General features: G+C 44.9%; 91 protein-coding genes (2 of these 91 cut by a window edge). 46 read left to right on the top strand and 45 right to left on the bottom strand.

Annotated features, from left to right (window positions below; translation table 11 throughout):
* The 6 genes from panB to sfsA all read right to left on the bottom strand — a co-directional run.
* Positions 1–441, bottom strand: partial view of a 3-methyl-2-oxobutanoate hydroxymethyltransferase gene (gene panB, locus PCAR9_RS17985; RefSeq protein ID WP_014980494.1) — the 5' portion only. 354 nt of this gene lie to the left of the window's left edge; 441 of the gene's 795 nt are visible here — the first part of the coding sequence; it begins with the start codon at positions 439–441; the stop codon falls past the left edge of the window.
* Between the two features lie 41 nt (positions 442–482).
* Positions 483–998: a 2-amino-4-hydroxy-6-hydroxymethyldihydropteridine diphosphokinase gene (gene folK / locus PCAR9_RS17980; RefSeq protein ID WP_179984783.1), complete on the bottom strand. Its 516-nt coding sequence runs from the start codon at positions 996–998 to the stop codon at positions 483–485.
* The gene (gene pcnB / locus PCAR9_RS17975; protein WP_179984782.1) at positions 991–2,313 is read right to left on the bottom strand and encodes a polynucleotide adenylyltransferase PcnB; all 1,323 of its coding nucleotides are present in this window, start codon (positions 2,311–2,313) and stop codon (positions 991–993) included. The genes folK and pcnB overlap by 8 nt, the downstream gene beginning before the upstream one ends.
* A gap of 98 nt (positions 2,314–2,411) precedes the next feature.
* On the bottom strand, positions 2,412–3,335 hold the full coding sequence (gene gluQRS, locus PCAR9_RS17970; protein ID WP_179984781.1) for a tRNA glutamyl-Q(34) synthetase GluQRS: 924 nt from the start codon (positions 3,333–3,335) through the stop codon (positions 2,412–2,414).
* A gap of 73 nt (positions 3,336–3,408) precedes the next feature.
* A complete protein-coding gene (gene dksA / locus PCAR9_RS17965) occupies positions 3,409–3,858 on the bottom strand; it encodes an RNA polymerase-binding protein DksA (RefSeq protein ID WP_012519849.1) in 450 nt (149 codons plus the stop codon).
* 240 nt (positions 3,859–4,098) lie between these two features.
* Positions 4,099–4,815, bottom strand: a complete 717-nt coding sequence (sfsA, locus tag PCAR9_RS17960) for a DNA/RNA nuclease SfsA (protein WP_179984780.1) — start codon at positions 4,813–4,815, stop codon at positions 4,099–4,101.
* Between the two features lie 191 nt (positions 4,816–5,006).
* Between sfsA and pepB the strand changes: the two genes are divergently transcribed.
* Positions 5,007–6,290, top strand: a complete 1,284-nt coding sequence (pepB, locus tag PCAR9_RS17955; protein WP_179984779.1) for an aminopeptidase PepB — start codon at positions 5,007–5,009, stop codon at positions 6,288–6,290.
* 46 nt (positions 6,291–6,336) lie between these two features.
* On the opposite strand, the gene PCAR9_RS17950 is transcribed toward pepB, so the two are convergent.
* Positions 6,337–6,519, bottom strand: a complete 183-nt coding sequence (locus PCAR9_RS17950) for a helix-turn-helix domain-containing protein (protein ID WP_118491748.1) — start codon at positions 6,517–6,519, stop codon at positions 6,337–6,339.
* A 496-nt stretch (positions 6,520–7,015) separates the two neighbouring features.
* Between PCAR9_RS17950 and PCAR9_RS17945 the strand changes: the two genes are divergently transcribed.
* Both PCAR9_RS17945 and PCAR9_RS17940 read left to right on the top strand, forming a co-directional pair.
* Positions 7,016–7,618 (top strand): YhgN family NAAT transporter, encoded by a 603-nt coding sequence (locus PCAR9_RS17945; protein ID WP_118491750.1) that lies wholly within the window; start codon positions 7,016–7,018, stop codon positions 7,616–7,618.
* Positions 7,619–8,197 carry a YjaG family protein gene (locus tag PCAR9_RS17940; protein ID WP_179984778.1) on the top strand — a complete coding sequence of 193 codons (579 nt, stop codon included), beginning with the start codon at positions 7,619–7,621 and terminating at the stop codon, positions 8,195–8,197.
* A gap of 68 nt (positions 8,198–8,265) precedes the next feature.
* On the opposite strand, the gene rsmD is transcribed toward PCAR9_RS17940, so the two are convergent.
* The gene (gene rsmD / locus PCAR9_RS17935; protein ID WP_179984777.1) at positions 8,266–8,952 is read right to left on the bottom strand and encodes a 16S rRNA (guanine(966)-N(2))-methyltransferase RsmD; all 687 of its coding nucleotides are present in this window, start codon (positions 8,950–8,952) and stop codon (positions 8,266–8,268) included.
* A 66-nt stretch (positions 8,953–9,018) separates the two neighbouring features.
* Between rsmD and ftsY the strand changes: the two genes are divergently transcribed.
* The 3 genes from ftsY to ftsX are packed head-to-tail and all read left to right on the top strand — an operon-like array spanning position 9,019 to position 12,361.
* Positions 9,019–10,644, top strand: a complete 1,626-nt coding sequence (gene ftsY / locus PCAR9_RS17930) for a signal recognition particle-docking protein FtsY (RefSeq protein WP_179984776.1) — start codon at positions 9,019–9,021, stop codon at positions 10,642–10,644.
* A 26-nt stretch (positions 10,645–10,670) separates the two neighbouring features.
* Positions 10,671–11,384 carry a cell division ATP-binding protein FtsE gene (gene ftsE / locus PCAR9_RS17925; protein WP_179984775.1) on the top strand — a complete coding sequence of 238 codons (714 nt, stop codon included), beginning with the start codon at positions 10,671–10,673 and terminating at the stop codon, positions 11,382–11,384.
* Positions 11,381–12,361: a permease-like cell division protein FtsX gene (gene ftsX / locus PCAR9_RS17920; protein ID WP_179984774.1), complete on the top strand. Its 981-nt coding sequence runs from the start codon at positions 11,381–11,383 to the stop codon at positions 12,359–12,361. The genes ftsE and ftsX overlap by 4 nt, the downstream gene beginning before the upstream one ends.
* 83 nt (positions 12,362–12,444) lie before the next feature.
* Here the strand turns inward: ftsX and PCAR9_RS17915 are convergent, their stop codons facing one another.
* Positions 12,445–13,680, bottom strand: coding sequence for an EAL and HDOD domain-containing protein (locus PCAR9_RS17915; protein ID WP_179984773.1), 1,236 nt, complete (start codon positions 13,678–13,680; stop codon positions 12,445–12,447).
* Positions 13,681–13,834: 154 nt separating this feature from the next.
* Positions 13,835–15,061: an EAL and HDOD domain-containing protein gene (locus PCAR9_RS17910; protein ID WP_179984772.1), complete on the bottom strand. Its 1,227-nt coding sequence runs from the start codon at positions 15,059–15,061 to the stop codon at positions 13,835–13,837.
* A gap of 674 nt (positions 15,062–15,735) precedes the next feature.
* Between PCAR9_RS17910 and rpoH the strand changes: the two genes are divergently transcribed.
* Positions 15,736–16,590 (top strand): RNA polymerase sigma factor RpoH, encoded by an 855-nt coding sequence (gene rpoH / locus PCAR9_RS17905; protein ID WP_179984771.1) that lies wholly within the window; start codon positions 15,736–15,738, stop codon positions 16,588–16,590.
* A 67-nt stretch (positions 16,591–16,657) separates the two neighbouring features.
* On the opposite strand, the gene PCAR9_RS17900 is transcribed toward rpoH, so the two are convergent.
* The 4 genes from PCAR9_RS17900 to pip form a co-directional block, all read right to left on the bottom strand.
* Positions 16,658–17,862, bottom strand: a protein-coding gene (locus PCAR9_RS17900; protein ID WP_179982363.1) for an IS3 family transposase whose coding sequence is annotated in 2 segments (ribosomal slippage) — positions 16,658–17,490 and positions 17,490–17,862 — 1,206 coding nt in all. Because the reading frame shifts where the segments join, the coding sequence is not laid out codon by codon here.
* 134 nt (positions 17,863–17,996) lie between these two features.
* On the bottom strand, positions 17,997–18,911 hold the full coding sequence (locus PCAR9_RS17895; RefSeq protein WP_179984770.1) for a bifunctional GNAT family N-acetyltransferase/hotdog fold thioesterase: 915 nt from the start codon (positions 18,909–18,911) through the stop codon (positions 17,997–17,999).
* Positions 18,912–19,158: 247 nt separating this feature from the next.
* Complete coding sequence (dtd, locus tag PCAR9_RS17890; RefSeq protein ID WP_179984769.1) at positions 19,159–19,596, bottom strand: D-aminoacyl-tRNA deacylase; 438 nt, start codon at positions 19,594–19,596, stop codon at positions 19,159–19,161.
* Entirely contained in the window at positions 19,593–20,570 is a 978-nt protein-coding gene (gene pip, locus PCAR9_RS17885) for a prolyl aminopeptidase (protein WP_179984768.1), read from the bottom strand. Before pip ends, dtd begins: the two co-directional genes overlap by 4 nt.
* A gap of 188 nt (positions 20,571–20,758) precedes the next feature.
* On the opposite strand from pip, the gene PCAR9_RS17880 reads away from it, so the two are divergent.
* Entirely contained in the window at positions 20,759–21,001 is a 243-nt protein-coding gene (locus PCAR9_RS17880) for a hypothetical protein (RefSeq protein WP_025257569.1), read from the top strand.
* A complete protein-coding gene (locus PCAR9_RS17875) occupies positions 20,998–21,636 on the top strand; it encodes a DUF2959 domain-containing protein (RefSeq protein ID WP_179984767.1) in 639 nt (212 codons plus the stop codon). The genes PCAR9_RS17880 and PCAR9_RS17875 overlap by 4 nt, the downstream gene beginning before the upstream one ends.
* 117 nt (positions 21,637–21,753) lie before the next feature.
* Here PCAR9_RS17875 and PCAR9_RS17870 read toward each other — a convergent pair whose 3' ends face one another.
* Together PCAR9_RS17870 and metF are read right to left on the bottom strand one after the other, a co-directional pair.
* The gene (locus PCAR9_RS17870) at positions 21,754–22,638 is read right to left on the bottom strand and encodes a virulence factor BrkB family protein (protein ID WP_179984766.1); all 885 of its coding nucleotides are present in this window, start codon (positions 22,636–22,638) and stop codon (positions 21,754–21,756) included.
* A 211-nt stretch (positions 22,639–22,849) separates the two neighbouring features.
* A complete protein-coding gene (gene metF, locus PCAR9_RS17865; protein ID WP_179984765.1) occupies positions 22,850–23,737 on the bottom strand; it encodes a methylenetetrahydrofolate reductase in 888 nt (295 codons plus the stop codon).
* 160 nt (positions 23,738–23,897) lie between these two features.
* Between metF and metJ the strand changes: the two genes are divergently transcribed.
* Positions 23,898–24,230 carry a met regulon transcriptional regulator MetJ gene (metJ, locus tag PCAR9_RS17860; RefSeq protein WP_014950979.1) on the top strand — a complete coding sequence of 111 codons (333 nt, stop codon included), beginning with the start codon at positions 23,898–23,900 and terminating at the stop codon, positions 24,228–24,230.
* An 87-nt stretch (positions 24,231–24,317) separates the two neighbouring features.
* Here metJ and PCAR9_RS17855 read toward each other — a convergent pair whose 3' ends face one another.
* Positions 24,318–25,553: a malic enzyme-like NAD(P)-binding protein gene (locus PCAR9_RS17855; RefSeq protein WP_179984764.1), complete on the bottom strand. Its 1,236-nt coding sequence runs from the start codon at positions 25,551–25,553 to the stop codon at positions 24,318–24,320.
* Between the two features lie 646 nt (positions 25,554–26,199).
* Here PCAR9_RS17855 and PCAR9_RS17850 point away from each other — a divergent pair.
* Positions 26,200–26,517, top strand: a complete 318-nt coding sequence (locus PCAR9_RS17850) for a hypothetical protein (protein WP_179984763.1) — start codon at positions 26,200–26,202, stop codon at positions 26,515–26,517.
* A 174-nt stretch (positions 26,518–26,691) separates the two neighbouring features.
* On the opposite strand, the gene rpmE is transcribed toward PCAR9_RS17850, so the two are convergent.
* On the bottom strand, positions 26,692–26,904 hold the full coding sequence (gene rpmE, locus PCAR9_RS17845) for a 50S ribosomal protein L31 (protein WP_118491779.1): 213 nt from the start codon (positions 26,902–26,904) through the stop codon (positions 26,692–26,694).
* A gap of 452 nt (positions 26,905–27,356) precedes the next feature.
* Here rpmE and priA point away from each other — a divergent pair, with 452 nt between their 5' ends.
* The 4 genes from priA to hslU all read left to right on the top strand — a co-directional run bounded on the left by priA (position 27,357) and on the right by hslU (position 32,561).
* The gene (gene priA / locus PCAR9_RS17840) at positions 27,357–29,546 is read left to right on the top strand and encodes a primosomal protein N' (protein ID WP_179984762.1); all 2,190 of its coding nucleotides are present in this window, start codon (positions 27,357–27,359) and stop codon (positions 29,544–29,546) included.
* 132 nt (positions 29,547–29,678) lie between these two features.
* Positions 29,679–30,269: an SPOR domain-containing protein gene (locus tag PCAR9_RS17835; protein WP_179984761.1), complete on the top strand. Its 591-nt coding sequence runs from the start codon at positions 29,679–29,681 to the stop codon at positions 30,267–30,269.
* 356 nt (positions 30,270–30,625) lie between these two features.
* Positions 30,626–31,150 carry an ATP-dependent protease subunit HslV gene (hslV, locus tag PCAR9_RS17830; RefSeq protein ID WP_025257580.1) on the top strand — a complete coding sequence of 175 codons (525 nt, stop codon included), beginning with the start codon at positions 30,626–30,628 and terminating at the stop codon, positions 31,148–31,150.
* 82 nt (positions 31,151–31,232) lie between these two features.
* A complete protein-coding gene (gene hslU, locus PCAR9_RS17825; protein WP_118491788.1) occupies positions 31,233–32,561 on the top strand; it encodes an ATP-dependent protease ATPase subunit HslU in 1,329 nt (442 codons plus the stop codon).
* Between the two features lie 203 nt (positions 32,562–32,764).
* On the opposite strand, the gene PCAR9_RS17820 is transcribed toward hslU, so the two are convergent.
* The 7 genes from PCAR9_RS17820 to PCAR9_RS17790 all read right to left on the bottom strand — a co-directional run bounded on the left by PCAR9_RS17820 (position 32,765) and on the right by PCAR9_RS17790 (position 39,000).
* Positions 32,765–33,220: a type II toxin-antitoxin system YhaV family toxin gene (locus PCAR9_RS17820; protein ID WP_179985272.1), complete on the bottom strand. Its 456-nt coding sequence runs from the start codon at positions 33,218–33,220 to the stop codon at positions 32,765–32,767.
* Between the two features lie 20 nt (positions 33,221–33,240).
* Positions 33,241–33,570: a type II toxin-antitoxin system PrlF family antitoxin gene (locus PCAR9_RS17815; RefSeq protein WP_179984760.1), complete on the bottom strand. Its 330-nt coding sequence runs from the start codon at positions 33,568–33,570 to the stop codon at positions 33,241–33,243.
* Between the two features lie 209 nt (positions 33,571–33,779).
* The gene (locus PCAR9_RS17810; protein WP_179984759.1) at positions 33,780–34,778 is read right to left on the bottom strand and encodes an ATP-grasp domain-containing protein; all 999 of its coding nucleotides are present in this window, start codon (positions 34,776–34,778) and stop codon (positions 33,780–33,782) included.
* A gap of 112 nt (positions 34,779–34,890) precedes the next feature.
* Positions 34,891–35,112, bottom strand: a complete 222-nt coding sequence (locus PCAR9_RS17805; protein WP_179984758.1) for a hypothetical protein — start codon at positions 35,110–35,112, stop codon at positions 34,891–34,893.
* 47 nt (positions 35,113–35,159) lie between these two features.
* Positions 35,160–35,471: a helix-turn-helix domain-containing protein gene (locus PCAR9_RS17800; RefSeq protein WP_179984757.1), complete on the bottom strand. Its 312-nt coding sequence runs from the start codon at positions 35,469–35,471 to the stop codon at positions 35,160–35,162.
* The gene (locus PCAR9_RS17795) at positions 35,468–37,744 is read right to left on the bottom strand and encodes a peptidase domain-containing ABC transporter (RefSeq protein WP_179984756.1); all 2,277 of its coding nucleotides are present in this window, start codon (positions 37,742–37,744) and stop codon (positions 35,468–35,470) included. Before PCAR9_RS17795 ends, PCAR9_RS17800 begins: the two co-directional genes overlap by 4 nt.
* Positions 37,745–37,746: 2 nt before the next feature.
* The gene (locus PCAR9_RS17790) at positions 37,747–39,000 is read right to left on the bottom strand and encodes an HlyD family secretion protein (protein WP_179984755.1); all 1,254 of its coding nucleotides are present in this window, start codon (positions 38,998–39,000) and stop codon (positions 37,747–37,749) included.
* Between the two features lie 430 nt (positions 39,001–39,430).
* Here PCAR9_RS17790 and PCAR9_RS17785 point away from each other — a divergent pair, with 430 nt between their 5' ends.
* Complete coding sequence (locus PCAR9_RS17785; RefSeq protein WP_179984754.1) at positions 39,431–40,975, top strand: hydroxymethylglutaryl-CoA reductase; 1,545 nt, start codon at positions 39,431–39,433, stop codon at positions 40,973–40,975.
* A 77-nt stretch (positions 40,976–41,052) separates the two neighbouring features.
* On the opposite strand, the gene PCAR9_RS17780 is transcribed toward PCAR9_RS17785, so the two are convergent.
* From PCAR9_RS17780 to PCAR9_RS17770, 3 genes are all read right to left on the bottom strand, one after another.
* Positions 41,053–44,388: an amidohydrolase family protein gene (locus PCAR9_RS17780; RefSeq protein WP_179984753.1), complete on the bottom strand. Its 3,336-nt coding sequence runs from the start codon at positions 44,386–44,388 to the stop codon at positions 41,053–41,055.
* 345 nt (positions 44,389–44,733) lie between these two features.
* Entirely contained in the window at positions 44,734–45,987 is a 1,254-nt protein-coding gene (locus PCAR9_RS17775) for a type II toxin-antitoxin system HipA family toxin (RefSeq protein WP_179984752.1), read from the bottom strand.
* On the bottom strand, positions 45,977–46,315 hold the full coding sequence (locus tag PCAR9_RS17770; protein WP_179984751.1) for a helix-turn-helix transcriptional regulator: 339 nt from the start codon (positions 46,313–46,315) through the stop codon (positions 45,977–45,979). The genes PCAR9_RS17775 and PCAR9_RS17770 overlap by 11 nt, the downstream gene beginning before the upstream one ends.
* Before the next feature lie 309 nt (positions 46,316–46,624).
* Between PCAR9_RS17770 and PCAR9_RS17765 the strand changes: the two genes are divergently transcribed.
* On the top strand, positions 46,625–48,871 hold the full coding sequence (locus PCAR9_RS17765; protein WP_179984750.1) for a molybdopterin oxidoreductase family protein: 2,247 nt from the start codon (positions 46,625–46,627) through the stop codon (positions 48,869–48,871).
* Between the two features lie 172 nt (positions 48,872–49,043).
* Here PCAR9_RS17765 and gorA read toward each other — a convergent pair whose 3' ends face one another.
* The 5 genes from gorA to PCAR9_RS17740 all read right to left on the bottom strand — a co-directional run bounded on the left by gorA (position 49,044) and on the right by PCAR9_RS17740 (position 55,105).
* Positions 49,044–50,393 carry a glutathione-disulfide reductase gene (gorA, locus tag PCAR9_RS17760; RefSeq protein WP_179984749.1) on the bottom strand — a complete coding sequence of 450 codons (1,350 nt, stop codon included), beginning with the start codon at positions 50,391–50,393 and terminating at the stop codon, positions 49,044–49,046.
* A 242-nt stretch (positions 50,394–50,635) separates the two neighbouring features.
* A complete protein-coding gene (gene nosR / locus PCAR9_RS17755) occupies positions 50,636–51,940 on the bottom strand; it encodes a response regulator c-di-GMP phosphodiesterase, NosR family (RefSeq protein WP_179984748.1) in 1,305 nt (434 codons plus the stop codon).
* 66 nt (positions 51,941–52,006) lie between these two features.
* Positions 52,007–53,686 carry a sensor histidine kinase gene (locus PCAR9_RS17750; protein WP_179985271.1) on the bottom strand — a complete coding sequence of 560 codons (1,680 nt, stop codon included), beginning with the start codon at positions 53,684–53,686 and terminating at the stop codon, positions 52,007–52,009.
* An 11-nt stretch (positions 53,687–53,697) separates the two neighbouring features.
* Positions 53,698–54,522 carry a phosphate/phosphite/phosphonate ABC transporter substrate-binding protein gene (locus PCAR9_RS17745; RefSeq protein WP_179984747.1) on the bottom strand — a complete coding sequence of 275 codons (825 nt, stop codon included), beginning with the start codon at positions 54,520–54,522 and terminating at the stop codon, positions 53,698–53,700.
* A 22-nt stretch (positions 54,523–54,544) separates the two neighbouring features.
* Positions 54,545–55,105: a response regulator gene (locus tag PCAR9_RS17740; protein WP_179984746.1), complete on the bottom strand. Its 561-nt coding sequence runs from the start codon at positions 55,103–55,105 to the stop codon at positions 54,545–54,547.
* Positions 55,106–55,410: 305 nt separating this feature from the next.
* Here PCAR9_RS17740 and prlC point away from each other — a divergent pair, with 305 nt between their 5' ends.
* From prlC to PCAR9_RS17700, 8 genes are all read left to right on the top strand, one after another.
* On the top strand, positions 55,411–57,447 hold the full coding sequence (gene prlC / locus PCAR9_RS17735; protein WP_179984745.1) for an oligopeptidase A: 2,037 nt from the start codon (positions 55,411–55,413) through the stop codon (positions 57,445–57,447).
* A gap of 6 nt (positions 57,448–57,453) precedes the next feature.
* Entirely contained in the window at positions 57,454–58,143 is a 690-nt protein-coding gene (locus PCAR9_RS17730) for a DNA-3-methyladenine glycosylase I (RefSeq protein ID WP_179984744.1), read from the top strand.
* Positions 58,144–58,330: 187 nt separating this feature from the next.
* Entirely contained in the window at positions 58,331–59,128 is a 798-nt protein-coding gene (gene ubiE / locus PCAR9_RS17725; protein ID WP_179984743.1) for a bifunctional demethylmenaquinone methyltransferase/2-methoxy-6-polyprenyl-1,4-benzoquinol methylase UbiE, read from the top strand.
* Entirely contained in the window at positions 59,128–59,763 is a 636-nt protein-coding gene (locus PCAR9_RS17720; RefSeq protein WP_179984742.1) for a ubiquinone biosynthesis accessory factor UbiJ, read from the top strand. The genes ubiE and PCAR9_RS17720 overlap by 1 nt, the downstream gene beginning before the upstream one ends.
* A 23-nt stretch (positions 59,764–59,786) precedes the next feature.
* Positions 59,787–61,415 carry a ubiquinone biosynthesis regulatory protein kinase UbiB gene (gene ubiB, locus PCAR9_RS17715; protein WP_179984741.1) on the top strand — a complete coding sequence of 543 codons (1,629 nt, stop codon included), beginning with the start codon at positions 59,787–59,789 and terminating at the stop codon, positions 61,413–61,415.
* Positions 61,416–61,708: 293 nt separating this feature from the next.
* Positions 61,709–61,918 carry a transcription antiterminator/RNA stability regulator CspE gene (gene cspE / locus PCAR9_RS17710; protein ID WP_012519905.1) on the top strand — a complete coding sequence of 70 codons (210 nt, stop codon included), beginning with the start codon at positions 61,709–61,711 and terminating at the stop codon, positions 61,916–61,918.
* A 215-nt stretch (positions 61,919–62,133) separates the two neighbouring features.
* Positions 62,134–62,775 carry a hypothetical protein gene (locus tag PCAR9_RS17705; RefSeq protein ID WP_179984740.1) on the top strand — a complete coding sequence of 214 codons (642 nt, stop codon included), beginning with the start codon at positions 62,134–62,136 and terminating at the stop codon, positions 62,773–62,775.
* A 66-nt stretch (positions 62,776–62,841) separates the two neighbouring features.
* A complete protein-coding gene (locus PCAR9_RS17700; RefSeq protein ID WP_179984739.1) occupies positions 62,842–63,324 on the top strand; it encodes an Lrp/AsnC family transcriptional regulator in 483 nt (160 codons plus the stop codon).
* Positions 63,325–63,366: 42 nt separating this feature from the next.
* Here PCAR9_RS17700 and PCAR9_RS17695 read toward each other — a convergent pair whose 3' ends face one another.
* The 4 genes from PCAR9_RS17695 to PCAR9_RS17680 form a co-directional block, all read right to left on the bottom strand.
* Positions 63,367–63,531 (bottom strand): hypothetical protein, encoded by a 165-nt coding sequence (locus PCAR9_RS17695; protein ID WP_014950935.1) that lies wholly within the window; start codon positions 63,529–63,531, stop codon positions 63,367–63,369.
* Between the two features lie 390 nt (positions 63,532–63,921).
* A complete protein-coding gene (locus PCAR9_RS17690) occupies positions 63,922–64,929 on the bottom strand; it encodes a cytochrome d ubiquinol oxidase subunit II (RefSeq protein ID WP_179984738.1) in 1,008 nt (335 codons plus the stop codon).
* 11 nt (positions 64,930–64,940) lie between these two features.
* On the bottom strand, positions 64,941–66,314 hold the full coding sequence (locus PCAR9_RS17685; RefSeq protein WP_179984737.1) for a cytochrome ubiquinol oxidase subunit I: 1,374 nt from the start codon (positions 66,312–66,314) through the stop codon (positions 64,941–64,943).
* Positions 66,315–66,325: 11 nt separating this feature from the next.
* Positions 66,326–66,883, bottom strand: coding sequence for a GbsR/MarR family transcriptional regulator (locus PCAR9_RS17680; RefSeq protein ID WP_179984736.1), 558 nt, complete (start codon positions 66,881–66,883; stop codon positions 66,326–66,328).
* A gap of 459 nt (positions 66,884–67,342) precedes the next feature.
* Between PCAR9_RS17680 and PCAR9_RS17675 the strand changes: the two genes are divergently transcribed.
* The 3 genes from PCAR9_RS17675 (at position 67,343) to PCAR9_RS17665 (ending at position 88,273) form a co-directional block, all read left to right on the top strand.
* Complete coding sequence (locus PCAR9_RS17675) at positions 67,343–84,598, top strand: tandem-95 repeat protein (protein WP_179984735.1); 17,256 nt, start codon at positions 67,343–67,345, stop codon at positions 84,596–84,598.
* Positions 84,595–85,365: an outer membrane beta-barrel protein gene (locus PCAR9_RS17670; protein ID WP_179984734.1), complete on the top strand. Its 771-nt coding sequence runs from the start codon at positions 84,595–84,597 to the stop codon at positions 85,363–85,365. The genes PCAR9_RS17675 and PCAR9_RS17670 overlap by 4 nt, the downstream gene beginning before the upstream one ends.
* A gap of 184 nt (positions 85,366–85,549) precedes the next feature.
* Positions 85,550–88,273 carry an ATP-binding protein gene (locus PCAR9_RS17665; protein ID WP_179984733.1) on the top strand — a complete coding sequence of 908 codons (2,724 nt, stop codon included), beginning with the start codon at positions 85,550–85,552 and terminating at the stop codon, positions 88,271–88,273.
* Between the two features lie 157 nt (positions 88,274–88,430).
* Here PCAR9_RS17665 and PCAR9_RS17660 read toward each other — a convergent pair whose 3' ends face one another.
* The 4 genes from PCAR9_RS17660 to ubiD form a co-directional block, all read right to left on the bottom strand.
* Positions 88,431–89,456: a substrate-binding periplasmic protein gene (locus PCAR9_RS17660; protein ID WP_179984732.1), complete on the bottom strand. Its 1,026-nt coding sequence runs from the start codon at positions 89,454–89,456 to the stop codon at positions 88,431–88,433.
* A 279-nt stretch (positions 89,457–89,735) separates the two neighbouring features.
* The gene (locus PCAR9_RS17655) at positions 89,736–91,148 is read right to left on the bottom strand and encodes a M28 family metallopeptidase (RefSeq protein WP_179984731.1); all 1,413 of its coding nucleotides are present in this window, start codon (positions 91,146–91,148) and stop codon (positions 89,736–89,738) included.
* A gap of 310 nt (positions 91,149–91,458) precedes the next feature.
* Positions 91,459–92,154: an NAD(P)H-flavin reductase gene (fre, locus tag PCAR9_RS17650; RefSeq protein WP_179984730.1), complete on the bottom strand. Its 696-nt coding sequence runs from the start codon at positions 92,152–92,154 to the stop codon at positions 91,459–91,461.
* A 97-nt stretch (positions 92,155–92,251) separates the two neighbouring features.
* Positions 92,252–93,718 carry a 4-hydroxy-3-polyprenylbenzoate decarboxylase gene (gene ubiD / locus PCAR9_RS17645; RefSeq protein ID WP_179984729.1) on the bottom strand — a complete coding sequence of 489 codons (1,467 nt, stop codon included), beginning with the start codon at positions 93,716–93,718 and terminating at the stop codon, positions 92,252–92,254.
* A 295-nt stretch (positions 93,719–94,013) separates the two neighbouring features.
* Here ubiD and PCAR9_RS17640 point away from each other — a divergent pair, with 295 nt between their 5' ends.
* Together PCAR9_RS17640 and PCAR9_RS17635 are read left to right on the top strand one after the other, a co-directional pair.
* Positions 94,014–94,265, top strand: a complete 252-nt coding sequence (locus PCAR9_RS17640; RefSeq protein ID WP_179984728.1) for a TIGR02647 family protein — start codon at positions 94,014–94,016, stop codon at positions 94,263–94,265.
* Between the two features lie 161 nt (positions 94,266–94,426).
* Complete coding sequence (locus PCAR9_RS17635; RefSeq protein WP_179984727.1) at positions 94,427–95,071, top strand: tetratricopeptide repeat protein; 645 nt, start codon at positions 94,427–94,429, stop codon at positions 95,069–95,071.
* 59 nt (positions 95,072–95,130) lie between these two features.
* Here the strand turns inward: PCAR9_RS17635 and PCAR9_RS17630 are convergent, their stop codons facing one another.
* Together PCAR9_RS17630 and PCAR9_RS17625 are read right to left on the bottom strand one after the other, a co-directional pair.
* Positions 95,131–95,700, bottom strand: a complete 570-nt coding sequence (locus tag PCAR9_RS17630) for a cytochrome b/b6 domain-containing protein (RefSeq protein ID WP_179984726.1) — start codon at positions 95,698–95,700, stop codon at positions 95,131–95,133.
* A 101-nt stretch (positions 95,701–95,801) separates the two neighbouring features.
* On the bottom strand, positions 95,802–96,083 hold the full coding sequence (locus PCAR9_RS17625) for a PepSY domain-containing protein (protein ID WP_014950922.1): 282 nt from the start codon (positions 96,081–96,083) through the stop codon (positions 95,802–95,804).
* Positions 96,084–96,394: 311 nt separating this feature from the next.
* Here PCAR9_RS17625 and PCAR9_RS17620 point away from each other — a divergent pair, with 311 nt between their 5' ends.
* The gene (locus PCAR9_RS17620) at positions 96,395–98,758 is read left to right on the top strand and encodes a TonB-dependent receptor (protein WP_179984725.1); all 2,364 of its coding nucleotides are present in this window, start codon (positions 96,395–96,397) and stop codon (positions 98,756–98,758) included.
* A gap of 63 nt (positions 98,759–98,821) precedes the next feature.
* On the opposite strand, the gene PCAR9_RS17615 is transcribed toward PCAR9_RS17620, so the two are convergent.
* The gene (locus PCAR9_RS17615; protein WP_179984724.1) at positions 98,822–100,522 is read right to left on the bottom strand and encodes an alkaline phosphatase D family protein; all 1,701 of its coding nucleotides are present in this window, start codon (positions 100,520–100,522) and stop codon (positions 98,822–98,824) included.
* Positions 100,523–100,757: 235 nt separating this feature from the next.
* Here PCAR9_RS17615 and PCAR9_RS17610 point away from each other — a divergent pair, with 235 nt between their 5' ends.
* The 4 genes from PCAR9_RS17610 to rlmB all read left to right on the top strand — a co-directional run bounded on the left by PCAR9_RS17610 (position 100,758) and on the right by rlmB (position 104,883).
* On the top strand, positions 100,758–101,045 hold the full coding sequence (locus PCAR9_RS17610; RefSeq protein WP_179984723.1) for a hypothetical protein: 288 nt from the start codon (positions 100,758–100,760) through the stop codon (positions 101,043–101,045).
* Positions 101,042–101,401 (top strand): HigA family addiction module antitoxin, encoded by a 360-nt coding sequence (locus tag PCAR9_RS17605; RefSeq protein ID WP_136783361.1) that lies wholly within the window; start codon positions 101,042–101,044, stop codon positions 101,399–101,401. The genes PCAR9_RS17610 and PCAR9_RS17605 overlap by 4 nt, the downstream gene beginning before the upstream one ends.
* A 323-nt stretch (positions 101,402–101,724) precedes the next feature.
* Positions 101,725–104,142, top strand: coding sequence for a ribonuclease R (rnr, locus tag PCAR9_RS17600; RefSeq protein ID WP_179984722.1), 2,418 nt, complete (start codon positions 101,725–101,727; stop codon positions 104,140–104,142).
* Positions 104,143–104,883, top strand: coding sequence for a 23S rRNA (guanosine(2251)-2'-O)-methyltransferase RlmB (gene rlmB, locus PCAR9_RS17595; RefSeq protein WP_179984721.1), 741 nt, complete (start codon positions 104,143–104,145; stop codon positions 104,881–104,883).
* 222 nt (positions 104,884–105,105) lie between these two features.
* Here rlmB and PCAR9_RS17590 read toward each other — a convergent pair whose 3' ends face one another.
* The gene (locus PCAR9_RS17590; protein WP_179984720.1) at positions 105,106–105,750 is read right to left on the bottom strand and encodes an Abi family protein; all 645 of its coding nucleotides are present in this window, start codon (positions 105,748–105,750) and stop codon (positions 105,106–105,108) included.
* An 808-nt stretch (positions 105,751–106,558) separates the two neighbouring features.
* Between PCAR9_RS17590 and PCAR9_RS17585 the strand changes: the two genes are divergently transcribed.
* From PCAR9_RS17585 to rpsE, 11 genes are all read left to right on the top strand, one after another.
* The gene (locus PCAR9_RS17585) at positions 106,559–108,247 is read left to right on the top strand and encodes a S8 family serine peptidase (RefSeq protein WP_179984719.1); all 1,689 of its coding nucleotides are present in this window, start codon (positions 106,559–106,561) and stop codon (positions 108,245–108,247) included.
* A gap of 309 nt (positions 108,248–108,556) precedes the next feature.
* Positions 108,557–109,951 carry a DUF4397 domain-containing protein gene (locus tag PCAR9_RS17580; RefSeq protein ID WP_179984718.1) on the top strand — a complete coding sequence of 465 codons (1,395 nt, stop codon included), beginning with the start codon at positions 108,557–108,559 and terminating at the stop codon, positions 109,949–109,951.
* Between the two features lie 132 nt (positions 109,952–110,083).
* Complete coding sequence (locus tag PCAR9_RS17575) at positions 110,084–112,192, top strand: GAF domain-containing hybrid sensor histidine kinase/response regulator (RefSeq protein ID WP_179984717.1); 2,109 nt, start codon at positions 110,084–110,086, stop codon at positions 112,190–112,192.
* Positions 112,193–112,412: 220 nt separating this feature from the next.
* A complete protein-coding gene (gene rplN, locus PCAR9_RS17570; protein ID WP_012519228.1) occupies positions 112,413–112,781 on the top strand; it encodes a 50S ribosomal protein L14 in 369 nt (122 codons plus the stop codon).
* A 12-nt stretch (positions 112,782–112,793) separates the two neighbouring features.
* Positions 112,794–113,108 (top strand): 50S ribosomal protein L24, encoded by a 315-nt coding sequence (gene rplX, locus PCAR9_RS17565; RefSeq protein WP_014950912.1) that lies wholly within the window; start codon positions 112,794–112,796, stop codon positions 113,106–113,108.
* A 17-nt stretch (positions 113,109–113,125) separates the two neighbouring features.
* On the top strand, positions 113,126–113,665 hold the full coding sequence (gene rplE, locus PCAR9_RS17560; RefSeq protein ID WP_012519226.1) for a 50S ribosomal protein L5: 540 nt from the start codon (positions 113,126–113,128) through the stop codon (positions 113,663–113,665).
* 12 nt (positions 113,666–113,677) lie between these two features.
* Complete coding sequence (gene rpsN, locus PCAR9_RS17555; RefSeq protein WP_179984716.1) at positions 113,678–113,983, top strand: 30S ribosomal protein S14; 306 nt, start codon at positions 113,678–113,680, stop codon at positions 113,981–113,983.
* 13 nt (positions 113,984–113,996) lie between these two features.
* On the top strand, positions 113,997–114,389 hold the full coding sequence (rpsH, locus tag PCAR9_RS17550; protein ID WP_012519224.1) for a 30S ribosomal protein S8: 393 nt from the start codon (positions 113,997–113,999) through the stop codon (positions 114,387–114,389).
* Between the two features lie 13 nt (positions 114,390–114,402).
* Positions 114,403–114,936 carry a 50S ribosomal protein L6 gene (rplF, locus tag PCAR9_RS17545; protein WP_118491876.1) on the top strand — a complete coding sequence of 178 codons (534 nt, stop codon included), beginning with the start codon at positions 114,403–114,405 and terminating at the stop codon, positions 114,934–114,936.
* Positions 114,937–114,948: 12 nt separating this feature from the next.
* Positions 114,949–115,302, top strand: a complete 354-nt coding sequence (gene rplR / locus PCAR9_RS17540) for a 50S ribosomal protein L18 (protein ID WP_014950908.1) — start codon at positions 114,949–114,951, stop codon at positions 115,300–115,302.
* Between the two features lie 9 nt (positions 115,303–115,311).
* Positions 115,312–115,343 carry the beginning of a 30S ribosomal protein S5 gene (gene rpsE / locus PCAR9_RS17535; RefSeq protein WP_012519221.1) on the top strand. The gene runs 469 nt beyond the window's last position, so the window shows 32 of its 501 coding nt (coding positions 1–32); it begins with the start codon at positions 115,312–115,314; its stop codon lies beyond the right edge, outside the window.

The raw sequence follows: 115,343 nt of genomic DNA, 5'->3' as shown, positions 1-115,343 counted from the left end.
GAATACGTGAACTGACTGGGGTGTTAAGCCTAGATGCCCGCACACGGGCACGCCGCGAAGGTTTAAGCCTTTAATGGTGTCGCATAACCAGCTTCCGCCTTCCATCTTTACCATGCTAGCACCGGCAGCCATTAGCTTTGCTGCATTAGTATAGGTCTGCTCTGGTGTAGCGTAAGACATGAATGGCATATCAGCTAAAACGAAAGCGCGCTCAGTACCACGTCGTACACTTTTTGTGTGATAAGCAATATCGTCGATAGTTACCGGTAGGGTGTCGTCTTCACCTTGAAGAACCATGCCTAAAGAGTCGCCGATAAGCAGGGCGTCCACGCCTTGTTCGTCGAACATTTTGGCGAAGCTGGCGTCGTAAGCGGTTAAAGAGGTGATCTTTTCCCCGGCCTGCTTTTTCTTAAGCAAGCCAGATACTGTTACTTTCTTCATGACATGTCTCGGATTGATATTTGTTGATATCGTGTGGCGAACTATACGGATTTTGTCGCTAATTGGAAGTCTCGCAGGCGACTAAGTCCGTCTAGCGAGCAGTTAGCAACCCACGCTGAAATAGGCTTACCGTCGTGCATTACCATATTAGGGGCAATTTCAAACAAGGGGACCATAACGAACTCACGCTCTGCCATACCGTAGTGAGGAATAATCAAATCTGCAGTATCGATAGTTTCACTGCCGTATAGCAATATATCTAAGTCTAGCGTGCGCGGGCCCCAGCGTTCACCCTTACGCTCGCGACCTTCTTCTAGCTCTATCCGCTGAAGTTGTTTTAACAGTCCGTGAGGTTTAAGCGACGTTTCTATTAAGCATACTGCATTAATATAGTCAGGTTGGTCTTGCGGCCCCATCGGCTTACTGGAATAAAGCGAAGAGGTTTTAAGTACGCGAGTATCTTCTAATTGGCTAATGGCATCAAACGCACGCTGCGCTTTTTCCTGGCTATTACCAAGGTTGCTACCTACGCCAATGTAAACATGCTCTTTATGCATCTGGACCTCGTTTCGCTGCGGGTTTACGCTTGCGTTTTCGCGGTGCACCTTTTCCGCCACCCTCGCTTTTGCGAAGCGCGTTAAGCATACCTTTTTGTTTACCATTGTCAGCGTGCTGGAAGTGCGTCCACCACTGAGCTAGCTCAAGCAAATCGCCGCCTTCTATTTGGCCTCGAGCCAATAAAAAGTCATAGCCAGCTCTGAATTTCGGGTGAGTAAGCAATTGAAACGCGCGACGACCAAAGCGTTTAGGAAGACGCTGCTGTAAAATCCAGATGTCACGTACCACGGTAGAGAAACGCTTAGGGATCATAATGCGTTGCGTCTGACGGGCAATAACTTCGCCTGATGCAATGTTAAATGCATCGTGTGCGTTTAAGCCAGACTCGCTTTGCAAGCGTTGAGACTGCTCTTCAACCGGATACCATAGTAGTGCTGCATAAAGGAAAGCGGGTGTCACACGCTGATCGTTGTTAATGCGTTCATCGGTATTGGCAAGTACGCGGCGCACAAACTGCATTTCGCGGCTGTTTTCATCTTTTAAAAATGGCGTAAGCTGAGGGAATAAAGGCTCAATTAAACCGTATTCGTGCAGCATCAAGAAGGTTTCTTCCCCTTTACCCGATAAAAACAATTTAAGGGTTTCTTCAAACAAACGTGCTGGTGGTATGTTCTGGAGAAGATTCGCCAGAGATTTCATCGGTGCCGCGGTTTTCTCTTCGATGCTCATGCCAAGTTTAACGGCAAAACGTACCGCGCGTAGCATTCGCACCGGGTCTTCACGGTAGCGTGTTTCTGGGTCGCCAATTAGCTCAACTTCACGCTTTTCTATGGCGGCTAAGCCGTTAGCGAAGTCTTTTACCGTAAAGTCGGCCACGCTGTAATACATGGCGTTGAAGGTAAAATCACGGCGCTCAGCATCTTCTTCGATAGAGCCAAATACGTTATCGCGGACTAACTGACCATGTGCGTCACGCTTTGCAATAGCTTTGCCCTTCGGCAAGTTTTCGTCTTCGTCGGACTCTTGGTGGTGACCACGAAATGTGGCAACTTCAATAATTTCTCGACCAAAAACAATATGAGCTAAGCGAAAGCGCCTGCCTATCAGGCGGCAGTTTCTGAATAAACCTTTAATCTGTTCAGGTGTAGCGTTAGTCACCACATCGAAGTCTTTTGGTTCGTGCCCCATCAAAATATCGCGTACACAGCCTCCGACCAAATAGGATTCGAAGCCAGCTCCATTAAGGCGATACATTACTTTCAATGCATTTGCGCTTACATCTTCACGAGAAATACCGTGTTCTCCACGGGTCATTGTCCTTGGCTTCAAAGCGTCAGAGGACGAGCTCTCTTTTGAAAAAGCGCGCTTAACAGATTTAAAAACACGATGAATGATGATGGTATCTCCGCAGACTATAAAGGTTCGCTATAATAAGTGGATTCATGCTGTGGAACAATAATTTCGGGTGTTTTCACTACTTTTTTCCTATCCCACATCGAAATAGCCGCTTTAAGCGCTGCATCAATATCATCAAATTCTGATGCATTTGGAAAGGAAAAGCCTAAAAAGTCCATTACACGCACAATATTATTTAGCGCTGTATCGTTGTTAACGGGGGCTGCTCGGTTTTGTTTACTCAGTTTTCTGCCTGGCGCGACAGCCGCTACCGGCACATGCCCGTATTGAGGGGCGGTGTAACCGAGTGTTTTATACACCGCGCGCTGCAATGGCGTTACATCAATAAGGTCGCACCCTCTGATTACACAGTTAACTTGCTGAAATACATCGTCCAAAATAACAACTAGATTGTAAGAAAACAAACCGTCACGTCGTTTAAGTACTACATCTTCGGCGTTTAAGCTGGCGTTTGAACTAGAAGGCGTAAACTTACCCATGAGCACATCTTCAAAAGCTTCAAGTGGCGTATCTACTTTTAGGCGCAGTGCACAGTCTTGGGTGGCTGAACACACTGTCTTGCCCCGACAATTGCCGTTATAGATACCGCCCATAGCTTTAATTTGCTTACGTGTACAGGTGCAAAAATAGGCTTTTTCTTGTGTAAGTAAGTCATCGAGAAGTTCTTGATAACGAGGATGTTGCTGACTTTGGTAAATGACATCGCCATCCCAATACAAACCATGGGCTTCTAGTGTGGTAAGGATGTCCTTGTCGACGCCTGCTATGCAGCGTGGTTCGTCGATGTCTTCCATGCGAAGCAACCACGTGCCGTTGTGGCTTTTCGCGTCTAGGTAGCTGGCAACAGCAGTAACGAGTGAACCGAAATGTAATTGGCCGGAGGGTGAGGGAGCAAAGCGCCCTACATAGTGGTTATGCATAATTAAGGTTTAACAAAAAGCCCCATCTTTTTGGGATGAGGCTTTCTATATCAACATACACGCGGTTATTAGCTTAACCTTGAAGTTGTTTTTCTTTGATTTCAGCCATGGTCTTACAGTCGATACACAAATCAGCTGTAGGACGCGCTTCTAAGCGACGGATACCAATTTCGATACCACAAGAATCGCAGAAGCCGAAATCGTCTTCTTCAATGCGCTTAAGCGTTTTTTCAATTTTCTTTATTAGCTTACGCTCACGGTCACGTGTACGTAACTCAAGGCTGAACTCTTCTTCTTGAGCTGCACGGTCTACAGGATCAGGGAAGTTTGCTGCTTCATCCTTCATGTGCGTTACCGTACGGTCAACCTCTTCACGAAGTTGATTGCGCCACGCTTTAAGCAATAGACGAAAGTGCTCAAGTTGGGGCTCGCCCATGTACTCTTCGTCAGCTTTTGGCTCATACGGCTGCAAACCTGCCAGCGCTAATAGTCCTAGGGATTTTGTTTCTTTTCCTGTTGGCATCTGCCACATCTCCTACACTACGACATCCATCTTGTCCTGATTGGACCGATATCTATATCAGACTCGACAGCTTCAGGCAATCGATCGTGTCTATGTAATTATTATGCTGGTGTGTTGTTTCTAACATTTGCCAGATGTTTAATCATTTATACGACTGGCTACCAGCAAACGCATTAGTGCGTTCTCCCACTAAAACAAGGCGCAAATATGAAGGCGAAATGAAAAAAATCAACCTATTTTTTATAAAATCACAGGGAGTGATTGATTTAATAGGATTTTTTGTTCATCAATTATACAGTCTGCGGCAAGCACAGTTACGCCTGCATTAGCGGCAATCTGTACGCTTTCGGCATAAGTTGGATCAATATGCTTTGCAACTTGAACACTTTCAATAGCGGTATGTTGCACACAGAACAACAAGCTGGTCTTTATACCGCCTTGCGCTAGGCGAGCCAGTTCCAAGCAGTGTTTTGCACCTCGCTGGGTTACCGCATCGGGAAAGTAGCCTTTATCATTTTCCGCTAAAGTGACGGATTTTACTTCCATGTATTCTGTAAGTTTATGACGCTGCGCGTTTTCCCTGGTTAACGCGAAGTCGAATCGGCTGTTGGCAGTTGGTGGTGTTACTTCTGCTTTCCAACCGCCGATATCGGAAAATTCACCTAGCACCTTGTTATCTAGTGCTTCTGCCACCAGCTTATTAGCATTGTGTGTGTTAATACCGATGAAGTGACCATCAAACGTTTGGGCAAGTTCCCATGTATACTTGAGCTTTCGCTTTGGGTTCGTCGACTCACTTAAAAAAACCGTATATCCCGGTTCAGCGCAGCCGGTCATTGCGCCAGTATTTGGACAATGAGCAGTAACGATTGAACCGTCGTCTAGCTCAACGTCGGCAAGAAATCGCTTGTACCTTTTAATCAAGGTGCCGCGTAATAACGAAGGTGAAAACTTCATGTATCGCCTTTTTTATAAAAATTAGGTTCACCGCGGAGACGTTCCCTGCTGGTACTCGTGTGCTATGGCATAGGGTTTATAGGGAACGCACAATATGTTCGCGGTATGCAGGCAAAAGAGAGTAACAAAGATTTGAGCAAGCGCAAAAAGCGCTTATCGAAAACATAACGATGTATAAGGAATAAAACGCGATGGCAGAATTTACCGTAAGCCTTTCAACCAATAGTGCTGAAGCTGTATGGGGCGAAAGCGCTAAGCTTTCTTTCACTGAAACAGGCGCAGTTATTCACCTACCTGATGACAAGCTTAACGAGCGATTAATTCAGCAAGCAGCGAGAAAGTTAGATGGTCTAGGGTTGCCTGCCGTTGCGCTTAAGGGTGATTGGCATAAAGAGCAGCAGTGGGCCTTTGCACTTAGCTTTACACGTGCTCTTAAGCCTGCCTCTATCCAATGGGCGGATACGGCTGACAAAGCTGCGCTAGAGCAGGAGTATGCGGCATTATTATTTACTCGTCAGCTGGTAAACGAAACTCCTGAAGACCTTAGCCCTGAAACCCTCGCGACACGTGCTGCGCAGTGGCTTAAATCGCTGGGTGGAGACAAAGTCTCTTACTCAATGACAGTAGGTGAAGACCTTAAAGAGCAAGGCTGGATAGGTATTTATAACGTAGGTCGTGGTAGTGAACGCCCGCCTGCAATGCTAGTCCTTGATTACAATCCCACAGGCAACGAAGATGCCCCGGTCGATGCTGTGCTAGTAGGGAAAGGAATTACCTTCGACAGCGGCGGTTACAGCATTAAATCTAGCGAAGGTATGTTAGATATGAAGTGTGACATGGGGGGCGCGGCAACGGTAACTGGCGCGCTAGGCTTATCTATTTCTCAAGGCAGCGAAAAGCGTATCCAGCTAATATTGTGCTGTGCGGAAAACCTGATAAGTGGTCACGCTTATAAACTGGGCGATGTACTTACCTACAAAAATGGGGTAACCGTTGAAGTTGTTAACACTGATGCAGAAGGGCGTTTAGTACTGGCTGATGGTTTGATGGCCGCAACGGAAACTGGCGCACCGCTTATTATCGACGCAGCAACGTTAACGGGTGCGGCAATGGTTGCCTTGGGCTCTGATTATCATGGTGTATTCTCGCTAGATGATAATGCACGCGATCAAATGCTTAAAGCCGCAAAAGCAGAGAATGAACGCTTTTGGCCATTACCCCTTGAAGACTTTCACGCAGACCGTTGCCCTTCAGCGTTTGCTGACACGGCGAACAGCCGCCCGATGAAAGGTGGCGGTGGTGGCGGTGCGTCAAACGCTGCTGGCTTCTTATCGCGCTTTGTTAAAGCAGAAGGCTGGGTGCATTTAGATTTGGCTGCGGCCTATCACGGTGGTGCAACCGCTGAAATGCCAGTAGGTGCAACAGCAAAAGGCATTCGTTCAATTGCCAGAATGCTGAAAGATTTCACTGCATAAATAAAAAACAGAGGGGGCTTCACAGAGTGTCGCCCCTTTTCGTTAACTAGATCCCGCCCAAGCGTTCAGCTAGTTTCTTATAACGCTCAACGTCACCGCTATCAAAAAGTGGGTTACCGTCGGTATCTTTGTCTTTTGATACTAAAAGGCTTTCGCGCTCTAGACGCTCTACGCGTACTTCTTGCACACCCAGAAATGCCGCCACTTCTTTTACCGTCATCAAACTCATTACAATTTTTCCTATTGTGGTTGTTTTTGTTAGGTTTTAACCAAGCCTCTACTTCGGTCAAGGCTGTGTGATCTTGTCATTACATCAGAAGCGCTTTGTACAAGACATTACCTAAAAGGCGAATAAAATACTAAACATCCAGCTATGGTGAGCGTGCCTATTTACGCATTGCATAAACCAAAGGCTAGATAAGGTTATCGTTGCTACGCCTGTTGCATACTGCTTCCTATTGTTTTAGTTAAGCCCATTTTTGTTATTTTTCGAGTCTTTTTTACCGATTCTTTTAATGATCGCTAATGATGGGCACGCGCTTTTTGCTTAAAAATCGGAGTTAGATAGATATAAAGAGCAGCAGTCGAGTGTTAAAAGGTGTTTTTTACTCACTCTGCTTGGTTTACCATTGCGCGCCATAACCATCTATCTGCATGAATATTGAGTTATACTTTACGATTCACGCTTAAATTGGGCTTACGCTCTCAATCGGAGACAATAAAAAATGGATACCTGGTCCGCTGCCGTCATGCTTTTCTTGATCATGGATCCGCTCGGTAATCTGCCGGTTTTTATGTCGGTGCTTAAATCCATTGAGCCTAAAAGACGTCAATTTATTCTTATACGAGAACTATTGTTTGCGCTTGGTATTTTATTCTTATTTCTGTTCAGCGGTCAGTCGGTTCTTAACTTTTTGAATGTAGAGCAAGAAACTGTAAGTATTGCCGGTGGTATCATTCTATTTCTTATCGCGCTTAAGATGATATTTCCGTCGTCCGGCAATCCAAGTGGACTTGCAGTGGGTGAAGAGCCTTTCTTGGTGCCTCTTGCTATCCCTATGATCGCAGGCCCCTCAACCTTAGCGGCGTTAATACTCCTTGCTAATCAAGCACCGGATAGAATGGTGGATTGGTCACTAGCGCTTGCTGCTTCCTGGTCGATTAGCGCCGTCATCTTATTATTTTCAAACGTGTTTCATAAAATTTTAGGGGAGCGCGGCCTAGTTGCGATGGAGCGATTAATGGGTATGATCCTCGTTATGATCGCTATCCAAATGTTGTTAGATGGCGTTACCAAATATTTCATGCATGCCACTGGAGCCCTTTAAATGGCAAAGCAAAAACTTAATACCTTTGGGCGTGTTCGCGCCTTGGAAGGCTGGAAATCCGTTGCATTCGGCGCTGCGTTACTGGAGCGTATGCTGCCTAACTACACGCTTTTTTGTGAGCTGACAGAAAGTGGTGATGCGAATGCCTTACGCAACTGCTTAAACTTGGTCTGGGAAACACTTAAGTCTCCTAAAAGTAAATTTAATATCGCAGTGCAGCTTGAAAAAGTGGAAGTTGCCACCCCGGATACCAGCGAACACGATAACTATGGCGTGTACCCTGCTATTGATGCAGCTATCGGATTAGCTGGCCTACTTAATCTAATAGCCGGTGACGACCCCCAAGGTGCTGTGGTAATCAGCAAACTATCTCAAGGTAGCGTTGAAGCTTATTTATTAGAAAGCGAAGAAGCTGATGATGAGACCGTGAAAGCTCATCCACTTATGGAATTTGAAGTAGAGGTACAAAACGAACTGCTCGATTACGTTGAGCAGGCTAAGTACCCTGCAAAGGCAGCAGACGAAATGAAAGCTCTCGCGCTGGAAGCGGGTATCTCAAATATAGGTCTTGAACTTTAAAGTAGCTAGGCCGTGCACTCTAGGTAGGTTCACGGCTTTGCGCTACGCTAAGCGCACGTACGTTTTAGTTAGCTCACTTCTATTAACATGTAGCGCAGTGCGCTGGTGTGTTTTTCTTTAATAACTTGCCAGTGGGTAGGTAAAGAAGGTGTTGTGAGTGCACTCTCATGCTCTAAGTAAACTACACTGCCGCTTTGCACTAGGTTATTCTCTGCAAGCGATATAAGCGCAGGTGCTACCAAATCTTTGCCGAACGGCGGGTCAACAAATACTACATCGTAAGGTAATTCGGTAGGCGTTGAAGCGTTTAGCCCCTTCAATATGTTTAGCGCATTACCTTGGTAGACGTTGGCTGATGCAACCTCATTTACTTTAAGTAAAGAAAGGTTACTTTCTAGCTGTGACACAGCCTGATTATCTAATTCAATAAAATCGCAATGTGCCGCATAGCGCGATAATGCTTCTAAACCCAGTCCACCCGAGCCCGCAAATACATCTAGACAGCGTGCGTCGTTAACATAAGGCATTAGCCAGTTAAATAAGGTCTCTTTATTTCTGTCGGTAGTAGGCCTTAACCCTTCTGCGTTTAATACAGGTAGCTTCCTACCGCGCCATTGACCACCAATAATACGTATCTGCCCAGTGCTATTTGCACGGTGGGCTCTACCATTTTTTGGTGAATGAGGTTTTTTTGCAGAAGATGGTGCCCGAGTGGGGCGAGAAACTCGCTTCATAGTGGCCGACAATGGTATCATGCGTTCATACATTAGGCGGCAAGTGTAGCCGAAATTGCTAAGAATTTATAAGGATTTGTCCTAACGATGTCGAAACTTTTTGGCTGGTTCAGTAAGAACAAGAAAGCAGAGAAACAAAAAGCCCAAGCGGAAGAAGAAGCTCGCTTAAAGGCAGAAGCCGAAGCACAGGCTAAAGCGCAAGCGGAAGAAGAGGCTCGCGCAAAGGCAGAAGCTGAAGCACAGGCGAAGGCTAAAGCGGAAGAAGAAGCTCGCGCAAAGGCGGAAGCTGAAGCACAGGCGAAAGCGCAAGCGGAAGAAGAGGCTCGCGTAAAGGCAGAAGCTGAAGCACAGGCGAAAGCCCAAGCGGAAGAAGAAGCTCGCGCAAAGGCAGAAGCTGAAGCACAGGCGAAGGCTAAAGCGGAAGAAGAGGCCCGCGCAAAGGCAGAAGCTGAAGCACAGGCTAAAGCGCAAGCGGAAGAAGAAGCTCGCTTAAAAGCAGAAGCCGAAGCACAGGCGAAAGCCCAAGCGGAAGAAGAAGCTCGCGCAAAGGCGGAAGCCGAAGCACAGGCTAAAGCGCAAGCCGAAGAAGAGGCTCGCGCAAAGGCGGAAGCCGAAGCTCAGGCTAAAGCCCAAGCGGAAGAAGAGGCTCGCTTAAAGGCAGAAGCTGAAGCACAGGCTAAAGCCCAAGCGGAAGAGGAGGCTCGCGCAAAGGCAGAAGCCGAAGCACAGGCTAAAGCTCAAGCGGAAGAAAAGCCGAAAGAGAAAAAGTCGCTATTTGCACGCTTAAAAGCCAGCCTATCTCGCACAAAAGAGAATTTAGGCAGCGGTATCGTTAGCCTATTTAAAGGCAAAACCATTGACGACGAGCTGTACGAAGATCTTGAAACGCAGCTTTTAGTAGCTGACGTAGGTATGGATACCACACAGAAAATTATTGACCATTTGACTGACAGTGCTTCTCGTAAAGATTTGAAAGACGCGGAAGCTTTACTGGAAATCATGAAGCAACAAATGTCGGGTATGCTGTCTGAAGTTAACCAGCCGCTTTCGAAGGTTATGAAAGCGCACGATTCAAGTGAAGGCCCATTTGTTATTTTGATGGTAGGTGTTAACGGTGTTGGTAAAACCACCACTATTGGTAAACTTGCTAAGCAGTTTCAGCAAGAAGGTAAGAAAGTAATGCTTGCCGCCGGTGATACTTTTAGAGCTGCTGCCGTTGAACAGCTTCAAGTATGGGGCGAGCGCAACGACATTCCCGTTATCGCGCAACATACTGGTGCTGACAGTGCATCGGTACTTTATGATGCTCTAGAAGCGGCCAAATCGCGCGGCACTGATATTCTTATTGCTGACACCGCAGGGCGTTTGCAGAACAAGAACAACTTGATGGAAGAGCTAAAGAAAGTGGTTCGCGTTATGAAGAAGATCAACCCCAATGCGCCTCACGAAGTGATGCTTACATTAGACGCTGGTACCGGGCAAAACGCTATTAGCCAAGCTAAGTTGTTTAACGAAGCCGTGGGCTTAACGGGTATCACCCTTACCAAATTAGACGGTACAGCAAAAGGCGGTGTTATATTCTCTATTGCCGATAAGTTTAAAATTCCTATAAGGTATATAGGTGTTGGCGAAAGTATCGACGATTTACGCCAGTTCGACGGCCAAGAATTTATTGACGCCTTGTTTAGCGAAATGGACACACCTGAAAGCTAAAACCAGCAAAGCGGTAGGGAAAAATAATGATAAAGTTTGAGCAGGTAAGCAAAACCTATCCAGGCGGGCAACGTGCGCTTAGTAAGGTGAATTTTCATATTGCCCCGGGTGAAATGGCCTTTTTAACAGGGCACTCGGGTGCAGGAAAAAGTACACTACTTAAACTTATCAGCCTAATGGAGCGCCCTACAGTAGGGCGCGTTCTTATTAATGGTCACGACCTTAACACCATTACCCGTCGAGATATTGCCTACATTCGCCGCGATATTGGTATGATCTTTCAAAGTCATCAGCTGTTAATGGATAAATCAGTTTTTGACAACGTCGCTTTGCCGCTAGTAATTGAAGGGTATACGCACAAAGAAATTCGCAAACGTGTAGATGCCGCCCTCGAAATGGTAGGGCTTAGAGACAAAGCCCGCTGCTTGCCCATTACGTTATCTGGAGGTGAGCAACAACGGGTGGGTATCGCGCGAGCAGTGGTAAATAAACCTCCTTTACTGCTAGCCGATGAGCCAACCGGTAACCTCGACCCTAAACTTTCAATGGAAATTATCCGCTTGTTCGAAGATTTTAACCAAGCGGGAGTATCCGTGCTGATTGCGACTCACGACTTAGGGTTAATTGCTCGTATGCGCTATCGCACGCTCACTCTTAAAAACGGGCAAATGATTACTGATGGCCTAACCGACGATATGGGTGGCACAGGTTCAGGTAATGGCGAAGGAGAGTGGTCTTGAGTATTTTATTTAAAGGTCGCGCCCAAGGCGCATCTGCAGCAAAAGTGGGCATGGTACAAACTATCGTCATGTTCTTTGTTAGCCATGTGCGACAAGCCTTGTCTAGCCTTGGTGAGCTTTGGCGACAGCCCTTAGCCTCGTTAATGACAATTGGCGTACTGGGTTTGAGCATAACCTTGCCAAGCACCCTTTATATCATGGTAAAAAACACTGAGAAAATTACCGCGGGCTGGGACCAGGCATCAGAAATTTCTCTTTTTCTAAAGCCTAATATCAATGCTGCAAGCTCACAACAGCTAGTCGCCAGACTGAATACCTGGTCGGAAATAGACAGTGTGGTTTACATTCCTGCCGATGACGCACTTAAGGAATTTCAGCACTTATCTGGGTTAGGCGATGCTATCGCGTATCTGGAGAAAAATCCGCTGCCGGATGTTGTACTGGTTACGCCTGGTGAAAAACATGCATCACCTACTGCTGCTAAAGCGCTGTTAGACAAGCTGCGCCAGCAGCGAGAAGTAGACATTGGCAAGCTCGATATTGAGTGGTTAGAGCGCTTGTACGCAGTTATTGATATCGCAAGAGACTTAGTTACTTTAATTGGGTTGCTCTTGTTTATCGCTGTGGTGCTCATTATTGGTAACACTATCCGACTGAACATACTCAACAAATACGATGAAATTGTAGTAATGAAGCTGGTGGGAGCTACCGATGCGTTTATTCACCGCCCTTTTTTATACACGGGTTTTTGGTATGGCTTACTAGGCGGATTAATGGCGTGGTTTGCCGTAATTATTATTTTGTGGTGGATGGATAGCAGCATAACCACATTTGCTGCCATGTATCAGAAAGATTTTAATATTACTGGGCTGACCGGTTCAGCGTTGCTAACCATGCTAGGGCTTTCAGTACTATTAGGCTTGCTCGGTTCCCTTATCTCAGTGCAACGTCACGTCAAAGAGATTGAGCCCAAATAAACGTGATGAAATTAAATCTCTAGCTATTGTGCTTACCAGTATGTGCTAACTAGCTAATGGCTAACGCCTTGCATCTTTAATAGTTAAGCAGTAGCGCGCGGGTAGTGTGCAGAAATAGCACTGCGTACACCGTTGCCCCACGTAATAGCTTGGTTGTACAGCATATGTAGTTGCTTTTGATCAATGTTCAGCAACTTTGCTTGCTTGATCACGTTCATCCAAAGAGCACTCTCAAAGGCGCGAACTAACGTCATGTAGTTGTTCATTTCTAGGTTTTTGCCCAACAAGGCGTCGTTCACCTCTTCAGACAGCGGAAGCTGTTTAACAATGTCAGTCATAGACTGGTCGAGTAAACCTTCAAGTAACGAAAATAGCCCAACTAAGAAAGATATCGGCGGGTTATTTTTAATGCCCCTGCGCTCGGCCAGTAAATCAAAAAACTTGGCGCGTACGAGTGACATATGAATGATTTCTAAGGGCTTTTCATCGCCTAAATTAGTCAAACTTAATAACGCGATGAATTTCTTAATTTCAACTTCACCCATGTAATTTAGGGCATGCTTCAACGAAGTAATTTTGTAACGCTTATTGATGGTTGGGTTATTAATAAACTTTAGCAATAAGAAACTAAGCGTGGCGTCGCGTTCAATAATTTGGCTAATGCGCTCAACATCAAAGCTAGTACTTGAACTCTCTCCCATCAAATCTACGATATTCATTTTAGAGGCTGGAAGCTGCTTAAGTATGCGCGCTTCAGGCTGTGAAAAGAAATAGCCTTGGAAGAAGTCGAAGCCTAAGTCTACACAAGTAGCGAAGTTATCTTGGGTATCAACCTGCTCAGCAACAAGTTTCACGTTAGCATCATGATAGCGGGGGATGTGCTTTTCGATGGTTTCAAAGCGAGTTTTAGTGACGTCTACTTTTACTATGTCGATAAGAGGGAAGACATCATGGGTTGCGCCTACCATCATAGGGTCGTCGATGGCGAGCTTAAAGCCAAGCTGTTTGATGTGCTGACAAGCTTCATACAGACCGTTCGCGTTATCGGTAGGGTCGGCAAGTTCAACAACGACCGACTCTGGATTGAGCGAAGTTGGAAAGCGCGAAATAATGGTATCAGATGAGAATGTGATAAAGGATGTTTTCTCACCGCTTATATCGTCAAGCCCTAGCGGATGAAAATGTTCAGAAATATACTTAGCTTTTTGGTCGCTGTGTTCTGGGTATGCGCCAGACTTACCATCCCTGAACAAGAGTTCATAGGCAAATACGTTTTTGCTTTTGTCTAAAATAGGCTGGCGAGCTATGAACGCAAACATAAACTAATCCTGAGGCAACATGGTTTGACGAGGTTTTTGTTGGTATCAAATGGGCTTAGAAAAAATTAATCCCACACCCTAGTCTATGATATGTAGGTATAATCTAACAACAAATCAATGATTATTTTAAAAAACCATTCTTTTATTAAGCTGGTTAATCATCTTTCAATGCCGCGTTATGAATGTGTTTTGCCCACTTTATTGCTTCATTGTAGTAGCTGTGTAATTGGCTTTGTTTCATTTCATATTTTGTCGCAAATTGCTTAACTCCAGCCCACTTAGCTCGTTCAAAATATTGAACAAGCGTCAAGCAATTACGCAGCATACCGGGAGTACCGCAAAGCGCGCCCTTAACATCATCACTGATTGGTACCTTGCTTACCAGATCATCAATACGTTGCTCCATCATGGCGTCAAGCAAAGACAATAGTCCAGTAAGGAAGCCTTTCAGCGTATTGTCAGACGTCTCGAGTTGGGTAAACACTAACTCACAAAATTTCGCACGAACCAGTGCCATCTGCATCAATTCGGTGGGTTGACCATCGCTTAAGTTGGCAAGAGCGAGTAAAGATATAAATTTCTTCACTTCTACTTCACCCATAAAGGTTAGCGCATGCTTAAGTGACGTTATCTTATGGCGCTTATTTACCATCGGGTTATTGATAAAGCGCAGCAGCAGGTAGGTAAGCGATGGATCTCTTTCAATAATCTTATTCACGTCATCGAAATTAAGCTTAGGTTGGCTGCTTAAGGTGAGCAGCTCCATCATAGTTAAGCTGCTTGGCCCCAACTTCCTATGCCTAACGATTTCCGGCTTAGCAAGAAAATAGCCTTGAAAATAATCAAACCCCATTTCTTTGAACTTATGGAATTCTTCATAGGTTTCAATCTTTTCGGCCACTAGTTTGATTCTGTTTGCTTTGAAACGCGCTACCAAGGCGGGGATTTTATCGTGAGAAATTTCGGTGATATCAATTTTCACCACACTGGTGAATGGAATGAAGGCTTCCCATTTTCCCTTCATGTCATAATCATCTAGCGCAATCGGGTAACCCAATCCTCGGATATGTTTACACGCTGCAACTAAGGCGTCATCTACCTCTACCGTTTCGACGATTTCGATTACAACTTTGTCAGCATCTAACGACGTGGGAAAGCGAAACATTAGCGTATCTCGATGAAAATTGATGAACGCTTTTTTGTCACCGGTAATTTCTTCAATGCCTAAGCTTAAGTGAGTAGAAGTGAGAATTTTCGAGGTAGCTTCATCGGGAGGGATATCTGGAAAGCAATTTTCCTCGCCCACGCGAAAAAGCAGTTCGTAAGCGTAAACCTCTCGATTTACATCAAATATGGGTTGTCTAGCGACGTAAGCAAACATTAAGTTCCTCTTTGCTTTACTTGCCTTACTCCTTCCTTAAGTATTTCCCTTCCAGTTTTTTATTGTTGTTGTCTGGAAAATGCCATGCAGCGGTCGTAGTGCAAAATCGATTAATACAATCTAATATTTTCAATTTCCGAAGAGAAAAGCAAGGTTTAAAATGCTCATATAATCAAGGTATGGCACTACAGCTAATCAAGGTATGGCACTACAGCTAATCAAGGTATGGCACTACAGCAAGCGTTTAAAAGAACGCTAAGAAAGCTGATTGCTAATATTTACGTTATCGCCGATGTAGGTAGCGTATAAACGTTAGAATTCATACCAGTGAGATTAGCTTTTAATTCTTGCTATGTAATTAAAGTACAATGTCGTTGTGGTTAGATGACCTACCCGACTACCACTAAATGCAGGCCAATCATTGAACGGATGTGGCGTTAGTGGAGTATGAAGTTAAAAGAGCTTGCGCTCATAAGGAATGGTGAGAGGTTTTGGCTGAAAGAGCGCTAAATGAATAGTTCTTTCTTAAAGTTGAACTTTTTTTCTTATTCTAGGTCTTGATATTGTAGAAATAGTCACTATACCTACATATCGGTTAGACTTCATATCTTAATTAGGTCTCGCGCAGCTTCAGTTACTTTGCTAATATGAAGCGGCAATAAATGAGGTGAACAATGAGCAACAATTTGCAATCTATGGCCCTGTCAGTGCCACACAGCGGTAGCATTGAAGGCTACATTCAAGCTGTAAGCAGCATTGATATGCTTAGCGCTGAGGAAGAGCGCGAGTTGGCAGTGCGCCTTCGCGAAGACGAAGACTTACAAGCCGCTCGTAAGCTAGTAATGTCACACCTTCGTTTTGTAGTGCACATTGCAAAATCTTACTCAGGTTATGGCTTACCACAAGCCGACTTAATTCAAGAAGGTAACATCGGTCTGATGAAAGCCGTTAAGCGTTTCGACCCTACAGTGGGCGTGCGTTTGGTTTCTTTCGCGGTTCATTGGATCAAGGCAGAAATTCACGAGTTTGTACTTAAAAACTGGAGAATAGTTAAAGTTGCGACAACTAAAGCGCAGCGTAAACTGTTCTTTAACCTTCGTAAGGCGAAAAAGCGTCTTGGTTGGTTTACTCATGCTGAAGTGCAAACCGTTGCAGATGAATTAGGTGTGAGTACGAAAGAAGTGCTTCAAATGGAAGCACGTATGAGTTCTCAGGACCAAGCGTTTGACTTAACTGCAGATGAAGATGAAACAGGTAATTTCGCACCAGTTCAATACCTAGAGGACAAGTCTTCAGACGTTGAAACTGATGTGATTAACAATGATTGGGATACAGCGGCGAGCAAGCGTTTGTATTCAGCAATTAAAACGCTAGACGAGCGTAGCCAAGACATCATCGAAACCCGTTGGTTAGCAGACAATAAGATTACGCTGCAAGATTTAGCTGATAAATACCAGGTGTCTGCAGAACGTGTTCGTCAAATTGAAAAGAACGCGATGAAAAAACTTCAAGCTGCTATGGTTGCGTAGTACGCACAGTAAATAGCTTGCACAAAAGCTAATGACTAGTCCTGAAATAGGTTGACACTTATTTCGGTTAAAACGCCCGATGTATTTCATCGGGCGTTTTGTATTTAAGGGCCAGATGTGGCCGCCTACCATTATAGATTGCTACTGACTCTGCAACCATTTTTCTCGCTTCTTCTAAATCTCTTGGCTTATGGAGTAAGTATTCATTTTTAAGGATACCGTTTATCCGTTCTGCAAGGGCGTTTTGATAGCAGTCGTAGCCATCTGTCATTGAGCACTGTACATCATGTTTTCTATGGAGTTTTTGATACTCTTCTGAGCAATACTGTATACCTCTGTCAGAATGATGTACGAGCTTTTCGTTCGTACTTTTTTGTTTAAGCGCTTGAGTAAATGCTTGCTTTACTGACTGCGTTCGCATGTTATCGTCAACCTGATAGCCCACAATCTTCCTTGAGTAAGCATCTGTAATGAGACTCACATAACTCTCTCCACTTCGCGTCGGTAAGTACGTGATATCCGCTACCCATAGCTGATTGGGTTTATCGGCTTTTAACCCCGCTTTAATGAGGTTGGGATGACAGCGGAACCGATGATGACTATTCGTTGTTTTGTGATAGGCACGCTTTGTCGGGACCAGTAGACGCCTTTCTCTTAGTAAATTAAAGAGATGATCCCTACCAATATCTATTTTTACGAGCGCAAGAAGATACTGTAGTTTCCTAGTACCGATACGAGGCTGAATCATTCGCTCCTGACGTACGAATTGAATGACCCTAGCCTCATGCGCTTCGCGCTTGAGTGAGCGAGCGCAGTGTTGGTAGTAAGCCTGACGAGAAATCTTCAGATAACGACAAGCTTTGGCTACGGAAACCCCGTCTATCACTTTTTCCTGGATGACTTTCTTTTGCGCTTTTTTACAACGCTTACTCCATAATCAGTTTCAAGAACATTCACGACGGCTTCAAAGAAATCAGCTTTCATTTTCGTATCAGCAAGCTCTTTCTCCAGAGCTTTAATACGCTGTTCTGGAGTGAGCTCTATTTTGGACTTATCCACGCAGTTACCTCGTTTAAGAAGCTTAGGTGTACCATCCGTCCAATTTAGACGACCATGCTTACGAAGCCAAACTAAAACCGTTGAACACCCCTGAATTCCGTAGTGGTCTTGTGCTTGTTTATATGTGAATTCGCCTTTTTCAACTTGGTCTACAACGGCCAGTTTAAAAGCGAGGGAATAATCGCGTTGAGTTCTTTTGCTATTTGATTTCATTACACTCTCCAAATTAAGTTTGAAAAGTGTCAACGTTATTTAGGATGGGTCATAAACTTTGAAAAAAGCGCCTTCAAGGCGCTTTTTTTATGTGTAGATTTTTATCGCTAGTGGCAAAGCGAGAGCCCGCAACGCTACTCTTCTTCGTTTTTAGAGGGGGGAAGAACGTAGAAGACACCGTCAAACTCGGCTACCGGCGTATCGCCATCTAAAATAGCCACACTCAATTCAAACCGCGCTTTGTTGTCGTTTTCTAGCGGCTTAAACTTACCCGATAAGGTTTCGATATTACAGATGGCCCTTGGCTTCATAGTGATCGGCTTGTGGTAATGGATATCACCATCGCCTAATACAATGTCACCGTCTAATCCACGCTCTTTAAGCTGCAAGTAAATCATGCCCCAGCCGGTAAGTGTAGCTAAAGAGAAAATACTGCCCGCAAACATGGTGCCGTGAATATTAATATTTTTATTCAGCGAAGCGCGGGTTTCAAGGGTGCGCCCGGTATACTGGTATAGTTTTATACCCATGTGCTCAGTAATAGGTATGGTCTCTGACCACGTTTCCTGCAGCGATTTACACCATTTAGGGTGTAGTATTAAGGAATTGTTTTCAGTGAATTTCTTAACCATTTGCTGGCGTTTAAGCATACCTAATTCGTTAGGGGCTTCACGCTCAATTTCAAAACCACACGCACTAAAAAAGTCGATAGATATTTCGCGGCTATTTGTCACTGCTCGCTCAGCACCTAAGTCTTTGGCAACGTTTTCCAGCGCTGCCATTATCATCTGACCTAAGCCTTTGCGTTGATGGTCCTGATGTACCGCGATATGACGAATTTGTGCTTCCTCAGCAGTGTTTAAATGAACACGACCACAGGCTACAATTTCGTTCTTACGGTTGGTAATAATACGATGCTCTGCGACCTGTTCATATTCGTCTTTCTCAGAGCCGGGAGGGAAATTCCATGGTTGGCGTAAGTGCTCCCATCGAAAATGAAAATAGGCTTCAAATTCGGCGTCGCTTTTTGGCGTAACTACCTTGTACACAATAAACCGACCTTCTTAAATGAATGAAGGAGTATTTAAACGTAAGAACCCATGAGGTACAAGTTTAATTGTGTAAGCAAACTTGGAATGCCGAAGAAGTACACAGTTACCTGTAAACTGATGGACCTAACAGTTGCGGACCTAACAGTTACGGACTAAAAAGCGAGGATTGCCCTTATCGCCTTCGCCTAGCTGGTAAAAATAAAGGTTCAGCCGCCTAGCGCAGCGAGGCGCGCCCCGTGAGCTCTTAGACATTGAACTGAAAAGTAACTGGCCCGTCGTTAATAAGGCCAACTTGCATATCTGCACCGAACTCGCCTGTGGCTACTTTCATGCCTTTATTTTTAAGGGCCTGCACAAATTGTTCATAGATAGCTTGACCATGCTCTGGGGATGCACCGCGAGAGAAGCCTGGACGGTTCCCTTTTTGAGTGTCTGCAACAAGCGTGAACTGAGATACCACCAGTATTTCGCCATCGACTTGCTCAATATTTAAATTCATTTTGCCATCTTCATCGCTAAACATGCGATACCGACACAGTTTATTTGCAAGCTTCTCTATTTGCGCTTCGCTGTCTTCCTTTTCAACACCTAACAGCACTAACATGCCTTTGCCAATCTCACCAATAACGTTACCGTCTACAGCTACATTAGCTTCTGATACCCGTTGGATAAGTCCTATCACTTTGATGACTCCTGAATAAAGCGTGACATGTCGCGAGTAGCGCGGCAAAGAGCATATCCTATACTGGGCTCGGATGTGCTGTGCCCCGCATCCGGGATGATTTGTAACTGGCTCTGTGGCCATGCTTTGTGAAGTGCTTCAGCAGCTTCCGTTTTACATATCATATCGTAGCGACCGTGAATAATAGTGCCCGGAATATGACTTATTTTATCAATGTTTTCAAGGATGTAGTTTTCATCTAAAAAACACTTGTTAGAAAGGAAGTGGCACTCCAAAGTTGCTAGGCAAGTGACCAATTGCATGGGGTAATTGTCAGTAGAGTCACCTACGCCGGGTGGTAAAGTAATGCGCGATAATCGCTCTTCCCATTGATACCAGCGTTTTAAGGCTGCGTGGCGCAGTACATCATTGCTAGAGCGTACCATTGCGCTATAAAAACTGCAGACTGCACTTGAGGTCACCGGTGTAGGCACATCCTTGGTGAATTTGCGGTAGTACTCAGGAAATAACTGAGCTGCGCATCCATTTGGCGATAAAAACCAATCTCTGTCTTCTTGCCGGGCTAAAAATACGCCGCGAAGAATGAGACCTGTTACTCGCGAGGTATACTTGAGCGCATAAAGTAAGGCGAGTGTAGAGCCCCATGAGCCGCCGAATAGTAAAAATTTTGGTATAGAAAGGTGAGTTCGTAGTGCTTCTATATCTTCAACATTAGACCAAGTGTCGTTGTTTATCGTATCAGCGAGGGGGGTAGAGCGGCCGCAACCACGTTGCTCATAACCTATAATGCGATATTTGTTGCTATCAAAAAAGCATTTGTAGTTAGGGGGTAAGCCTGCGCCAGGTCCGCCGTGAATAAAAAGTACGGGGATACCGTTTGGATTGCCACTTTGCTCGAAGTAAAGCGAATGCCCACTTCCCACTTCGATAAATCCGTTTTCATAGTAGGTAACATCGGGGTAAAGTCGTTTCATTTTGTTTCTGCGCGTTGTGTGAGTGCCTGTTTTAGTTTAGTTTATTGTTATTCAAACGTTTGCGTGCTGACTGCTTCAACGCCGTTTTTGCTTGTAAATTAAGCAATGAACGCTAAGTCTATACTATAGAACAAGTGTCATTACGTGCTAGCTAATCATATTATAGTCATAAATGCGAGGATGTTGATATGGCAGGTCAAGGATCGGGCGGTAACGTTATCGCCGCAATTTGTAACTTCTTTATTCCTGGGTTAGGTCACCTGGTACAGGGAAGAATTTTAGGTGCATTGTTCTTTTTCATCACAGTAGGCGTATGTTATGCCTTAGCTGCAACTGTGGTACTTGCCATTGTCTTTTGGCCTTTAGGTGCCCTTTTGCATTTGATTTGTATTATAAGCGCAGCACGTTTTAGAGGTGGAGTAACCGCATGAAGTTAATCGCATCAGCATTTGTTGCTATGCTTGCCCTGAGTGGGTGTCAGTCTGCATATTATGCAGCATGGGAAAAAGTAGGCGTTGAAAAGCGCGATATCTTAGTTGACCGCGTTGAAAACGCAAAAGAATCACAGGAAGACGCACAAGAGCAGTTTAACTCTGCGTTAGAAGCATTCAGTGCTGCTGTTGCGTTCGATGGTGGAGAGCTAGAAGACGTTTACAATCGCTTGAATGGTCAGTACGAAGACAGCGTTGCTGCTTCAGAAGAAGTGAGTTCACGCATAGATAAAGTGGAAAGCGTTGCTGAGGCTTTGTTTGACGAGTGGGCAGAAGAGCTTGAAAAGTATGAGAATGCGTCGTTGAAACGGGATAGCGCGGCGAAGCTTCGCGAGACCAAGCGTCGCTACTCTTCATTAATGACAGCTATGCGTAAAGCTGAAAGCAAAATGCCACCAGTATTAAGCGCGCTTCAAGATAATGTGTTGTACTTGAAGCACAACCTAAATGCCAGCGCCATTGGTGCACTGCAGGGCGAACTTTCTACTATTGAAAACAATGTTGCTCAGCTTATCAGACAAATGAATTCAGCTATCGCTGAGTCTGACGCTTTTATATCTTCGATGAAAAACTAGTCATTAGTTAGGCATTAATTATAAAGAAGGGAGCTTGTAGCTCCCTTCTTTCGTTTCATACATTTTTTATAGAGCCGAGGCGTAAGGCTAATCATCATTACGCCCGTTTTAGGTCGGCTACTCCTTTGGAACTTTGCGCGGCTCGTTCTCTGCTTTACGGTTTTCAAAAGCTTCGCCTAAACTGCACGTGAATTCTGCCCCAAACAGCACAATTATCCACGACAAATACACCCATAAAAACAGGATAGGTACCACCGCTAGGGCGCCATAAATTAATTCGTAAGAAGGAAAGTTCGTTACATACAAGGCAAAGCCCGATTTAGTAATTTCAAAAGCTATGGTGGCAACAATTGCGCCTATGAAAGCATGGCGGGCAAACACTCTTCTATTTGGCACTACCATGTACAAGATGGTGAATGCGAGCATGGCAGCACCGCTTGGCACGAGACTGAGTAAGAAGGTTCCCAATCCAGGCGTGTACTCTTCGGTAAAAGCAGCGAGGCCAGTTAAATAGGAACTTACTACTACGCTAGAGCCAATTAGCATGGGCCCTAAGGTGATCACCATCCAATAGATAGCAAAAGTGTACACTATGGGTCTGTCACTTTGCGTGCGCCAAATTCTATTAAGGGTTTTATCTACGTTTGATATGAGCATTAGCGCTACGACCAGCAGTGACAAAATACCAATAGCGCTCATTTGGGAGGCATTGCCAACAAAATCAGTCATGTACTTGTGTACCACATCGCTGGCGGTAGGCACAAAGTTACTAAAAACAAAATGCTCAAGTTTGCTTCTTACCGATGCGAAGGCAGGAAAGGCCGACATTATGGTAAAGGTCACCATAATAAAGGGTACTAAAGATAACAAAGTTACATAAGCCAAGTGCCCAGCAGAAATAGTAATATTGTCTTCTCTACAGCGCTTTATAAAGATGCTGAAGAGCTCTCTTAGCTGAGGAGTAACATTGTTATATAAGGTTTTAACCTTGTCTAAATCCACTCGACTTCTCCTGGCGATACCCTCTGGCAGATAAACAGCGTGATCTTTTGATGGGAGACCTTACGGTATCAATAGTTCAATTCATAATACAGCAAATGGTAACTGGCGTAGGCTTCAGTGGCAAAAGGTTAATCAATACTTTATACAACAAAGGCGCATGGAATGCGCCTTTAGTTATCTACTTGTATAGCTTTGTTACCGCTACACAAAATCAATCGCCGGAGCGCACACCTAGCATATGACAGATTGCATAGCTTAGTTCACTACGGTTGAGAGTATAGAAGTGAAAGTGCTTCACCCCTTCTTTTGCCAGTACCTTCACTTGGTCCATGGCAATATTAGCGCCTATTAGGTTACGAGTGGCTTGATCATCTGCATCAAGACCGTCGAACATCTTGTGCAACCAGCCCGGAACGTGCACGTCTGTAAAGCCAGCAAACCTTACTAACGTTTGGTAGTTAGTCACAGGTAAAATTCCTGGAACTATGTCTAAGTCTACTCCCGCGGCGGCTGCACGGTCTCTAAATCGCAGGTAAACACTCGTATCGAAGAAGAACTGGGTTATCGCTTCGGTAGCGCCAGCTTCAGCTTTGCGTTTAAGGTTTAGCAAGTCGAACTGCGCATTTGGCGCTTCAGGGTGTTTTTCTGGGTAGGCAGCAACTGAAATATCAAAATCGGCAACGTCTTTTAGTAAGGCAACTAAGTCAGAGGCATACATCTCTGTTTTGTCTACCCCTTTAGGCAAGTCGCCACGCAGGGCGACAATACGGCGAATGCCAGAATCCCAGTAGTCTCTTGCAATTTGCTTTAATTCATCACGGCTTGCGTCGACACAGGTTAAGTGAGGAACGGCAGCAACGCCTGTTTGCTGTTGAATACGTTTTACCACATCGTGGGTTCTGTCACGTTCACCGCTATTGGCGCCGTAAGTAACCGACATGTAGCTTGGCTTTAGCGGGGCTAGACGTTCAACCGACTTCCACAGGGTTTGTTCCATGGCTTCCGTTTTAGGCGGAAAGAATTCAAAAGATACATCAATATCACGCAGCTCCGACAGGGACTGGTTTAATGCATCGATACCTTGTGCGTAAGAAACCATGGTTTATACTCTCAAAAATTTAATCTTATAGACGTTTAGACGTCTAAATTAAAGAATATATGTCTAGACGTCAAGAGGTTTACACTGCTCAATTGACCTTTTCGTGAACTTGTTTAGAATTTCTCTTCATAATATAAAAAGAGTAGACCGAGTTAGTACAATGGCAGAATGGAACGGTAAATATATTCACCCCTACGCAGAGCATGGGAAAAAGAGCGAGCAGGTAAAGAAAGTCACTGTCTCTATACCTATTAATGTGCTTAAAGCACTTACTGATGAGCGTACCCGCCGCCAAATCAATAATTTGCGCCACGCCACTAATTCGGAACTGTTGTGTGAAGCGTTTTTACACGCGTTTACCGGACAACCTTTGCCTAACGACGATGACCTGCGTAAAGACAACCCTAATCGCGTGCCGGCTGAAGCTAGGCGCATTATGGAAGAAATGGGTATTGATCCAAGCTTCGAAAATGATGTGTCTGAAGACGACTGATATCTAGCATTTAAGAGACACGGCCCTGTATTGTATGTTAGCGGATGTAAGTAATTACCTACAACACAGCGCCGTTTTTTTGTATCTTTATTCTTCCGGGTTTTCAGGCACTCGTGCAACGCCCGACTCAATAGCCGCCTTAGATACAGCGGTAGCAATACGCTCGCACAGACGTGGGTCCATAGGCTTGGGAATAATATAATCCTTACCAAACGTTAGGCTGTCACTTTTACTTGCGGCTAATACTTCCTCTGGGACGGGTTCTTTTGTAATAGCACGAAGGGCTTCAACTGCCGCCACTTTCATCTCGTCATTAATAGCTGTAGCGCGAACGTCTAGAGCGCCACGGAAAATAAATGGAAAGCACAGCACGTTGTTTACCTGATTAGGGTAGTCTGAGCGTCCAGTAGCCATAATTAGGTCTTTACGTACTTCGTGAGCGAGTTCAGGCTTTATCTCTGGGTCAGGGTTAGAGCATGCAAATACAATTGGATTTTCAGCCATCAAAGAAAGCGCTTCTGGCGGTAAAACATCAGGGCCTGATACACCGACAAAGATATCTGCGCCTTCCATTACATCTTCAAGGGTGCGCTTATCAGTGTTGTTAGCAAACAGCTTCTTGTGCTCAGTTAAATCTTCGCGACGAGTGTGGATAACGCCTTTCCTATCTAACATGTAGATACGCTCACGCTGGGCACCACACTTAATCAGTAGCTCCATACAGGCAACCGCTGCTGCGCCAGCGCCCATGCAAACAATTTTAGCGTTCTCTATATTTTTGCCCTGAATCTCTAAAGCGTTAAGCATACCTGCGGCGGTTACAATAGCGGTGCCGTGCTGATCATCATGGAATACTGGGATTCTACAGCGCTTAATAAGCTCTTGCTCAATTTCAAAGCATTCCGGCGCTTTGATATCTTCTAGGTTAATACCGCCAAACGTATCAGCAATATTGGCTACAGTATTGATGAATTCTTCCGTCGTACGATGTTTCACTTCAATATCAATGGCATCTAAACCAGCAAAGCGTTTAAATAGAAGCGCTTTACCTTCCATGACAGGTTTTGAAGCTAATGGGCCTAAATTGCCTAATCCTAAAATTGCCGTTCCGTTACTAATAACAGCAATAAGGTTGCCTTTACCCGTATATTTATAGGCATTATCTGCATCTTCGGCGATTTCTCTCACCGGTTCGGCAACGCCCGGGCTATAAGCAAGAGCAAGATCGTCAACACTATCGGCAGGCTTAGATAGCTCTACGCGAATTTTTCCAGGCGTGGGTTTGGCGTGATAGTCAAGTGCGCGTTGTCTAAAATCTGACATGTAAAAAAGTATCCTTAGATGTAGGGTTCATCGGTGTTTTCGTTCACGCTCTGTAGCTATTTTATTATCGTTGTAGTTATAGGTAGATAAACATAAGCGCGTTACAACCAACTAATGACAAAAGTGATTATAAATAGTTGTGAGCACTGGTGTGGTACGTTGGAAACTGCAGACCTAGCGTTAACGCTTTCTGATTTTCCTCACATATCGCTGTTGATATTAGGACTAACATTTAGACCTACATTTATATCCAAAAGCGCCACGAGCCTTTATAGTAAAGCATTATTCATAAAATTAATGCTCACTATCAAGGTGCCGATCGCAACTCTAACACAGCCAATCACTGTGTACATATCTGATCAGAATTCTCAATTATCAATGTAGGTTAGGCATACTAATTAGACCAGTAAAATAAGCCTATAATTGTCATTCATAAAATTTATTGTTAATCCGCTTAATATTTTGAGGGTGTATTGTAATGGTATTGTAGATGCGGGTGCTTTAACGGCTAAAATACTTATCAATTTATATTCTTAAAAACAGTGCTAGATAATATTGCACAAAGATAAACCTCTTTAATTTCGCTTTCATTTATCTGGTAAAATACGACAAGAAACCTTTCAAGCTAGCTTTTGAAACAAAGAATATGACAGAAAGAAAACTAGTCGCAGTGCTAACTGACGTGTGTGAAAACGTAAAATCTGACCATAATGGTTTTGTATGGCTTACACATCTAGGGCCTTGGAAAGCGCCTAAAGTTATTGCCATCTTTAATACGGAGCGGGAGAAACAGCAAGCATTGATAAGCGGTTGGGATATGGACTTCATAAACCAGGTGAATATAGCCCTTGAATCTATAAAGTCTATTCCTGTTGGTATTTATTTTGACAGTGAAGAGGCGTGTAAAAAACAAAGTAGAGGAAACTGGGATAAACATCTGTCAGGAATCAAAAAATTTCATTAAGTATAATGAGTGTTTTGATTTTAAGTGTAAGCGTTATTGATATGATCAATTAGCTTTTAATTAGAGGCGCTTGCATAAGTGGAAGCTATTCAACAGTAGTTTCTGACATGAATAGTAACCTTCAGGCAATAAAAAAGCGCCATATAGGCGCTTTTTTCGAACTCGATATCAGGCTTACTTTTTGCCCAATGCACCGAAACGCTTCTTGAAGCGGTCAACACGACCACCAGTATCAACGTTACGTTGCTTACCAGTGTAGAATGGGTGGCATGAAGAACATACGTCTAGGTTGATGTCTTTACCAAGCGTAGAGCGGATGTTCAATACGTTACCGCATGAGCAAGTTGCTTTGATTTCTTCGTATTTAGGGTGGATATCTTGTTTCATTGGGTTACCTCAAATAATAAGGCCGTATCGCTATACAACCCGAAGTCGCACACCATACGTTACTTAATTCAAATGATAAGTCGTTCAACGAACAACCCATCGCAAAAAGAGCGGCGCATAATATAGGATGGAAGTGGCTTGATCAAGCGGTTTTTGTCCAAATGTTAAACAAGAGAACTCAACAAGACGCCTAAACAAACAACATTCCTTTCATGCTTACCAGTAAAATATGTTTAAATATTTGTCTTTCAAGGCTAGGCCCATGTGCGCTAATGGCAAAATTGTGCGGTAATAGCAAAAGGTATAGCTAGGGGTGTAGCTAGCTGCTAGCAGCGCACATTGCTGTAACCTACAGGTATGCATGTAGCCTCTAAATAAATAGTTTCAGTGTAAGACGCTCAGCAAGCAATTTGCGCGCTGTAAAAGTCATCAAATAAGGTAGAACGTTCGCAATGGCCTTTATCCAAGTTGCCGTGCCAGTGCCACTGCGCCAACTTTTCACATATACCCACGACAACGCACTCAGTGCGGGTGTAAGAGTGGTTGTGCCTTTTGGCCCACGCAAATTGGTGGGTGTGGTCGTCGAAACTCTACAAAAAACTGAAAGTGAAATTGACAACGTCGATAAGTTAAAAGCTATCGAGTCGGTACTTGACGATAGCCCCATTATAGATGATGTGTTGCTGAAAATGGCTCAGTGGCTTTGGCAGTATTACCATCATGCGCCAGGTGAAGTACTGCACGCCATGTTGCCTGTTTTATTACGCAAAGGCGAGTCGGCGGCCCCCACGCCACAAGACATGCTAATGTTTACCGAAGATGGTGAGCAAACGGCTGCAGAAACGCTATCGCGAGCGCCGAAGCAACAAGCTTGTTTTTCCGCGCTGGCTGGTGGAGCTTTATTAGCGTCGCAAGCGCGAAAACAGTATGGTGCACCTGCAGTTAAAGCGCTTGTTGAAAAGTCTTTGGTACGTATCGAAGAAATAGCACCTGAATTTAAGCCAGGTAGTTGGCTTTCCTCGTTATCGCTTTCTGAAAAGCCAATTCCAGACACTGAACAGTCAGTTGCCATTGCTGCGCTTAATCGTCAGCAAGGTAACTTCGCGGTAAGTTTACTTGAAGGGGTTACCGGTAGCGGTAAAACGGAAGTGTACCTTCAAGCCATTGAACCTTTACTGCGCGACGGAAAACAAGTGCTTATTCTTGTGCCAGAAATTGGGCTTACACCTCAGACGGTATCTCGTTTTGAGAAGCGCTTTGGCATTGCGGTGGGCGTTTTGCATTCTCAGATTTCTGATAAAGAACGTTTACATGTTTGGCAGCGTGCTAAAGCCGGTGAACTCGGTATTATCATTGGTACTCGTTCGGCTATTTTCACGCCGCTGCATAACCCCGGCATGTTAATTGTGGATGAAGAGCATGACGAGTCTTTTAAACAGCAAGATGGGCTTCGCTACCACGCCCGTGACTTAGCAGCCATGCGTGCCAAGCAGCACAATATTCCTCTTTTACTAGGCAGTGCCACGCCCGCGCTTGAAACACTCAACAATGCACTAAGCGGCCGCTATGCTCATTTACAGTTAACTAAGCGAGCGGGAGGTGCGAAAAGCACACATCAGCATGTGCTGGATGCGCGCGACCAACCTATTCATTACGGCATTTCGCAAGGCTTGCTAACCATAATGCGCCAGCACATTAGCGCAGGAAATCAGGTATTGGTGTTTGTGAATCGGAGAGGTTATGCGCCAGCGCTACTTTGTCATCGCTGTGGTGAAACCGTAACGTGTAAGCGCTGTGACCGCCCTTATACCGTACACAAAGCCCAAAACCGGCTACAGTGCCACCACTGCGGTGGCATGCGCTCAATGCCATCGAACTGCGAAGCGTGCCATCACAATGAATTAGTAACGGCAGGTACGGGGACCGAGCAAGTGGAGCAAGGGCTTGCAAGTTTATTCCCAGGCATTAAACAAGTACGTATTGACAGTGACACCGTGCGGGGCAAAGACAAGCTTCACCAAACCCTTGATGCTATTAATCGCCAAGAGTACCAGCTTCTGGTAGGCACCCAGATACTATCAAAGGGTCATCACTTTCCTCATGTCACCCTAGTAGCAGTGCTAGATTGTGATGGTGCACTTTTTAGCGCGGATTTCAGAGCGCCAGAAAAGCTTGCCCAGCTTGTTACTCAGCTTGCTGGAAGAGCAGGGCGCGCCAGCAAACCTGGTGAAATGCGGCTTCAAACCCACAACCCCCATCACCCTTTGCTACAAGATTTAGTGCACAATGGCTATGGGCATTTCGCACGGCACGCTTTAATGGAGCGTAAGGCAGCAGGGTTACCCCCTTTTATTAGCCAGTTTGTTATTCGCGCAGAGGCTACCGATAGCAGTTTGGCTTATCGCTTTCTACAGGAAAGTAAGCAGGTGTTTAATCAACAGCACGCCATTGATATAAACGGTCCGTTTCCTTGCTTAATTGAAAAACGGCAAGGCAGGTTTCGGTTTATGCTGGTATGTAGCCATGAAAAGCGTGCGCCGCTTCATAACGCGCTGCGTTTGGCGCTGCCATTTTTACAGGCGTTACCGCAGGCTATGAAAGTAAGGTGGTCGATAGATATCGATCCTACCGATTTCAGTTAGCTTGTTGGATAGCAATACGTTAAAATTTTAACAAGATTGAAGAGGCTGAAACACTAGCCCTTCTAATAGACTTGGTATATGACGTTTTCTTACGCATACAAACAACGATAACAAGTAGGAATATTGCCGACTATGGCTCAACGCGATTATGTCTCTCGTGGACGCTCTCCTCAAAAAAAGAAGGCTGCTGGTAAAGGTAGAAAACCGGCCACAAATACGCGATCAAACGCACAATCTAACGGCCCAGTTTCTGGGAAGCTTCCTATCGTTCGCCTTATAGGCATTTTCGCTCTAGTGATTGGCTTCGGTGTATTTTTGTGGTCGATAAAAGACAATGTAGAGGATGACGTAGATACTCAGGCTTCACGACCTGTTGCCCCAACAGAAGAGTCTTTACCTGAACTGCCTGAGGAAGAGTGGGAATACATCAAGACTCTGCCAGGATACGAAGTAGAAGTTGAAGTAAGAGAGCAGGAAAAGTCGGATAAACGCTATTTAATGCAGTGCGCCTCGTTTAGAACCCGCGCCCAAGCTGAAGAGATGAAAGCCAAAATTGCATTCCAGGGTTTAGAAGCTCTTATCAGACACAGCACCGGCAGCAATGGTGATTGGTTCCGCGTTATTCTTGGCCCTTATGAGTCTAAGCGCGATGCGGAGAAAGCCAAGCACAGCCTGCGTAAGGTGAACATCGCCACATGCCAAATTTGGTACTGGAATTTGTAGCAGCTCTTTCCAGAGCGCTATCAGACAGCAAAGAACGAGCTCGCTTCTAGGCGAGCAACATTTATGTAGCGACTTCAATGTTGCTACTTTATCTGTGCTCTATTTCTTAGGCATTATTTCAATTGGCCATAGGCTGTATTGGCGAAAGTATGCGCTCGATAAATGACATATTCAATAAGCACCGTCAGCGCTAAGCCCATATAGTAAGCAGCGCTGAGCGCACATAATTCTATCCTACCCTTGAAATTAAAAAGCCTTCCCCCACTTATTTGTTATTGAATTATTACGCTGCTGCCCTAGTTCCGCTAAAAGGTACGTATAAAACGCAGCAGCGCCCAGCTAAACGGGGAAATAACGTGACAACGATTGTATCTGTACGACGTGGGAATCAAGTGGTAATGGCCGGTGACGGACAGGTATCACTGGGCAACACAGTAATGAAAGGGAATGCGCGCAAGGTGCGCCGTTTGTACCACGACAAAATTCTAGCGGGATTTGCGGGCGGCACGGCCGACGCGTTTACGCTATTTGAGCGCTTTGAAGCGAAGCTTGAAGCGCACCAAGGCCATTTAACCAAAGCGGCGGTTGAACTTGCCAAAGACTGGCGGACTGACAGGGCGCTACGCAAACTCGAAGCCCTGCTTGCCGTAGCCGATGAAACGGCGTCATTTATCATTACCGGTAATGGTGACGTAGTGCAGCCAGAGCAAGACCTTATCGCTATCGGCTCTGGCGGTAACTACGCCCAAGCAGCGGCTACTGCACTTTTAGATAATACCGAGTTAAGCGCTAAGGAAATTGCTGAAAAGTCGCTGACCATTGCCGGTGATATTTGCGTATTCACTAACCATAGCCAAACGGTTGATGTACTAGATTACTAAGTAATAGCGAAAGCTATTATTGGCTTGTTGTCGCTCGTCTGCGTAGCAAGTACAACAAGTATTGTTAGAAAAGGGTTTATTCATGTCTGAGATGACACCAAGAGAAATTGTTCACGAGTTAGACCGACACATTATCGGTCAACAAGATGCCAAGCGCGCCGTATCTATTGCACTTAGAAACCGCTGGCGTCGTATGCAGCTTGAGCCTGAGCTGCGCCAAGAAGTTACGCCAAAAAATATTTTGATGATTGGTCCAACGGGGGTGGGTAAAACTGAAATCGCTCGCCGTCTAGCTAAACTTGCTAACGCACCTTTCATTAAAGTTGAAGCGACAAAGTTCACCGAGGTGGGCTATGTAGGTAAAGAAGTTGAAACTATCATTCGTGATTTAGCCGACATCGCGGTAAAAATGACGAAAGAAAACGAAATGAAGAAAGTGAAATTCCGTGCTGAAGAAGCCGCGGAAGAGCGCATTTTAGACGTTTTGCTTCCTCCACCAGAAGACGCGTGGGGCAACAAAGAAGACGTCGAAGATCGCGGCACACGCCAAGCATTTCGCAAGAAGCTACGTCAGGGCGATTTAGACGACAAAGAAATTGAAATTGACGTAGCACTTCCACAGATGGGCGTAGAAATTATGGCGCCTCCTGGTATGGAAGAAATGACTAATCAGCTTCAAGGCATGTTCCAAAACTTGTCGGGTTCGCAAAAGAAAAAGAAGAAGCTGAAAATTAAAGAAGCGTTCAAACTGCTTATTGAAGAAGAGGCAGCACGCCTTGTAAATCAAGAAGATTTGAAAGAAAAAGCAATTGAGTCAGTAGAACAGCACGGTATTGTGTTTGTCGATGAAATTGACAAAATTTGTAAGCGTGAAGGCAATACGTCAGGCGATGTGTCTCGTGAAGGCGTACAGCGTGACCTGCTTCCACTTGTAGAAGGCTCTACAGTATCGACGAAACACGGTATGGTTAAAACCGACCATATCTTGTTTATTGCTTCAGGTGCATTCCAAATGAGCAAGCCGTCTGACCTTATCCCAGAACTTCAGGGTCGACTGCCTATTCGTGTTGAGCTTGCTGCGCTGAAAGTAGGTGACTTTAAACGTATTCTTACCGAGCCAAATGCATCATTAACTCAGCAGTATGTTGCGTTAATGAAAACGGAAGGAGTTGATATCAGCTTCGATGATTCGGGCATTCAGCGTATTGCAGAAGCAGCATGGCAGGTGAACGAGCGCACCGAAAACATTGGCGCACGTCGCTTGCACACGGTGCTTGAACGCCTAATGGAAGATATTTCGTTTGATGCTTCTGAAAAAAGCGGTGAGAGCTTCGTGATTGATGCAGATTACGTTAACAGCCACCTAGAAACCTTGGTGGACAACGAAGACCTATCGCGTTTCATCCTATAATTAATCGCTAAGTAGAAGCCTCTTCCTATAGTTGGGTCATTGCCCAACTATAGGGGAGGCTTCATTATTTTTTAAGCAAACCAAGTCGTCAATTTGTAAATCAGAAATTGTATACTGTTAGGTGTCATGGATGGCAATGCATGAATGTGCCTAAACTCAAAGCAATAGTGAGACTATTAGCTAAAAGAAAATAAGCAGGCGGTTTAAAGTGGGAGAAGTTCATTCTTAGCTGCTTTTAAAAGATCCTTCCATTCTTTTGGTGGGTGACCAGATTTCACCATCTTTTCAAAAACTTTATAAGCATCTGTTTTACTTCCATAGGCTCGCTTGTTTGTGTCGTCATTCACCCATGCATATACAATAACCTTTGATTCAAGGTGGAAACGAAAAAAAAGTCGATACTGTTGAAAAAACTTTGCTCGAAACCAGTGTTTATTGTCATCGCCTAATGTATTCACTTGGCGGAAATTTGCGTGAGTAGGATCATGGGGTATGAGTTCAAAGGCCAGTCTTTGGATAGCAGCTAATCGCTTAGTTACATTTTTCTTTTTGTAATTTTGCGGATCTTTTTCCCGTAAAGCTTCAACCTGAACTTTAAGACTGAGATACTGATCTTTAAATAGTGGATGAGCATAGAGTGTCCAACCGTTTATGACCATTGGTATCGCTTTTTCCAAACTTACTCGTCCTCATCCAACAAAGGAGCGTCTAGGTCAACCTCAACACCTTGAATCAATTCACTCACGCTCTCACGCATGCTTGTAGATAACGGTTCTACCTTTTCTGGATTAGCCTGGATATCACGAGCAATGAACGCCAAAAACTCACCAATTATGGGATCGCTTTTTTGTGTTTCTACACGCGATATAACAACGCTACCGTCAGCCTGAATGGCATATTTAATTTTGTCTTTTTTGCTTAAACGTAATGCCTGTCGAACAGAACTAGGCACTGTAGTTTGAAAACGTTCGGTAAGTGTTGATTCCGTTTCTAAAGCAACGCGTGTCATAACAATCTCTAAAATATACAAATCGGGTTACTTCAAATTTTAGTACGACAACAAAAGTAATGCAAATGCATTACCTCTGTGCCTCAGGACATCGCGCATTTCGGCTTCTAATGTATAGAGGAACTTCATAGTACAATCCCGCATAAGCTCTTTTAATTTTGAAGCCTGAAACAACCCGAAAGAGTTAGGCACTTAGAATTAATCTAACCCTAATGTTTTAAAAGCAGTGCCACCAATTTGTCTGTTATATTCAGGCCGGTATCGTTCTCTACTTTAAGGAAATAAGGACTGGGGTTTGCCTCTAGAAAAAAGTACTTTCCCTTCGCACTTCTACGCCAGTCGATTGCGCACCAATGCATGCCTAACGCTTGGCAAATTTTAATAGCCATACGCTGCACCTCGTTTGGGATAATAGTCACAGACACACTGGCATTGTCGTCGTTTCTATAATCTAGTTCGCTTGAGTCGATTTGTACGCTTAGCACATCATTGCCAAGCACATAGCTACGTACATTTTCGCCCATAATGTATTTTTGAAAGGTCACAGGGCGCTCATTTAAAAGTGTATTTAGGAGCGGGCGCATATTAGGTTGTTTGTTTACAAATTGTACCGTGCGCCCCCCGCGCACCGGCTTATAAATAACTTCTCGCATGTTGTTGCAAAACTGAGAGGCGACTTCGGGGGCATTGCCAACAAAGGTGTAGGGTATATGTGCACCTAACTTGCCAGCAATGCGTGATTGATAAGGCTTACATTGGTGGCTTCTCACGGCATCGATAGAATTGACCCATTTGATGTCGCTATAGCTAAACCAACAAAGTAAAGTGCTTGCCCGTTCTTGCTCGGTCCAAGTAGCATTTTCTAGCAGTTTAGGTGGATTATCATAAGGCTTTTCGGGCTCAATTTTGTTATCCAAAGCGTGATCGGGACGACTCTTCTCACCTGATGCTGTCAACGAAGTCCCCGGCAAATATTCATGCCAATAGGCTGCTTTGGTGTTCGAAAAAGTCACTCTGGGTTGGTCACATAGTGTCGTTGAATTGAAATGAACCAATCCGTCATCAAAATCAGGGTCATAGCTAATACTCCAGGCTGAACCGAATTGTTGCGTATTAGCGATATAAAAAGGGGTAGCTGTTTGACTAAGCGCCTTCGCTACGTGTTGAATTTGTGGGTCTTGCTCACTTCCTAAAAGTGCAACGTGCATTCGCGCTCCTTGCTAATGGGTTATCGATTAAGTACATCTGTTTGTCAAAAGCGCAACACATGGACAGATCGTAAACACTGGCTATCCATATGCTGACGCTAAGGGGTTAGAGCTATGACAAAATATCCGGTAGTTTGCCGCCGCCTTCACCAATAGCCATGGTTATATAAACCGGCTCTTTGGGGCTAGGGCCGACTACCGGTACGGTATCGCTTAAACGAATGCGTAGACCGCCGGATACCTCAAACAGCTGAGCTTCCGCTAAAGCAACGGGCTCGGTGCTTTCTGGTTGGTTTAGATTTAGTTGGTTGTTATTTGGTTGATGGTGTTTCATAAAGTACGCTCCTTGTAGTGGCGTGTTGAGTTAAAAAGTGGATGCGCTTAAAGCGAAACCACTTCTCGGTAAAGGGTTCTAAAGCAGCAGGCGATAAGTGCTGAACGGCTACTGATATTGAGTTTTTTATAAATGTTGGCGCAGTGAAACTTAACGGTTCGCTCGCTGATAAATAGCTCAGAGGCGATCACTTTGTTAGAGCGGCCTTCCATTATTTTGTGTACTACCTGTAGCTCACGTTTCGATAGACAGTCCATGGGAATAACGGTGTCACGAGCGGTAATGCCACTCGCATCTATTTGCATACGCTCAGCAGCTGTCATCAATACTGCGGGTTCTCTTACTTCATGGTTTTTCATAGTGTTTCTCCGTGTTTACCAGATGTTGCGCTTCCTGTTACTTCAGAGGGAGAGCATGGTTGTAATGTGCCTTGTTCTAGGCGATAAACTTTGTCTGCCATGGCGATAGATTGGGGGCGGTGAGCCACAATAATTCGGGTCATATTCAAGGATTTGAGGTGGTGATTTATCTGCGCCTCATTGGCCATATCTAAATGGCTACTTGCTTCGTCTAAGAACAAAATGTCGGGCTCTTGATATAGCGCTCTCGCTAAAAGCAAGCGCTGCTTTTGTCCACCGCTTAAGCTGCTACCCATATCGCCTACCAGCGAGTGATATTGCATAGGCATGTGCATAATGTCGTGATGGATACAGGCAAGTTGTGCAACATAAACCATTTTCTTGAGGTTGGGGACTTCTTCAAAACAACAGATATTTTGGCCTATAGTGCCGCTTAAGCAGGCGTCCTCTTGAAGCACAGAAGCGATGACAGGGTTTACAGTACTAGGGTGTTCTAAGCTACCTTGCGAGGCTGGATACAGGCCCATTAAGCACTTCAGCAGCGTGCTTTTACCACAGCCGCTGCCACCTATAATGGCTACGATTTCACCGGTTTTTACTGAAAGTGTCAGGTTTTTAAATACCCACTCGCTATTTTCCCCATAGCGGTAGCTAAGTGACTTCACCCTAAGCGCGGTAGCACTTGTCATAGCGCTACCGTCGAATGTGCTACTTTCCAGCAAGTCAGCATTGGGCTGGTGGAATAGGGGAGAGTTAAGTGAATCTGAGGTAGGAGCCGAGCGGTTACGCGTATGTGTACTGTGTACGCCGAGCGAACGCTCAGTGTTATATAGCGGCTGAACTTTAGTTTTTTGCTCTACTGGTGTAAGTAAAATATCGCTTAAGCGGTTGAAATGAACGCCTAGCATATTAAGCTCAATAAGCTTGTTAACTATACCGTCGATAGCACCTACAAACCTTGTCTTATATGCCATAAAAGCTAGCAACATGCCTATTGAAAGGGAACCTTGCATGACAAGGTTCGCGCCAATATAAACAACGACCAAGTTTTCAACACCGAATAGCAATTGGTTTGCAAGTGCGCTACCTATATTAAATTTCCCTAAGGTGATGTCTTTATTAAGCGTTGCAACTAGCTTGTTTTGCCAAATGCCGTGACGCTGTATTTCTTGTCCATACACGCGAATAGGTAAAATTGCCCGTACACTTTCCATAAAGTGGCTTTGCTCAGATGCTGCCAAGGCAATGCGCTCTGTGGTATGCCTTTTTATAAATGGCAGGAGTCCCAAACGAATGGCCAGATAGATAAGCATGATTACCACGACAACCAAAGTGAGTTTGAACGAATATAAACTCATCACCGCCAAGGTAACGACTGCCATTATTCCATCTAGCATGGCGGTAACGACCCCTGTTGTTAAAAACTCCCGAATGCTAGCCAAGGAACCAAAGCGCGATACCACATCACCAATATGGCGTTTATCAAAATAGTCCAAGGGAAGAGCTAAAAGATGTTTAAATACAGAGGCAGACATTTGTAGCTGTAGGCTGGATGAAACGGACAAGATAACGAACTTTCTTATACCGCTTGTAAAGGTTTCTATAACCAGTAATAAAGTAAAGCCAATAGCGAGAGCTTTGAGCAAAGCATCGTTGTTGTAAATTAATACATCGTCTACCACTGTTTGCATGTAGTAGGGTGCAGCAAGGGCAAAAATCTGCAGCACTACCGATAAGGCGAAAAGGGTTAGGAGGTTACGTTTAAAGCCAATGGCGCGGGAGAAAAACTGAGTAAGCCCAAGTTGGGGCGCAGATTTTTTTGGGCTAAATGTGTCACTTGGTGAGACCTCAAGCGCGATCCCCGTGACGTATTTTGAGGCTTCTGCAAAATTGAGCTTTCTTTTTCCTAGCGCGGGATCATTAACGAAAATATGCTTCCCTCTTACTTTTGTCAAAACAACAAAGTGATTCATATCCCAGTGCAAAATAGCTGGACAAGATAGCTGAGCAAGATGCTCCATTTCTATCTTTACCGCTCGGGTTTGAAAGCCTAAGTCACTGGCAATTCGCATTACGTCTTTTAGAGTTGTTCCTCGCAATGACACGGATATGCTTTGACGCAAAGTATTGAGATCTCGCTTGTCAGAGTAGTACTGTGCAATCATTGCCATACAAGCAAGCCCGCACTCAGCCGCTTCGCTTTGCAAAATAACCGGTACCCTGCTTGTTGTATGAAATAGTTGTACCGAAAGAGGGTGTGTTGAACTCATCATGATTACAGCTTCCCTTTAATGCTATAAAGCGGTTCCATTAACCATTCCATAAGCGTGCGTTGACTTAATTGAACATCTGCCGAAAATGTCATGCCTGCTTTCAATGAAATACTGTTGCCGTAAGCCAATACTTCGTTTGTATCTAAGGTGGCAGTAACCAAGTAGGCTGGCTCGCTAATTGAAATAGGTACATCGGCAAGTTCTTCCGGTAAGACAAGCGACGAGGAAATATTGACTATCTCGCCTAACTGCACACCAAACTTTTGATAAGGGAAGGCGTCATATCGTATATGTAGGGCTTGTCCTTCTCGCAAAAATCCTGCTGAGCGCACGGGGACCGCAATTCGCGCTTGAATGTCAGCATTTTGAGGGAGCAGTGTGAGTAGAGGTCGAGAGCTATCTACCGTATAACCGGTCCTAACATGCAGGCCTGAAATTACGCCGCTGCGGGGCGCATAAATTATCTCTTCAGCATTACTTTTGTGACTTACAATTTGTTGAGTGAGATCGCTATATGTGTTCTCTATATTTGCCAACTCATTGGCTTGTTGTTCAGGCAAGGTAGCTAGCTCATGACTTATTGCTGCTATGTTGGCTTGCTCGTTATTCCAATCCTTTTTCGCTAAAGCAAGTTTCTGCTCTGCATTTAAGCGATTAAGCGAATGGGTTTCAAAGTCGGCACGGCTAATATGTCCCTGTTCAAGTAAGGTTTGTGCTTTTGCCCATTGTTTAGATGCTAAAAGCCACTGTGATCGGGTTAAAGCAATAATGTCTTTCAACGTTGCTGAAGTATGTTTAGCCTGGGAAAGCTGCTCTTCCAAGCGCTGTTGCTGTGCTAGGTGCAAAGTGCGCAGGCGCTTAATACTTTGATGAGTTCGGTTTTGTTTCGACTCTAGTTCGGCAAGTAACTGTGTACTGACTCTATGGCCTAACGCATCCTTGCTGCTGTAACTAATTTTTATTAGCGGTGCGCCTTTTTCAACTAATTGACCTTCACTGGCTATAACGTCGAGCACTTTTCCTCGCCTTGCGTCTGAATAAAGCTTGTAAACACCATGGCTTGGTTCTAACCATCCAGTTACCGAAGCTTTTCGTGCATAACTTTCCATGTTTAGGTAAACAGCAACTGCCACAATCCACACGACAAGTAGCCCAGCTATCGCTGAATAGGCAGGTTTAGGCGTCATTAAAAATCTGCCCTCTACTGCGTTTGATTGCTCATCAATAGCTTCTTTTCTAAACAACCCTGTTCTCATCTTCATCCCTATATAATCCGCTACTTGCGCTTAGGTCCTGTTGAAGCAACCCCTTTTCTAGGTGCTAGTTTGCACATAAAGAGTATCTGGCTGCCGCTTCCATACCGGCGATTAATCCTTGGCATCGCGATCCATGACGCCTCCTTTTGTTAACACCAGATACCTTGTGGTCAACGTTACTGCGGTGACGGTGTTTACTTTAGGCGGAGTGAGAAGCGAATGAAGAGTGCTTAAGGTCTACTTTTCGGTAACAAGCACCCTCTTTGGGCTTGGCGCATTTTTGAAAGCGCTTGGCCTAAATTTGAAAGTTGATATTGCGCAAGAAAAAGGTGAAGAAATATAAAGAAGTCATAGAAGTGTATAAAGAATGTGCTATAAAAAACAAAGAAATATGAAAACAACACGGTAAGAATACGTAGAAGGACGCCACATGTTTGTACCCAGCATACTTTTAAAGCAACTTTACACGCGTGCAAGCCTCACTAAGACAAATAAAGGCTTATCTTTTTCTCTTAAAAACAGGTTAAAAGACGCGACAATCAAGGAAGTAAAGTGGATTTCTCTTGATGGAGAAAAAATTCCTGAAGACAAAATTTCACTCCAGCTTACGCCTGATTCCTGTATTTCCGTGGATGCATTAAACAACTCGGACGGCGAGCCGTTTGGCTTGCGTCAAACTATTACCGTGCACTTGGATATTGATGAAGCGCCTTGCCCTGAAAAACGAAAGCTGGGTATCTGTTTTTCCGCTTCACCATTTGGAAAGCTTAAATTTGAAGTAGAAGATAATATTACTGCGCCCGGTCAACGCAGTGCTTTTATTCCACGTGACGATATGGATGACTATGGCGAAAGCATTATAAAAACACGCCAAGAATATTTTGAAAGCGCGACGGGAAAGAAAATTGACCACCTAGGTAAGTACTCAATTGACCCGCAAGCGCTTAAAGGCAACATCGAGCATTTTATTGGCGTGGCGCAGGTTCCTATTGGTATTGCTGGGCCGTTGACTATAAAAGGCGAACACGCTCAAGGTGATTTTGTCGTGCCACTTGCAACTACTGAAGGCACCCTTGTGGCGTCTTACAACCGAGGTATGAAGTTACTTAACATGAGTGGTGGCGTGACGGCTACGGTAGTTGATGATGCCATGCAACGAGCCCCAGTTTTTATCTTTGAAAATGCCCGTGGCGCACGGGACTTTGTAAAGTGGATAAAAACAAACTTTGAAAAGATTAAAGAAGAAGCTGAAGCGACCTCAAGCGTGGCTAAGCTAACTTATATCGACCACTTCCTATCGAATAAATTTGCGTTTTTGCGGTTTAACTTTAAAACCGGCGATGCTGCTGGACAAAACATGGTTGGGCGCGCAACTTTTGCGGCTTGCGGGTGGATACTCGACCATTACGAAGGAATAGAGAACTTTTATCTCGAATCTAATTTTGCTACCGACAAAAAAGCCTCTCAAATAAACATTATGCGCACGCGAGGCAAACGGGTTACGGCAGAAGCCACTATTAAACGAGAGCATTTATTGGAGGTAATGCGTGTTGACCCTAAACAAATCGATTATCACGGCCGTGTGGCTGGAGTAGGGTCTTTCTTATCTGGTGTGAATAACACCGGCCTTCATTCGCCAAACGGTATTACCGCTATGTTTATAGCAACAGGGCAAGACGTAGCCAACGTATCTGAATCATCAGCGGCCATGATGTATTCAGAGCTAACTGACGACGGCGATTTATACGTGTCTATCACCATACCATCGCTTATTGTGGCTACTTATGGCGGCGGTACCGGTATTGGCACACAGCGAGAGTGCTTAGAATTGCTCGACTGCTACGGGCGCGACCGGGTGTATAAATTTGCAGAAATCGTGGCGTCGGTTGTGCTGGCTGGTGAGATATCGCTAGCCTCAGCCATTAGTTCGTCAGACTGGGTCTCGTCACACGAACAGTATGGGCGAAACAGATAAAAAGAATAGATTTACTGACTGAAATTAAAAGGGGCTTCACATAATGTGAAGCCCCTTTTTGTTTAGCGCTTTCTTGATTAATGCTCCCAATGATAGTGGTGCGCTTTCGCTTCCACATCATCTGCCGTTTGTTGCGGCATAAAGGTGGCATTGTCTTGCTCAAAGAAAAACGGTTTACGTTTTGTCTTACTGCCTACTTCGTTCATGGTGGCCGACTCGTATATGCGTCCATTTAGTACAGTGTATTCTACGAATTCACTCTTTCTAATGTCGCTTAGTACATCGCCATCAATTACTACTAGGTCAGCAAGTTTACCTTTTTCGATACTGCCCAGATCTTTGCCCATGCCTAGGTGTTTCGCGCCATCAATAGTGCCGCCGCGTAGTGCTTCCCAAGGCGTGAAGCCACCTTGCTCCATGATCCACAGTTCCCAGTGAGCAGCTAAGCCTTCACGCTGACCGTGAGCGCCAATATGTACACTGACCCCATTATCTCGAAGCTCTTTGGCGTAGCTTGCTACGTTTTGGTGGTTGTACTGATTTTCTGGAGCCGTAGGTCTGCGGATCGCACGGCTATCTAGAATAGTCGACGGCGTATAACGAAGAAGACGCGGGTTCTTCCAGACTTCAGTTTTGTCGTACCAGTACTCTTCACCCATCATGCCGCCGTACGACACAACAAAGGTCGGCGTATAGCCAAACTCAGTGGCTTTCCACAGTTGAGTGACGTCGCTGTAGCCTTTTTCCACAGGAATGCTGTGCTCAAGGCCCGTATGGCCATCTACCAACATAGTCAGATTCTGTTGAAGCTTACCGCCCCCTTCAGGCACTACCATCATCTCTTGATTTTTTGCTGCCCACAGCACTTGCTGACGCTGGTCACGACGGGGCTGGTTGTAGCTTTTCACTGAAATAGCACCGGCTTCTTTTAGGCGCTCTACATGAAAGTAGGCATCTTCGTAGTTGTTGATAATCGCTTTGTAACCTAGCCCTTCCGCACCGTATAAAATCGTGCCGGTGGAATAGATACGCGGTGCAACAATGTCGCCTTTACGCTGTAATTCTGCCGCAGCAAAGATTTCTGTCGTGTCGTTTGAGGGGTCGTGAATGGTTGTTACACCGAACGACACATTCGAGTACTGACTCCAGTTTTGCTGGGGAATAATCTCATTACGTCCTTGCGAACCATGAGCGTGCGCATCAACAAGCCCTGGAATAATGGTTTTACCTGAGGTGTCTATTTGCATGGCGTCATCAGGAATGGTCACATCGCCACGTTTACCCACTGCTTCAATGCGGTTGTCTTTAATCAGCACAACGCCATCTTCAATCACCTCTTGGGTGTTGTCGGCATCGCGCATGGTTACCACTTTACCGCCAACCAAGGCTTTGTAACCAGATGGTTTGTCAGCTTTGGTGGTAAACGACAAATCCATACCTTCAGCTACTGGCTCAGGTAAGGATTCCGCTGCGCCATCAACAAAGGCAAAGGCTTCATCAAGTGAACGGCTAAATAGCGTAGGGCCGTTAAACCAGCTTAGGGTTTTATTGTCAGGCGACCACGTTAAGTATTCACCTGCACGGCTTGAAAGCTGCGTTACCGGCAGTGAGGTCATGTTCGGGCCTATGGTAATGCGCTTGCCATTTTCAACAAACGGCGCCACGTACGTTTTGAACTGGTAAACAAACGCAACCCATTTCTTATCGTGTGAAAGTTTGTACTCACTTACCTTATCTGCACCGTAAAGGTGAGTTCGCTTGTCGTTACCCTTAAGGTTAACGCTTGAAAGCTGGGTTTCGTAGTAAGCTTCGCCGCCCGCTGATTCGGTGAAATACACTCGGTCGTCGTTACCCGCGAAATGCGCGTTGTAGCCGCCTTCAGATACTTTTTCTACGGTGTCTTCTTCAAGATCTGCTACGTAAATACCTGGCTCAACCGAGTATTTGGGGTCTAGTAAGTAGCCGCCCGTAAATTTGCGGAAAACCACTTTCTCGCCATCGGCAGAGAACGACGGCTCAATGTAGTGACCTGGCTGCTGGGTAATAACCTTTCCTTTCCCGCCACGAGCAGAAACCACGCGAACGGTGCCCAAATCTTGGTCATTCCATGTCGTATAAACAATCGACTTTCCGTCGTTAGAAAAGCGCGGATAGTATTCGTCGTGATCGTTTTGTTTCGTTAATCGCTTAATTTTGCCAGATTTAACGTCGCGCACATAAAGTTTACCCAGTGCTTGAAATAGAACGGTTTTGCCGTTGGGCGACATTTGCGACCAGCGGATCATGCGAACGTCGAATTCATCAGGTGCAACGTCTACATCAAAGCGCAGTGCATCGGCAAATTTCACCGTGCCTTCAACGGTCACGTCCATGGTGCTGGTGGTTTTATCTTTCACGTCGATGGTGTGAAATTTACCGCCTGTCCAATATACGATTTCGCTGCTGTCTGGCATCCAGTCGAAGTAGGCAAAGTAACCTTCCGAACCAAAGCCTTCCTGCATATCTCGCTCTAGCTCTAACGTCAGTGGTGTTTCTACACCTGTCTTGATGTCTTTAATGAAAAGCGCGGTTCTATCTTTAACGCGACGCACAAAAGCGATGTATTTACCGTCAGGTGAAGGCGTAGGAACCACAGCGCCGCCCGTACCGCTAATATAGCGGCTCTCTTCGCCGGTTTCGCGGTCGTAGCGAGTGATAGCAAAAATGCCTTCTAACGGGTCGCGGTTATATTCAAAGCGGGCGCCCGGAACCGTATTTTCGGTAAAGTAAATATACTTGCCGTCATGAGAGAATACAGGGTCAGCAATGTTTTGTTGGTCGCGCTTTCCGCTGTTACGAGCTTTAATTTGTAGGCCGTCACCACCTGATTTGTGGTACATCCATATCTCGCCCGCAGGAATACTACGGCTAGACATGATGCCTTTGGTTACCACTAGGTATTCGCCGTCTGGGCTCCATTTAGGAGAGTGGATAAGATTGCTTTTCTCTTTGGTTACCTGACGAAGATTACTACCGTCAATGTCCATAACCCATACGTTACTTAACCCATCTTTATCCGAGATAAATGCGATCTGTTTACCGTCTGGAGAAATTGAAGGGTGAATATTCCATGCGAAGTCTTGGGTCAGCGGTGTCGCATCGCCACCACTCATGCTCACTTTGTACAAGTCGCCCAGCATGTCAAAAACCATAAACTCGCCGTTTGGTGCAACGTCTAAGCTAGACCACGTGGTTTCGTTTGTTTTGATAGTGACTTCGTTTAATGCATAAGGTGGGTTGCTGACTTCCCACGTTTCAAGCTCGGATTCTGTTTTTTCTTCACTGTCGTTTTGGGCGTATAAAGTAGGTGCGACGCCTAAGCCCAAAGCGCTTACTAGCGTCATGGCCAGTAAGCGTTTCTTTGTCGTTATCATAATGGTGTTTCCAAGTGCTTGTTATTTATTTTCTGTCTACATCAGAGTACATGACTTAACATGACACTACGTACTCTTGAATTGTAAAACTAAGGTTAATCTTACTGCAAAGTAGGAGAGATTCATTTAGCTTATGCGATTGTAAGCACGATTTTAGCGTTTAACTTTCATTACACTATTTTCAAAAATCGTTACTTTTCGCGCTTGTTTCGCATTTAGTTGGTTATATGTAAGCAATGCTATGAGCCTTTGAATACCACGATTACACCTTGCTGTAAAAGCGCTATTCAGAAGCTGATTTAAACTATCAGCGCTAAATGGAATACAGCGGCGCTGCTATAATTGCTAAAGCGTCATAGAGTAAGGATTTAGAAACTGTCGCTGCCAAAACAACCGCTTATCGATTTCGGATAGTCCAGCTTCTGCACAGACTGCATCGTAGCTGTCTTCAATTATCTGAATTTGGCGTTCAAAAATAGCCTTAGCTTCCTCTTTCGATAGCAGAAAGTTGTGCGCAGATTGCAGGCATGTCGCGAGCTGGCTCATTTTATTGTTACCTACAATTAGCATAGCCTGAGACGCTTCGTTTCCAGTACGACCTTGAGGACAAATATCATAGGCCGGTGTTAATGCCAGAGTATGGCCATTCCAAAACGCTGCATGGTTGCGAGCATGATCATCTGTATTGCCACAAAGAACATTAAATGTGAGTCGGCAAAATAGCTCCCGAAGTGTTTCTTTCGGTTTAGTAAATCTGTGTCTAATAATTTCTGCAAGTGTCTCATAACTTGCATACCGCGCCATCATGTCATCAAGTGCAAACAAGGTAAGTGCAGATACAACAGATTTTCTTTTCCAGCCTTTCTCTGAAGCCACACGATCGAATCGTTCTACCAGCAGTACATCTTTATTCGCGGATTTGACTAACTTGACCGGTGCAACATCAAGCCCTACCAACTTAGCCAATCGCATGGCAATGTACTCGGCCTTAACGACGCTGTAGATGTCATTACTGGCGGAAAATTTTGCAATGTATTTTGTTCCGTTTTCTTCAATTAGGGCTTTAGGGCGAGCGCCACCAATCGAACTTCCATGAAACAGGGCTTGATCTAACTCGGGTGTTAGGGGGATACCTTTTTCAACCCGCTCTGCAGATTCTAACAATTCTTCTATGGTGACACTCTTCACAGAGCGCGGCACGTATTCGGTAGGAGAAAGCTGAAAATCTAAGGCTCCAATGCGGTCAGAACCTGACTCCATAAGATAGGTAAGTTCATCTAGCTGAGCAGTATCAATACCATCACCTTTATGCCCGAGGCGTCGGTTGATAATAACGCGTCTGCCCCAAGCATCTGGAGCGCTATCACGAATACACCCTGGCATATTTAACCCATCTAATAAAGGAAGTGCGCCAAGGCGAAGGGGGAGTTCAGGTTCATAGATAGGCACTGCACCCTTAATTCTTTCTAAATAACTTTTACCGTAGTTGAAGATCAAGTTGTCACCATTAGGTGCAAGACGGCCAGCCACGACAGGCTCGATTTCTTCAGGTAGCCAAATCCAAACGAATGCTTCTTTATAATTCTTTTTAGAAGTCATCTATTACTTCCTTACTCGATTTTCGGGCACTCTTGGGTAGCAACGCCAGCTTTTCTTCAATTTGCCTAAGCTGCATTGAAAGTCGGCTCGGCTCTGCCTCAAACAGTGTTACACCGACGATTCTAGCTACCTCAAAAGTTGCTCCTATTTCGCACTTAGGATCTGCCTTTTCTATGCGAGAAAGCATTCCTCTAGAAATGCCTGCGCGGTCCGCAACTTCCTGCGCACTCATCTTCTTTTCAAGTCTTGAGGCACGAATCAGCTTTGCCAATAATGTTAGCGCATCTTCGGTATAACGGGAGTAACTTCTGATTACAGATTTTGGCATTTGCGTCACATATGAACCATTTGGATTGTTAATGATTTATATATAGTGCACGAAGGTGGGCTAGTCAAAACTAATATTGTTTTTTGTGCTACTTATGGCGCTGATTACGCTTTTATGAACTATATATAATGCATTTTTAATTGCACGGTGAATTGGTGAGAAGGTTTATTGAGTGATTTAACCGACATTTCAATTCGCGGGGCTATCACAAAGTTCCACTTCCCATTAATTTCAGTGATGCTTGTCTATTACAGCAATAATCGCTAATTTCATAACAAATCATTAACAATGAATTGTGTAGGAATTACCGTGAGCAACGCTGAACAACAATTGCATTACTCTACTTGTACATTATGTGAAGCAATGTGTGGTATTGAGGTAGCGACGAAAGGTCGTCAAATACTGTCAATAAAAGGGGATAAAGATAACCCCTTTAGCCAAGGCCATATCTGCCCCAAAGCCAGTGCGCTAAAAGATTTGTACGACGACACTGATCGCCTGAAGCGCCCGGTTAAAAGGGTAAGACTTAACGGCGAGGCGAGTGCATCGGAAGACAGCGCCTGGGAAGACTGCACCTGGGAAGAAATCGGGTGGGATGAAGCCTTTGACTTGGTTGCTAACAAGCTACACCACATCCAGCAGACGCACGGTAACAATGCGGTTGGTGTGTATTTAGGTAATCCCAATGCGCATAATATGGGGTCTATTTTATTCGGGCCTTATTTTTATCGCGCTCTTAAGTCTCATAACCGTTATTCCGCTACATCTGTTGACCAGTTGCCACACCATATTGTTAGTAGACGGCTGTTTGGTCATATCTCCCAAATTCCCATTCCAGATATCGACCATACCCAGCATTTTATGATCATCGGCGGGAACCCGCTGGCATCCAACGGCAGCATTATGACGGTGCCAAACGTGAAAAAGCGTTTGAAGGGTATTCAAAAACGCGGTGGGACGGTCGTCGTTATCGATCCTAAACGCAGTGAAACCGCTGATATCAGCTGCGAACATCACTTTATTCGCCCAGGCAGTGATGCGCTATTGCTACTGGCTATGCTGCATGTATTGTTTGAAAAGCAATTGTACAAAGTGGATGAAATTTTACCTTATGCAGAGGATATAAAAGAGGTTGAAAAATACGTTCGCGATTACTCGCCACAAAAAGTCAGCGAGCTTACCGGTATTTCGGATTTACAAATAATTCAGCTTGTTTTGGATTTCTGCAATGCCGAGTCTGCAGTTTGCTATGGCAGGATGGGGGCCAGCGTACAAGCATTTGGCACGCTCACTCAGTATCTTATTATGCTGTTTAACATGCTTACCGGAAACTTAGATAAGCGAGGTGGCATGATGTTTACCCAGCCGGCTGCTGACGTACTGCCAGTTTCAGGTAGGGGCAGTATGGGCGGGTTTAGCTCTCGCGTAAGGGGGCTTCCGGCGTTTGCTGGTGAGTACCCGGTAGCGTGTTTAGCCGAAGAAATTCTAACCCCCGGAGACGGGCAAATTAAAGCCATGGTAGTAGGTGCTGGCAATCCCGTGGTTACTACGCCCAATGCAGAGCAGCTTGATAAGGCGTTTTCACAACTCGACTTCATGGTTGCCGTAGACTTTTATGTTACCGAAACTTCCCGCCATGCTGATGTAATTCTTCCTCCAGTAACTGCGCTAGAACGCGACCACTACGACATTGTTTTTCACAACTTCGCTGTGCGAAATTTCGCTAAGTACTCTGAAGCGGTGGTGGACATTGACGAAGATCAGCTTACCGATTGGCAAATTTATTTATCTTTGGCAGAAAGGCTCGATGCGCTAAATGGGAAAAGCACAGCTCACTATGCTTCGCTTTGGGACAAGCAACCTAAAGGTGTGGTTGATGATTTGTTGCAAGCAGGTCTTTATGGTCGAGCAGCAAGCAAAAGAGAAGGTGCTGCTGCAAATTCAAGTGAAAGTTCAACTGCTGTTCCGAAAGGCGGACTGTCGATTGAAATGCTTAAAGCACACCCGCACGGAATTGATTTAGGGCCGCTACAACCGTCTTTGCCTCATGCCCTGTTCCACGAAGATAAGAAAATCCACTTAGACTTTGATTACTTCATGGCTGATTTGAGCAGGGTAAACACGCATTTCTTTGGACAAACGAACTATGTTTCAGCGCAAAATCAGCCCCTCGTTTTAATAGGGCGTCGGCATATTAAAACCAATAATTCGTGGTTGCACAACAGCCCTCGCATGGTAAAAGGCAACAACCGCTGTACGCTCCAGATTCATCCTGATGATGGGGCAAAATACGGCATTGCAGATGGCGATGAGGTATGCGTGAAATCACGGGTCGGCCAGATAACCATAGAGGCTGAAATCACAGATGCAATTATGCCTGGCGTGGTATCTATTCCCCATGGATGGGGGCACAATAAAAAAGGTATTAAACTGTCTGTGGCAAGTCAGCACCCTGGGGTTAACACCAACATACTTACTGACGATTTACAGGTAGACGAACTGTCTGGTAATGCAGTGTTAAATGGCGTGCCTGTTGAGCTAGAAAAAGTAAGTTAAGCATATAAAAAACGGCATCTACCTAAAAGTAAATGCCGTTTTTCAGTGGTATGTTCAACAAGTAGGCCTTCTACTCATTGTACATTCATCTGTGAACTTCTATGTAGCTACCTTTCAAAGATAACGCTAAGAAAGCTTATCTACACTAAGTCAAACAGTGAAGAGCATACGCTTAGGTCATAGTAACAAACTCTTCCGCGCTGGTAGGGTGAATGGCCACACAGGCATCAAAGTCAGCTTTGGTCGCGCCCATTTTTATGGCAACAGCGAAACCCTGCAGAATTTCATCCATACCGTGACCAATACCGTGTAGGCCTACCACTTTTTCGTCTTTACCTGCACACACTAGCTTCATCTTGGTCATTTGACGGTGGCGGGTTACCGCGGTGTACATAGACGCAAAGCTAGAGGTGTACACTTTAATATTGTCTTCGCCGTATTCTTCAATAGCTTCTGGTTCAGTTAGGCCGATTGTGCCAATAGGTGGGTGGCTAAAGACTACGGTTGGAATCATTGAATAATCCATGTGAGCGTCTTTTTGGCCGTTGAATAAGCGTTCGCTTAGCAAGCGGCCCGCTTTTACTGCTACTGGAGTAAGTTCAGCCTCGCCAGTAATATCACCTACTGCGTACACATTTTTGGCTGTAGTGTTTTGGTACTTATCTACTTTAACTGTACCGTCATCACTCAACTCAACATCGGTATTTTCAATATCAATTTTGTCGGTTGAAGGCTTACGGCCAATTGCCCAAATTAAGCAGTCAGCTTTTAACACTTCACCATTGGTTAAATGTACTGATAGTTCGCCATCGTCAGCTTTTTCCACTTTCTCTACGCTGGCATGGTCATGCAGTTTGCAGCCTTCAGCGTGGATCATATCCACCAAGGTCTCATGAATGATGGGATCAAAGTTTCTAAGCGGCGCGTGTTTGCGAACCACCAAATGTGACTCTGTTCCTAGCGCATGAAGTACACCCGCTAACTCAACGCCAATGTATCCAGCACCAACCACAACAGCGCGCTTAGGTTGCTCTTTTAATGCAAAGAAACCATCAGAATCAATGCCGTACTCGGCGCCTTCGATATCCGGAATTACTGGATGACCGCCAACGGCAATCGTAATATGGTCAGCCGTATACTTTTCGCCGTTTACTTCTACTGTGTTGTTATCAATAAACTTTGCGAAACCGCGAATAAGTGTTACATCGTTTGCAGTAAGTACGCGGTCGTAAGAGGCATGAATACGCTCAATATAGGCTTGGCGGCTGGCAATAAGGCTGTCCCAACTAAAGTGGTTTACTGACAAATCGAATCCATACTCTGGGGCGTAGCGATGTATGGCCTCAGCCATCTGAGCGCCGTACCACATGGCTTTTTTCGGCACGCATCCAACGTTTACACAGGTACCGCCAACGTCTTTTGCTTCAATAATAGCGGCTTTCTTTCCGTGCTTTGCCGCACGGTTCGCAGATGCAATACCGCCACTGCCACCACCAATACAAATATAATCAAAATGTGTCATTCAAAAAGCCTTCTTTATTGGGTTTACGATCGTGCACACAAGCATAAATGCTCAAACACGTTCGCACAGCAAATCATTTTTAAACGGTTCTGTTTGTAAGATTAATCAAAAGACCGAGGTTTGCTCAATAGTGTTTCAATTAGTTAGTCAATGGGGACAATGCAGTCTAAATAAAAGGGCGTGGCGCAACCCGCCATAATTTATGCTGCGCCAGCCCCATTTAAGCTCAATGCCTTCAGACCTTACTCACTTATAGTAGCAGAAAGCTCTTCTGGTTCTATTTGAATACTAAACGCTTTTCCACGCTCTTCTTCAAATTGCACGAGTTTTTGAATGGTAGCGTCACTAAATACGTGACCTTCAGGAAGGATTAGAATATGGCTATCGTTATATAAATTTTGAGCAAGTACCATGCCCGCTTTAAGCTGTGAGGCCTTCAATGATGTAGAAAGTAGCTTAGATGTAGTCACATCTTCTGCTTCTAGCAAAAGGTCTAAAAACTCGCCGTCGTAGCGCGTGTTTCTGTGCTTTTTCATTTCAAGTTTGGCATCGCGAGGGCTCATTTCAACGCCACTCATTCTACCTGTAACTAAGCGCCAGTAGTCTCGGGCTATTGCTAAAATACGCGCGCCTGCGGGAATTTCTTTCGCCACCTTATTGTACAAACCAGAGCCATTGTAGTGCTCGAATTGAAACTCGATGATATCTGAAACTTGATGAAGCTCATGTGCTGGGGCAAGTATCAATGCAGCCTGTTTGGTCTGCGATAAGTAATTTTGCTGCTGTTGGTATTTAAGCTTTGAAAATGGCGCGTTAAAGTCTTCGGTTTCAAGACCTAATAGCCCAAGCTCACATATAAGACCTGCGTAGCGAACTTGTTTGATTTCGTCTTTCTCTAAACGTGCAATGCGTGCAAGCTTAGAAGACAACTCACTTACCTCTATGGCAAATTTCCCGTTAATATTCGGGTTAATGCTAATCACGTTGAACAGCACCTGCTCCATGGCAATATTGTGCTTTTCAATTTTGTTCAGCGCAGCTTTAATTTGGCGAGTACGCTTTTGAACCACTTGTTCTAGCGATGCATTGACATCTCTAAGCTTTCTATTCTGAAGGCGTGTAAGTTTTTGAAGACGCGTATTTTCAGCTTTTAATTTAACTCGCTCTAACCCTTCCTCAACCACAGCTATTAGCTCTTGGTTGTCCCATGGCTTTTGAAGGTAGCGATGAATCTTACCCTGGTTGACAGCTTTGATCGTGGATTCGATATCAGCATAGCCGGTAAGTACTACTCTAAATGTGTCGGGATAATTAATAGCCACCTGTTCAAGAAGCTCCGCGCCAGACATTTGGGGCATCTTCATATCTGAAATTACCACGTGTACTTCGTTGTTACTCATCAATTCGAGTGCCTTGGCTCCGCTATCTGCAAGCAGCAGCGTTATATCCATGGTAAAGAGCGCACGTTTAATGGCACGAAGAATATTAGGCTCGTCGTCGACAAATAGCACGGTATAGGTTGTAGCTTGTTCAGTAGGCTCTGTCATAAAAAATTATCCTTATTCGCGACGTAACTAATATCGCATGCAATGGCGCTTTTGGACACTGTAACGTTATGCATCATTAGTCTCACCGGTATCTTGTGAGTCTTTAGAGACGGGGTTAATTGGAAGAGCTAGCGTAAAGGTACTGCCGTCTCCTTCAGTGCTGGTGGCAGATAATGACCCACCGTGTTCTTGCGCGATACCAAATGAAATTGAAAGACCTAACCCAGTCCCTTGCCCTTCTGGCTTAGTCGTGAAGAAAGGGTTAAATAGTTTATCAAGGTGACTAGGCGGAATTCCGCAGCCTGAATCCTCTACCCGCAATTCTACAAACTCGCCAACAGTGCAAGTTGTGATAATTATTTTTCCGTTTTGGCTAGTTGCCTCTACAGCTTGTCCGGCGTTAATGAGCAAGTTGGTAATAACTTGAGAAATTTTACCCACGTTCATGTCTACATCCGGAACCCTTCCTAAATGGGTTTCTACCGTACAGATATATTTCAGTTGATTGTTAACCATAGCCAAGGTGGTACGCACACAATCATTAATATTGTGTTTCTGCATTTGGTCGCTATCAACCCGTGAAAACAACTTTAGGCCTTTAACTATTTCTGCCACGCGCAGCAAGCCTTCGCGAGAGTCCCTCAGTAAATCTGAAATGTCTTCGTTTATAAAGGCCATATCTTGTTTATCTAGCAATTTCTCTAGTTCAATCAGTGATGCTGCCCGTTTGTTTTCATCTTTCTCGTCTATAACAGCTTGAATTTGAGAGAAGATCATTTGATAAGTAGCAACGTATTCACTAAGTGTTGAAATATTACTGCTTACAAAACCGACAGGATTATTAATTTCATGGGCAACACCAGCGGCAAGCTGGCCTACTGATGCCATCTTTTCTGCCTGAAGAAGTTGAACTTGGGCTTCTTTTAAGTCTTTGTTTGTTTCTTCTAGTTGGTAATTTTTTTGATTGAGTAGAGACGTTCTGTCTTGCACTTTTTCTTCAAGAAGTGTGTTTAGTTCTTTAAGCTCATCCTGCGCACGCTGACGTTGTTCGTGTTCTTCTTTTAACCGCTCTACAAGTAGATTAAAAGCTTCAGCGAGCTCGCTTAACTCATCTTTGCCTCTAACTGGAACAAACACTTCTTTGTAATTATTGTACTTAACTGCCTCGCCAAGGTGTTTAGCACCCTGCAAAAGCTGCTGAAGCTGAGACATTAAAAACGAACCAAGTAAATATGAACACAAGCCAACTAGAACGAACTCCATCAAAGCGAGCGTGACGGTCCAGTTTCTTACTCTTGAGACCGATTCAGTTACAGAAGCGATGTTTAATCCAATTTCTACATAGCCGTAAACAGTGTCGTTTACCATAATTGGGGCGCGGGTATCGTATACCCCATCGTTAGCTGCCGACACCGACAAGTCTGCTTCAAAAGGGCGGCTAAGTGCGACCTCGCTGCCTTTCTCTACAAACACATTGCCAAGTTTATCTTTTACCTTCACGTAGGAAATATTTGGGTTAGTGAGAATTTCAGATACATCTGCGTCAAGTGAAGCTAGGTCGTAACTTAAAAATGCATTTTTTGTCGTAGAAACGAAAAGCGCAACAGTGGTATCAGCTGACTTTTTAATGTTGCTATCAACAAGATCATTTAATAACTGAAACACGGTTACAATTAGCACCAGCAGCAAGAGCGCTGCGATGCTAGCAATGCCAGTTATTGTTTTAAATCGTAACGACAGCTTCATCTGCTCGTTTCTCATAGATGTGGTCTAGAAAGCGATGCAATACCCAGCTCTCTAACGTCATTCCAATCACTGTCGTTAGATTTAACAAATTCACTCAACCCAATTTTGCGAAGAATTGATGTCTTACTACTGTCATTAGATAATGCAATCAATGCATTAAGAATAGCTTGTCTATTTGCTGACGCCATTTTGGGGTGGGTAGCTATAGCGTGTGGCGTATAACCTTTGCTTTCCCAAAGCACTCGTAAATCACTTTTCACTGCCTCAGATGAAATGTTTAGCGTTCGAAGAATGCCTCCACCTGCTTTGAAGAAATCGCGCTGAACCGATAAGTACACTGAATCGTGCGAATTTACATAACGGGGAATGAATGCAACATTGTTGTTTCTCAGGTGGGCGCTGGTAATAATAGTGGCCGCAAATGCCGCGGGCGCTGGGAATGCTATTTCGGCACCATTTAGATCTTCAATTGATTGAATAGTACTGTCCTGATGAACCACGATTAATCCGCGAATTTTTTTGTCACGTTGCCTAGCAAGAGAGCGATAGCCTGCAGATTCGTTAAAAACTACAAAGTGATAGGGGTTCATGTAGGCAATGTCGTAAAGCCCAGCAGTCAAGTTTGCTTCGAAAGTGGGTATATCTTTAGCTGTCTTAAACTCGATGGCAAGCCCAGTATAATTACTCATATAATCAATAAGCGGCTGCCACCGTTCAGCCAAAGTTTTGGCTGACTGCTGTGGAACGACGGCGAAAGTTAGCGTTTTCGCGTTAGATGAGAGCGTAACAATAGTAAGACATAGAGCTGTTAAAATGAACATTGCTAACCGCGACATAGTGCACCCTCCCTCATCAAAATTACATCGACATGAATTGTTCTAAAACATTCGTTAAATCATGGTTTGAGAAAGGCTTTTGAAGCGTGGCATCGGCGCCGATTTCTAGCGCACGTTCAAGGCTGATATCGTCTAGGGCAGAGATAACAATAATTTTTAAATCTTTGTGCTTGTTTTGCTCTCGAGTGAATTCAATAACACTGTAACCATCCATGCCTGGCATACTCAGGTCGAGGGTCATCACTTTAGGTTCATACTGACTTAACATGATCCCGGCTTGGAACCCGCCTGTCGCAATGTATGAATCGAACCCTGCACGTCTAGCCACTCGCTGTATTGATTTCGCTACCGGCATCTCGTCATCAACAATGAGAACAGATGGCGAAGCAATGCCTTTGAGGGCATCAGGAATAGGCATATCGTGGCGTTCAAGGAACTCAATAAAGTCTTCAACAAGAATACGGTTGTTACCACGCCCTGGAAGCTTAAAGCCTTTAAGCTTCCCGCTTTCAATCCATCGAATTACAGTACGAAGGTTCACATCGCAATACGACGCTATTTCGCCAGAGGTTAAGGTTTTCATATCTAAGCCTTGTAGATTTATTAACCAGAATTATAGCTGTTGTACTACATGGAGACAAAGTAGACAAAAGGATGAAATGTGACATTTGTGACAGGGGGCTTTTCGGCGTCACAAGTTGTTGACTCCTTTATTTATATTTATCAAAAGTACGTCTCGAGCACACTGAGCTCAATAAATCTTCGTGATCCTTACTTTTAAACTAGAAGTAACTTCAAGATAGGTCAACTGCGGCTTAAACAATAGCTTGCTTTTAGTCAACGAAACCCCATCATTATTCTATCAACGTGTTAAGAGTGAAAAAGATTATGACAACCCCTGCAATCGAGATGGTAGACGGCCTACCAATTTTTTCTGCTATTGAGCCAGCCTCTATTAAGCCCGCTATCGAAAAAGCCATTGAAGCTTGTAAAAGTGAAATAGAGGCAGTCGTAGCGTCAAATGATTACTCTTACAAGAATTTAGTATTACGCCTTGAAGAGGTAGACGACAGCTTAAGCAAAATGTTCTCACCTGTGTCTCATATGAACAGTGTAGTAAGCAGCGATGAATTGCGAGAGGCGCATGATGCGTGTTTGCCACTTTTATCTGAATATGGTACTTGGGTAGGTCAGCACGAAGGCCTTTATAATGCTTATGCTTCACTAAAAGCGTCTGACGAGTTTAAAACCCTAAGCGAAGAACAGCAGAAAGTCATTGTTAACGCGGTTCGCGACTTTACGCTTTCAGGTGTTGCCTTGCCTGCACAACAAAAGAAACGTTTTGCAGAAATTCAGGCAAAGCTTAGTGAGTTATCGTCAACCTTCTCAAATAATGTGATGGACGCCACCATGGGCTGGACCAAACACATTACCGATGAATCTGAGCTTGCAGGTATGCCTGAGTCAGCTTTAGAAGCGGCAGCGCAAGCTGCGCACCAAAAAGACTTGCAGGGATGGTTGTTTACCCTAGATATTCCGTCTTATTTGCCTGTTATGCTGTACGCGGATAATCGTGAGCTTCGCGAAGAAATGTATCGTGCTTATTCAACCAAAGCGTCTGATCAAGGACCAAATGCAGGTAAGTGGGATAACACCGACATTATTAAAGAGACCCTAACGCTGCGCACAGAGCTCGCTGAATTGTTGGGGTTTGCTAGCTATGCAGAGCGTTCACTGGCTACCAAGATGGCAGACTCTACCGATCAGGTAATAGGTTTCTTACGCGACTTGGCGGCTAAGTCTAAACCTCAGGCGGAAAAAGAGCTTGAAGAAGTAAGAACGTACGCAAAGGACAAACATGGTGTTACTGAGCTAGCAGCATGGGATTTACCGTATTACAGCGAAAAGTTGAAGCAAGAAAAATACACCATTTCTGATGAAATGCTGCGCCCTTATTTCCCTGAAGACAAAGTGCTATCAGGTCTTTTTGAAGTAGTGCATCGCTTATATGGTTTGAAAATTATTGAGCAGCCTGGCATCGACACCTGGCATAAAGATGTGCGTTATTTCACTATAACTGACGATGCCGACGCATTGCGTGGTAGCTTTTACCTAGACTTGTACGCACGTGCTAAAAAACGTGGCGGGGCATGGATGGATGAATGCCGAGTACGCCGAGAAATGATAGACGGTGAGCTACAGCTGCCAGTGGCGTACCTGACCTGTAACTTCAATGCCCCTGTCGGCGATAAGCCTGCGCTGTTTACGCACGATGAAGTAGTCACCCTTTTCCATGAGTTTGGTCATGGAATCCATCACATGCTTACAAAAATGAGCGTGGCTGGCGTATCTGGCATTAACGGTGTGCCATGGGATGCAGTTGAACTACCAAGTCAATTCTTAGAGAACTGGTGTTGGGAAGAAGACGCCCTAAACTTTATCTCTGGTCATTATGAGACCGGAGAGCCGCTTCCAGCTGATTTGCTCGACCGCATGCTTGCTGCTCGTGATTATCAATCTGCTATGCAGATGGTTCGTCAACTTGAATTTAGTCTATTTGATTTCTTACTGCACAGTGAAAAGGGCAGTGAAGTAGACGTGCAGGGCACACTGGACAAAGTGCGCGAAGAAGTTGCCGTAGTTATTCCGCCATCGTTCAATCGCTTCCAAAATGGTTTCGGACACATTTTTGCAGGTGGATATGCAGCGGGCTATTACAGCTATAAGTGGGCTGAGGTTCTTTCTGCCGATGCCTACAGTAAGTTTGAAGAAGATGGCATCTTCAACCGCGACACAGGCAAAGCCTTTTTAGAAAACATTCTAGAAATGGGCGGCAGTAAGCCTCCTATGGATTTGTTTGTTGCCTTTAGAGGACGCGAGCCTAAAGTAGACGCCTTGCTTCGACACAGCGGCATCAAAGGCTAAGCGGCTATGCCTGAGTCTTATCAAACTATCTACCGCCGAGCGTGTGAACGCAAAGGCGGTGAAAAGGTGCTTGAGGCTATGCTTCATGCGCCGCTTTCTAAAGCGCAAATTGAAACCATTAGTGATGATCGTTTTTTAGCGGCCATGACTAAGCAAGTTTTTAAATCTGGCTTTGTATGGCGAGTCATCGAGCAAAAATGGCCAGATTTTGAAACCGTATTTTTTGGTTTCAACGTGGATAAAGTGTTGCTGATGCCAGATGAGATGCTAGAACAAAAAGCGTCGGATAAGCGCATTGTTCGCAACTATAAAAAAGTGATGACTGTGCGCGACAACGCCATGATGATTAAAGACGTGGCTATGGAGTACGGCAGCTTTGGCAAGTTTGTCGCCAGCTTCGATAAAGACAATATCACCGAACTATGGGCGTTTTTGAAAAAACGCGGCGCGCGATTAGGTGGCAATACAGGCCCCTACATGCTTCGAGCATTGGGTATTGATACTTTTTTGTTTTCTCGTGACGTTGAAGGTTACTTGCGAAAAAACGAAGTTATTGATGGCGGGTTAACATCGAAAAAGTCGCTGTCAGCAGCAAATGCAGCATTTGCCCAATGGCATAAAGAAAGTGGCCGTTCGCTGCAAGAAATCAGTGCTATTGTGGCATTTAGCTGGGGCACGAATAATCTTACTGCTTAATACAGGTTAGCGTTGAATGGGGCCCCCTAATGTATTTAGTAAACAGGCATGTGCCTCGAAGGTTCACGCACAGAGCAAGATAACGGTTTGCTTTTCAATCTAAGGCAGTCGGGCATAAAGCTTTTGCTTCAGCACACAATCCTATACACTTCGGCATTAATAAAAATATTCAAATTACAGGACTGTCATGAGCGACAATCAAACTCCCGCTACGCAAGCAGACTCTGCAATCGACAATGCTAGCGAGCATACTACACACTTCGGTTTTAAGCAGGTAGATAAAGGGCAAAAAGCCTCTTTGGTTGCTAATGTTTTTGATTCCGTTGCTGCGAAGTACGACGTAATGAACGACTTTATGTCAATGGGAGTACATCGTTTATGGAAGCGATTTACCATTGACTGCAGCGGTGTGCGCGCGGGCAATAAAGTCTTGGATATTGCCGGTGGTACTGGCGATTTAACCGCTAAGTTCTCTCGCTTGGTAGGCCCGACAGGGCGCGTAACCCTTGCCGATATCAATTTGTCTATGCTGAAAGTAGGCCGTGATAAGCTTCGCGACCGTGGCTTGGTTAGCAATATAGACTATGTGCAAGCCGACGCAGAAGTCTTGCCGTTTCCTGACAACCATTTTGATGTTGTGACTATGGCATTTGGTCTTAGGAACGTGACGGAAAAGCAAAACGCGCTAAATTCTATTTTCCGCGTGTTAAAACCCGGTGGTCGCTTACTGGTTTTAGAATTTTCTAAGCCAACATCAGAGCAGCTAAGCAAACTTTACGATATGTATTCTTTCCATATTTTGCCCAAAATGGGGCAGCTTGTAGCAAATGATGCAGAAAGCTACCAGTACTTGGCAGAAAGCATTCGTATGCACCCAGATCAAGAAACCCTGAAGGGTATGTTTGAACAGGCTGGCTTTGAACAATGTGATTACCAGAACCTTACCGGCGGTATTGTGGCTCTGCATAGAGGCTACAAGTTTTAATGCCTACTTCAGCGCTTGTTACCGCTACGGTTGAATCGGCTCTAAACAAACTGCTGTCTTTAGATGAAGACAGCGAAAAAAGGTTAAAAGCCCTTAACGGCGCCAGACTAACCGCGTTTATTTCGCCGCTGCCTTACGGTATCACCTTGTCTTTTTCTGACCGCGTCGACGTACTCAGCGAGCAAGACTCGTTTGAAGATGCCGTTGCATCGCTAGGAGCAAAAGATTGCTGTATTAAAACGTCGCTACAGACTTTGCCTGAGTTAAAAGAAACTAGCCAGCTGACCCGCCTTATTCAACAAAAAGCACTCTTTTTAGAAGGGGAGCTAAACGTTGCCCAGCAAGTCAGCGCTTTGTTTCAGCAGCTCGACATCGACGTTGAAGAGTTGATTGCTCAAAAGACGAATGACGTTATCGCGCACCAAACCGTGAAAACGGTAAAAACAGTGCATAAAAAATCGATGACGGCGCTGGCGTCTATGGCGAAGGTCTTCGGCAATGCCGTGGTAGAAGAAAAACAGCTAGCTGCACATAAGCTTGCGGTAATGCACTTTAGCGATGAAGTAAATGCGCTTCGCGACAGGGCAGAAAGTGCCGATGCGCGACTGCGCCGTTTAGAAGAAAAACTTAAGTAAGATTGAGAGAAACAGGCTCATAAATGCGTATTGTTAGGTTATACCGAATTAACAAGGTATTGTTGGAACACGGTTTAGATGAACTTATTCCAGCAAAGTGGTTACCCTGGTACGCGCGAATTATGCGCCATGCCATTTTTTGGGTGCGCAATAAGCATAAAGGAAAATCTCCTGGCGAGCGCATTACTCTTGCATTACAAAACCTTGGGCCTGTTTTTATTAAATTCGGGCAGATGCTCTCTACCCGCCGAGACTTGCTTCCCCCTGCCATTGCTAACGAACTTGCCCGTTTACAAGACAAAGTGCCACCTTTCTCGTCAGACGCAGCACAAGATATTATCAAACAGGCACTAGGGCTGTCTGATCTGAACGAGTTGTTTAGCGAATTTGAAACCGCGCCACTCGCGTCGGCTTCTATTGCGCAAGTTCACGCAGCAAAGTTAAAGCACAACAACGAAGACGTTGTAGTAAAGGTATTAAGGCCAGATATTCGCGATACCATAGTGGCGGATATGGAGCTTTTATTCAGCCTAGCGAACGTCCTACAGCGTTGGTTACCGGACGGCAAGCGCTTACGCCCTGTAGAAGTGGTAGTGGAATATCGCAAAACCATTGTAGATGAGCTTGACTTGCTCCGGGAGTCAGCTAACGGTATCCAGCTAGGTCGTAACTTTGAGGGCTCAGACGCCTTATACGTACCTAAGATTTACAGCGATTACTGCCGCAGTAATGTCTTGGTTATGGAGCGTATTTACGGCTTACCTATATCTAATATCGACGCTTTGTTGACCCAAAATACCAACATGAAAAAGTTAGCAGAACGCGGGGTTGAAGTGTTCTTTACTCAAGTATTCCGAGATAGCTTTTTCCATGCGGACATGCATCCAGGCAACATTTTTGTATCTACGGAACATCCTGAAAACCCAAAATACATTGCAATCGATTTTGGCATTGTTGGTACGCTTAATCGCGAAGATAAGCGCTATTTGGCCGAAAACTTTATCGCCTTTTTTAATCGCGACTATCGCAAAGTGGCACAACTTCACGCCGACTCAGGATGGGTGCCGCAAGATACCAACATTGATGAGTTCGAAATGGCCATTCGCACAGTATGCGAACCTATTTTTCAAAAGCCTTTGGCAGAAATATCCTTTGGTAATGTGCTGCTACAGCTATTTAACACGGCACGACGTTTCAATATGGTTGTGCAGCCGCAGTTGGTGCTACTGCAAAAAACCTTGCTGTATATCGAAGGCTTAGGTCGTCAGCTCTATCCTCAACTCGACCTTTGGAAAACCGCCAAGCCATTTCTTGAAAACTGGATGAAGGAACAAATTGGTTTTACGGCTATGATGGGGAAAGTAAAAGACAACTTACCTTTCTGGTCTGAAAAACTCCCCGAAATGCCAGACCTGCTTTACGATAGTCTACAGCAAATGAAGCGTTTGCCGTTACAACAGCAAAGGGCACATCTGGCACTGATTCAAGAGCAAAAGAAAACAACTCAGACCACTCACTTGAGCCTAGTAGGGGCAACCTTTGTACTGATGTCAGCAATATTGCCAATTTATGACTTATCCTGGTATTTCCCTGCAAGTACAGGTGTAATTGGCGCAATTTGTTGGTATTTAGCGTGGCGAAAAGGGCTGTGATTATTGTTACGCTGCGGTGAAATATTTATGAAAACCGTAGTTAATTAATTAATTTGTATAGTAATCGTCCCGAAGAGTGTTATAGTGGATACGGCTCTAAGCCAAAGTCTTTAAATAGACGCGATTTTGTATTATTTGCTATATGTAAAACCACTCGAGTTACCCGGTAATTTGTTGTAAGTTGTTTGTCCATTCGTAAGTAAGACCCAATACTCCGCCAATTTAAAGACTCTAAAGAACTTTGTTACACGCGCTTTTGCGCAATTTAATACGATATTTGAGGTCTATACGACATGTCTAAAGTTACAGGCACAGTTAAGTGGTTCAACGCTGATAAAGGTTACGGTTTCCTAACTCAAGATAACGGCGGCAAGGACGTTTTCGTTCATTTCCGTGCGATCATCTCTGACGGTTACAAAACGCTTCCAGAAGGTCAGCGAGTAGAATTTGAAGTTGAAGAAGGTCAAAAAGGTCTTCAAGCTGCTAACGTGCAAGCTATCTAAGAATTCAAAAACGGCGGTCATTTGACCGCCGTTTTTCTTTCTATTGTCAATATTTCCCACGCTCATGCTAAACGTGTGACAACGCTCAATCATTCGCCCCATTAAATTCGATGCTCACAGCATATTCCTAATATCAGTGCTCTGCGGTGTTGCGTAGTCATGACGTTTAATGCTTTACTCGTTATTATGATGAATACGCCTTCAGGGAGTGCTTTATGCGCATCACATTAACTATTCGTTCCACACTGGCTGCTTTACTTCTTCTTTGCTCAAACTCTACTTACGCCGCCCAAGCAAATGGTCTAGTCGTTGGCGAGAGTGTTTTGGCGACAGTGCTCAATACCGAAATTCGAGCAGTAGACGTAATGCCCAGTGAAGAAAAGCGTCAAGACATGAAAGAGCAAGCGAAAGATAACTACGCCAAAATGCTCGAATATGTCACACGTGTAAATGCGTCTAACAAAATTTTCGAACTAGTGTTAGAGGACTACGCTAAGGAACGAGCTATTGCTCTTGACCAAACGCTAGTAAATAAGTTTATCGATAAGTTTAAGAGTCAGGTATCTAGCGAAACTTCATCTAAACCAATCGAAGAAATAGCGGTTAAGCAAGTAATGCAATTCCAAGCAGAAAAAGCCATGTTCGAAGAGTTTGGCGGTCGTGTTGTTTTTCGTCAGTCTAACCCGCAAATGCCTATTGATGGTTACAACGAATTGCTCTCTCACTATCGTGATGTGGGTAAACTAAACATAGTGGATGAAGACCTACGCGAAGCATTTTGGGACTTATTTAAACCTCCCTATCAGTATGAAATTGCAAATGAAAACGTGGATTTTTCTAAGCCTTGGTGGCTTTAAATAAAGCATGAGCAACAAAACAAATGTACAACTGAAAGTGTTGGGTATGAAGGGCCAGGTTCCACTATGGCTAATGATAAAATGAGCGTTATAGACGCAATAGATAAAGCCATTTTGGCCATGCTTCAGAATAATGCTGACACGCCTGTTGCAGAAATCGCCGAGCAAGTCGGGCTAACGGTCACGCCCTGCTGGCGTCGCATTCAAAAGCTAGAAGATAAGGGCATAATTTCTAGGCGAGTGGCGCTGTTGCAAGCAAAGCAGCTAGGCCTTGCAATGACGGTTTTCGTTCAGGTGAAAGCAGGAAGGCACGATGGAAAATGGCTAGCAAGTTTCGCCAAGCACGCCGCGTCATTTGATGAAGTTGTTGAATGTTATCGTATGTCTGGCGAGTACGATTATCTGCTAAAAGTCCTCGTTACCGATATGGATTGCTTCGACCACTTTTATAAGCGATTGGTTAACGGTATAGAGTTTTCAGACGTAACCTCTAGCTTTGCCATGGAACAGATTAAGTACACAACCTCAGTCCCTTTAAATCACATTTAATACGCCAAAAAAATGGGGCCGGTTTGACGGGCCCCATATAAATTAATGATTTTGGTCTTCAACGTGCTGGTCGGCAAATATCTTGGATTTCTTTTTAATTTTACATCCTAAGATACGCTGCGCATTTTTACGGCCGATGTAATGAGCGACTGTATAGGGGTGCGCGCGTTTGAAGAACCGTGAGAACGAATGGAATACATTTTCCATAGTATTGGCTCCTTCTAGTAAAAATTGCCCCAAATAAAATATAGTAATATTACAGTTTGATGTCAACAAAATAATTGTCATTAAACAATTTAGATATCTCGTTCACATAATAAGGATAGACTAAGTACAACTAGGCATCCTCTATTCATTGGTATACATTGTTCGAGAGAAAGGATCATATTTTGATCGCAGGTTTTTAAATCGAGTTTCCACGCAGGTTATAGTAGTCGCCGAAAACGCCACAGGTCAGGAAGTAGTTGGAAACAGAAAAAACTCACAACGTATAAGCGCTAATTATAGCGCTGAATAGAAAGTGAACACCACTGACTATCAGTGATGTTCACTATTGTTTTGAGTAATTGGGATGTGCTGAGATCCCATTAATAAATGCTAGTAGTATGAAAGCTTCTCTGATTTACCGGAGAAAATTTTATATACCATGGCCGTATAAGCCAGAATAATAGGTACAACAATAACTACACCTACTAGCAAGAAGCGAAGGGAGTTAGCATCACTGAGGGCATCCATCACCGTCATCTGCCCAGGTATAATAAAGGGGTAGTAGCTAATGCCAAATGCGCTAAAGCAAAGTAAAAATACAAGCAAGGCTATAAAGAACGGAAGCCATTCGCCTTTACCTTGAGCGTCAGGCAGCTTTTTAAGCAACACGCCACATAAGGCTAAAAGCGCAAAACATGCAACAGGTATAGCAAAAAGCACATAACCCCAAGGTGCTGATAGCCATAAGTCTCGCACATCATCGTGTAAGGTTAAGTTAGCGATACTTACTGCAGTAATTCCCACAGCCAGTACAACCAAACCTCGGCGTGCCCAATAATACGCTTTTGCTTGAAGCTCTCCTTCGCCTTTAAGTATTAACCAGCATGAGCCAATAAATGCATAGGCTGCGGTTACTCCAAATGCCGCAAGTAGAGCAAAGCCTTGAGCCCAAATATCAGTGCGAAGCCCCGTTACATAAATGCCTAACATGTAACCTTGCGCGAGCGTAGTTAATAGCGAACCGTACTTAAATACCAAATCCCACTTGCGCTTTTTCACTTGCACAACTTTAGCGCGAAAATCAAACGCCACGCCGCGCAAAATAAGCCCTAACAACATGAAAGTTGCAGGTAAGTACAGAGTTTGCAGAAACTCGCTATGGGCTTCAGGAAAAGCGATAAGCAGTAAGCCTATGGCAAGCACAAGCCAAGTTTCATTGGCATCCCAGTAAGGCCCAATAGAGGCTATCATGTCGTCGCGGAAAGCCTCTGTTCTCGGCGGTATTAATACACCAACACCTAAATCATAGCCGTCTAAAATAGCGTACAGCAATACAGATAAACCAAGTAAGCCGACATAGATGTTTCCAAGCATTTCTGTTGATATATTTTCAAACATGTTTGCTCTCCTTATACCGTGCTTGGGTCAGGTTCAGAGGGTTGCATCTTAGCCTTCGCTACTTCGCGCTCTTCCGTCGTTATTTCCTCGATTTCCACTGCTTTTCGGCACATCAACATAAGCGTTCCCATGTATGCGATTAAAAGCACCGTGTAAATAACAAGGTAAAGCGTGAATGACAGGGCTATATTAGCAGGTGGTAGTTGAGTAACCGCATCAGCGGTTCTTAAGACACCACTCACTAAATAAGGCTGTCGACCTATTTCTGTAACGTACCAGCCAGCGAGCGTTGCTATCCAGCCGCTAAATGCCATGCCCGCAAACGTGCGTTTCAGCCACGCAGGGAATTCTTTCTTGCGAATAAGGTAAAGACTACCCAGCCATGAAACAGCCAGCATTAGCATACCCATACCTACCATGACTCTGAAGCCGAAGAAAACAGGGGCTACAGGTGGGTGCTCTCCCTCAAACTCATTAAGCCCTTTTATCTCTCCTTTAAGTTCATGGGTAAGAATTAAACTTGCACCATAGGGAATGGGAATTTCAAAGTGGTTCTCTTTGCTTTCTTCATCTGGAATAGCAAAAAGCAATAAAGGTGCACCTTCAGTGGTTTCCCATAACCCTTCCATCGCCGCCACTTTTTGAGGTTGATGTTCAAGGGTATTTAAACCGTGCATGTCGCCCGCAAAAATTTGCAAAGGAATTAGCACGGCCGCCGTGTAGGTAGCTGTTTTAAGTGCTAATTTTGGGGCAAGTTTATCGTCACCTTTCAACATTCGGTATGCTGAAAGTCCGGCAATAAGGAAACTAGCCGTTAGCCCAGACGCCAACATCATATGAGCGAAGCGATAGGGGAAAGATGGGTTGAAAATGATTTCTTTCCAGTTTGTGGCATAAACCACACCATCGACTACTTCAAAACCTTGTGGGGTTTGCATCCAACTATTAAGCGCTAATATCCAGAATGCAGACGTTGTGGTGCCAAGAGCGACAATAAGAGTAGATGCCGTATGCAGCCAGTTAGGAACACGGCGTATACCAAATAGCATGATCCCCAAGAACGTGGCTTCTAAGAAAAATGCGGTAAGTACTTCATAGCCTAAAAGCGGGCCAGCTACGTTGCCTACTTTTTCCATAAACCCTGGCCAGTTGGTGCCAAACTGAAATGACATAGTAACGCCGCTTACTACACCTAATGCGAAGCTTAGAGCGAAAACACGTACCCAAAAGCGATACATGCGCATCCACACAGGGTGACCTGAAATGTTAGAGCGCAGCTTAAAATAAAATAGAAACCAGCCCATCGCCATGGTGATGGTTGGAAACAAAATATGGAAACTAATATTTAACGCAAATTGTAAACGAGACAGCAAGAATGCATCCACAGAGAGCCCCCTTAGTTAACGCTGTTTTTCCCCAGAAGTAGCTTGTCCTTAAGCTCAAGCATACGGCCCACGCCAGAACCTAACTTCATCAACGTGTTTAACTTTTCAGGCCCAAGATTCTGAAGCTCTTCAGACCATGCCGTAATTGATTCGAGTAAATCATGGATTTCGTTCAGTTTATGTTGAGCATTCGCCTCCTTTTCATTTGCAGGTGCATCGAGAAGTAAATCCCGAAGTAGGCTCATGGTTGGGTCTATTTCACGCTTTCGGCGCTCTTCAAATACTCTATTGGCCAGTGTCCAAATATCGCCAGCCGGAATAAAAAACTCTTTTCTCTCGCCGGGAACATGGTGTTGTTTAACAAGGCGCCATGACTGTAGCTCTTTTAAGCCCATGCTAGTGTTGCCTCTGGATATATTGAGCGCATCGGCAACTTCTTGTGCCGAAATGGGCTCTTCGTTAAGCACAATAAGTGCAAGTATTTGCCCAACTGTTCGATTGAAGCCCCAGCGACTTCCCATTTCGCCAAAGTGCATGACTGCAGATGTAATTAAAGGCGTCATTTTCATTCTTATTTTCCAGAAGTTTCAGAAATTACTGAAAGTTTATTGTCAAAGGTCAATAAATACAAGTGTTATTCATGTTATGAGCCGAATAAAACAAAAATTTAATGTTTGGACAAATGCCTAATTTGACCAAACTTTTTATTAAAAAAGCTCTTCAAGACGACATCGGGCGGGCGATTGCAAATTTAAATAGGGAGTTACCCCTAGAGCCTTTCCTTATCCTTATGTCTAGTTTTCTTACTGAATCTGTCGATGTAATGTCCGCGCTTCATTACGCTAACTTATTAATAAACAACAAATATTAGCTATTGTTTATTTAATTTTAATGTTTGATTTGTTGGCGAAATCGAAATTCTTGATCTAGCTTTCAGAGTCTTGTCGAGTACTTTTTAAAGAGTGTTCTCGGTAAAGATTATGGAAGAGAGCTATCTCTCTAATAAATATACGCGCTAAAGGAAAGACATGATCCGCACATTGTCCAAAGCCATTATCGGTACTTCATTACTTCTAGGTGCATTACAAACTGCACAAGCAGCAACCCCTGTTATCACCAACGCAGCGCCGCAAAGCGCGTTTATTGGAGAGTCATTCTGTTACGACATACCATTAACTAACTCAGGTACCACTGGCTATGGTCCTTATCTGCGCGTTATTCATGATGCAGACTTAACCTTCAATGGTGCGACATTTATAGGAAGCAACAGTGATACCGTTAATGTCGGCACATTCGACCCCATTGCGAACAACAATGAGCTCGAAGATCCTATCATTGCGCAAACCGTTGCAGGCACCGAAGGGTTCAGTTTTTCAACGGTAGATATCCCAGTTGGCTCGGTTGTAACCAATGGCCCTGATCTAACTACTAATGTTTGTTTCACTATCGACAGCAATGCAGCGCCTGCGGAAGCGTTTGTTATTGAAGTCACACCCGTATATGAGTTTGGTGACACGGCAACAGGTGACAATGGTCCAACAATAGGCACAACGCAAAGCGCGTCGGTTGAGGCGGCACTTTACCAAGTAACAACGCAAAGCTCGGCTGCGGAAAACGAGCTTGCTGCGGGTTCAAGCTTTTCAGCAACCGTTACCCATACGGTTGATGTAGCGAACGGCCCTACCATAGACAACTTACAGTTTACGGATGTTTTAAACAGCGGCGTTCAATATAGTGCTCAAGCTACGATAACTGGTGGAACTGGGTGCTCTATAGATAGTGAACCCTCTGCGTCAAACCCCGGTGGCACTTTAGATGTTTCGTGTGTTTCTGCTACGGGAACAAGTAGCGAAAATGATGTGCGGGTAAGCTACCCCATGTATTTTACTAACGTCCTGAATTCGCAGCAGTGCAGCGCTTCAAGTATTGAGCATCCGCTTGACTTTAATGCGAGTTTTAACGGCAATGGGCTTACCCAGGTTTCTAGCAGTGATACGATTTCGGCAAAGCATGTTGCAATTCAGCAACGCGTTAACGCCGCTCAATCAAGCCCTGGCAACACGCTCACTGTTACTAACTCTATTCAAATTTCTGACTATATATCGGTAGATTCTTTAATACTTAACGATACCATTGCCGATGGCGTAGATTTTTCCTCAGATATCACGGTTAGCTATGGTGGAAGTACGTTTAACATAACGAGGCCTGCTTCAAGTACTGATGCCAGTCAAAATGAGGCCATCACTTACAACGTTACTAACGCAACAGGCACGCTTCCGGGCGGAAGCGTTTTGACGGTTTCTTACACCGTAGATATTCAGCAAAATTACGTTGGTGGTTACACAGGAGTTGATAGTAATGCCCCTGTCGTTGCTAACGATTCACTGTCGTTTTCTCAAAGTGCTCAATATAACCTAGTGAATGGCGCAGTGAGCTGCTCAGAAGGCTCAAGTGACTCAGTATCTATAGAAGGAATAACCACCACTAAATTCCTCGTAAATTCTGACAATAACACGACTACAGAAGTTCTTGAGTACGCACCGGGTGAAAGCGTGACTTATCGCCTGCACATGAATATCCCATCGGGCGACACAAACGACATTGTTTTCAAAGACTTTTTACCGCTCCCTGTGTTCCTAGTTTCCTCGTCAACAGTTAGTACTAGTTCAGATTTTTCGACTAACGCTAATTTCGCTTATGGCCCTGAAAACACGATAACGTCGCTTACACCTGCCATCACGCTATCGACCACGGAAAACAGCGTAACGCTAGACTGGGGGGATATTTCAACATCTACCCCTGAAGTGCTAGAAGTTGATTTTACTGTTGAGGTTACCGACGAGCCTTACGCCGACGGTCTAAGGTTAGCTAACTTGTTCCAAGGAACATCAACCAATACACCAGACGCTGTTAGCGCCGACCTTAAATCTGCTGAGATAATAGTTCGTGCGCCAGAATTAACTGTTTCACTTGCTACTTCTGCAGGAAATGTAGATGCCGGTGATACGGTTCAGTACACCTTAACAGTAACTAACGAAGGTGGTGCTACATCATTTGACACAACCGCCAGTGTTCCACTTGTTGCTGGCGTGGCTTCGCAGAGCCTTGTATCTGCAACGCTTAATGGGAATAGCACAACGTTAGGTAGCGGCTCCTTATCTGCGGGCACCTACAGTGTAGAAAACCTCGCTGCAGGTGATGTTTATGTACTTACCTTCACACAAGATATTGCGCAAACCGCAGAGCCTAATGATGTCATCACGTCCGAAGCGACAATAAATTGGGCATCGGCTTCAGGTCAGACCGTAACCTTTGACCCACAAAAAGATGACGCATCGGTTACCGTTTCTGATATTGCTATTGCGTCAACCATAGTAAGTCCTACAGGTAATGTTGTGGTAGGTGATACCGTACAGTATCGGGTAGACGTGACGTTGCCGGAGGGCACCACGAACGACTTAACGGTAGACATGACGCTTCCTGCTGGTTTTGAATACAGCAATACGTTAACGGTAAATTCAACAGGTTTTGACGGAACCGTAAGCGCCAGCCCCACTGTGACATCGTCAGGAACTGTCGAAAGCGGGCAAACTGTTAAAGCTGTGTTTAACGGCAGTACAACCACCAATAATGATAACGATCCAAGCGATAATACATTCTCAATTACGCTTGAAGCCTTGGTGCAAGATGTCACACAAAATGCCGCTACAACGTCAACGCAAAGCAAGCAGTTACAGGTAAATGCGGGAACCAACAATACCACCAACAATGCGTCAGCTACGTCAACTAACCAGTTCGCTGAACATGTATTAAGCGCAACAACAAGCGTGGCGCCAAGCTCTGGCGTAGAAGCAGGTGATACGGTAACCGTAACTATTGATGTTGAAAATACAGGTACAGCTACCGCTTATGATGTTGAAGTGGTCAGCAATGTTAATACTGATATTTTCACAAATGTAACTGAAGGAACAACCCCGTCTGGGTTTACGTATGCATTTGAAAATACCCAGGACAGAGTAACCTATTCAGGTTCAGAGCTTGCTGCGGGTGATAGCGTGCAGTTTACTTATACTGCAGAAGTAAAAGCAGGTGTACAAACGGGTTCGTCATTTAATATTAGCGCGCAAGCTACTGGTGATAGCCAAACTGGCGACCAGACCGTTGAGCGTGATTCACAGTCAGAAAGTACGGATACCACGGCAACCAAAGCCATTTCCGCTAATAACATAACATTAATTGCTTCGTCTGAAGCCTTTACCAATGACACCGGCACACGAGAAGCCGCTATTGGTGAGGTGTTAACCTATTCGTTCACTACTATCGTTCCCGAAGGGCAGACAAAAGAGACCGCTAATCAGGACATTATAGAAGTTATTTTGCCTGCTGGGATGTCTTATCAAACCGGCACCGCAAAAATTCGTGGAACATTTGATACGGGCTTTACGACTGCAAACGGCGTGTCGATTACGGGGTCAGATACAACTATTACCCCTGTCGTCAGTGGTCAGTCTGTTATCTTCGATTTGGGTGATGTTACAAATAATGACAACGATGCAGGTGATGAAAGTATCACCGTTACACTTAGTGTGCTTACCTTAAACACCAGTAACAATAACCGTACAAACAATAAAACGGTAACAGGTGAAGTAAACTATTTAAATGAAAGCAGCGCTAACCAAAGCAACAATGCTACACAAAATATTCGTATTGCCGAGCCAAACCTAACTGCTACAAAAACAGCTTCGCCATCAACTGTAGATGGTGGCAGCGAAGTTACATTTACTGTCACATTAACTAATACTGCAGGCTCTCGAGTTTCGCGTGCTTACGAATGGTACATCAACGATAACGTACCTGCACGATTTAATACGGTTAGCTTGGTAAGCGCAACACATTCAAGAGGGGCAGGCATTGATGTTTCAGCCTGTGCAAGCATCAGTGGCAACGAGCTAACGGTTGAGTCTGATAGCTGCGCAGTTAGCGACATTGATTATCTGGAAGCGGGTGAAAGCGTCACCGTTGTGTACACTGCTCAGGTCAATTTTGATATCGCATTTGAAGAAACCGTCACCAATACCGTCGCGACCTCGGCAACGTCTTTGCCAGGCGCATCAGGTACTGGAAATGCTACGCCAGGCGTAGCCGGTTCAGATACCGGTGAGCGTACTGGTAGCGGCGCGAATAACGACTCAGGCCAAAACGTTAACGATATCGCTGATTCTGCTATGGCATCAGTGACCGCCAATGCGCCCACGCTTACGTTAACGACTACTGCAGCCGATGCTGCTATTGGAACTGTGGTTGATTTAACGGCAAGTTTCTCTATACCGACAGGTACAACAGACAACTTTGTTTATACGTTAGATCTTCCTTCAGGCTTAAGGTATACCGGCGACGGCATTACCATAACAACGCCGGTGTCAGATTTCACCAGTACAAATACACCTAATACCACCCCTGGTGAAGGAACCGACCCAGTAGTATTAGATTTTGGAACTATTACCAACAGCGCTTCAACGTCTCAACAAGTTACCATTGCTGTGCCTGTTGAAGTTGCTAATATCTTAGGTAACCAAGCTGGAACAACGCTAACTAGTACCGGTTCACTTAGCTACCAAGACGTGAGCACGCCAGCACCTTCTGCGAATGTTGACGTGGATGTTATTGAACCCAATCTATCTATTACGCAAACCATCATTGCAGGTGCAACAGCAAGTGATAGTGGCGATACGGTAACGTACCGTACAGTGGTAACCAACACGGGGAATACAGCAACTGCGTATGCTGTGGCCTTTGAGGATGTAATGCCCGCTGAGTTATTAGGTGGGCCTGACGGAAGCGGTTCTGGTGTTACCTTCTCTGCAATAACGCTAACTAACCCGAGTGACGAGGCAGTACTAACAGGTACGAACACAGCACTGACTGCAAGTGATGTCAGTGAGATAACTACGACCAACACAGGCGATACCTTGTCGGTTGCAGCATTCGACCTACCAGCTCTTGCAAGCGTTACCGTCGAATACAGCGTCGTAATGGCCAACGAAGCAAGCGCTGGTGAAACGCTAACTAATGCAGTTGAAGCAACCTATAACAGTCAGTTGGACGGCAGCGGACGTAGTAGCGCCGATGGTGGAGATGACGACAATAACGCTACGTTAAATAACTACCGTGAAACAGCTAGTAGTAATGTAACGGTAGATAACACACTGGCTATTCAATCTGCACTTAATGCTACACATAGCGATAATGATTTCGCAGTGGGTGAGTCGGTTTCTATTGATGCGCGTATCGATTTAGTAGAAGGCACAATTGACGGTGTTTCTATTGTAAATACGCTGCCAGCGGACATTCGCTTTGACAACATTAGTATTAACAGCCCGGCGCAAATCAGCTATGACGGCGCTGCAACCGCTTCGGTGTCTGGCAATGATGTCACGGTTGATTTTGGAACTGTGAGCAACACCGCTGATGGCGATAGCACCAATGATTACATAACGGTTACCTTTACCGGTGTTGTGGAAAACGAAGTAGGCAACGCACAGGGTACAACACTTACTAATAGTGTGAATGCATCAGGTGGCGGCGAAAGCGCAGGTCCATCTACTCTCGAGATCGATATCGTTGAGCCAAATTTAGACTCAACAATGACGCTCGATAAAACCTCGGTATCTTTGGAGGATACCTTTACCCTAACTATTGACGTAGGCCACAACTCTAGTTTTGCCGACGCGTTTGAGACCACATTTAACGTATCAGTTCCTAGCGGTCTTACTTATGTAGCAAATAGCTTTATGGGGCAAGGTACAATCGATGATACGTCATCTACGCTACTTGTCGTAGATATGGGCAGTATCACGCTGGTCGAAGGCAGCAAACAAGTGACAATGCAGTTCACTGTAGATAGTGATGCCGACGTGGGTAATGCACTTTCAATTGGTTTGACCAATGGTGCGTATAGCTCAATGAGCGGTGACACAGCTGACGAACGTGATTATAGCTTTGCTGATTCTATTAACGTGACAGGTGATATCGCGGCGTTTATTGGTGCAACGCAGTCAGTTACTCTATCTGACGATATCAATGGCAATGGATTTATTGATGCGGGTGATACGGTACTCGTTACCTCAACGCTTACCAATGAAAGCGATAGTGCCACAGCCACTGACGTTGTATTTACTCACGGGATTCCTGTAAATACAAACTATGTAACAGGGTCTGCGACTACGACGAAAGGCACCCTTGATGACAGTGCCGGCATTACGGTAAATGTTGGCGACATGGCATTTGGTGAATCTGAAACCATTACGTTCGAGTTGCTTGTTGATGCCAATGTGGCTAACAACACGTTAGTCTCGCTACAAGGTAGCGTGGATTCATCTGACACAGTAGCAGAGCCAACTGACGCCGATGGTAACGATGTAAACGGCGACCAGGCAAACACCTTCAGAGTGGGCACACCAGCAAACACAGCAGATTTAGATATTACTCAACTGGTACGTCTATCAACAGATGCTGATACCAATGACGTCATTAGCCCTAATGATACGTTAACCATTACGTATTTACTTGAAAATACGGGTAGCCAAGCGCTATCAAACATTGCCCTAAGTGACGCTATACCCGCAGGTCTTACTTACGTCGCTAATTCGGCGCAGGTAAGCGGTGGACATACGGTTAGTGTAATAGGTAGTTCACTAAGCGCAGATTTTATCACGCTAGCAGCTGGCGCCAGTGAAACGGTTTCTTTTGATGTCACCATCGATTCACCGCTGGTTGATTTCAACGGCAATGCCGCAAACGAAAGCTTCTCGCTACAAGGTGAAGCAACCAGTGACGAAACTAATACTATCTATGCAGATAATAACCGTGCAGATAGCGATGGTTTCCAGCCGCTCACGTTCAGTGCATCGACGGGCGCGGGCACACCCGAATTAGAGATCATTCAATACTATGAACTTGTTAACGATGTAGACGGTGATGGGGTTGTTGATCCAGGTGACAGCGTACGCATTTACACCGTGGCAACCAATCAAGGTTCAGCGACTGCAGAAAACGTTTCATTTACTCAGCCGGTCAATGCAGGCTTAAGCGTGGTAGCTAATACAGCTGTTACTAGCCAAGGTGTTGTAGTAAGCGAAACGCCATTTGACGTAAACGTGGGCGGAATTGCCCCAAGTGAAACGGTAACCGCTTCTGTGGTGCTAACGCTAGATGCTAATGCAGCTGACAACACCGTATTTTCAGTTCAAGCTCTGTTTAGCGGTGACAACCTCGGTGCCAACCAGTTAAGCGACAACGACAGTAACGCTTCTGATGGCGAGAATGCTCTGCTTATTCCGGTTACTTCACAAGCGCAAACCGTATCTGCGCCAACCTTTGCCCTTACCGATACCAGTGATGGTGGTACATCTGGTAACAATTTTGTGCAGGGCGAAACACTAACCCTTACACAAACTGTTACTGTACCTAAGGGGACAACGGACGATTTAAGCTTAAGCGTTACCTTACCTGCTAATGTTTCATTGCTCGCAGGGGCGAGGGAACTTGCTCGTATCTTTAATACTGGCCTTTCTTCAGGTGTCAATCCAGCAAGTATTAACAGTGCTGCTAGCGGCACATCGGTTAACGTGAACGGCAATATTAGTGTGTCTAACAATACGCTAACGCTTGATTTAGGCAGTATTGTAAATAGCGATAATGATGGTGACACTGAAACCTATGTGTTTAGCGTTGAGCTAGACACCAGCGCCCTAGTGCCCAGTGCGGCTACCCAAGATTTAACTATTTCTTCTGCGCTTAGCTACGTTGATGGCGCAGCTCAGCCTCAGTCATTAAATGCTAACGACGTGACGGTAACCTTACTTAACCGTATACCATCAGCGAATGATGATAGTTTCACTGTAGATGAAGATACAACCAGCAATACGCTAGCGGCCCGTAGCAATGATAGCGACGCAGACAGCGGTCAAAGTATCATCATTACCTCTGTAGCTACGCCAAGTAACGGCGGTACGGTAACTACATATGGCGCGAACTTGATTTATACGCCGGCAGCTGATTTCTTCGGCACCGAAACCGTGCAATACACCCTTACCGATAGCGCAGGCGGTAGCGACACCGCCACAGCAACATTTACGGTAAACAATGTTCAAGATGCGCCTGTAGCACAGGCCGACTCAGCCAATACCACTGAAGACACACAAGTGATAGTAAATGTGTTGGCAAATGATTCCGATGTGGATGGCGATACACTGTCTATCACAGCGGCTAATTCTAGCAACGGTGCGGTTTCGTTCGCGGGAAGCAATATCACCTTCACGCCTGCACAAGACTTTAACGGTCCAGCACTTGTGACCTATACGATTTCTGATGGAAATGGGAACAGTGATAGCGCGAATCTAACGGTAGACGTGCAAGCAGATAACGATGCACCGGTTGCCACAAACGACAGTGCGAATACTAACGAAGATAATGACGTAATTATTGATGTGTTAGCTAACGACAGTGACGTAGATGGCGATGCCCTAAGTGTTACTGCGGTGTCGGCAAGCGCTGGTGCGGTCTCCGTAAATTCAAATGGCGATGTTCTTTATACGCCGCCGGCCGATTTCAATGGCCCAGTTACACTTAATTACACGGTTTCTGATGGAAATGGAGGAACCGATTCAGCTTCTGTATCAGTAACGGTTAATGCGGTAAATGACGCGCCAATAGCTAACCCTGATTCAGGGACAGTGAACGAAGACAGCAGCGTAATTATTGATGTTTTGACTAACGATACTGACGTAGATGGCGATGCGTTGTCGATCACCAATGCAACATCGCCAAATGGTTCAGTAACCTTTAGCGGAAATAATATTACCTTTACACCTACGGCCGACTTTAATGGCGCAACAACCGTAACTTATACGATAAGTGACGGTGCAGGTGGTACGGCATCAGGTACGGCGACTATTAATGTTACTAACGTCAACGATGCACCAGTGGCAAGCGACGACACGGCCAGCACTAACGAAGACACGGCGGTAGTTATCAATGTATTGGCTAACGATACCGACATTGATAACGATGCATTAAGCGTATCAAGTGTATCGGCAACCAATGGTAGTGCAGTAGTTAATGGCGATGGCAATGTGGTGTTTACGCCTGCGGCAGATTACAACGGCAGTGCCACAGTAGCCTATACGGTAACAGACGGTAATGGCGGCAGTGACAATGCGTCGGTGTCTGTAGCTATTGCAGCGGTTAACGACAACCCAATCGCTAACCCAGATACCGCAAGTGTCAATGAAGACGATTCGGTTAGCATTAATGTACTTGCTAACGATACCGACGTTGACGGCGACACCTTAAGTGTGGCGAGCGCCTCTGTTTCAACCGGTAGTGTGCAGGTTGTAGGTAACCAGGTGAACTACACGCCAGACGCTGACTTCAACGGCAACGCTACAATTACTTACACCATCGAAGATGGTGCGGGCGGCAGCGCTAATTCAACGGTGGCAGTGACGGTTGTAAACGTTAACGACGCCCCCGTTGCGAATAATGATACAGCTAGCGTTGATGAAGACAGCAGCGTCGTGGTTAACGTTATTGCTAACGATACAGATGTAGACAACGATACCCTTGAGTTAACTGCGGTTAATGCGAGTACTGGTACGGCGACCATTAATAGCGACGGTAATCTTTTGTATACGCCGGATGCCGACTATAACGGTGCTGCAACAGTGACGTATACCGTTTCTGATGGAAACAGCGGCTCTGATTCAGCAACAGTGTCAATTACGGTAAACCCAGTAAATGACAATCCGGTGGCTGTGGCAGATACGGCGAGTGTACAGGAAGACGAAACGGTAATTATTAATGCGCTTTCGAACGACAGTGATATTGACGGCGACACCTTGCAATTGTCGGCTGCAAGCAGCAGTCAAGGCACTGCAACTATTACCGGCGATAATACGCTTAGCTTTACGCCAAGTGCCGACTTCAACGGTACAACCACGATAACTTACAGTGTATCGGATGGTGCTGGTGGTAGCGCCTCATCGACAGTCACAGTAACGGTGGCGCCTGTTAACGACGCACCAGTAGCCAATGATGACGCCGGAAGAGTTACCGAAGATTCAAGCACTACGCTTGCTGTATTAGACAATGATACAGATGTTGACAACGATGAATTAAGCGTGACATCTGCTAGCGCATCTGAGGGGACTATTACAGTTAATGCAAATAACAGTGTGACGTATACACCACCTGCTGATTTTGATGGGGCTGCAACCGCCACCTACACTATTTCAGACGGAAATGGCGGTACCGCCACTGCCAGCATTAGCTTTACGGTAGAAGGGGTGAACGATGCTCCTATCGCTTTGGACGACACCGCTGTTGTTGATGAGGACGCTTCAGTAACAGTAGCTGTTCTCGCCAATGACTCTGATATAGATGAAGATGTGCTTTCAGTCTCGGTGGCCTCGTCAGCGCAGGGTAGTGCAGTGATCACGGCAGATAGCCAGGTTACTTTCTCGCCAAATGCTGATTTTAATGGCGAAGCGAAAGTGTCATATACGGTAAGCGATGGTAATGGTGCCACTGATACAGCAACGATCACTGTTACCGTTAACCCGGTTAATGATACACCGATAACGGTGGATGATACGGCCACAGTCGAGGAAGATGGCTCTGTTGTTACCGACGTGCTCGCGAATGACTCTGACATTGACGAAGACGTACTGACTATTTCAGACGTAACCGTTGACGAAGGTTCAGTCGCTATTCAAGGTGGCCAAGTAAGCTACACACCAGATGAGAACTTCAATGGTACGGCAACCATTACCTACACGGTTTCTGATGGCAATGGAGCAACAGCAACAGGTACGCTTGTTGTAACGGTTACCGCAGTTAACGATGCACCTACACTTGCTGATTTCACTGCTGCAACGAACCAAAATGAAGCATTAACTATCGATGTTATCGCCAATGTTGAAGATGTAGATACAGATGATACGCATACTATCGTTAGCGCCACATCTTCAGACGGCACGGTTGAAATTGTTGACGGCAAACTGGTTTATACGCCGTCTGAAGATTATTCCGGTGAAGTAACCATCGATGTTTGTATTCAAGATGCTGAGGGCGAAGAGGCTTGTGCGCGTATTACCGTTACAGTTGTGTATACAAACATTGGTCCAGTCGTTGAAGATCTCGAGTTCACCATTTACGAAGGGGATAGCCTACCCATCACGCTAACGGGTACCGACGCAGACGAAGACGTTTTAACGTTTGAATTGGTAACGTTGCCAACAGGTGAAGTGTTAGGTTCTGCTCCTTCTTTGCTGTACGTTACTCCAGAAGATTACAACGGTACGGTACTGTTCAGCTATAAAGCGAACGACGGTCAAGAAGATTCGAACACTGCCAATATCACAGTGAATGTGGTGGCCGTGAACGACGCGCCTGTCGCCGTTGCTGATTTAGCTGAAGCGACAGATCAGAACAGTGTAACTATTGATGTACTAGCAAACGATAGCGATATCGAAGGCGACCTGCTAAGTATCGTTGGTGCAAACTCTGATTTTGGTAGCGTAGAAATTATCGATAATGCATTGGTGTTTACGCCAGGTGAAGGCACTTCAGGAGAGGTACAGGTAGAGTACACCATTGTTGACCCTTCAGGTGCGACATCAACCTCTTATGTGGTGGTGAATGTAGAGCGCACGTCTGACCGCAACGATGCAAACCCGAGAGTAATTGCGCCAGCTGATATTGAAGTTGACGCGAACGGATACCTTACGCTTGTAGACTTGGGCGTTGCAACGGCCACCACATCTCGCGGTCAATCATTACCAGTGACCTTATTGAACGGTCAAACCCGCTTTACGCCAGGGCTACATACTGTTTATTGGCAGGCAACTGACGATGAAGGTAATACGACAACGGTTAGTCAGACTATCCGCGTAAACCCTCAAGTGTCATTAAGTGATGATGTGGTTGTAACCGAAGGCGGTGCAGCAAGTTTTGATGTACTGTTAAGCGGCGATGCACCTAGTTACCCAGTAACAGTGAACTACACGGTTTCAGGTTCTGCAGATACTAGCGATCACGACCTTATCTCTGGCACTGTCACTATTGAGGACGGTACACAGGCAACCGTTAAATTTAATATTATCCCCGACACGATTATCGATGACGGCGAAACGGTAATCGTAACGCTGAACGAGAATGTAAATGTCGGAGAAAAAGCGTCGCAGACCACAACAATTGCAGAAGCAGCAGTGGCCCCAGTTGTAGCGCTGTCAGTTGAGCAAGGTAATACGACAACGTTAACTGTTGGCCAAAATGAGGGTCTAGTCGAAGTACTAGCGGCTATCAGTCACACCAACCCAGCCGCTGATTTTATCTACGATTGGAGTAATTCAGCACCAGAACTTGCTAATGTTTCAGGTGATGACGGCGTATTTACTTTCGACCCTGCTTCAGTAGCGCCAGGTGTTTATGCAGTTACGCTACTTGTTGCAGACAGTGAAAACCCCACGCTTGTAAGTTCACGCACAATTTATATTGAAGTGGTACAAACCTTACCCGAGCTTACTGGTGCTGACACCGACGGTGACGGCCTGCCAGATAATATTGAAGGTGCAGGTGATGCCGACTTAGACGGTGTGCCAAACTACTTAGATAGCATTGCGCTTTGTTCTTTAGCGCCAGAGATTGCAGGTGAAAGCACGCAATATCTTGTTGAATCAAACGCTGGTACATGTGTAAGTGCGGGTGAGTACACCCGTGGCACTTCAAATGCTGGCGTATTGCTACTTGCTGATGATAGCGCAGTAACAAGTCGCATTCCGACAGATACGGAAGCTAACAATGTTGGTGGGTTGTTTAACTTCGACGTGGTGAATAATCAGTCTAATCAAGCACAGTTCGATGTGGTTATTCCGCAGCGCAATGCCGTACCAGAAGACGCATTTATGCGTAGCTGGACTGCTGAGCTAGGTTGGTTCGACGTTATTGCAGACGGCGACGCCGTGATTTACTCAGCACCAGGCGCACCAGGTTTCTGCCCTGTCGTTAATAGTAGCGAATGGCAAGAAGGTCTGGTTGCAGGTAGCTGGTGTGTGAAGCTGACGCTTATTGATGGCGGAAGTTACGATGCTGACGCTACAACCAATGGAGCGTTTAGCTTTGTTGGTGGAGTAGGCACATTTGTTAATGGCAATACACTTCCTGACGTTCAAGACGATCAGCTGGCTATTAAGCTTAACGAAGCGGTAGAGGTCGACGTACTGGCTAATGACACAGATGCAGATGGCGATGCACTTACGCTTACCTCAGTATCGGCTGATTTTGGAACGGCGACTATTGTTGATGGATTAGTGTCATACACGCCACCGGAAGGTTTCGTAGGCACAGTAACGGTTACCTATACCGTGTCAGACGGTATGGGCGGCACGGTAACAGGGACCTTGGTGCTAACCGTTGCTGAGAACAATATCCCTGTTGCAAATGATGACAGCTTTACGTCTGAAGAAGACGAGGCGGTAACCTTGGATGTGCTGTCTAACGATACCGATGAAGACGGCGATACGTTATCCATTACCGAAGTAACAGCATCTACAGGCAATGTGATTTTGTTGCCAAGCGGTGAATTAAGTTATCAAGCACCTGCCAACTATAACGGCGTGGTCACTATTGAATACACCGTTTCAGATGGACATGGTGGCACTGATACAGCGCAGGTAACCCTAACTATCACTGCGGTAAATGATGCCCCTGTTGCCTTTGATGACACAGCAAGTGTTACAGAAGATGGCAGTGTTACAGTAACCGTACTAACAAACGATAGCGACGTCGACGGCGATGTACTAACGGTAACCATGGCAAGTACTGAGAACGGAAGTGTGGTGGTTAATAACGGCACTACTGTTACCTATACACCTGTTGCCAATGTAAATGGTGAAGCAACATTTACCTACACTATCAGTGATGGCTTCGGTGGTACTGATACCGCGACGGTTACCGTAGTCATTGTTTCTATTAACGACGCACCAGTAGCAAACAACGATCAAGCTAATGTAAGTGAAGACAGCAGTGTCATTATTAATGCACTTGCCAACGATACTGACATTGACGGCGATACGTTAATCATCACAGATGCAACGGCTAACTCGGGCACGGTAACCATTAATAGCGATGGCAACATTGTCTACACACCGCTGCCTAACTTTGTTGGAACGGCGATCATTACCTACACCCTTTCAGATGGTAATGGCGGTGAAGCGACTGCGCAGATTACGGTGTCGGTTGAAAATGTAAATGATGCACCTACCCTTGAAGGTGGAGAAGTATCTACAAATCAAGACACGCCGCTTAGTATTAACGTGTTATCCAATGCAAACGATATCGACGGTGATACGCTCACTATTGCTAGTGCCGAAGCGACTAACGGCACTGTAGAAATCGTTAATGGCGTGGTGACATTTACGCCTGCAGATGGTTTCCACGGCACTGCCACCATTACGGTTTGCGTTGCTGACCCGTCGGGCTCGCAAGCGTGTGCGACCTATACGGTAACGGTAATCGACACTAACGATGCGCCAACAGTAATGGACTTAACGTTCACAATGGAAGAAGACGCAACACTGCCTATTCGATTACAGGGAAGTGACGCAGACGGCGACGCGCTAACTTACCAGCTGGTAACATCACCAGAAGGGGAGCTTGTTGGTCGCTTACCTAGCGTATTGTATGCACCTGAAGCTGACTTTAGTGGCACAACAAGCTTTACTTATACCGCAAATGATGGGGAGGAGACCTCTAATGTAGGTACTGTAACCATCAACGTGAACCCTGTGAACGATGCACCAGTGGCTCGTGATGATGCGATAACCTTGGGTAACTACAACCCAGCTACAATTGATGTACTGGCCAATGACTCTGACGCTGATGGCGATACATTACGCATCATCGGCGCCCGTGTTGAATTAGGCGAGGTTTCTTGGGCTGACGATTCACTTATCTATACGCCGCTTGAAGGTTTTGTCGGTGAAATAGTAATTGACTACACCATCACCGACCCTCAGAGCGAGGTTGCCCGAGCGTCAGTGATTGTAGATGTTATGCCTGATGATTTGGCCGACCGCCCAGTTATTGAAGTACCAGAAGACGTGTTTGTAGATGCTAATGCACTATTTACCAAAATCGACCTTGGCGTCGCGTCAGCTGTCGATAAATTTGGCAATCCGTTACCTGTGTCATTAGTCGATGGCCTTATCTTTTACGAGCCGGGTAACAATACGGCATACTGGCAGGCGACCGACGAAGACGGTTTAACCTCTGTTGCTAGTCAGGCGGTACGTGTAAGACCATTGGTTTCTGTTACTAAGGATCAGGTAGTGCTGGAAGGCCATGAAGTAGAATTTGGCATTCACTTAAACGGTACGTCACCCGTTTATCCGCTAGAAATTCCATATACAGTAAGTGGTACGGCAGATAGCAGCGACCATGACCTGGTTGATGGCGTCATCGTGATGGAATCAGGTAGCGATATAACGGTGAGCTTCAATGTTTTCCCAGATGCGGATATTGAAGGTACAGAGACGATCACAATTGAGCTTTCAGATGTGCTTAACATAGGTAATAAGTACATTCACGAAATTACAATTCGCGAGGATAACGTGAACCCTGATGTTGACCTGTTTACCGAGCAGGACGGCGAATCAAGAATTCTCGTTATCCCCACAGGTTCTGACGTGTTAGTCACCTCTACTATTGACCATCCAGACCCAGCCAATGAGTATGAATTTGTGTGGACATCACTGGATGCAGACATTGCAGATACCGATAGTGTTAATGACACCTTTACTTTTGATCCAAGTGGCTTGGACGTGGGGGTTTACCGAATTCGTGCAACGGTCACAGACGCAGATGACACGGCCTTTACAGACTCGGATACCTTATACATTCAGGTAGTTGATGCGTTACCTACACCTGCTGAGCTTGATAGTGATGGTGACGGCGTACCGGATGTTGTAGATGGCCTTGCTGATAGTGACAGAGACGGTATTTTGGATTACTTGGATCCAACGCCTGAGTGTAATGTGCTTCCACAAGAAGTGGCGTTTGTTGATGGTTACATGGTGGAAGGTGACCCAGGCGTATGCTTGCGCCTAGGTAACTTCTCTGTAAGTAGTGAACTCGGCGGCGCTAAAATTATTGATGGCGACATTGCCGGCGACGATGACATTGTCCCTGACCCAGAAGCGACAAACATAGGCGGCATTTTCGATTTCATTGCCTATGGTTTACCTGAGGCGGGTCAAACGCTGAATATTGTGATGCCACAGCTTAAGCCAATACCTGCAAATGCGGTGTACCGTAAGTTCACGCCTGAAAACGGTTGGGTAACCTTTACGGAAAACGCGAACAACCGTTTATGGTCTGTTGAAGGTGAGCCAGGCTATTGCCCACCTCCAGGCGGAGACTATTGGACAGAAGGTCTAACTGAAGGTCATTGGTGTGTGCAGTTAGAAATTCTTGATGGTGGTGTAGATGATGACGACGGTTTAGTTAACGGTACGATTGTCGACCCAGGTGGTGTAGGCGTTCTATTTAATGGCAATAGCCAACCTGTGGCAACTGACGATGCAGTAACTATTATTGTTGATGAGTCTGTAACTATTGAAGCCTTAAGTAACGATGCAGACCCAGATGGCGATGACTTGCGTATTACCTCTGCTGCAACCACCTTCGGCACAGCTGTGATAGCGGGGGATATCATCGAATACACGCCTCCACTTGGCTTTATTGGCGAAGTGATTGTTAATTATGGTATCAGTGATGGAAACGGAGGTTCAGACCTGGGCGTAATTACGGTAACCATTATTGGTAACAATCCTCCACAGGCTGTAGATGATACTGTAACGATAGACGTTGACCAATCTGTAACCGTTAACGTGCTTGACAACGACTTCGACGAAGATGGCGATAGTATTCGTGTTGTAAGTGCCCAGGCATCAATTGGTAGCGTATCTGTTAACCCTGACGATACATTGACCTTTACGCCGCCTGCTGCATTTACGGGCAATGCTGTAGTCACCTATATTATTGAAGATACACAGGGCGGAACGAGCGAGGGTAGACTAACCATTACTGTTCAACCCGTGACCGTTAGAATTGAAAACTCTGGCGGAGGCGGTGGTAGCATGAACGCTATGCTGCTGATGTTACTGGTATTTGTTATGACATTGCGCCGCTTATTAGTGGCGCAAAGAAAGGGAGTAAAAGCGTGAGCGTTGCTAAGATGAATAGAACTTTTAGGTATGGGATTGTTAGCGCTGTTGCAATGGGAGCAATGTTTTCATTTCCAGCCATGGCTCAGCAATCTAATAAAGAAAGGGATGCTTCCCCTTTTTTAGCTAGCAAAACTCAATGCTTATCTAAAGAGGATGCCTCAAAACTTTCTAAAGAATATGAAAAGTGCACGGCTAAACAGTTTTTCATAAGCGGGAGTTGGGGGAGCGCATCAGGAGATTTCAAGGAAGGGGATGTACAACAAGAAGCCGCAGAGCTAGGTTTTGATGTCTTCGACATAGATATTGATGACACCCGCAGTGCGTGGAAAGCGGTAGTAGGTACCAATATTACCGAAAACAGCTTTATTCAAGTCGGTTATACCGATTTAGGTGATGTGTCGGCAGCGTTTTCAACTACGACCAATGAGCCTTCTCGCTTTTTCAGTGAAACATCTCGCATTCGCCCAACATCAGTAGATGGCTATACATTAAGTGCAGCCTACCAGTTTCTTCGTCATGAAGATTGGTTTTTACACGCCCATTTAGGTTTGTACTTCTGGGAGGGAGACTACGATTCGTTAGACGTTTTTGAAGATGAAACGCTGCTTCAAGATATGGATGACGATGGAACCGATTTGTTTTATGGCGTTGGTGCTAACTGGCGTATCCACCACGACTGGGTGGCGACCATTGAATACGAACGTTACGACTTAGAAGATAATGCGACTGACCTTTTTTCTATTGGATTAAGTTACTTGTTTTAACTCTTACTTATATCAAGACGTAAAAAAGTAATTGAGAGCGGATAAATGGGGGGGCGTCTAGCCCTCTTTTTTATGTAGTAGACTTTAGGATAATGCATGCTTTCTTCACAATAAGTTGTTATCGTGGCGAGAATTACTGTTCTAATCATGAAAGCTCGCTTTCCAAATTTCTCGGCGTGAAGTAATGCAACGATATCAATATTCACAGCCCTCACTTCAAAATTGTGAAGACGAGGCCATTCATTTAATCGAAAGCGTTCAGAGCTTTGGATATGTTATCGCGATAAATCCCGATACCAAAAAAATTCAAGTATTCAGTAAAAACATAAAAGAGCTATTTAAAGTAGATATAGTGGCGGGAGAAACACCTGTCACAGACCTAATTGATGTGCCTTCAGCAGACGCGCCTACATTCAAAACTATCCATAACGCAGTAAAAGGTGAAAGTGTTCGCCACGCATATCAGTGGAAGTTTGCAAAAAATGCACTTTGGCTAGACAACTGGGAAAAGGAAGGCAGCGGCGTTGCATTCGACTCTAACGGTTTGCTGGTAATAGAGCTAGAACCAACACCTCAGCTAAGCTATGAAGCAGCCCAGCAATGGGTACCAATGGATGTAGATATTCGCGCCTTGTTACCTAACGTAGATGATAAAGACTCGATTAATGATGTCGCAGATGCAATAGCGAAGGTGTTTAAAGATTATATCGACTTCGATTCAGTGATGGTCTATCAATTTGATGATAAATATTGCGGCGAGGTCATTGGTGAAGCAGCTGAATCAGACTCGCGTTCATTTAAAGGGTTAAAATTTCCCGCATCGGATATTCCCAAACAAGCCCGAGAGCTCTACCTTAAGAACCGTGTCCGCTGTGTATTAGATGTCGAAGAGCAACCTGTACCTTTACAGCCGCCTTTAGCTGAAGCTGAACGCGCGCCAATAGATCTCTCCATGTCTATGGTGCGTTCAGTTTCACCTGTTCATATTAACTATATGAAAAATATGGGGGTTCGTTCGTCCTTTTCCGTATCCCTCGTGTTTGAAGGGAAGCTGTGGGGACTACTTGCTTGTCACAATAGCGAGCCCAAATACATCGACCAGAAAAAGCGTTTAGTCTGCGAATCGCTTGGGCACCTTTATGCTTGGCAAATGCATACAAAAGCGCTTCATAATAAAAAAGAGCAGTTTCAAGGGCGCCAGCGTAAGCTAAACAATATCGTGCACCAACTCACCTCTTACTCAAACCCACTTGAGGCCATCTCGCATAAAGAAACCCCTTTGCTGGAAGTTGCTGATGCTTGTGGCATGGCAGTGATTACACCCACAGGTAATTACTTTGTGGGAAAAACTCCTTCAGAGGAAACCTTAACCCGGTTGTTAGGTAAATTTTCTATCAGCGATTCAGAGCAGTCGATAGCCATCAATCGCTTAGCAGACGAGGTTTCTGAAAACTGTTCGCTAAACGGTATACGCGGTATGTACATTTCTTGTGTATCTGCCAAGTTGGGTTATTTCACCGTATGGTTTCGCGAACAGCGTGATAAAACAATTCGCTGGGCAGGTCGAGAAGCGGCTAAAAAGGACATTAGTAAGTCACTAACCCCCCGTAACTCTTTCGATTTGTACCTGCAGAGCGTGGCTGATGAATCGGTAGAGTGGAGCGAAGATGATAAGCTAATTATTGAAGGCTTTGACCATTTGTTTATCCCTTATGCCCTCAGTCTTAAAGCCTCTTCAGATCAGCAAATTAGCAAGTTAGAAGAATTGGACAAGGCTAAAGATCAGTTTCTTGCCAGTATCTCACATGAGCTTCGTTCTCCACTTAATTCTATCGTTGGGTGGACAGATTTAGCCCTTATGGATGTGGGGAATGTTGATAGAATGAAGGATGCGTTGGGAGTAATCAAACGCGCTGCGTCTACGCAAGCCGCCTTAATAAACGACATCTTAGATTTATCTCGAATTATTTCGGGAACTATGAAGCTAAGTACCCATTCGTTAAATATTGCCTCGTCTATTTCCGAGGTAGCAAAGTCATTTGAAGCAGGCTTTGCAAGTAAGAACATTCAACTTTCAATAAATTGCGAAGACGAACATACCCAGATATTAGGCGATAATTTACGCATAAAGCAGGTTATAAATAATTTATTAAGCAATGCTCTTAAATTTACCGCAAAAGGCGGTACTGTGCATGTACGTGGTAAAAGAGAGCATTCAAACTACCTATTTCGTGTGAAAGATAACGGGAAAGGTATGACACGCGAACAACTAGCCCATGTGTTTGAGCGCTTTTACCAAGGCAAAGATTCCCACAATAAAATTGGTCTTGGGTTAGGCTTATCTATTGTAAAAAGCTTGGTTGAAATGCACGGCGGTGAAATTTCCGCAGAAAGCGACGGGCCTAATACGGGTACTACGTTCTACGTTACTCTGCCTATCGCACCATTGAGTTTGCACGATGAAATTATCGAAACCAAAAACAGTGAAATCAGTGATTTAACCGAGTCTTTACGTTTAAGTGGTTTGCGAATATTGGTGGCGGAAGACGAGCGAGACGCCCGTGACTTCATAAAGCTTTTTCTTGAATCTAATGGTGCTCGCGTAAACGTAGTTAAAAACGGCTTGCTGGCATGGAAAGAGCTTAATGACATGCCTGAAGCCTTCGATCTGCTGCTTTCCGATATAGGTATGCCTGAATTAGACGGATTAGGATTGGTAACGAAAATAAGAGCCAGCCAGAATCCAGAGATTGCTAATTTTAATACGATAGCCCTAACGGCTTATGCGTATACATCAGATAGAGTAAAAGCGCTTAAAGCGGGTTTCAATAACTACGTATCTAAGCCCGTTGATGGCGAAGAACTGCTGACTATTTTAGAAATGTATTTACCAGAGACGTCACTCTAACGCTTTCTACTAGCACCCATAAGCCTTATTAGCGGCGAGTTTGCAGATGGCTGATAAGGCTAAGGGTGTATCAGGTTATTACTTTACAAACTTTGAAGTCTGCAATTGTGCTACCCAAAAGCGCAGTAATATCTGTACTTCTATTTGAGTCTTTGACTTACCAGCGGCGAAGCAGCTGTTTATAGATAGTTTTATCTAAAAGTGACTGGCGGGCCGATAAGCTTTCTTTAGCTGAGAGTACTGAGCGTGCCTCTTCTAACGATGTATATTGCTCACCATCAATATAAAACATGCTGCTGTCAGAGGTAGGCTTACCATCAAGAGAGTAAGCCGTGTCTAGTAAGTCAGCGGTTGTAGTTATGCTACTGTGCCCAATAAAGTCAGCTACGCCATCGCCATTTACATCTTTGCTTAGCCACGCTAAGGCGAGAGGCAGGTTGAATTCACCGCTATTCTGCAATGTCGATACGGCTTGGTTAAATTTCGCAATAATGCTTTTAGCACTGGCAACATTTTTACTGATAGCTATTTGAAAACCCGTCTTGGCTAAAGGTTTTGCTGAAAAATGCAGTGTTTCTTCGTTATCGTTAGCCAGCAGTATGTTTAGCTCTCGCGTGAGAAGCTGGGTGGTAACTAAGTAGGGTGCTCTATCATCGGCAAGTTGGCGAAAGGCATCAAACGTAGTGGGGTTGCGCGACCATTTTATATCTTTAAGTAGTCTGAACGAGGGGGTGTTTGCAAAGCGGTTTTCAATCGCAACCCGGTTACCTTTTAAGTGTGGAAAAAGCTTTATGTCTTCTACGTTTGCCTTCTTACTTACCGCATAAAGGTAAACAGGTAAGTAAATATCGGATAGAAAATAATTAGTGCTGTCCTCGCCCAAATTTACGTAGGCAAACTCACCGTCTAGTTTCCCTGTTAGTACAGAACTACCTAAAAAAGCTTGTCGCATAACCTGAAGTTGAATATCCAGCCCCGCCTTTTCGAACACCTTTTCTAGCAAAGCATTAATTCGAGCAGGCTCACCATCATCACTAATATAAGTTTCAAATGTGGCGGCACCCAAAGTCGTTGTGGCAGCTTGTAAAGGAGAAATGTTAACTAAACAAAGGGCTAGGCTGATGCCTAACAAGGCAAGGCGTCGAGTGAAAAAGGAAAGCGAAAGCGCGCTGAATCTTACCAAAAGTGAACTCCGAACTGCCGTCATGCATTTACTACACTGTAATGTAGTTAGTCACTTAATTCCAATAAACCCGCACTGGTTTAAATTAACAAAATGTAAGCGGCATCAATAGATTGTGCGTAATGCTGACGTCTAGGCAGGCTTTTGTTGAGTAAAGTCATTCGTGACGTTAAGCCAGTTTCATTACCAACTTAACGTCACAAACTTGTTTGGATGAGTGATTGGGTGCGTGCTTGGGTGCGTATAGGTACGCTGAAAATAAACGCTCAATATAAACGCTTATTCTCCAAAGCTTCCCGCGGGACCTGGATAAACCACAACGCTTTCAACACCGTCTTTATTCACGCTGGCAACGCCAAAAAAGTAGTTGTCGATAACGACGTTCTCAAGCATGGCTTCGGTCACATTGCCCACATACTTACTATATTCCCACTGCGGCGCATCAGTATGCCGCCAATATACTTTGAATCCTTTAAGCTGAGGGTTCTCTTTAGCATCTAACGCATCCCACTTCAAAAAAGTTGAAGGCTGAACAGCGCCGGCAATTTGTACGTTTGCAGGTGGGTTCGGTGCCCACGCCATTGCTGCAAGAGAAACAGCGTTTAAACCGGTAAGCTTAGCTGCGTAATCAAAGTTAACGCCATCTAAAGTATCACCATAGGCAATACCGTCTTCTACGCGAAGGTCTTGGTGCTGACGGGTGTAGTTTTCGTTAGTTTCCATAATACGTATACCCGGATAGCCCAAGTCGTTAAACGGGCGATGGTGACCACCACGGCCAAAGCGGTCTAGGCGATAAATCACCATAGTGTCTAAATTTTCAATGTATTTATCGGCGATTTTATCGATATAGCGGGCAAGGTTTCGGCTTGGCGAGTCTACTTCACCACCGGTGAAGCGGCGCATGCGAGCTTCATCATCTGTTTCTGTTACGCGTGTACCTTCGGCAAATAAGCGAGCGGTGGTGTTGTTGATCACACCGTTTACCCCTTCAATGTTGCCTATCATGTCATTGTTTAGAACCGCTTTAATTCGCCAGCCGTCTTTTTGGGCTTGGTTTGCCATAATACGTCCGCCGAAAAGCCCTTGCTCTTCACCAGATAAAGCGGCATAGACGATACTGCCGTTAAACTTGTACTTTGATAATACTCGCGCTGCTTCAAGAGTACCTGCAACACCAGAGGCGTTGTCGTTGGCACCCGGTGAATCAGAGGTGAAATCCATCACATCAGACACTCGTGAATCAATATCGCCGGACATGATTACGTAGCGGTCTGGGTCAGTAGTACCACGCTGGATAGCAATAACGCTGACCACTTCCACTGGGTCTGGAATACGTTTCTCACCACTAATCACTTCTGATTGGTAGTACACTTCTAAGCAACCACCGCACTCAGCTGAAATTTTATCAAATTCAGATTTAATCCAGCGGCGCGCAGCGCCTATACCACGTGTATCAGACTCGGTTTCAGAAAGGGTATGGCGAGTGCCAAAATTGACCAGCTTAGTAATGTCTTTTTCGATATTTTCAGCAGAAACGCTCTCAGCGATATCATAAAGGGATTGCTGCTGCTCGCTTTGTGCGTATGCAGTGAAAGATGCAGTGCTACTTAATAATATGGCAGAGGCCAGCAGACTATTTTTTCTCATTTTGGCGCTTATGTTAGCGAGTGCGGATAGGTTTTTTATCATTGTTCTCTCCAGTATTTATCTTTTCACCATAACCAATACGTGGCTTAGCTACAATTGGAGTAAACGATTTAAACTAGCCAACTGTCGCAAGCTTAAAACTATCTATTCTTTACTTTCTGATAAAAAGTAAAGATGGTAGTGTGATAAATGAACAGTTGAGAGGTGTGGAGATTAAATAACAGTAGCTAAAGTTAGTATGAAACGGCAGATAACGCTACCCGCAGAGTTATGTAGCATTGCAAATATACATAATAAAACGCCAACGACGATTCGATGGCGATAGGTTTTAACAAGCCCTTATGTAATTGGCTTAAATAAACGCGAACGCGTCGCCAAACAAGTTCTCAACTTTTAAGCCGCGCTGAGTAAAATCGTCGCGCACGACTTTTGCCATTTCGAAGCGGCCGGCAACATATACTTGAACGTTCGCAAAGTCAGCGTGATCAGCCATTACTGCGTGATGCACCCAGCCCGTTCTGCCTTTCCACTCATCACATGCAAACTCAACAACCGGCACAAAAGTGAAGTGCTCATTTGCTTCAGCAAGCGCTGTTAGCTCATCGGCTAAATACAAATCAGCCGTGTGTTTTCCACCCCAATAAAGGGTAAGTGGTGTTTTATCACCGCTGTTAAGGTGCTCTTGCAGAATTGAGTAGGTATACGAGAAGCCTGTACCACCAGCAATAAGCACCATAGGCAGGCCATTACTTTGCAAAAAGGCATTGCCATTACCCACATTTACGGTAATTTCGCCATCTGCACGCATGCGCTCTAGTACTTCACCGGCGTAGCTGTTGCCAGGCTCTGCACCAATGTGTAATTCAATGCGGCTATTATCGAAGGCGGCATTAGCAATAGAAAATGGGCGCATATCTTTTTCGCCCATTACCACCATAGCGTACTGACCCGCCTTAAACTTAACAGGGCTTTCTGGCGTTAATTCAACTTTTTGAACCACTTCGGTTAAAGGCGTGATGCTTGCAACCTTACACTTAATCTCTGACATGTATTCTCTTTAAACCTTCTTGCTAGCGTGTCGCCTTTTTATGCGCTTTAAGACAAGCGCATGCTCAATACAAAATAAATAGCACTAAAAATAGTCGCTACATAATACCAAGACTGTCCCAAATATCATCAACCCGTTTTTTAACGTCTTCGTCCATCACAATGGGTACGCCCCATTCACGGTCGGTTTCGCCCGGCATCTTGTTTGTCGCGTCCATGCCCATTTTAGAGCCCAGCCCTGAAACCGGTGACGCAAAGTCCAAGTAATCGATAGGTGTATTCTCTATCATCACTGTGTCGCGGGCGGGGTCCATACGGGTAGTGATGGCCCAGATAACATCGTTCCAGTCGCGCGCGTTAACGTCGTCATCGCACACTATCACAAATTTCGTGTACATGAACTGTCGTAAGAAAGACCACACCCCCATCATCACTCGTTTAGCGTGACCCGGGTACTGTTTCTTCATGGTAACTACCGCCATACGATAAGAACAACCTTCTGGCGGCAAATAGAAGTCGACAATTTCTGGGAATTGCTTTTGTAAAATTGGCACAAACACTTCGTTTAGGGCGACACCTAAAATGGCTGGCTCATCGGGTGGACGACCTGTATAGGTAGAATGATAAATAGGATCTTTGCGATGGGTTATATGGGTAACGGTAAACACAGGGAAGTCGTCGACTTCATTGTAATACCCCGTGTGATCGCCATAAGGGCCTTCAGGCGCAGTTTCATCCTGAGCAATATAGCCTTCAAGCACTATTTCTGCGCTGGCAGGAACTTGCAAATCGTTACTAATAGACTTAACTACTTCGGTTTTATCACCGCGCAGTAGGCCTGCAAAAGCATATTCTGAAAGTGTATCCGGTACAGGAGTAACCGCGCCTAAGATTGTGGCTGGATCTGCACCAAGTGCCACAGAGACAGGGTAAGGCTCGCCCGGGTGGGTTTGACACCACTCTCGGAAATCAAGGGCGCCACCACGGTGTGATAGCCAGCGCATAATGAGTTTGTTTTTGCCAATAACCTGCTGTCGGTAAATACCCAAATTCTGGCGCTTTTTGTGTGGTCCTTTCGTAACGCTTAACCCCCAGGTTACCAAAGGTGCAGCGTCTCCAGGCCAGCAGCGCTGCACAGGAATTTTTGATAAGTCTACATCGTCACCGGTAAGCACCACTTCCTGACAAGGGGCTTTTTTTAACACTTTAGCAGGCATGTTCAGCACCTGTTTAAACACAGGTAACTTTTCCCAAAGATCTTTAAGCCCTTTTGGTGGCTCAGGCTCTTTTAAATAAGCCAGTAGTTTGCCCACTTCGCGCAGCGCTTCAACAGAGTCTTGCCCCATGCCCATCGCTACGCGTTCTGGCGTACCAAATAAATTGGCCAGTACCGGCATATCGTGGTTTTTAGGGTTTTCAAACAACAGCGCAGGGCCGCCAGCACGCAAAGTCCTATCGGCAATTTCTGTCATTTCAAGGTCAGTATCAATGGGCTGGCTAATGCGCACCAACTCGCCTTTTGCTTCAAGTTGGCGAATAAAGTCGCGTAAATCTTTGTACTTCATCTGTTTGGCGTATCCACACACGTTATTTATGGCAAGAATATACCATTTTCCAACAAAGTCCGATCAGTTAGCGGTGTGAAACCAACATTAAACGTTCTACAGACAAATTAACCTTTACAGTGACGCTATTTAGGTGTGATATAGCAATATGTTATGAATTTTAACAATTACGGGCCAATAACACATGGCGTGCGTATTCTCACTTTAGCTCTTTTATTTTAGTGCTTTGCGATAACACGCTGCAGCAATGTGCGTATTAAAACCTTAATAACCCTTTTTTGCCTAAGGTGGTTACATGAGTTCATTCGATCAGGACATGCTAGACGAGTTAAATTTGCTAATGAAATTTCCTGCAGACAGTCTGCTTCAGGGGCTGAAAATCCATCACGATGCCAGTCAAAGTATGGTGAACGCGGCGTCCAGGCTGTACTCGAAAGGCTTAATTACCCAGCCTGACGGTGGATACTTAACTGATTTAGGTATTGATTTAGCCGACCATGCCCGCCATATCCAATCCGCCATGTGCCCGCGAAAAAGTAGTCATTAGCCCAAACGCTTTTTGCTATATCTTTTAACCAAGAGGCTAAAGTGGAAAATGCTTTGGCCGCTTGTGACTATTTACGTAAAGAAAAGCGTCTATTGGTTAAGTTAATCTATAATAGGTCGATAACTAAACTAAGTTTGCGTTATCAACATTTTTGCTTAGCTATGAAACGAATTATATCTACTGCTTTATTAATCTGTGCCTCCGTAGCGGGGTTTTCTGCTCATGCGCTTGAAGGTGAGACGATAGAAGAGCTTCGTGCAGTTCAGCTATACAGCCAAGACGCGCTCATCGACATGATTAACGCGAATACTCACCTAGATAAAGTGGTAGCAGACAGGTGTCAGCTTGTTCAAGACATTGAAGCTCGCGCTGATGTGTTAAAAATTCCAGCCTACCAATTTTTATGGGGCGATATGCTGGCGTGGGGTGTGTGCGTAGATGCTGAACCTGCTCGTGGTATTGGTTATATGGAAGATGCAGCAAATCAAGGTTTGCCTGCGGCACTAGAGCAGCTTGGGCGTTACTATGCAAAGGGCACGCTTGTACAACAAGATAAATCTCGCGCAGTGGTGTACTTACGAGAAGCCGCGGCACTTAAAAACCTAAAAGCGCAGCTTCGTTTGGTCGAGTTGTTTTTAGAAGGTCACGGCAGTCCTTACGACTATGAAGATGCGTATCACTGGCTGTATAACTCGGTGACCAATGATAAGAAACAGCACCAGCAAATAGCGTCATACCTCGCTCGCTTAGAAAAACTTATGCATCCCAAAGCGGTGCGTGAAGCAAAGCGACCTTTAGATAGCTAAATACTACCAGTACGTAATAGATAGCAAACGCCTAAATGATTAAGATAGTTTGCGGGGGCTTAGCGCTTCCGCCAGCCTGTGAGCATAGGGCGAACTAACTGAATATTTCCCATATATTGCACAGCAAACACTGCAGCGACATGCACTAGCACACATGCGTAAAGCACATCGGCCATAATGCTGTGTATCCATTCCAGCGTACTATTGCCAAACATGGCATCTATTTCTTCCATCATAAAACCGGTAACACCTAAACCCAGCAGTAACGTGATAACGGCCATTATCATTAGCCAGCCGAAAGGGTTGTGCCCATGGTGAGTGGGAATTTTTTTTTGTTTTACGTGTTGAATATGTTCAGTGAAGGCTTGTTGATGCAATGACACGTTAGAAAAGCTTGCGTATTCAGTAGCAACCTTTTTACTAGCTTCGAATTTGGTGGATAAAATGCCCCAGCAAATCCTTGTTAATATAAGTGCTACCGCGATGTAACCAGCTATTTCATGATAAAGGCGACCTGGCTCCACAATAAAATAGTTGGTCACAAAGGTAGCGACAAGGCCCCAGTGGCACAAGCGCACTACCCAATCCCAAATATAAATATCCGAAGGCGTATCTTTAGGTCTGTACATTACACAACTTTCTTAAGGTAAAACAAAAACGCTGCAATAGTTTGCAGCGTTTTTATCAAGTATTAAAGCAAACGATCTATGAGTCGTTTGCTAAAACACACCTAGTGCATTTCTTTTTTAACAATGCTGCCATCAACAGGGTTAAAGTAAATTTCTACTTTGTTTTCTTCTTTGTCGAAGCCGTAGATTTCGTAACAGTTGCCACCAGTCACTTTAAACTCGTTAATTTTGTAGCCTTGCGCTAATAGCTGAGCCTGAAACGCATCTTGGTTCTGCCATTCAGCTTCAGGTGCAGTCGTACACTGCGTAGTGCCATGCTCTGCACTACAAGCACTTAATAGGGTCGCAGCACCAATAGCCGTAGCCATCATTAATTTTTTCATTGCAGTCTCCATTTCGCTTTTTAGTTAAAAGTTATTTTTGTCCTACGTGGAATGAGTGTACTTAGTTTGCTCTATGATTCAAAGGGGCGTTTTTTGTTATGCCATTTATCGCGGCGTAGATTTTTCGAATGGCATACAACTGTCACAAAATTGCCTTTCATTTGTAACCTTTACTTCATCGAACCGTCTCAAAAGCGCTCTACATTCTTGTGCTTCGATAATTCTAAAAGGTAAGCAATGTCGCCAATCTATCGGCGAAATGCTTATAAAAATACATAAATACCCTTTAAGCACACGAAAGGAATGATTTAATGCGCCCTCTGTATCCACGTCCCGTTTGTTCACGCTCTTTGCTTGCCACAACAATTGCGTTTGCTTTATCAAGCGCAGCAATTGCACAAGAATTAGCGCCCGACACTGAAAGCGAAAATGACTATATAGAAGAGATTACGGTAACCGCCCAAATGCGAGAGCAGTCTGTAATGGATGTGCCCGTTACTATGGATGTTATAGGCAGCGAGTTTCTAGAGCGCACCAATATTATGGAGCTTGATGAGCTATCTCGTATTTTGCCTAACGTTCAAATTCAGGAACAGGCGGTAAGCTTACCTTCTTTTAATATTCGCGGTGTCACCGATGATGTGTCGTCAGTGTCGGCAACGCCTCGCATATCGGTATATCAAGATGGCTTTGATATTAGTAAGAAAACCGTAGCCAGTGTGGCGCTTTACGATATTGCCCGCGTAGAGGTTTTAAAAGGCCCACAGCCAACCCTATTTGGTGTGGCGGCAGCCAATGGCGCGGTAAGCATTCACTCCAATCTTCCTACCTTTGAGCAAGAGGGCAAAGTGCAGGTTGGCTATAACTCAGAGCAAGGCCAAGAAGTGGAGTTTATGTATAACCAGCCAATTAACGACAACCACAGTTTCCGTATTGCTGGGCTTTACCGAGAAATGGATGGCATTGTTGAAAATAATGCCTGTAGTGCTGACTCCTACTATGGTAATGCAAGCATGTACAACCATTTAGGTGAAGAGGTACCGTGCAATAGCGAAGATCTTCAGGGGGTATCGGTGCAAGCACTTCGCGGAACCTGGCTTGCAAGCTATGAAAATCTAGAAGTTATTGCTCGTGCGGCAATGGAATACAACGACCAGCCGGGTATCGCGTTTAAATCTGGCTCTATCGCACCAAATGGCGGAGATACTAGCCCTTTCACCGATGCTGAGTTCAGCTTGGGCAGTGAGTTAGGTATTGAGCGTACACTTCAATCCTATGATTTAACCGTAAACTACGATTTCAACCAAATGCTTAGCCTACACGCCGATGCCTATTATAAAGATGTAGAAGTAAGTGAAGGTTTTGATGCAGATGGTTCTGCCCTTCGTATTCAAGACGCTTATTTTGATAACGACGCTACGCTTCAAGGCGCATCAATGCGTTTGGTGTATGACTCTGGTGATAAGCTAGCGGCGTTTGTAGGCGCGTCTATTACTCAAGACGATTCTATTTTGCCTTACTATGTGATGGTAGACCCATTTATACGCGGTACTTTCGATGCAGTAAGAGCGCAGCTTGAGGCCAATTCCAACATTCCACTTAACCAAAATATAGCTACCGATGCGTCGTTAGAAGACATTGAAGCGCTGCGTGCCATGTTAGTGTCGCAGCTATTTAATGCCGATGGCTCACCTATTTCTAACCCAGCGCTACCGCCTATTTTGATACAAGGGCCGTTCACCTTTGAAGCTGAGCTAGACATAGCGTCTTATGTTGCTGAAGTATCTTATTATGTAACCGACGATATAAATGTTACGGCTGGCGTTCGCTACATTGATGAAACCCGCTATACGCGTAATACCTTTACCACTGCAGACGGTGTGTTCACGTTCGATGCCGAGCGAGACTTTGACGATACATTGCCACGCTTCGCAGTAAGCTACGATGTAAACAACAACTGGAACTTATATGCGAACTACGCCAAAGGCCGTCGTTCACCGGTTGTGGATGCTAATGCGGGTGGCGTTAACGTCACCAAGCCTGAAATAGTAGACAGCTACGATTTGGGTGTTAAGTATCAAAGCGCCAACTTCCTGTTCTCGGGAGCCATTTTTACCTACGAGTACAGCGATTATCAGCAAAGCTTTACCGACGCAGAAACCTTGCAGTCGATTACTGTAACTGTAGGTGATTCGACCATGTCGGGTATTGAAGGCATGGCAACTTATAACTACAGTGAAACGCTGACGCTAACAGCAAGCCTCGGTTTCCTTGATGCTGAATTTGCAGACAATACAGCTGATGGTTCTGAGTTCCAGTACGGCGGCAATAAGTTCCGCTTAGCGCCAGAGGTTAGCGGCGCGATAAACATCAATAAATTGTTTAACATGAACAACTTCGACATTGATGTTAACTGGCTAACCAGCTTCCAGTCTGAGGTGTTCTTTGAAAGCAGTAATTATCCTGGCCTTTCTCAGGATACTTACTCACTGACCGATGTATCGGTGAAGCTGCTTCAAGACAACAGCAAGTTTGCCTACGAGTTTTACGTGAACAACCTGTTTGATAAAGAGTTCTTAATTGATGCAGGTAATACAGGCGGCGGTTTAGGTATTCCTACCTTCGTACGAGGCATGCCACGCATTGCTGGTGTGCGTGTTTACTACGAGTTCTAGAAGTAGTTACAAATTAAGGCGCTTAACTTGGTTAAGCGCCTTAATCTAAATAAATACCAATTACTACGCGTTTATCTCATAGCTATGCGTGTTAACCACTTTTCCAGCCTTGGTTAAAATCGCATCCACATAATGCCACGTTGCTTTTGCGTTATCTTGGCTAACGGTCAATGTCATAAAACCGCGCTGGTGAAGATTGCAGTACTGCAAATCTTCAATTAGAAGCGGAAGATCGTCGGCAAGCGTTTCTGCCATTTCATCATCCATGCTTAAGTAATGTTCCATACCTGGCGACGTTACGCCTGGTGTAGCAAGCTCAACGCCCACTTCTGTGCCATCTTTCAGGGTTAACTTATTGTGCCAAGCGTTATGTGTGTCACCAGCAAGGGCAATAACTGGCTTGCCGATGGATTTTAGCTGCATCAGAACTTGTTCCCGTTCAACGGGATAGCCGTCCCATGCGTCTAAGTTGTAAGGCATTACGGTATTGATAAGCGCAAGCTCTTGCTCGCTAAGTTCGCCACCTTGCATTTGTTTGCGTTTAATATTCGCCAGCTTGTGAACGTGAGCAGGAATTTCTTTTCGTTCAACGCCGTTAAAAATTGATACAGGGAAAAGCATGCGGCCAATTAATAGCTGCTGGCCTAATACCTGCCATTTAGCCTGACTTTGCTGCATAGATGAATGTAGCCAGTTACGTTGGGTTTCACCTAAAAGCCCACGACTAGGATTACTGATATCTTTCATAAAGCCAGCTTGGTCAAACGCTTTTGTTTCAGCATCGCGATAGTCACCGTATTCAAGCTGTTTGTCACGGGCAAGAACGCGGGTGTCGAGCATGTATAAGTCAAGAAGCTTACCAAAGGTAAATTGGCGATAAATCTCTAAACGCTCTGTGCCAAACGGTGGGCGTATAGGTAGCCACTCATAATAAGCTTGCACGGCCGCAGCGCGGCGTTCATAAAAATCACCTTCATCGGCTTGATGATTTTCCGCGCCGTCTTTATAGGTGTCGTTAGTAATTTCATGATCATCCCACACGACGATAAATGGCTTATTTTGATGCAACGACAGCAAACCTTCGTCCGTGCGGTATAGCGCATAGCGATTGCGATAGTCGGTCAGCGTATAAAGCTCGGTATCGTTATCAGGTGCGTAAGTTCGGCCAATCTCTTTTGCATGCTCTGTCGCATAACCCTTGCCATCGTACTCATAAATGTAGTCACCGAGGTGTAACACATAATCGATGTTTTCGTTTTTCGCTGCTTCCATGTAAGGCGTGAAAAAGCCAGCAGGGTAGTTAGAACAAGAAAATATGCCGAACGTAACGTCAGACACATCGGCTTTAGGCAGTGTGCGGGTTTCGCCTACCGGGCTTGTATTATCAGCGCTTTTAAAACGGTAAAAATAGCGGCGAGCGGGACTAAGGCCTGTTACGTCTACCTTTACGGTAAAATCATGGTTTGCTTTCGCTTCAACAATGCCGCTGCTTACTATGTCAGTAAAGTCGGCATCGCTCGCCATTTCCCATAAAATATCGGCTTTGGCTAAACCTGAGCCTGAATTTGTTGTCGGCACGGCGCGTGTCCAAATAATAACGGCGTCTTTTAAGGGGTCTCCACTAGCCACACCATGAGTAAAGGTAGCGTTTGTTTGCGGTTGGCTATTTGCTGAAGTGCTAACGGTACAGCCCGCTAGCCCTGTAGACACTGCCACGCTCGCGCCTGCGAATGACGACAGCTTTATAAACGTTCTTCTATCCATATGCCTGCTCTTTATAAGTTTGTAAGGTAACTGGTGATGTCATCGTTTTGTTGAACGCTCATGCAACAAAAACGAAAACCCATTTTTATACTGAGTGTTTATGACATAGAGATGTCAGGTTGCGCCAAATCGAGACCAGGACTTTAGATCGAAGTTGCTGCATTGATAACTGGGTAAAATGTGTACATGTTTTTGAGAAAAAATTACCTCTATGGTAATCTTAATTGGAGTTCCATTGGCAATAATAAGTTTTGTCCACGATAAGCTCCTTACAATGTGGCAGAGTGATGATGATGAATGGCTTCCTGTAGCATATCGTCACAAGGTTTGGGACGCGTTATTTGACTTAGATGCTGCATCACAAGTTTCAGATTTGATCGATATTGGTGCCATAAAAGCTGAAGGAAGCGCTCTTTGGTATGTAACGGTTACAGTTAATAACGTAGAACCGTGTGGAGCGGTAACATGTTTTTTTAGTGATGGCGATTGTTTCAGCCTTGATTACAGAGAATACAACCCATGAAACACAGTATGCACATAGGTATTGAATACAATAGTGACCGGGGCAAAGCACTAATCGATACTGGAGAGCGAGTATCAAGACCTGAACATCTAAAAAGGCCTCACCCTGGTGAAGTGTTTAAACGCAGGTGCATGTCAAAGTCATCGCTGAAGCAAAATGAGATTGCACAGTGTTTGAGTATCTCAACAAAACATTTATCAAGGTTTATTAACGGGCATACGAATTTAACCATTGAGCTTGCTCGTAAGCTCGAAGCTGTGAGCGGTATTAGTGCCCAAGCATGGATGCATTATCAGGTTGCATACGACCTATATAGAACCGCAAACAGCAAACCCAATTTAAAGTCAATCTACTAGCAAGTATCTCAGTTTACAAAATGGTTGCTGTAACTTTCATATGTGCTGACTTAGCAGCAAATTTTCTATTCTTCACTACTGAAAAACCGCTATTCAAAGTGGTAGACCCCCGCTCGTAGCAAAATAGTCTGCTAAACGTCGTAAGCCTAATAACACACAATCTTTTACTGCAAATACTGTTATACTGTGCAGCAAATAACCACATGAACCAAAAATGGTTTGTGTGTCTAAACAATCATATTTATGTTTTCTACAGGGCTTTGAAGAGCTAAGCCACAAACGAAAACACGTTGAACAAAATACGAAAGGTAAATTTAAAATACATGAGTGATGATCCGCATTATCAGCGCGAGAAAGAGAAGTACGAAAATCCGGTAGCCAGCCGCGAATATTTAATGAGTTTATTAAAAGAGCACGACAAGCCGTTGTCGTTTCTTGATATCTGTAACTTGGTAAACGCCTTCGACGAAGAAGCGCGAATTGGAATTCAGCGCCGACTACGTGCCATGGAGCGCGAAGGGCAGGTGCAATTCACTAAGCAGAAAAAGTACATACTTCAAAACCGTGATGAGCTCATAAAAGGCCGAATTATTGGTCACAGAGATGGTTACGGCTTCTTGCGTCCTGAAGATAAAAGCGGTGACTTATTTATTAGCGCGGGGCAAATGAATTTGTTCCTCCACGATGACGTGGTAGAAGCGCGTATTAGCGGCACCGACCGTCGCGGCAGAAAAGAAGCGTTTGTAACGCAAGTCATAGAGCCGCGCAGCGAGCCTATTGTTGGTCGTTATTTTGTTGAGCAAGGTTTTGGCATGGTAGTGCCAGACGACAGCCGTTTGCAGCACGAAATTGTCATTCCCCCAGAAAGCACTAACGGTGCTCGAATGGGGCAGGTGGTTGTGGTAGAGCTTACCCAGCGTCCACGCCGAAAAATGAGCCCAGTTGGCAAAATCGTAGAAGTACTTGGTGAGCATATGGCGCCAGGTATGGAAATAGAAATGGCTTTACGCACATTTGATATTCCGCACCAGTGGCCAAATGGCGTAACCAAGCAGGTGGAAAAACTTACCGATCAGGTGCCCGATGAAGCCAAAGAAGGTCGTATCGATTTGCGCCAGCTTCCCCTTGTTACTATAGACGGCGAAGACGCCCGCGACTTTGACGATGCAGTATATTGCGAGCCGTTAGATGATGGCGGTTGGCAACTATGGGTAGCCATAGCCGATGTAAGTCACTATGTAAGAACAGGCTCAGCGCTTGATGATGAAGCGCAGCAGCGCGGTAACTCGGTGTATTTCCCTGATCAAGTTATTCCAATGCTTCCAGAGGTATTGTCTAACGGTTTGTGTTCACTAAACCCTGAAGTAGACCGACTTTGCATGGTGTGTGAAATGACCATCAGCGCGAATGGTAAGCTGGAAGAATTCCAGTTTTACGAAGCGGTAATGAATTCACATGCCCGGTTAACTTACACCAAAGTGTGGAATATTCTTCAAGGAGACAAAGAGCTTCATCAGCGTTACGAGCCTCATGTACCTCACCTTCGCAATTTGCACGACCTTTATCGCGCGCTTAAAAAAGCCCGAGCCAAACGCGGGGCCATTGAGTTTGAAACTCAAGAAGTGAAGTTCGTTTTCAACGCCCAGCGCAAAATTGAAAATATCGTGCCTTTAGTGCGTAATGATGCGCATAAACTTATTGAAGAATGCATGATCATGGCAAACGTGAGTGCTGCTTTAATGTTAGAAAAGCACGAAGCGCCAGCCTTGTACCGAGTGCACGATAAGCCAGATGCAGACAGACTTACCGCTTTTACCAGCTACCTAAGTGAAATTGGTATCCCACATGCCATTGTAGAAGATGCTGAGCCAGCCGCGTTTACTGATGTGGTGCTTAAAACCCGTGGTCGAGTAGACGAAGAGCTTATTCAAACTATGCTGCTGCGCTCAATGAAGCAAGCGGTTTACGATGGCGAAAACGTAGGGCACTTTGGCTTGGCGTTAGAAGCTTACGCACACTTTACATCACCTATTCGTCGTTACCCTGATTTAGTGGTACACCGCGCGCTCAAAGGCATTATTGCTAAACAGCAGGGTAAAAAAGCGGTAAGCGGAGCTAAAAACTACACTGTTGAAGAAATTGAGCAGCTTGGTGAACAGTGTTCAATGACAGAACGCCGCGCTGATGATGCTACCCGCGACGTGGCCGACTGGCTTAAATGCGAATTCATGCTTGATCACGTAGGTGACACTTTTGAAGGTGTGGTGAGCTCGGTCACAAACTTTGGCTTATTTGTTCGTCTTACCGAATACCATATCGACGGCTTAGTGCATATAACCTCACTAGATGACGACTATTATCACTATGATGATGTGAAACAAGCGTTGGTAGGTGAATCGGGCCATCGACAGTTTAGACTGGGCGATACGGTAGAAGTGACCGTAGCAGCGGTTAACCTTGATGAAAGAAAGATTGATTTATTACTCGATAAGTCTATGCTGCGCAGCACTAAAGGCAAGAAGGTAAAAGTGAAGACAGCTAAAAAGTCTTCAGACAAACCTACTCGCTTTGATAACAAGCCCCGCTCTGGTAAAGACTCCCGTTCTGATAAGAAAGGGAAAAAAGGTAAAGGCGGCTCAAGCTCGTCTAGTCGAAGCGGTGGAAAATCGTCAAGTCGCGGCAGCGCAAAAGGCGGTAGCAGCGGCAAAACACTGTCATTGAATAAAAGAGGTAAGCGTTAAATGGCGCAGCAAGAATGGTTATACGGTTTACATGCCATGCAGTCGGTACTTGAAAAAGAGCCCGAGCGTGTAATGGAAGTGTGGGTTTTAAAAGGGCGTAACGATGAACGCTTGACCAACATTGTTAACCAGGCGCGCCGTTTCGGAATTTCAGTTCAGTTCAGCCAGCGTAAAGCGCTAGATGACAAAGTAAACGGCGAACAACACCAAGGCGTTGTTGCTAAAGCAAAACCTGCTCGCGTAATGGATGAAGCTGACCTTGATAAAATACTTGAACGAGAGTCGCAGCCGTTAATTTTGGTGTTAGACGGTATTACAGACCCTCATAATTTAGGTGCTTGCTTACGTACGGCTGACGGTGCGGGAGTGCACGCTGTAGTTGTACCTAAAGACAAGTCGGCAAGTTTAAACGGCACGGTACGAAAAGTAGCCTGCGGCGCAGCTGAAGTGATGCCGCTAATTCAAATTACAAACCTTGCCAGAACCTTGAAGCACCTTCAAGACAAAGGGCTCTGGATTGTGGGTACCGCCGGTGAAACCGATAAAACCCTTTATGATGTTGACCTGAAAGGCCCAACTGCTTTAGTAATGGGGGCAGAAGGTAAAGGTATGCGTCGACTAACGAAAGAAACCTGTGACGAGCTGGTTAAGTTACCCATGGCTGGTAGCGTTTCAAGTTTGAACGTGTCGGTAGCTACAGGTGTATGCCTGTACGAAATAGTGAGACAGCGTGGATTGTAATGCTCCCTAAGCGTTTGAGCGCGACGCGAGAGCGTTCAAAACAAGAAATGTTAAAGGCACGCAGAAAGATTGTTGCGCGCCTTTTTTCTTTTTAGAGTATTTACTTAATCTATGCAAACTGTGCTTGGTTGTCTGAAATAGCACTTTTGGTTGCGTCAACCGTTGCATATGGTTGCCAAGCAATAAGTTAGTAGCAATCCGTTGCTATCACGAGTATTTATATTAGAAAATAGGGTTGTTTAGTAGTTCTGTCGCTTTTTCTTGAGCTCTAAGCCAAGCGACGGTTTTCTTGCATCGCCATGACACGGCTTCTTCAATTAACGGCAGTAGCTGGGTTAATGTAGGCTGATTAAAAATAGGCTCATGGTGAGCAATTCTATTGCGTTGCTTCCTGATTATGTCGCAACCGTTTTTCAGTGTGTTTCGAATGGTAGATACTGTATTTTCCGTTGAGTTGGGAAAGACTTGTTTGATAAAAGGCTTCCAAATACGCCCCTCATGTCTTTTTGCCAGCATGTTTTCATACCAACTCAGTTTTAGCTCTGGCAAAAGTTTACCTACACCTTGATAATCTTGAGTTAGTCGTACTAAGTCTTGCTTGTCTTTGTAGGGCAATGAATTTTGGAATACGACGTTTGTTGGCCAGTCATCGCCGTAGCGCATTGATATAGCCTCCGAAACCGCATTCCTTAAAACGACTTCATATATGTGAAGCGGGAAGAACATCACGGAAGAAAGCTGTGCGTTCCATTCGTAGAGCTTAAGAGTTGTCGCAGTGCAGTCATTTCCTATTTTTTTTACTACCGCATTTCTAAACGTTGTTAATCGGCTCAGAGACAACGTATTTTCAATAGATTGGTACGGCACAAATCATTCCCTTTAATTAACCATTTGACAATTGGTGTTCGATTACTTACGATCTTAAGCGAGAGCTTTGGATATCCCTGCTTAAGCAGCCCACCAAAGACATAAGACTCGAACGAGCCTACGCTTATAGCGTGGGCTTTTTCATTTATAAATTAGCATATTATCTTTTAAGTAGTGATCTTTTTTACACCGCCATTGTATTGCCGCTGGGTGATAAGTATCTAAACCTTATGCCCGAACGCACAACAACTTCCTGGCTCGTCAACGCCAAACTAAATAATATACCTACTAACCAGTCTTGAAATATTGCATTGCTTAATGGCTCAGCCAATTAAAGAAAACCAGACCAAGAAATCTACAAATCACTACTGAATTCGTTTAATAAGAAAAGCTAAACAGGTGATTAATATTTTGTTACATCTCAAATTGTAATTTAAATGTTAACTATAGTTTTTTATTCCTACCATGAATTTGCTCGTAGAACACATCTGGCGTGCTTTTCGTCAAGTGTGATGTTTTTTTAAGTATTTTTAAAGGTATAAAAAATACTCACCAGGGTTAAGGCAACATACTCAACTGTTTGATTAGCCGCCTAATATGAGCTCTATAGCTAGCCTGCCTACCGCGGGTTAGCTATTAACCTGACAAACGGGTAGGTCGTTGCAACGCTGTTGCGTCGGTTGTCATGGATGAGCTTTTCGTATGAGGTAATGGTTATACCTGTATGTCATTTAATAACAAATAGCTTCAAAAGCACGGGTTAAAACAGTGCTGAAGTTAATAAGACAGATACAACAGGAAATAAATTTTGAACTCAAAATTGAATAAGAAACACACATGTCTGACAGCAGCTGCATTAGCTGTATCATTTGGTTTAATGACTAATTCTGCAATGGCAGCAGGCGAAGGTCTGGTAAAAGTTAAAGAAAAACCGCAAACCTTAAAACAAGCGCTAGGCAAAAAACTCACTGTTGACCGCCTTGTAACGGTGGATCAAGAGCGTTATATCATTAAGTTTAAAGACGAAATGATAAGCGAAACTGTAGAGGTCGCCAGTTCAAGCGATACGCTTACCAGCAGCAAAGCCAAATCTAAGGTTAAGTCTAAACTGAAAAACAAGAAGCCTTTCAGCATTGCTTCAGCTAAATCTGAAGTTAGAAAAGCCGGTGGTTCAATTAAGAAAGAGCTTAAGAAGCATAAAATGGTGGCGGCTACTATGAGTAAGTCTGCGCTAAACAAGCTTCGTAAAAACCCTAATGTAGAAAGTATTGAAGTAGATGTTCGCCGCAAGCCTATGGCGCAAACTACGCCTTACGGCTACACCATGGTACAAGCAAATCAGTTTGGTCAGTCAGATACTACAGCTCGCAAGGTATGTATCATTGATACGGGTTATAACCTAGGTCACCCAGATTTGCCTGGAACCAACGATGGTGTTACGGGTCAAGCAAACAATAGTGCTGTTGGTAACTGGTATAACGACGGTAATGGTCATGGTACTCACGTAGCAGGTACAATTGCGGCTTACGATAACAATGAAGGTGTTGTTGGCGTTTACCCTGGCGTGGATATGCATATTGTTAAAATCTTTAACGATAATGGCCAATGGACTTATGCATCTGACCTAATTGATGCAATTACTCAGTGTCAAGACGCGGGCTCAAACGTAGTTAACATGAGCTTAGGTGGCGGCAGTTCATCTACTACCGAACGAAATGCTATGCAGAGCTTTACTGATGCTGGCATGTTATTGGTAGCGGCTGCGGGTAACGATGGTAACAGTGCAAAGTCTTATCCTGCTTCTTACGATGCAGTAATGTCGGTTGCAGCGGTAGACTCAAACGAAAACCGCGCAAGCTACAGCCAATATAACGACCAAGTTGAAATTGCTGCGCCAGGAAGTGCAGTGCAATCTACTTACCCAACTAATACCTACGCGTCTTTAAGCGGCACATCAATGGCTACGCCACACGTGGCAGGTGGTGCTGCATTGGTGTGGAGCTACTTCCCGCAGTGTTCAAATAATCAAATACGTAATGCGCTAAATGCAACAGCCGAAGATAAAGGCAGTGCTGGACGCGATAACTTTTATGGCTATGGTTTGATGCAGTTAGCTGATGCGTATAACTACTTGAACACCAATGGCTGTGATGGAAGCGGCACAGGTGGTGGTGGCGGCTCTGAGCCTGGCGTAGAGCCAGTATCAGGTCAACTAACAGGCCTTTCAGGTACTCGCAGAAACTGGGATCGCTACACTTGGACTATTCCAGAAGGTGTAACGCAAATGACCATTCGTACCTCTGGTGGCTCAGGCGATGCTGATCTTTATGTGAAGTTTGGCTCACAACCAGAAACCAATAGCTACGATTGCCGTCCTTATCAAAACGGTAACAGCGAAGTATGTACATTTGATGCGCCAGCATCGGGTACTTGGCACATAGGTATCCGCGCGTATTCATCATACAGTGGTGTGACGCTTTCATACTCATATGAATAATTAACGCCATAACCAAACGATACTTTCAAAGCCTGCACTTGCAGGCTTTTTTATTTCTTTTCTACCAGCATTCATCAATAAATTCCTCATCGAGAGAGCTTCTACAAAAAGTTGCCGGCGGTTGCGAACTGTCAAGTTATACAAAGAAAAGTCAGCTTTGCAAAGATAGCGTAAAGCTCTGAACTAAGACCTTCTCAGATAGCCATATCGCTGTATTGTGCGAGCCAATATAAGCACTTTCTACGTGTGCCTGCTTGTGTTAACGCAGTCTTAAACCAATAAAGAACAACTTCAAAGGACATTCAATTTATGCAATTGACCTCTCACTCTTTGCTAAGGGGAACCTGGTTCCGTGCAGCGGCAATGGGGCTTGTAGCGCTACTAGGGCTTACCGCATGTGGTGGCTCAGACAGTAGTAGCTCAGATTACTCTTATGCTTACATACAGTTTTATAACGCATCACCTAACGGCGCGAATGTTGAAATGCGAGAGGTTGATGGAGATAGCTTTGGTTCAGCTCAATTTGGTGATGCTACCTCAATGTACTCGATGGATGATGGCGAATACGAAATTGAGTTCATTCGTACTGACTCAGATGACCAAGAAGTTTACATTGACGAAATTACCGTAGATTTAAAAAATGGCTATAAAACCATCGTTGTGATGAGCGGTGATTTTAGCAACCCGACTTTCACTACCTATTCGTATGAGCGCGAAACTCTAGAAGACCATTTCCGTTTGTTTGCGCTCTCTGTGGCCGTAGATGACTCATCATATGATTTCTACATGAGTGAATCGGGCGATCCGTTTGAAGCGGCTAATTTTCTCGGCACAGTGACCACTGGTGACATGATAGAGTTCGACTATTGGGATGCTGACGACGACAGCGAATACTTCGATGAAGATGAGTATACAATTTACCTTACTGAACCAGGTAGTGATGAGGTTGTATTTGAATCTCAAACGATAGACTTCGTTTATGAAACCGAGTATTTAATGACCCTTCGTGACGTAAGTGGCGCTATTCAAGAAGGGCTTGTGGTAGACACGGTATTAAATTCTTCAACAGTGACAGCCTTGACCGATGTTGAAGCTGATTCGCAGTATCGTATATACAACTCGACTAATCTTGATGCCGAGCTAAACGTTACCTTTGGCGGCAATACAGACGAAGAAGATGTGAGCTTTACGCTAGCCGCGGGTGAAATGTCTGAATTTAGTGCTATCCGCTATGGCGATTATCGCGTAACCGTTACTGACCCGTCAGGTACAGTTACATCGCTTAGCAATAAGCTAATCACCCTTAACCAAGGTGAGAGTAAAGCTATTCTTATCTACAACACTAACAACCAGTTAGGTGCAGCAACCTTTGTTGAAAGTGGTTTGCCGCAGGCTTATGACAAGACCGTTAACTTCATCAACTTAGTTAGCGACTTCGATGATGTGGACTTTTACTTAGTAAGAAACGACGAAACCATTGATACCGCAGAATATGATATACAAAACCTGGAGTTTGCAGAAAGCACCAGTGAAGTGCTGCCGTCAGATTATTACGAAGTAATTGCGGTGTACGAAGATGAGAACGAAGAGCAAGTGCTTCTAGATAGAACCTCTCTATATGGTTTTACTGAAGAGGAAAACTACATCGTGACGGTAGAGCCAGCAGACACAGCGACAGGATATGAAATTAACGTGCTTTATTAATCAGTTAGTCTATTTATTATACTAATTGATAATAGGGAAAACTTTCATCTCGCGAAATATCCCATAAATTTAAAAGGTCAATGTTAATACATTGGCCTTTTTTATTTGCAGTCTGGGAGGGCTAAAATCCTCATGAGTATTATCCGAGACCTACAAGAAATATCTAATGATAAGGCTTTGTCGTTAGATAAAAAGTTAGAGAGTTTGCTGTGTATCGGTACAGAAGCGCTTCGTTTAGAAACAGGGATCGTTAGTAATATTCAAGGAGAGCGGTATAGCGTACTAAGTGTTGTCACGCCCAACGGTGACATACCAAAAGGCGCTGAATTTTCCCTTTGCGATACGTATTGTGCTGATGCAGCTAGGGCCGACTCTGTCATTGCTTACCATAATATCGATGTGCAACCTGGTGCTTCGCACCCGTGTTTCGATAAATACACACTAAAAAGCTACCTCGCTTCTCCTATCCGCGTATTCGGTGAGTTTTACGGTACGGTAAACTTTTCTTCACTGTCTTCAAGAGATGAACCGTTTAATGAACTAGAAACCGATTACTTACTACTGCTTGCCACCTGGATTGGCAATGAACTCGAACGACAGCAGTCTATGAGTAATCTGAATGCCCAAAAGGTCGTGTTTGAAGAGCGAAACTCTTTGTTAAAACAAGTCACAAATTTGGCTGGAGTCGGAACATGGGAATTAGATATAGAAAGCGGCTCAGTAATCTGGTCGGGTGCACTAAAGCGCATGTTCCATGTTCACAGCGAGCGCTCCATGCAGGCCGAAGATATATTAAAATTTATTCCCGATGAAGTTCATCGTAAAAGGTACGCAGAACAGTTTGAGCAAATGAAGCAAACAGGGCAGGATTTCCTTTACAAAGTGGAGATCCGAACCGATGCAGGTGAAACCCGCTGGATTGAAAGCAGAGCCCATCCGATAATGGATAACGGCAGGTGCGTTAAGGTAGTAGGTGCTACCGTCGATATTACGCAAATGCACATAGACAAGGCTGTACTTCAGCACAAAAGCGATTTGGCGCAAAACGCGCTTAAAGCCAGAGGTGATTTTTTGGCGAATATGAGCCAAGAAATACGTACCCCAATTCATGGTGTTCAGGGGATGCTAGAAGCACTTATGGCGTCGCCTCTAAATTCGAAGCAAATGGAATTAGCCTCCCTAGCTGTGCAAAGCGCAGACTCCCTCTTAAATATTGTGAACGACATTTTAGATTTTTCAAAAATAGACGCAGGGGAGTTGGCCTTTGAAGACGCCCCTACCAACTTTGAAGAAACGATTGAAGAACAGATACCCATGTTTACAAGGCTTGCCCAGGAAAAAGGGTTAACGTTCAGCGTAAATACTGCAGCGCTTAAAGGGCAAACTTTTATTGCCGATAAGTTGCGGTTAGGGCAGGTACTCATCAATCTGGTCAACAACGCATTTAAGTTTACCAAAGAAGGTGAGGTGACGGTTGAAACAAGATGCGTGCGTTACGGTAAAGGGCGCTATCGAGTTAAATTAATAGTGACTGACACGGGAATTGGTATCAGCGCTCAGCAGCAGAAAATCATTTTTACCCCGTTTATGCAAGCGGACAGCTCAACACAACGGATGTTTGGCGGTACAGGCTTAGGCTTGTCAATTGTTAAACAAATAGTGGAGCACTATAACGGAAAAATTGAAGTGAGCAGTGAGTTGGGTATTGGTGCTCGCTTTACCGTTACGCTTACATTAGATGATGCAAATGCGGGGGCTATTGCAGAAAAAACAGTAGCGCAGAACGATGCCTACATACCAAGCAAAGAGGAGCTAAGGGCGTTTAAGGCACTAGTTGTTGAAGATAATGAGATAAACCAGCTCGTCATTAAAGAACAGTTAAGAGAGATAGGTATTATCAGTGATTTAGCAGTAAACGGTGAGGAAGCTTTAGAGAATGTTAAGCGTTCAATGGCTGAAAAAGCTCCCTACGCGCTAATATTTATGGACTGCCACATGCCTATTATGGATGGGCTAGAGGCAACCAAGCAAATTAGGTTATTGGACCAAGAGACTGCGCAAATACCCATAATCGCCTTAACTGCAAATGTTTCGACAGGAGAAAAAGAAAAATGCTTGAAATCTGGCATGGACGACTTCATATCCAAACCTGTTGGTGTAAGTCGTTTAAAAGAATGTGTTTTCCGACACTTGAGTAAGCAGTTTGTGCATAAGGTTTCTGCGCTAAAAGATCCTGCTTGATAACCTATGACGTGGTTATCAGCCCCGGCTTTTAGTCGGGGCTTTTTTATTGCTCACATAGTTTAAAAATAATTCAATTTACCGCTATCACTTCCCAAAGTTTTCTGTTATTATTTCGCGCCCTTTTTATGGGGGTATGTACATAAAAGCAACGATATCCAGTTGTTTTTAGCAGCACTAACGACTCGGGAGAGTCTTAATTTAAGAGCGGAGCACTAACATGATCCAAATGCAAACTAACCTGGACGTTGCAGACAACAGCGGCGCTCGCAGGGTTCAGTGTATTAAGGTTCTTGGTGGCTCGCATCGCCGTTATGCAGGTATCGGTGACATCATCAAAGTTACTGTTAAGGAAGCAATTCCTCGCGGTAAAGTTAAAAAAGGTGACGTACTGAATGCAGTGGTGGTGCGTACTAGAAAAGGCGTTCGTCGTGCAGATGGTTCTACCATTCGTTTTGACGGTAACGCGGCTGTTATGCTTAATGCTAACAAGCAACCAATTGGTACGCGTATCTTTGGCCCGGTTACCCGTGAGTTGAGAAGTGAAAACTTCATGAAAATCATCTCATTGGCCCCAGAGGTACTATAAGGAGTCACGATAATGGCTAATAAAATTCGTCGTGATGATGAAGTAGTCGTATTAGCGGGTAAAGACAAAGGCAAACAAGGCAAAGTCCTTAAAGTGCTTATTGCTGATAACCGTGTAATTGTAGAAGGCGTTAATCTTGTCAAGAAGCACACTAAGCCAAACCCACAACTGGGCGTAGCTGGTGGCATCGTTGAGAAAGAAGCTTCTATTCACGTTTCTAATGTTGCGATTGTTAACCCGGCAACGGGCAAAGCAGATCGCGTTGGTTTCCGTTTCGAAGATGAGAAGAAAGTACGTTTCTTCAAGTCTAACGGCGAACTTGTTTAATTATATTGGAGAGTACGATGGCGAAACTGCATGATTTCTATAAAGAAACAGTAGTAGCTGAACTTGCTAAGCAGTTCGGATACAAAAGCGTCATGCAAGTCCCTCGGATTGAAAAAATCACTCTAAACATGGGTTTAGGTGAAGCAGTTGCTGACAAAAAGGTACTTGAGAATGCTCAAGCTGACATGACGGCTATCGCCGGTCAGAAGCCTGTTGTTACAGTTGCTAGAAAATCAGTAGCGGGTTTTAAAATCCGTGAAGGTTATCCGATTGGCTGTAAAGTAACCCTACGCGGCGAGCGTATGTGGGAATTCCTAGAGCGTTTGATTTCAATCGCTATTCCACGTGTTCGCGATTTCCGTGGTTTGAATCCTAAATCATTCGACGGACGTGGTAACTACAGCATGGGCGTGCGTGAGCAAATCATTTTCCCTGAAATCGATTTCGATAAAGTGGATAAGGTTCGCGGTATGGATATTACTATCACTACCAGTGCGAATACTAATGACGAAGCACGTGCTCTGCTGGACGCGTTTAACTTCCCATTCAAAAAGTAGGGGTGTAGGGTTATGGCAAAAGAATCAATGAAGGCACGCGAAGCTAAGCGTACTAAGCTAGTAGCTAAGTATGCTGAGAAGCGCGCCGCACTTAAAGCGATTATCAGCGATGTTAACGTTTCTGAAGAAGAGCGTTGGGACGCTGTTCTGAAGCTACAACAACTGCCACGTGACTCTAGTAAGTCTCGTCAACGTAACCGTTGCCGTGTTACTGGTCGTCCACATGGTTACCTACGCAAATTCGGTCTTAGCCGTATCAAGCTTCGCGAAGCAGCGATGCGCGGTGAAGTCCCTGGCCTTAAGAAAGCCAGCTGGTAAGGAGTAGCTGATAATGAGCATGCAAGATCCTATCGCGGATATGTTTACCCGCATCCGTAACGGCCAGATGGCACAGAAAGTTTCTGTAACTATGCCTTCTTCAAAACTTCGCGTTGCAATCTGTGAAGTATTGAAAGCTGAAGGTTATATTACTGACTTCGCTGCTTCTGGTGACGTTAAGCCTGTTTTAGAAGTTACGCTTAAGTACTTCGAAGGCAAGCAAGTAATTGACACTATCGAACGTGTAAGCCGTCCTGGTCTGCGCATCTATAAGAAAAAAGATGAGCTTCCAAAGGTTATGGGTGGTTTAGGCGTAGCTATCGTGTCGACTTCTAAAGGTGTGATGACTGACCGTGCAGCGCGTAACGCTGGCATGGGCGGTGAGATCATCGGTTATGTAGCATAACGGAGGAGTTGAAATGTCACGTATAGCAAAAGCCCCAGTAGACGTTGTATCAGGTGTAGAAGTTTCTATCTCTGGTCAAGAAGTTACTGTTAAAGGTAGTAAAGGCACTTTGACCCGCGTTTTCAACGACGCTGTAGAAGTTGCACAGGAAGAGAACCAACTTAAAGCACTTCCACGTGAAGGTTTCGCTGACAGCTGGGCACAAGCAGGTACTGCTCGCTCTATCCTGAACGCAATGGTTCAAGGTGTTTCACAAGGTTTCGAGAAAAAACTTACTCTGTTAGGTGTTGGTTACCGTGCACAAGCACAAGGTGCCAAGCTAAACCTTACACTAGGTTTCTCTCACCCTGTAGTATACGAAATGCCTGAAGGCATTACGGTTGAAACTCCTAGCCAAACTGAAATCGTCGTTAAAGGCGCCGATAAGCAGGTGGTTGGTCAGGTTGCGGCGAACATTCGTGGTTACCGTCCACCAGAGCCTTACAAAGGTAAAGGTGTACGTTACGCTGACGAACACGTACGTCGTAAAGAAGCTAAGAAAAAGTAGGTGGGTGATACGATGGATAAGAAAACAGCTCGCATTCGTCGCGCTACTCGCGCACGAGCAAAAATTCGTGAACTGGCCGCGCATCGCTTGGTAGTTAACCGTACACCTCGCCACATCTACGCTCAGTTAATCGCTCCTTGCGGTTCTGAAGTGTTGGCAGCGGCTTCAACTGTTGAGAAAGATCTTGCGAAAGATCTTAAGTCTACAGGTAACGCTGAAGCAGCGACGGTAGTCGGTAAAGCAATCGCAGAGCGCGCGCTTGAGAAAGGCATTAAAACAGTGGCTTTCGATCGTAGTGGTTTCCAATACCACGGTCGCGTTAAAGCATTAGCTGATGCAGCTCGCGAAGCTGGTCTTCAGTTCTAGGAGTTTATAATGGCTAAACAAGACGTTCAAAATGGTGAATT

Origin of the sequence: Alteromonas macleodii, from assembly GCF_903772925.1 — a bacterium.
Lineage (GTDB): Bacteria > Pseudomonadota > Gammaproteobacteria > Enterobacterales > Alteromonadaceae > Alteromonas > Alteromonas macleodii_A.
The sequence above is the reverse complement of the archived record's forward strand: the minus strand, read 5'-3'. Positions and strand labels throughout refer to the sequence as shown.

Coding starts and splice junctions, on each gene's coding strand:
- ftsE (WP_179984775.1), top strand. CDS start 10,671: ATGATAAAGTTTGAGCAGGTAAGCAAAACCTATCCAGGCGGGCAACGT.
- PCAR9_RS17880 (WP_025257569.1), top strand. CDS start 20,759: ATGGCAGGTCAAGGATCGGGCGGTAACGTTATCGCCGCAATTTGTAAC.
- gluQRS (WP_179984781.1), bottom strand. CDS start 3,335: ATGCATAACCACTATGTAGGGCGCTTTGCTCCCTCACCCTCCGGCCAA.
- rplE (WP_012519226.1), top strand. CDS start 113,126: ATGGCGAAACTGCATGATTTCTATAAAGAAACAGTAGTAGCTGAACTT.
- PCAR9_RS17785 (WP_179984754.1), top strand. CDS start 39,431: ATGTTTGTACCCAGCATACTTTTAAAGCAACTTTACACGCGTGCAAGC.
- PCAR9_RS17740 (WP_179984746.1), bottom strand. CDS start 55,105: ATGAAAACCTTAACCTCTGGCGAAATAGCGTCGTATTGCGATGTGAAC.
- PCAR9_RS17810 (WP_179984759.1), bottom strand. CDS start 34,778: ATGCACGTTGCACTTTTAGGAAGTGAGCAAGACCCACAAATTCAACAC.
- PCAR9_RS17875 (WP_179984767.1), top strand. CDS start 20,998: ATGAAGTTAATCGCATCAGCATTTGTTGCTATGCTTGCCCTGAGTGGG.
- PCAR9_RS17635 (WP_179984727.1), top strand. CDS start 94,427: ATGAAACGAATTATATCTACTGCTTTATTAATCTGTGCCTCCGTAGCG.
- ubiE (WP_179984743.1), top strand. CDS start 58,331: ATGAGCGACAATCAAACTCCCGCTACGCAAGCAGACTCTGCAATCGAC.
- PCAR9_RS17820 (WP_179985272.1), bottom strand. CDS start 33,220: ATGGTCATAAACGGTTGGACACTCTATGCTCATCCACTATTTAAAGAT.
- ubiB (WP_179984741.1), top strand. CDS start 59,787: ATGCGTATTGTTAGGTTATACCGAATTAACAAGGTATTGTTGGAACAC.
- pepB (WP_179984779.1), top strand. CDS start 5,007: ATGGCAGAATTTACCGTAAGCCTTTCAACCAATAGTGCTGAAGCTGTA.
- PCAR9_RS17700 (WP_179984739.1), top strand. CDS start 62,842: ATGGCTAATGATAAAATGAGCGTTATAGACGCAATAGATAAAGCCATT.
- rnr (WP_179984722.1), top strand. CDS start 101,725: ATGAGTGATGATCCGCATTATCAGCGCGAGAAAGAGAAGTACGAAAAT.
- rplN (WP_012519228.1), top strand. CDS start 112,413: ATGATCCAAATGCAAACTAACCTGGACGTTGCAGACAACAGCGGCGCT.
- metJ (WP_014950979.1), top strand. CDS start 23,898: ATGGCAGAATGGAACGGTAAATATATTCACCCCTACGCAGAGCATGGG.
- hslU (WP_118491788.1), top strand. CDS start 31,233: ATGTCTGAGATGACACCAAGAGAAATTGTTCACGAGTTAGACCGACAC.
- PCAR9_RS17655 (WP_179984731.1), bottom strand. CDS start 91,148: ATGATAAAAAACCTATCCGCACTCGCTAACATAAGCGCCAAAATGAGA.
- PCAR9_RS17705 (WP_179984740.1), top strand. CDS start 62,134: ATGCGCATCACATTAACTATTCGTTCCACACTGGCTGCTTTACTTCTT.
- nosR (WP_179984748.1), bottom strand. CDS start 51,940: ATGACAGAGCCTACTGAACAAGCTACAACCTATACCGTGCTATTTGTC.
- prlC (WP_179984745.1), top strand. CDS start 55,411: ATGACAACCCCTGCAATCGAGATGGTAGACGGCCTACCAATTTTTTCT.
- folK (WP_179984783.1), bottom strand. CDS start 998: ATGCATAAAGAGCATGTTTACATTGGCGTAGGTAGCAACCTTGGTAAT.
- dksA (WP_012519849.1), bottom strand. CDS start 3,858: ATGCCAACAGGAAAAGAAACAAAATCCCTAGGACTATTAGCGCTGGCA.
- cspE (WP_012519905.1), top strand. CDS start 61,709: ATGTCTAAAGTTACAGGCACAGTTAAGTGGTTCAACGCTGATAAAGGT.
- PCAR9_RS17910 (WP_179984772.1), bottom strand. CDS start 15,061: ATGTTTGCTTACGTCGCTAGACAACCCATATTTGATGTAAATCGAGAG.
- PCAR9_RS17690 (WP_179984738.1), bottom strand. CDS start 64,929: ATGTTTGAAAATATATCAACAGAAATGCTTGGAAACATCTATGTCGGC.
- gorA (WP_179984749.1), bottom strand. CDS start 50,393: ATGACACATTTTGATTATATTTGTATTGGTGGTGGCAGTGGCGGTATT.
- PCAR9_RS17780 (WP_179984753.1), bottom strand. CDS start 44,388: ATGATAACGACAAAGAAACGCTTACTGGCCATGACGCTAGTAAGCGCT.
- PCAR9_RS17620 (WP_179984725.1), top strand. CDS start 96,395: ATGCGCCCTCTGTATCCACGTCCCGTTTGTTCACGCTCTTTGCTTGCC.
- rplX (WP_014950912.1), top strand. CDS start 112,794: ATGGCTAATAAAATTCGTCGTGATGATGAAGTAGTCGTATTAGCGGGT.
- PCAR9_RS17615 (WP_179984724.1), bottom strand. CDS start 100,522: ATGGATAGAAGAACGTTTATAAAGCTGTCGTCATTCGCAGGCGCGAGC.
- PCAR9_RS17805 (WP_179984758.1), bottom strand. CDS start 35,112: ATGAAACACCATCAACCAAATAACAACCAACTAAATCTAAACCAACCA.
- rpmE (WP_118491779.1), bottom strand. CDS start 26,904: ATGAAACAAGATATCCACCCTAAATACGAAGAAATCAAAGCAACTTGC.
- PCAR9_RS17750 (WP_179985271.1), bottom strand. CDS start 53,686: ATGAAGCTGTCGTTACGATTTAAAACAATAACTGGCATTGCTAGCATC.
- rplF (WP_118491876.1), top strand. CDS start 114,403: ATGTCACGTATAGCAAAAGCCCCAGTAGACGTTGTATCAGGTGTAGAA.
- PCAR9_RS17680 (WP_179984736.1), bottom strand. CDS start 66,883: ATGAAAATGACGCCTTTAATTACATCTGCAGTCATGCACTTTGGCGAA.
- PCAR9_RS17950 (WP_118491748.1), bottom strand. CDS start 6,519: ATGAGTTTGATGACGGTAAAAGAAGTGGCGGCATTTCTGGGTGTGCAA.
- rpsH (WP_012519224.1), top strand. CDS start 113,997: ATGAGCATGCAAGATCCTATCGCGGATATGTTTACCCGCATCCGTAAC.
- PCAR9_RS17580 (WP_179984718.1), top strand. CDS start 108,557: ATGCAATTGACCTCTCACTCTTTGCTAAGGGGAACCTGGTTCCGTGCA.
- PCAR9_RS17945 (WP_118491750.1), top strand. CDS start 7,016: ATGGATACCTGGTCCGCTGCCGTCATGCTTTTCTTGATCATGGATCCG.
- PCAR9_RS17795 (WP_179984756.1), bottom strand. CDS start 37,744: ATGATGAGTTCAACACACCCTCTTTCGGTACAACTATTTCATACAACA.
- pip (WP_179984768.1), bottom strand. CDS start 20,570: ATGAAACGACTTTACCCCGATGTTACCTACTATGAAAACGGATTTATC.
- PCAR9_RS17605 (WP_136783361.1), top strand. CDS start 101,042: ATGAAACACAGTATGCACATAGGTATTGAATACAATAGTGACCGGGGC.
- ftsY (WP_179984776.1), top strand. CDS start 9,019: ATGTCGAAACTTTTTGGCTGGTTCAGTAAGAACAAGAAAGCAGAGAAA.
- PCAR9_RS17940 (WP_179984778.1), top strand. CDS start 7,619: ATGGCAAAGCAAAAACTTAATACCTTTGGGCGTGTTCGCGCCTTGGAA.
- PCAR9_RS17695 (WP_014950935.1), bottom strand. CDS start 63,531: ATGGAAAATGTATTCCATTCGTTCTCACGGTTCTTCAAACGCGCGCAC.
- rlmB (WP_179984721.1), top strand. CDS start 104,143: ATGGCGCAGCAAGAATGGTTATACGGTTTACATGCCATGCAGTCGGTA.
- PCAR9_RS17745 (WP_179984747.1), bottom strand. CDS start 54,522: ATGTCGCGGTTAGCAATGTTCATTTTAACAGCTCTATGTCTTACTATT.
- sfsA (WP_179984780.1), bottom strand. CDS start 4,815: ATGAAGTTTTCACCTTCGTTATTACGCGGCACCTTGATTAAAAGGTAC.
- metF (WP_179984765.1), bottom strand. CDS start 23,737: ATGGTTTCTTACGCACAAGGTATCGATGCATTAAACCAGTCCCTGTCG.
- PCAR9_RS17835 (WP_179984761.1), top strand. CDS start 29,679: ATGGCTCAACGCGATTATGTCTCTCGTGGACGCTCTCCTCAAAAAAAG.
- PCAR9_RS17790 (WP_179984755.1), bottom strand. CDS start 39,000: ATGAGAACAGGGTTGTTTAGAAAAGAAGCTATTGATGAGCAATCAAAC.
- priA (WP_179984762.1), top strand. CDS start 27,357: ATGGCCTTTATCCAAGTTGCCGTGCCAGTGCCACTGCGCCAACTTTTC.
- PCAR9_RS17855 (WP_179984764.1), bottom strand. CDS start 25,553: ATGTCAGATTTTAGACAACGCGCACTTGACTATCACGCCAAACCCACG.
- fre (WP_179984730.1), bottom strand. CDS start 92,154: ATGTCAGAGATTAAGTGTAAGGTTGCAAGCATCACGCCTTTAACCGAA.
- PCAR9_RS17720 (WP_179984742.1), top strand. CDS start 59,128: ATGCCTACTTCAGCGCTTGTTACCGCTACGGTTGAATCGGCTCTAAAC.
- PCAR9_RS17815 (WP_179984760.1), bottom strand. CDS start 33,570: ATGACACGCGTTGCTTTAGAAACGGAATCAACACTTACCGAACGTTTT.
- pcnB (WP_179984782.1), bottom strand. CDS start 2,313: ATGACCCGTGGAGAACACGGTATTTCTCGTGAAGATGTAAGCGCAAAT.
- PCAR9_RS17625 (WP_014950922.1), bottom strand. CDS start 96,083: ATGAAAAAATTAATGATGGCTACGGCTATTGGTGCTGCGACCCTATTA.
- PCAR9_RS17915 (WP_179984773.1), bottom strand. CDS start 13,680: ATGTTTGCGTTCATAGCTCGCCAGCCTATTTTAGACAAAAGCAAAAAC.
- rpoH (WP_179984771.1), top strand. CDS start 15,736: ATGAGCAACAATTTGCAATCTATGGCCCTGTCAGTGCCACACAGCGGT.
- PCAR9_RS17730 (WP_179984744.1), top strand. CDS start 57,454: ATGCCTGAGTCTTATCAAACTATCTACCGCCGAGCGTGTGAACGCAAA.
- PCAR9_RS17640 (WP_179984728.1), top strand. CDS start 94,014: ATGAGTTCATTCGATCAGGACATGCTAGACGAGTTAAATTTGCTAATG.
- PCAR9_RS17775 (WP_179984752.1), bottom strand. CDS start 45,987: ATGACTTCTAAAAAGAATTATAAAGAAGCATTCGTTTGGATTTGGCTA.
- rpsN (WP_179984716.1), top strand. CDS start 113,678: ATGGCAAAAGAATCAATGAAGGCACGCGAAGCTAAGCGTACTAAGCTA.
- ubiD (WP_179984729.1), bottom strand. CDS start 93,718: ATGAAGTACAAAGATTTACGCGACTTTATTCGCCAACTTGAAGCAAAA.
- rplR (WP_014950908.1), top strand. CDS start 114,949: ATGGATAAGAAAACAGCTCGCATTCGTCGCGCTACTCGCGCACGAGCA.
- PCAR9_RS17770 (WP_179984751.1), bottom strand. CDS start 46,315: ATGCCAAAATCTGTAATCAGAAGTTACTCCCGTTATACCGAAGATGCG.
- PCAR9_RS17850 (WP_179984763.1), top strand. CDS start 26,200: ATGACAGAAAGAAAACTAGTCGCAGTGCTAACTGACGTGTGTGAAAAC.
- PCAR9_RS17675 (WP_179984735.1), top strand. CDS start 67,343: ATGATCCGCACATTGTCCAAAGCCATTATCGGTACTTCATTACTTCTA.
- PCAR9_RS17630 (WP_179984726.1), bottom strand. CDS start 95,700: ATGTACAGACCTAAAGATACGCCTTCGGATATTTATATTTGGGATTGG.
- PCAR9_RS17665 (WP_179984733.1), top strand. CDS start 85,550: ATGCAACGATATCAATATTCACAGCCCTCACTTCAAAATTGTGAAGAC.
- PCAR9_RS17800 (WP_179984757.1), bottom strand. CDS start 35,471: ATGAAAAACCATGAAGTAAGAGAACCCGCAGTATTGATGACAGCTGCT.
- PCAR9_RS17575 (WP_179984717.1), top strand. CDS start 110,084: ATGAGTATTATCCGAGACCTACAAGAAATATCTAATGATAAGGCTTTG.
- rsmD (WP_179984777.1), bottom strand. CDS start 8,952: ATGATACCATTGTCGGCCACTATGAAGCGAGTTTCTCGCCCCACTCGG.